Origin of the sequence: Marinomonas sp. TW1, from assembly GCF_001625355.1 — a bacterium.
Lineage (GTDB): Bacteria > Pseudomonadota > Gammaproteobacteria > Pseudomonadales > Marinomonadaceae > Marinomonas.
The window spans coordinates 1-115,343 of the sequence record NZ_JSEE01000004.1 but is presented as its reverse complement, the minus strand read 5'-3'; the positions used below and the strand labels follow the sequence as shown (position 1 = coordinate 115,343).

At 43.8% G+C, this 115,343-nt stretch carries 108 protein-coding genes, 3 tRNA genes and 1 pseudogene (1 of these 112 running past the window's edge); 38 read left to right on the top strand and 74 right to left on the bottom strand.

Annotated elements, in window-relative coordinates:
- The 7 genes from OA79_RS04860 to OA79_RS04830 all read right to left on the bottom strand — a co-directional run.
- Positions 1-266 carry the 5' portion of an HlyD family efflux transporter periplasmic adaptor subunit gene (locus OA79_RS04860; protein WP_063332094.1) on the bottom strand. 1,087 nt of this gene lie to the left of the window's left edge, so only the first 266 of its 1,353 coding nucleotides appear in the window; it begins with the start codon at positions 264-266; the stop codon falls past the left edge of the window.
- A gap of 5 nt (positions 267-271) precedes the next feature.
- Positions 272-1,060, bottom strand: a complete 789-nt coding sequence (locus OA79_RS04855) for an efflux RND transporter periplasmic adaptor subunit (RefSeq protein ID WP_063332093.1) — start codon at positions 1,058-1,060, stop codon at positions 272-274.
- A gap of 1 nt (position 1,061) precedes the next feature.
- Complete coding sequence (locus OA79_RS04850) at positions 1,062-2,570, bottom strand: TolC family protein (RefSeq protein ID WP_063332092.1); 1,509 nt, start codon at positions 2,568-2,570, stop codon at positions 1,062-1,064.
- Between the two features lie 28 nt (positions 2,571-2,598).
- On the bottom strand, positions 2,599-14,610 hold the full coding sequence (locus OA79_RS18195; protein ID WP_197465357.1) for an Ig-like domain-containing protein: 12,012 nt from the start codon (positions 14,608-14,610) through the stop codon (positions 2,599-2,601).
- A gap of 194 nt (positions 14,611-14,804) precedes the next feature.
- Positions 14,805-16,124, bottom strand: coding sequence for a sensor domain-containing diguanylate cyclase (locus tag OA79_RS04840; RefSeq protein ID WP_063332090.1), 1,320 nt, complete (start codon positions 16,122-16,124; stop codon positions 14,805-14,807).
- Positions 16,125-16,126: 2 nt separating this feature from the next.
- Positions 16,127-16,753, bottom strand: a complete 627-nt coding sequence (locus tag OA79_RS04835) for a hypothetical protein (RefSeq protein WP_063332089.1) — start codon at positions 16,751-16,753, stop codon at positions 16,127-16,129.
- 2 nt (positions 16,754-16,755) lie between these two features.
- The gene (locus OA79_RS04830) at positions 16,756-17,109 is read right to left on the bottom strand and encodes a response regulator (protein WP_063332088.1); all 354 of its coding nucleotides are present in this window, start codon (positions 17,107-17,109) and stop codon (positions 16,756-16,758) included.
- Positions 17,110-17,258: 149 nt separating this feature from the next.
- Between OA79_RS04830 and OA79_RS04825 the strand changes: the two genes are divergently transcribed.
- Positions 17,259-17,480: a helix-turn-helix transcriptional regulator gene (locus tag OA79_RS04825; RefSeq protein WP_156486220.1), complete on the top strand. Its 222-nt coding sequence runs from the start codon at positions 17,259-17,261 to the stop codon at positions 17,478-17,480.
- A gap of 152 nt (positions 17,481-17,632) precedes the next feature.
- Here OA79_RS04825 and OA79_RS04820 read toward each other — a convergent pair whose 3' ends face one another.
- From OA79_RS04820 to OA79_RS04750, 16 genes are all read right to left on the bottom strand, one after another.
- Positions 17,633-18,385, bottom strand: a complete 753-nt coding sequence (locus OA79_RS04820) for a hypothetical protein (protein WP_063332086.1) — start codon at positions 18,383-18,385, stop codon at positions 17,633-17,635.
- Between the two features lie 44 nt (positions 18,386-18,429).
- A complete protein-coding gene (locus tag OA79_RS04815) occupies positions 18,430-18,708 on the bottom strand; it encodes a hypothetical protein (RefSeq protein ID WP_063332085.1) in 279 nt (92 codons plus the stop codon).
- Between the two features lies 1 nt (position 18,709).
- Positions 18,710-19,123, bottom strand: a complete 414-nt coding sequence (locus OA79_RS04810; protein WP_063332084.1) for a hypothetical protein — start codon at positions 19,121-19,123, stop codon at positions 18,710-18,712.
- A 183-nt stretch (positions 19,124-19,306) separates the two neighbouring features.
- Positions 19,307-19,729 (bottom strand): hypothetical protein, encoded by a 423-nt coding sequence (locus tag OA79_RS04805; RefSeq protein WP_063332083.1) that lies wholly within the window; start codon positions 19,727-19,729, stop codon positions 19,307-19,309.
- Positions 19,730-19,732: 3 nt separating this feature from the next.
- Entirely contained in the window at positions 19,733-20,209 is a 477-nt protein-coding gene (locus OA79_RS04800; protein ID WP_063332082.1) for a type II toxin-antitoxin system HicB family antitoxin, read from the bottom strand.
- Positions 20,210-20,222: 13 nt separating this feature from the next.
- Positions 20,223-20,474, bottom strand: coding sequence for a type II toxin-antitoxin system HicA family toxin (locus OA79_RS04795; RefSeq protein WP_063332081.1), 252 nt, complete (start codon positions 20,472-20,474; stop codon positions 20,223-20,225).
- A gap of 153 nt (positions 20,475-20,627) precedes the next feature.
- Positions 20,628-21,191, bottom strand: a complete 564-nt coding sequence (locus tag OA79_RS17940) for a site-specific integrase (protein ID WP_082825380.1) — start codon at positions 21,189-21,191, stop codon at positions 20,628-20,630.
- Positions 21,192-21,326: 135 nt separating this feature from the next.
- A complete protein-coding gene (locus OA79_RS17935) occupies positions 21,327-21,641 on the bottom strand; it encodes a hypothetical protein (protein ID WP_082825379.1) in 315 nt (104 codons plus the stop codon).
- Positions 21,642-21,820: 179 nt separating this feature from the next.
- Positions 21,821-21,906, bottom strand: a tRNA-Leu gene (locus OA79_RS04785).
- Between the two features lie 11 nt (positions 21,907-21,917).
- Positions 21,918-21,991 (bottom strand) — tRNA-Cys (locus OA79_RS04780).
- A gap of 22 nt (positions 21,992-22,013) precedes the next feature.
- A tRNA-Gly gene (locus tag OA79_RS04775) sits at positions 22,014-22,088 on the bottom strand.
- 96 nt (positions 22,089-22,184) lie between these two features.
- On the bottom strand, positions 22,185-22,745 hold the full coding sequence (pgsA, locus tag OA79_RS04770; RefSeq protein WP_063332080.1) for a CDP-diacylglycerol--glycerol-3-phosphate 3-phosphatidyltransferase: 561 nt from the start codon (positions 22,743-22,745) through the stop codon (positions 22,185-22,187).
- A gap of 87 nt (positions 22,746-22,832) precedes the next feature.
- Positions 22,833-24,656 carry an excinuclease ABC subunit UvrC gene (gene uvrC / locus OA79_RS04765; protein ID WP_063332079.1) on the bottom strand — a complete coding sequence of 608 codons (1,824 nt, stop codon included), beginning with the start codon at positions 24,654-24,656 and terminating at the stop codon, positions 22,833-22,835.
- Positions 24,657-24,668: 12 nt separating this feature from the next.
- The gene (locus OA79_RS04760) at positions 24,669-25,310 is read right to left on the bottom strand and encodes a response regulator (RefSeq protein ID WP_063332194.1); all 642 of its coding nucleotides are present in this window, start codon (positions 25,308-25,310) and stop codon (positions 24,669-24,671) included.
- A gap of 112 nt (positions 25,311-25,422) precedes the next feature.
- The gene (locus tag OA79_RS04755) at positions 25,423-26,073 is read right to left on the bottom strand and encodes a replication protein P (RefSeq protein ID WP_063332078.1); all 651 of its coding nucleotides are present in this window, start codon (positions 26,071-26,073) and stop codon (positions 25,423-25,425) included.
- 79 nt (positions 26,074-26,152) lie between these two features.
- Positions 26,153-26,956: a DnaT-like ssDNA-binding domain-containing protein gene (locus OA79_RS04750; protein WP_063332077.1), complete on the bottom strand. Its 804-nt coding sequence runs from the start codon at positions 26,954-26,956 to the stop codon at positions 26,153-26,155.
- A gap of 222 nt (positions 26,957-27,178) precedes the next feature.
- On the opposite strand from OA79_RS04750, the gene OA79_RS04745 reads away from it, so the two are divergent.
- From OA79_RS04745 to OA79_RS04725, 5 genes are all read left to right on the top strand, one after another.
- Positions 27,179-27,838 (top strand): Bax inhibitor-1/YccA family protein, encoded by a 660-nt coding sequence (locus OA79_RS04745; RefSeq protein ID WP_063332076.1) that lies wholly within the window; start codon positions 27,179-27,181, stop codon positions 27,836-27,838.
- Positions 27,839-27,925: 87 nt separating this feature from the next.
- The gene (gene tusD, locus OA79_RS04740; protein ID WP_063332075.1) at positions 27,926-28,318 is read left to right on the top strand and encodes a sulfurtransferase complex subunit TusD; all 393 of its coding nucleotides are present in this window, start codon (positions 27,926-27,928) and stop codon (positions 28,316-28,318) included.
- A 4-nt stretch (positions 28,319-28,322) separates the two neighbouring features.
- Positions 28,323-28,670: a DsrE family protein gene (locus tag OA79_RS04735; RefSeq protein WP_063332074.1), complete on the top strand. Its 348-nt coding sequence runs from the start codon at positions 28,323-28,325 to the stop codon at positions 28,668-28,670.
- A gap of 2 nt (positions 28,671-28,672) precedes the next feature.
- Complete coding sequence (locus OA79_RS04730; protein WP_063332073.1) at positions 28,673-28,960, top strand: hypothetical protein; 288 nt, start codon at positions 28,673-28,675, stop codon at positions 28,958-28,960.
- 5 nt (positions 28,961-28,965) lie between these two features.
- Entirely contained in the window at positions 28,966-29,283 is a 318-nt protein-coding gene (locus OA79_RS04725) for a TusE/DsrC/DsvC family sulfur relay protein (RefSeq protein WP_063332072.1), read from the top strand.
- An 82-nt stretch (positions 29,284-29,365) separates the two neighbouring features.
- Here OA79_RS04725 and cobA read toward each other — a convergent pair whose 3' ends face one another.
- The 7 genes from cobA to OA79_RS04690 form a co-directional block, all read right to left on the bottom strand.
- Positions 29,366-30,109: a uroporphyrinogen-III C-methyltransferase gene (gene cobA / locus OA79_RS04720; protein WP_063332071.1), complete on the bottom strand. Its 744-nt coding sequence runs from the start codon at positions 30,107-30,109 to the stop codon at positions 29,366-29,368.
- A 57-nt stretch (positions 30,110-30,166) separates the two neighbouring features.
- Entirely contained in the window at positions 30,167-31,468 is a 1,302-nt protein-coding gene (serS, locus tag OA79_RS04715) for a serine--tRNA ligase (RefSeq protein ID WP_063332070.1), read from the bottom strand.
- Between the two features lie 56 nt (positions 31,469-31,524).
- Entirely contained in the window at positions 31,525-31,896 is a 372-nt protein-coding gene (crcB, locus tag OA79_RS04710) for a fluoride efflux transporter CrcB (RefSeq protein ID WP_063332069.1), read from the bottom strand.
- On the bottom strand, positions 31,893-33,251 hold the full coding sequence (locus OA79_RS04705) for a replication-associated recombination protein A (RefSeq protein ID WP_063332068.1): 1,359 nt from the start codon (positions 33,249-33,251) through the stop codon (positions 31,893-31,895). The genes crcB and OA79_RS04705 overlap by 4 nt, the downstream gene beginning before the upstream one ends.
- Positions 33,251-33,877, bottom strand: a complete 627-nt coding sequence (gene lolA / locus OA79_RS04700) for an outer membrane lipoprotein chaperone LolA (protein WP_082825378.1) — start codon at positions 33,875-33,877, stop codon at positions 33,251-33,253. The genes OA79_RS04705 and lolA overlap by 1 nt, the downstream gene beginning before the upstream one ends.
- Before the next feature lie 31 nt (positions 33,878-33,908).
- Positions 33,909-36,647, bottom strand: a complete 2,739-nt coding sequence (locus OA79_RS04695) for a DNA translocase FtsK (RefSeq protein WP_063332193.1) — start codon at positions 36,645-36,647, stop codon at positions 33,909-33,911.
- Positions 36,648-36,825: 178 nt separating this feature from the next.
- Positions 36,826-37,719, bottom strand: coding sequence for a hypothetical protein (locus tag OA79_RS04690; RefSeq protein ID WP_063332066.1), 894 nt, complete (start codon positions 37,717-37,719; stop codon positions 36,826-36,828).
- A 580-nt stretch (positions 37,720-38,299) separates the two neighbouring features.
- Here OA79_RS04690 and aat point away from each other — a divergent pair.
- Positions 38,300-39,049 carry a leucyl/phenylalanyl-tRNA--protein transferase gene (aat, locus tag OA79_RS04685; RefSeq protein ID WP_082825376.1) on the top strand — a complete coding sequence of 250 codons (750 nt, stop codon included), beginning with the start codon at positions 38,300-38,302 and terminating at the stop codon, positions 39,047-39,049.
- Positions 39,050-39,278: 229 nt separating this feature from the next.
- On the top strand, positions 39,279-39,497 hold the full coding sequence (gene infA / locus OA79_RS04680) for a translation initiation factor IF-1 (protein ID WP_013795500.1): 219 nt from the start codon (positions 39,279-39,281) through the stop codon (positions 39,495-39,497).
- 96 nt (positions 39,498-39,593) lie between these two features.
- On the opposite strand, the gene clpA is transcribed toward infA, so the two are convergent.
- Together clpA and clpS are read right to left on the bottom strand one after the other, a co-directional pair.
- Entirely contained in the window at positions 39,594-41,846 is a 2,253-nt protein-coding gene (gene clpA / locus OA79_RS04675) for an ATP-dependent Clp protease ATP-binding subunit ClpA (protein WP_063332065.1), read from the bottom strand.
- A gap of 20 nt (positions 41,847-41,866) precedes the next feature.
- On the bottom strand, positions 41,867-42,214 hold the full coding sequence (gene clpS / locus OA79_RS04670) for an ATP-dependent Clp protease adapter ClpS (RefSeq protein WP_013795498.1): 348 nt from the start codon (positions 42,212-42,214) through the stop codon (positions 41,867-41,869).
- Between the two features lie 313 nt (positions 42,215-42,527).
- On the opposite strand from clpS, the gene OA79_RS18530 reads away from it, so the two are divergent.
- From OA79_RS18530 to OA79_RS04630, 9 genes are all read left to right on the top strand, one after another.
- Complete coding sequence (locus tag OA79_RS18530) at positions 42,528-42,806, top strand: cold shock domain-containing protein (protein WP_063332064.1); 279 nt, start codon at positions 42,528-42,530, stop codon at positions 42,804-42,806.
- Between the two features lie 125 nt (positions 42,807-42,931).
- Positions 42,932-43,642 (top strand): pseudouridine synthase, encoded by a 711-nt coding sequence (locus OA79_RS04660; protein WP_063332063.1) that lies wholly within the window; start codon positions 42,932-42,934, stop codon positions 43,640-43,642.
- A complete protein-coding gene (locus OA79_RS17930) occupies positions 43,578-43,973 on the top strand; it encodes an NUDIX domain-containing protein (protein WP_082825375.1) in 396 nt (131 codons plus the stop codon). The genes OA79_RS04660 and OA79_RS17930 overlap by 65 nt, the downstream gene beginning before the upstream one ends.
- Before the next feature lie 118 nt (positions 43,974-44,091).
- Positions 44,092-45,213 (top strand): tRNA 2-thiouridine(34) synthase MnmA, encoded by a 1,122-nt coding sequence (gene mnmA / locus OA79_RS04655; protein WP_063332062.1) that lies wholly within the window; start codon positions 44,092-44,094, stop codon positions 45,211-45,213.
- Positions 45,214-45,279: 66 nt separating this feature from the next.
- Complete coding sequence (hflD, locus tag OA79_RS04650) at positions 45,280-45,912, top strand: high frequency lysogenization protein HflD (protein WP_063332061.1); 633 nt, start codon at positions 45,280-45,282, stop codon at positions 45,910-45,912.
- A gap of 217 nt (positions 45,913-46,129) precedes the next feature.
- On the top strand, positions 46,130-48,352 hold the full coding sequence (locus OA79_RS04645) for an NADP-dependent isocitrate dehydrogenase (RefSeq protein WP_063332060.1): 2,223 nt from the start codon (positions 46,130-46,132) through the stop codon (positions 48,350-48,352).
- A 153-nt stretch (positions 48,353-48,505) separates the two neighbouring features.
- Positions 48,506-49,879: an adenylosuccinate lyase gene (purB, locus tag OA79_RS04640; protein ID WP_063332059.1), complete on the top strand. Its 1,374-nt coding sequence runs from the start codon at positions 48,506-48,508 to the stop codon at positions 49,877-49,879.
- Between the two features lie 92 nt (positions 49,880-49,971).
- Entirely contained in the window at positions 49,972-51,183 is a 1,212-nt protein-coding gene (locus tag OA79_RS04635) for a cupin domain-containing protein (protein ID WP_063332058.1), read from the top strand.
- Positions 51,180-51,596, top strand: a complete 417-nt coding sequence (locus tag OA79_RS04630) for a GNAT family N-acetyltransferase (protein WP_063332057.1) — start codon at positions 51,180-51,182, stop codon at positions 51,594-51,596. The genes OA79_RS04635 and OA79_RS04630 overlap by 4 nt, the downstream gene beginning before the upstream one ends.
- A gap of 98 nt (positions 51,597-51,694) precedes the next feature.
- Here OA79_RS04630 and OA79_RS04625 read toward each other — a convergent pair whose 3' ends face one another.
- The gene (locus tag OA79_RS04625; RefSeq protein WP_063332056.1) at positions 51,695-52,315 is read right to left on the bottom strand and encodes an FKBP-type peptidyl-prolyl cis-trans isomerase; all 621 of its coding nucleotides are present in this window, start codon (positions 52,313-52,315) and stop codon (positions 51,695-51,697) included.
- A gap of 180 nt (positions 52,316-52,495) precedes the next feature.
- Here OA79_RS04625 and OA79_RS04620 point away from each other — a divergent pair, with 180 nt between their 5' ends.
- From OA79_RS04620 to OA79_RS04610, 3 genes are all read left to right on the top strand, one after another.
- Positions 52,496-52,717: a hypothetical protein gene (locus OA79_RS04620; protein ID WP_063332055.1), complete on the top strand. Its 222-nt coding sequence runs from the start codon at positions 52,496-52,498 to the stop codon at positions 52,715-52,717.
- Positions 52,718-52,769: 52 nt separating this feature from the next.
- Positions 52,770-53,252 (top strand): universal stress protein, encoded by a 483-nt coding sequence (locus OA79_RS04615; RefSeq protein ID WP_063332054.1) that lies wholly within the window; start codon positions 52,770-52,772, stop codon positions 53,250-53,252.
- A 68-nt stretch (positions 53,253-53,320) separates the two neighbouring features.
- On the top strand, positions 53,321-55,264 hold the full coding sequence (locus OA79_RS04610) for a DNA topoisomerase III (RefSeq protein ID WP_063332053.1): 1,944 nt from the start codon (positions 53,321-53,323) through the stop codon (positions 55,262-55,264).
- A 10-nt stretch (positions 55,265-55,274) separates the two neighbouring features.
- On the opposite strand, the gene OA79_RS04605 is transcribed toward OA79_RS04610, so the two are convergent.
- The 6 genes from OA79_RS04605 to exaC form a co-directional block, all read right to left on the bottom strand.
- Positions 55,275-55,892, bottom strand: coding sequence for a LysE family translocator (locus OA79_RS04605; protein ID WP_197465356.1), 618 nt, complete (start codon positions 55,890-55,892; stop codon positions 55,275-55,277).
- Positions 55,893-55,976: 84 nt separating this feature from the next.
- A complete protein-coding gene (locus OA79_RS04600; protein ID WP_063332051.1) occupies positions 55,977-56,759 on the bottom strand; it encodes a hypothetical protein in 783 nt (260 codons plus the stop codon).
- A gap of 79 nt (positions 56,760-56,838) precedes the next feature.
- Positions 56,839-57,519 (bottom strand): hypothetical protein, encoded by a 681-nt coding sequence (locus OA79_RS04595; RefSeq protein ID WP_063332050.1) that lies wholly within the window; start codon positions 57,517-57,519, stop codon positions 56,839-56,841.
- 173 nt (positions 57,520-57,692) lie between these two features.
- The gene (locus OA79_RS04590; RefSeq protein ID WP_063332049.1) at positions 57,693-59,270 is read right to left on the bottom strand and encodes an inorganic phosphate transporter; all 1,578 of its coding nucleotides are present in this window, start codon (positions 59,268-59,270) and stop codon (positions 57,693-57,695) included.
- A 305-nt stretch (positions 59,271-59,575) separates the two neighbouring features.
- Positions 59,576-60,958: an L-serine ammonia-lyase gene (locus OA79_RS04585; protein WP_063332048.1), complete on the bottom strand. Its 1,383-nt coding sequence runs from the start codon at positions 60,956-60,958 to the stop codon at positions 59,576-59,578.
- Positions 60,959-61,180: 222 nt separating this feature from the next.
- Complete coding sequence (gene exaC, locus OA79_RS04580; RefSeq protein WP_063332047.1) at positions 61,181-62,698, bottom strand: acetaldehyde dehydrogenase ExaC; 1,518 nt, start codon at positions 62,696-62,698, stop codon at positions 61,181-61,183.
- Between the two features lie 219 nt (positions 62,699-62,917).
- Here exaC and OA79_RS04575 point away from each other — a divergent pair, with 219 nt between their 5' ends.
- Positions 62,918-63,841: an AraC family transcriptional regulator gene (locus OA79_RS04575; protein ID WP_063332046.1), complete on the top strand. Its 924-nt coding sequence runs from the start codon at positions 62,918-62,920 to the stop codon at positions 63,839-63,841.
- Here OA79_RS04575 and OA79_RS04570 read toward each other — a convergent pair.
- Positions 63,834-65,060: an MFS transporter gene (locus tag OA79_RS04570; protein WP_063332045.1), complete on the bottom strand. Its 1,227-nt coding sequence runs from the start codon at positions 65,058-65,060 to the stop codon at positions 63,834-63,836. The two genes, OA79_RS04575 and OA79_RS04570, sit on opposite strands and share 8 nt — an antisense overlap.
- 276 nt (positions 65,061-65,336) lie before the next feature.
- On the opposite strand from OA79_RS04570, the gene OA79_RS04565 reads away from it, so the two are divergent.
- Positions 65,337-66,560, top strand: coding sequence for an MFS transporter (locus OA79_RS04565; protein WP_063332044.1), 1,224 nt, complete (start codon positions 65,337-65,339; stop codon positions 66,558-66,560).
- A 35-nt stretch (positions 66,561-66,595) separates the two neighbouring features.
- Here the strand turns inward: OA79_RS04565 and OA79_RS04560 are convergent, their stop codons facing one another.
- The 4 genes from OA79_RS04560 to folM all read right to left on the bottom strand — a co-directional run bounded on the left by OA79_RS04560 (position 66,596) and on the right by folM (position 69,711).
- Positions 66,596-67,774 (bottom strand): MFS transporter, encoded by a 1,179-nt coding sequence (locus OA79_RS04560; RefSeq protein WP_063332043.1) that lies wholly within the window; start codon positions 67,772-67,774, stop codon positions 66,596-66,598.
- 78 nt (positions 67,775-67,852) lie between these two features.
- On the bottom strand, positions 67,853-68,125 hold the full coding sequence (locus OA79_RS04555) for a hypothetical protein (RefSeq protein WP_063332042.1): 273 nt from the start codon (positions 68,123-68,125) through the stop codon (positions 67,853-67,855).
- 111 nt (positions 68,126-68,236) lie between these two features.
- Positions 68,237-68,920 (bottom strand): GTP cyclohydrolase I FolE, encoded by a 684-nt coding sequence (folE, locus tag OA79_RS04550; protein ID WP_063332041.1) that lies wholly within the window; start codon positions 68,918-68,920, stop codon positions 68,237-68,239.
- Between the two features lie 68 nt (positions 68,921-68,988).
- A complete protein-coding gene (folM, locus tag OA79_RS04545; RefSeq protein WP_063332040.1) occupies positions 68,989-69,711 on the bottom strand; it encodes a dihydromonapterin reductase in 723 nt (240 codons plus the stop codon).
- A 349-nt stretch (positions 69,712-70,060) separates the two neighbouring features.
- Here folM and OA79_RS04540 point away from each other — a divergent pair, with 349 nt between their 5' ends.
- Positions 70,061-70,975, top strand: coding sequence for a dienelactone hydrolase family protein (locus tag OA79_RS04540; protein WP_063332039.1), 915 nt, complete (start codon positions 70,061-70,063; stop codon positions 70,973-70,975).
- A gap of 22 nt (positions 70,976-70,997) precedes the next feature.
- Here OA79_RS04540 and OA79_RS04535 read toward each other — a convergent pair whose 3' ends face one another.
- From OA79_RS04535 to OA79_RS04490, 10 genes are all read right to left on the bottom strand, one after another.
- Complete coding sequence (locus tag OA79_RS04535) at positions 70,998-72,098, bottom strand: MJ1255/VC2487 family glycosyltransferase (protein ID WP_063332038.1); 1,101 nt, start codon at positions 72,096-72,098, stop codon at positions 70,998-71,000.
- Positions 72,095-72,610 (bottom strand): phosphatase PAP2 family protein, encoded by a 516-nt coding sequence (locus OA79_RS04530; protein ID WP_063332037.1) that lies wholly within the window; start codon positions 72,608-72,610, stop codon positions 72,095-72,097. The genes OA79_RS04535 and OA79_RS04530 overlap by 4 nt, the downstream gene beginning before the upstream one ends.
- Positions 72,611-72,811: 201 nt before the next feature.
- Positions 72,812-73,378 carry a hypothetical protein gene (locus OA79_RS04525; RefSeq protein ID WP_063332036.1) on the bottom strand — a complete coding sequence of 189 codons (567 nt, stop codon included), beginning with the start codon at positions 73,376-73,378 and terminating at the stop codon, positions 72,812-72,814.
- Positions 73,379-73,484: 106 nt separating this feature from the next.
- A complete protein-coding gene (locus tag OA79_RS04520; protein WP_063332035.1) occupies positions 73,485-74,441 on the bottom strand; it encodes a phospholipase A in 957 nt (318 codons plus the stop codon).
- 27 nt (positions 74,442-74,468) lie between these two features.
- The gene (locus OA79_RS04515; RefSeq protein WP_063332034.1) at positions 74,469-74,819 is read right to left on the bottom strand and encodes a 5-carboxymethyl-2-hydroxymuconate Delta-isomerase; all 351 of its coding nucleotides are present in this window, start codon (positions 74,817-74,819) and stop codon (positions 74,469-74,471) included.
- 101 nt (positions 74,820-74,920) lie between these two features.
- A complete protein-coding gene (locus OA79_RS04510) occupies positions 74,921-75,856 on the bottom strand; it encodes a 2-hydroxyacid dehydrogenase (RefSeq protein WP_063332033.1) in 936 nt (311 codons plus the stop codon).
- Complete coding sequence (locus OA79_RS04505) at positions 75,853-76,263, bottom strand: VOC family protein (RefSeq protein WP_231908801.1); 411 nt, start codon at positions 76,261-76,263, stop codon at positions 75,853-75,855. The genes OA79_RS04510 and OA79_RS04505 overlap by 4 nt, the downstream gene beginning before the upstream one ends.
- A 91-nt stretch (positions 76,264-76,354) precedes the next feature.
- On the bottom strand, positions 76,355-77,908 hold the full coding sequence (locus OA79_RS04500) for an FMN-binding glutamate synthase family protein (protein ID WP_063332031.1): 1,554 nt from the start codon (positions 77,906-77,908) through the stop codon (positions 76,355-76,357).
- A 62-nt stretch (positions 77,909-77,970) separates the two neighbouring features.
- Positions 77,971-80,385 (bottom strand): putative bifunctional diguanylate cyclase/phosphodiesterase, encoded by a 2,415-nt coding sequence (locus tag OA79_RS04495; RefSeq protein WP_063332030.1) that lies wholly within the window; start codon positions 80,383-80,385, stop codon positions 77,971-77,973.
- A gap of 291 nt (positions 80,386-80,676) precedes the next feature.
- Positions 80,677-82,560 carry a PhoX family protein gene (locus OA79_RS04490; protein ID WP_063332029.1) on the bottom strand — a complete coding sequence of 628 codons (1,884 nt, stop codon included), beginning with the start codon at positions 82,558-82,560 and terminating at the stop codon, positions 80,677-80,679.
- Between the two features lie 310 nt (positions 82,561-82,870).
- On the opposite strand from OA79_RS04490, the gene OA79_RS04485 reads away from it, so the two are divergent.
- Positions 82,871-84,508, top strand: coding sequence for a methyl-accepting chemotaxis protein (locus OA79_RS04485; protein WP_082825374.1), 1,638 nt, complete (start codon positions 82,871-82,873; stop codon positions 84,506-84,508).
- A gap of 84 nt (positions 84,509-84,592) precedes the next feature.
- Here the strand turns inward: OA79_RS04485 and OA79_RS04480 are convergent, their stop codons facing one another.
- Positions 84,593-84,991, bottom strand: a complete 399-nt coding sequence (locus OA79_RS04480; RefSeq protein WP_063332028.1) for an MmcQ/YjbR family DNA-binding protein — start codon at positions 84,989-84,991, stop codon at positions 84,593-84,595.
- Between the two features lie 38 nt (positions 84,992-85,029).
- Entirely contained in the window at positions 85,030-85,614 is a 585-nt protein-coding gene (locus OA79_RS04475; RefSeq protein WP_063332027.1) for a glutathione S-transferase N-terminal domain-containing protein, read from the bottom strand.
- A gap of 103 nt (positions 85,615-85,717) precedes the next feature.
- On the opposite strand from OA79_RS04475, the gene OA79_RS04470 reads away from it, so the two are divergent.
- Entirely contained in the window at positions 85,718-86,146 is a 429-nt protein-coding gene (locus tag OA79_RS04470; RefSeq protein WP_063332026.1) for a DUF2721 domain-containing protein, read from the top strand.
- On the opposite strand, the gene OA79_RS04465 is transcribed toward OA79_RS04470, so the two are convergent.
- The gene (locus tag OA79_RS04465; RefSeq protein WP_063332025.1) at positions 86,128-87,051 is read right to left on the bottom strand and encodes an N-acetylmuramoyl-L-alanine amidase-like domain-containing protein; all 924 of its coding nucleotides are present in this window, start codon (positions 87,049-87,051) and stop codon (positions 86,128-86,130) included. The two genes, OA79_RS04470 and OA79_RS04465, sit on opposite strands and share 19 nt — an antisense overlap.
- A 101-nt stretch (positions 87,052-87,152) precedes the next feature.
- On the opposite strand from OA79_RS04465, the gene OA79_RS04460 reads away from it, so the two are divergent.
- Entirely contained in the window at positions 87,153-87,419 is a 267-nt protein-coding gene (locus OA79_RS04460) for a hypothetical protein (protein WP_063332024.1), read from the top strand.
- Between the two features lie 10 nt (positions 87,420-87,429).
- Here OA79_RS04460 and OA79_RS04455 read toward each other — a convergent pair whose 3' ends face one another.
- The 3 genes from OA79_RS04455 to OA79_RS04445 form a co-directional block, all read right to left on the bottom strand.
- Positions 87,430-87,777 (bottom strand): thioredoxin family protein, encoded by a 348-nt coding sequence (locus OA79_RS04455; RefSeq protein WP_063332023.1) that lies wholly within the window; start codon positions 87,775-87,777, stop codon positions 87,430-87,432.
- Between the two features lie 138 nt (positions 87,778-87,915).
- Complete coding sequence (locus OA79_RS04450) at positions 87,916-89,517, bottom strand: methyl-accepting chemotaxis protein (protein WP_231908806.1); 1,602 nt, start codon at positions 89,515-89,517, stop codon at positions 87,916-87,918.
- Between the two features lie 183 nt (positions 89,518-89,700).
- On the bottom strand, positions 89,701-90,852 hold the full coding sequence (locus tag OA79_RS04445) for an EAL domain-containing protein (protein ID WP_063332021.1): 1,152 nt from the start codon (positions 90,850-90,852) through the stop codon (positions 89,701-89,703).
- A gap of 162 nt (positions 90,853-91,014) precedes the next feature.
- On the opposite strand from OA79_RS04445, the gene OA79_RS04440 reads away from it, so the two are divergent.
- Positions 91,015-91,428 carry a helix-turn-helix domain-containing protein gene (locus OA79_RS04440; RefSeq protein ID WP_063332020.1) on the top strand — a complete coding sequence of 138 codons (414 nt, stop codon included), beginning with the start codon at positions 91,015-91,017 and terminating at the stop codon, positions 91,426-91,428.
- Between the two features lie 5 nt (positions 91,429-91,433).
- Here the strand turns inward: OA79_RS04440 and OA79_RS04435 are convergent, their stop codons facing one another.
- On the bottom strand, positions 91,434-92,528 hold the full coding sequence (locus OA79_RS04435) for an amidohydrolase family protein (RefSeq protein WP_156486219.1): 1,095 nt from the start codon (positions 92,526-92,528) through the stop codon (positions 91,434-91,436).
- Positions 92,529-92,631: 103 nt separating this feature from the next.
- Here OA79_RS04435 and phnR point away from each other — a divergent pair, with 103 nt between their 5' ends.
- From phnR to OA79_RS04385, 10 genes are all read left to right on the top strand, one after another.
- On the top strand, positions 92,632-93,339 hold the full coding sequence (gene phnR, locus OA79_RS04430) for a phosphonate utilization transcriptional regulator PhnR (protein WP_063332019.1): 708 nt from the start codon (positions 92,632-92,634) through the stop codon (positions 93,337-93,339).
- 177 nt (positions 93,340-93,516) lie between these two features.
- Positions 93,517-94,545: a putative 2-aminoethylphosphonate ABC transporter substrate-binding protein gene (locus tag OA79_RS04425; RefSeq protein WP_063332018.1), complete on the top strand. Its 1,029-nt coding sequence runs from the start codon at positions 93,517-93,519 to the stop codon at positions 94,543-94,545.
- Between the two features lie 171 nt (positions 94,546-94,716).
- Entirely contained in the window at positions 94,717-95,793 is a 1,077-nt protein-coding gene (locus OA79_RS04420; protein WP_063332017.1) for a putative 2-aminoethylphosphonate ABC transporter ATP-binding protein, read from the top strand.
- The gene (locus tag OA79_RS04415; protein ID WP_063332016.1) at positions 95,790-97,526 is read left to right on the top strand and encodes a putative 2-aminoethylphosphonate ABC transporter permease subunit; all 1,737 of its coding nucleotides are present in this window, start codon (positions 95,790-95,792) and stop codon (positions 97,524-97,526) included. Before OA79_RS04420 ends, OA79_RS04415 begins: the two co-directional genes overlap by 4 nt.
- 11 nt (positions 97,527-97,537) lie before the next feature.
- A complete protein-coding gene (locus OA79_RS04410) occupies positions 97,538-98,458 on the top strand; it encodes an EamA family transporter (protein WP_063332015.1) in 921 nt (306 codons plus the stop codon).
- Positions 98,459-98,494: 36 nt separating this feature from the next.
- Complete coding sequence (locus OA79_RS04405) at positions 98,495-99,151, top strand: HAD family hydrolase (protein ID WP_063332014.1); 657 nt, start codon at positions 98,495-98,497, stop codon at positions 99,149-99,151.
- A 272-nt stretch (positions 99,152-99,423) separates the two neighbouring features.
- The gene (locus OA79_RS04400; protein WP_063332013.1) at positions 99,424-100,833 is read left to right on the top strand and encodes an alanine/glycine:cation symporter family protein; all 1,410 of its coding nucleotides are present in this window, start codon (positions 99,424-99,426) and stop codon (positions 100,831-100,833) included.
- Positions 100,834-101,072: 239 nt separating this feature from the next.
- Positions 101,073-101,783 (top strand): glutamine amidotransferase-related protein, encoded by a 711-nt coding sequence (locus OA79_RS04395; RefSeq protein WP_063332012.1) that lies wholly within the window; start codon positions 101,073-101,075, stop codon positions 101,781-101,783.
- Between the two features lie 111 nt (positions 101,784-101,894).
- The gene (locus OA79_RS04390) at positions 101,895-102,389 is read left to right on the top strand and encodes a hypothetical protein (RefSeq protein ID WP_063332011.1); all 495 of its coding nucleotides are present in this window, start codon (positions 101,895-101,897) and stop codon (positions 102,387-102,389) included.
- A complete protein-coding gene (locus tag OA79_RS04385; protein WP_063332010.1) occupies positions 102,390-103,550 on the top strand; it encodes a GGDEF domain-containing protein in 1,161 nt (386 codons plus the stop codon). It begins immediately after the preceding gene.
- Positions 103,551-103,644: 94 nt separating this feature from the next.
- Here the strand turns inward: OA79_RS04385 and OA79_RS04380 are convergent, their stop codons facing one another.
- The 5 genes from OA79_RS04380 to OA79_RS04360 form a co-directional block, all read right to left on the bottom strand.
- Entirely contained in the window at positions 103,645-104,424 is a 780-nt protein-coding gene (locus OA79_RS04380) for an ATP-binding cassette domain-containing protein (RefSeq protein WP_063332009.1), read from the bottom strand.
- Position 104,425: 1 nt separating this feature from the next.
- Positions 104,426-105,532 carry an ABC transporter permease gene (locus OA79_RS04375; protein ID WP_063332008.1) on the bottom strand — a complete coding sequence of 369 codons (1,107 nt, stop codon included), beginning with the start codon at positions 105,530-105,532 and terminating at the stop codon, positions 104,426-104,428.
- Between the two features lie 94 nt (positions 105,533-105,626).
- A complete protein-coding gene (locus tag OA79_RS04370; protein ID WP_063332007.1) occupies positions 105,627-106,553 on the bottom strand; it encodes a sugar ABC transporter substrate-binding protein in 927 nt (308 codons plus the stop codon).
- 535 nt (positions 106,554-107,088) lie between these two features.
- Positions 107,089-107,379 (bottom strand): YrhK family protein, encoded by a 291-nt coding sequence (locus tag OA79_RS04365; RefSeq protein ID WP_063332006.1) that lies wholly within the window; start codon positions 107,377-107,379, stop codon positions 107,089-107,091.
- Positions 107,380-107,597: 218 nt separating this feature from the next.
- The gene (locus OA79_RS04360; protein WP_231908800.1) at positions 107,598-108,131 is read right to left on the bottom strand and encodes a cysteine hydrolase family protein; all 534 of its coding nucleotides are present in this window, start codon (positions 108,129-108,131) and stop codon (positions 107,598-107,600) included.
- Between the two features lie 103 nt (positions 108,132-108,234).
- On the opposite strand from OA79_RS04360, the gene OA79_RS04355 reads away from it, so the two are divergent.
- A complete protein-coding gene (locus OA79_RS04355; RefSeq protein WP_063332004.1) occupies positions 108,235-109,143 on the top strand; it encodes a GlxA family transcriptional regulator in 909 nt (302 codons plus the stop codon).
- A 1,179-nt stretch (positions 109,144-110,322) separates the two neighbouring features.
- Here OA79_RS04355 and OA79_RS18190 read toward each other — a convergent pair.
- The 8 genes and pseudogenes from OA79_RS18190 to OA79_RS17925 all read right to left on the bottom strand — a co-directional run.
- Positions 110,323-110,481, bottom strand: a complete 159-nt coding sequence (locus tag OA79_RS18190; protein WP_156486218.1) for a hypothetical protein — start codon at positions 110,479-110,481, stop codon at positions 110,323-110,325.
- A gap of 30 nt (positions 110,482-110,511) precedes the next feature.
- Positions 110,512-110,934: a hypothetical protein gene (locus OA79_RS04345; RefSeq protein ID WP_063332002.1), complete on the bottom strand. Its 423-nt coding sequence runs from the start codon at positions 110,932-110,934 to the stop codon at positions 110,512-110,514.
- 542 nt (positions 110,935-111,476) lie between these two features.
- Positions 111,477-111,656: a hypothetical protein gene (locus tag OA79_RS04340; protein ID WP_063332001.1), complete on the bottom strand. Its 180-nt coding sequence runs from the start codon at positions 111,654-111,656 to the stop codon at positions 111,477-111,479.
- 611 nt (positions 111,657-112,267) lie between these two features.
- Positions 112,268-112,750 carry a transposase gene (locus OA79_RS04330; RefSeq protein ID WP_231908799.1) on the bottom strand — a complete coding sequence of 161 codons (483 nt, stop codon included), beginning with the start codon at positions 112,748-112,750 and terminating at the stop codon, positions 112,268-112,270.
- A gap of 34 nt (positions 112,751-112,784) precedes the next feature.
- A pseudogene (locus OA79_RS04325) lies at positions 112,785-113,324 on the bottom strand (transposase); the annotation flags it as partial.
- Between the two features lie 112 nt (positions 113,325-113,436).
- A complete protein-coding gene (locus OA79_RS04320; protein ID WP_063331999.1) occupies positions 113,437-113,727 on the bottom strand; it encodes a hypothetical protein in 291 nt (96 codons plus the stop codon).
- Positions 113,728-114,165: 438 nt separating this feature from the next.
- Entirely contained in the window at positions 114,166-114,678 is a 513-nt protein-coding gene (locus OA79_RS04315) for an SMI1/KNR4 family protein (RefSeq protein WP_063331998.1), read from the bottom strand.
- A gap of 1 nt (position 114,679) precedes the next feature.
- A partial coding sequence (locus tag OA79_RS17925) for an HNH endonuclease (RefSeq protein ID WP_197465355.1) occupies positions 114,680-115,343 on the bottom strand: 664 nt, incomplete at its 5' end.

Sequence of the window (115,343 nt, the reverse complement as noted above, 5' to 3'; positions counted from 1 at the left end):
TTCAGTTTGTAAATCAGCGGACTGCTCTTCTCAATTTCCGCAACATTATTCGACAAGAGAACATGACGTCGTTTTCTGCCACCCTGCTCAAACACAAAAGCAAGATCATAAGGGATTAAACGACTCAACTGATTTGCGAGGTGAAAAATCAACTCATCCCGTTTCGAACAACGGCGTATATCCGCTTCGAACTGTAACAACTTCAGTGCTGACGCTGATATATCAGCCTTTGGTCTTAATGCGTCTTGCGATATTTGAATAGCCATTTAGATCATCCTCGATCAGTAAACAATGCACTGCCACTCATTCCTGGTAATATGCCGGTGTCTTTCACCTCTTGCGGTGAGAACTCGCCAATGACTTTCACAGTGCGACTCACTGGATCAATAATAGGCAAAATACGCGTTACTTTTGCATGCAATTCGGCATTCAATTCATCGACAAAAAACGAAAAATCAGACTCTAATTTTAGCCATTTAAGCCAATGAGAAGGCACAATAAGTGACACTTCTAAATGTGAGGTATCGACAATCGATAACAAAGGTTCGTTTGCTGGTACAACCTCAAAAGGATTGGCCAGATTTTCAACCACCTGCCCGTCGTATGGAGCACGAATTTCACAGCTAGTTACATGACTGTCCAAAGACTCTTTTTCAGCAATGGCTTTATTGAGTTCTTCTTGCGCCACAACCACTTCGTATTCACTAATGGCTTCAAAAGTCGCCATTTCTTTGTTTGCTTCTACTTTTTGCAATTGGATCGCGACATTGGCTTTTGAGGCCCTAACATCTGCTAGCGGTTTACGACAATCAAACTGAACCAAACGTGCGCCTTTCTTAAAACGAGTGCCAGAAAGCGCTGGCATATCAATGATTTTTCCATTAATGCCGGATTTCAAAGTCGCTTGATTACGCGCATTGATGACCCCTCTTGCGTCGGTGATTTTTCGCTCAATCTGCATTCCATCAGATTTCAAGCTATTTAGATCAATAATGTCTAGTTCATATTGAGCAAACACATTTGATGACAACAACACCGCCATACCAATTAAATATTTCATATCACACTCCTAACTCAGGTAACACTAAGGCACGTTGTGTCCAATGTTCTTTCAATTTTTGGGTTAATTCTTCGATATCAGCGTCATCAGATATGGTGATGTTTAAGTTTGCTAGCCCCATAGAGGCATACAAACTGGCATAGGCATTCTGTAAATCGGCATAGGCTGAGTCATAACTAATTTCATCTAAAATTTCGTTCATCTTCTCCACCACCAATTGGCGTTGGCTGATTTGCTTAGTGCGATAGCCCGCTTCAGTCAAAGCGACAATCCGGGACTGCACATCGTGATTTTTTCGAATGGTGTTTAACTCTTGAGAAATACGGATAAATCGCGCTCTCGCGACATGAATTTGCGTCACAATGGCCATGACCATGGCTTGTTGACGGGCCAGTATTACCTCAGACTCCGCCTCTAATGCGTCTTTTTGAAGTGGGTAGCGGAATAAAGACACTAGATTCCAGCTGACATTGGCACTTAAATTCGCCCATTGATCATTTGCCAAATATTTGTTGGAGTTATAATTGGTCCCCAAGATAAAGTTCAGGCCAGGTAGAGACTCATAAAAAGACGCGTCTTTTTTGTACTGATTAATTTCTTTTTGATAAAAAATTTCTCGTAATTCAGGGCGATATATCAAACCATAGCGGACCATTTGACGAGCAGACCCAGGCAATACAGGTACCACATCAGTTCGTGACGGAATCTCTAAAGTAAAGCGTGTTTTCGGTGATAAATTAATTAAGGTAGCGAGTTGATACTTGGCGAGAATCAATTCACGCTGTAATTCTTGTACATTGGTTTGCACCGTCAACAACTCGCGTTGGTACTCCAGGGTTGTTAACAGAGGTACTTTACGAGTTAGTTCCAGTTGAGTTGCTTGATACAAAGCACGTTGCGCTAAGCTTTCTAATTCAAGCAGTTTTTTATAAGTACGTTCTGCACTCACCGCTCGCCAATAAGTCGTTCGCACACTTTCAATAATGCGGTTAACCACTTTACGACGACGCTCAACTGCAATACTTTCTTCGGTTAAATCTTGTTGGGTCTCTGCGTAAGCCACGCCAAAGTCCAACAAATTCCAACTGGTTGTCAGGTCTGCATTGTAATAAGTTCGTTCGGTAGAAGTAGAAGGTTCTAACGACTCACGATCGGTCTCCAATGATCGGCTGCTTGAACCTGAATCATTGCTTCGTGAGTTAACGCCAAATGTCGCCAATAGGCTTGGCCACATACCAGTACGCGTCACTAAATGTTGACGGTAGCGAAACTCTTCATCCTTTTGCTCTATTTTTTCATCCAAGTTATAAACCAGCGCTCTAGCCATCGCTTCATACAAAGAGATAGGCTTGAGCACAGGCTCATTGGTTTGAATGTCATTCATAAGAGTTCGATGCGCATCCAAAGATGCAGCATCGAAATCAATCGGCTTTATGGTGGTTGAACACCCTGCGATCAAAAAAGCAGATAGGCATGCAACACTGACCTTGTGCGCTGCTTTCCTTCCCATTTAGATACTCCAATTAGTTAGCACCAGCTTAAAACAGCATATTCTCTAACTTTTTAAGCTCTTCTGAGTAGCTATTAGAAAGCTCTTTAAGCTGCTCATTAAACAACTTGCTGTTACTAATTAGTGTACTGACTTCCTCATCACTTAGTGTTGCGTTTTGTTCCTCATTCGTTATGTTTGATTGGTTTGGGTCATCGTTTGTTGTTACTTCTGGCTGCAATGCCCGATCAATTTCATTTGCGTTAAACAATGTAATTGCATCGCCATTTTGACTGCCTATATCGTTAAGACTCACACCTTCAAAAGCGGAGAAGTTATTGATCATATTAAGGTTAGGCTGCTGAGAAGATAGGTTCGACTGACCAGGCAACAATGAAATTCCATTCACGGCATCTAACAATAGCGGCTCGTAATCTAAGGTTTCATTTTCAAAAGAATCAAACAGACTTTGTGTGCTTGGATCACGTCCAAAATCAGCTGTCTCAATATCCAATAAAATCTCATTTGGAATCACAATAACCGTTACTGAAGCTGTCGTGCTATTAACACCGTCACTAACCGTATAAGTAATGGTAGCATTACCACTAAAATTAGAAGCTGGTGTGAAAACCACTTTATTATCAAGGATCTGGACTTGGCCTTGGTTAGAAGAAGAGCTCGTAACGGTTACCGTATCGCCATCTGCATCAGAGACATTACTCAGTACATCAATAACAACCGAACCACCTTCATCCACCGTAATACTGGTATTGGTGTTATTCACAACAGGGGCATCTTGCACAGAATTAACGGTAACACTCACTGTCGCTGAGTCTGAATTCCCTTTATCGTCTTCAATTGTATAGGTGATTATCGCTTCACCATTAAAATTTTCTGCTGGTGTAAAGACCAACTTACCATCAACAATCGAAACGCTTCCTTGACTCGCTGGCACACTGGCACTGACGATAGTCAGAGGGTCCCCATCTGGGTCCGCAGCATTAGCAAGTACATCAATAATGACACTACTATCTTCCTCTACGGTGGCCGTACTGTCATTAGCAACAGGGGAATCCTCAACCGCACTAACAGAGATGGTTACTCTCGCCGTATCGGAACCGCCATTACCATCCTCAATGCTGTAGGTAATGATGGCTTCGCTATTAAAGTTATCTGCAGGAACAAAGATTAACGTATTATTTGAGATTGATACCGTACCTTGACCACTTTCTAAGATAGGATTGGTAACAGTGAGAGTATCGCCATCCACATCAGAGTCATTGTCAACGACATCTAAAGTAACCGCGGTATCTTCGACAGTTGCTCCAGTATCGTCCTCAGCAACCGGCGCCGTATTACTCACACCAGAAGATGTGACGGTAACCGTCACCGTCGCGGTATCTGAGTTACCACTACCATCTTCAGCCGTGTAAGTCATGATCGCTTCGCCATTGAAGTCTACCGCTGGGGTGAACACCAACTTGCCATCCACAATCGCCACGGTGCCTTGGTTAGCAGGAACACTTGGAGAGCTTAGCGTTAAGGTATCACCATCAGGGTCTGTATCGTTCGCCAATACATCAATCGTCACTGGCGTATTCTGAACGGTTGTTGCTGTATCATTTTCAGAAACAGGAGCGTCTTGCACTACATTCACAGTGACGGTTACCGTCGCGGTATCAGCATTGCCATTACCATCTTCCACTGTGTAAGTGATAGTAGCTTCGCCATTGAAGTCGGCTGCGGGTGTGAACACCAACTTGCCATCCACAATCGCTACTGTGCCTTGGTTAGCAGGAACACTTGGTGAACTTAGCGTTAAGGTATCGCCATCTGGATCCGAAGCATTCGCAAGGGCATCGATCGTCACCGTGCCATCTTCATTTACCGTGTCTGTGGCGTTACTTACTACTGGCGCATCCTGAACCGCATTCAGAGTGACAGTTACCGTCGCGGTATCTGAGTTGCCGTTACCGTCTTCCACCGTATAAGTAATGATCGCTTCGCCATTGAAGTCGGCTGCGGGTGTGAACACCAACTTGCCATCAACGATGCTAACGGTGCCTTGGTTGGCTGGAACGCTTGGAGAACTCAGCGTTAGCGTATCACCATCCACATCAGAGGCATTAGCGAGCGCATCGATCGTGACCGTACCATCTTCATCAACGGTAGCTGTGCTGTCGTTGGCTATTGGCGCATCTTGAACCGCATTCACTGTAACGGTTACCGTCGCGGTATCTGAATTGCCGTCACCGTCTTCCACCGTGTAAGTGATAGTGGCTTCACCGTTAAAGTCAGCCACTGGTGTGAAGACAAGTTTTCCATCAACGATGCTAACGGTGCCTTGGTTGGCCGGAACACTTGGTGAACTTAGCGTTAGCGTATCACCATCTGGATCCGAAGCATTCGCAAGGGCATCGATCGTCACCGTGCCATCTTCATTTACCGTGTCTGTGGCGTTACTTACTACTGGCGCATCCTGAACCGCATTCAGAGTGACAGTTACCGTCGCGGTATCTGAGTTGCCGTTACCGTCTTCCACCGTATAAGTAATGATCGCTTCGCCATTGAAGTCCGCCGCTGGGGTGAACACCAATTTGCCATCCACAATCGCTACGGTGCCTTGGTTCGCCGGCACACTTGGAGAGCTTAGGGTTAAGGTATCGCCATCTGGATCGGTATCGTTCGCCAATACATCAATGGTCACTGGCGTGTCTTCATCTGTGGTTGCGGTATCGTTATTACCAGTAGGTGCATCTTGAACCGCATTCACAGTGACGGTTACCGTCGCGGTATCTGAGTTGCCGTTACCGTCTTCCACCGTATAAGTAATGATCGCTTCGCCATTGAAGTCCGCCGCTGGGGTGAACACCAATTTGCCATCCACAATCGCTACGGTGCCTTGGTTCGCCGGCACACTTGGAGAGCTTAGGGTTAAGGTATCGCCATCTGGATCGGTATCGTTCGCCAATACATCAATGGTCACTGGCGTGTCTTCATCTGTGGTTGCGGTATCGTTATTACCAGTAGGTGCATCTTGAACCGCATTCACAGTGACGGTTACCGTCGCGGTATCTGAGTTGCCGTTACCGTCTTCCACCGTATAAGTAATGATCGCTTCGCCATTGAAGTCCGCCGCTGGGGTGAACACCAATTTGCCATCCACAATCGCTACGGTGCCTTGGTTCGCCGGCACACTTGGAGAGCTTAGGGTTAAGGTATCGCCATCTGGATCGGTATCGTTCGCCAATACATCAATGGTCACTGGCGTGTCTTCATCTGTGGTTGCGGTATCGTTATTACCAGTAGGTGCATCTTGAACCGCATTCACAGTGACGGTTACCGTCGCGGTATCTGAGTTGCCGTTACCGTCTTCCACCGTATAAGTAATGATCGCTTCGCCATTAAAGTCAGCCGCTGGCGTGAAGACGAGTTTGCCATCCACAATGGCTACTGTACCTTGGTTGGCTGGAACGCTTGGAGAACTTATAGTCAACGCATCGCCATCAGCATCAGAGGCATTAGCAAGCGCATCGATCGTCACTGTGCCATCTTCATCAACGGTTGCTGTGCTGTCGTTGACTACTGGTGCGTCTTGAACCGCATTCACTGTGACAGTTACCGTCGCGGTATCTGAGTTGCCATTACCATCTTCCACTGTGTAAGTGATAGTGGCTTCGCCATTGAAGTCCGCCGCTGGGGTGAACACCAATTTGCCATCCACAATCGCTACTGTGCCTTGGTTCGCCGGCACACTTGGAGAGCTTAGGGTTAAGGTATCGCCATCTGGATCGGTATCGTTCGCCAATACATCAATGGTCACTGGCGTGTCTTCATCTGTGGTTGCGGTATCGTTAGTGCCAGTTGGTACATCCTGAACTGCATTCACTGCGACTGTCGCTGTACCATCTGAGCTCGTCGTTCCATCGCTAACAGTGTAAGTAATACTGACTTCTCCATTGAAGTCATTGGCAGGTGTGAACTCTAACTTACCATCCACGACTGCTACCGTACCTTGGTTAGCTGGTACTTGCGCATCTGTGATGGATAAAGTATCACCTTCAGCATCGGTATCGTTTACTAAGACGTCAATAACCACTACCCCACCGTCTTCATCGACTGAAGCCGTATCGTTCGTCGTAACTGGAGTCTGGTTCACCTCACCTACTGCAATTGTCACGGTCGCTTGAGTGCTATCGGTTCCATCGCTAACCGTATAGGTTACATCGACATATCCGTTGAAATCAGTTGCTGGCGTGAACACCAACTTGCCATCCACAACCGAAGCTGAACCTTGACCAGCTGGCACCACTGGGTTGCTCAAAGTCAACGTATCGCCATCCGCATCTGTGTCATTTGCCAACACATCAATAGTGACTTGAGTATTAACATTCGTCGCCGCACTGTCGTTATTGGCTACTGGTGCGTCTTGAACTGCATTAACAGTAACCGTCACAGTCGCTGTATCAGAATTGCCGTTTCCATCCTCAACTGTGTAAGTGATCGTGGCTTCACCGTTGAAGTCAGCCGCTGGTGTGAACACCAACTTGCCATCAACGATGCTAACGGTGCCTTGGTTGGCCGGAACACTTGGTGAACTTAGCGTTAGCGTATCACCATCTGCATCAGAGGCATTAGCAAGCGCATCGATCGTCACAGTGCCATCTTCATCAACGCTTGCTGTGCTGTCGTTGACTACTGGCGTGTCTTGAACTGGATTAACAGTGACCGTAACAGTCGCTGTATCAGAATTGCCGTTTCCATCCTCAACTGTGTAAGTGATGGTCGCTTCGCCATTAAAGTCCGCCGCTGGTGTGAACACCAACTTGCCATCCACAATCGCCACGGTGCCTTGGTTCGCCGGCACGATTGGAGAGCTCAGCGTTAAGGTATCGCCATCTACATCAGAGGCATTAGCAAGCGCATCGATCGTCACCGTACCATCTTCATCAACACTCGCTGTGCTGTCGTTGGCTACTGGTGCGTCTTGAACCGCATTCACAGTGACGGTTACCGTCGCGGTATCTGAACCACCGTTACCGTCTTCCACTGTGTAAGTGATGATTGCTTCACCGTTGAAGTCAGCTGCTGGCGTGAACACCAACTTGCCATCCACAATCGCTACTGTACCTTGGTTGGCAGGCACGCTTGGATTAGAAAGCGTTAAGGTATCACCATCTGCATCAGAATCGTTCGCCAATACATCAATGGTGACTGGCGTGTCTTCGTCTGTGGTTGCGGTATCGTTAGTGCCAATTGGATCATCCTGAACTGGATTAACCGTTACTGTTACAGTGGCTGTATCTGAACCACCGTTACCGTCTTCAACCGTATAAGTAATGATCGCTTCACCGTTAAAGTCAGCCGCTGGCGTGAACACCAACTTGCCATCCACAATCACCACGGTGCCTTGGTTCGCCGGCACGATTGGAGAGCTTAGCGTTAAGGTATCGCCATCTACATCAGAGGCATTAGCAAGCGCATCGATCGTCACTGTGCCATCTTCATCAACGGTTGCTGTGCTGTCGTTGACTACTGGTGCGTCTTGAACCGCATTCACAGTGACGGTTACCGTCGCGGTATCTGAGTTGCCGTTACCGTCTTCCACCGTATAAGTAATGATCGCTTCGCCAGTAAAGTCCGCCGCTGGTGTGAACACCAACTTGCCATCCACAATCGCCACGGTGCCTTGGTTCGCCGGCACGATTGGAGAGCTTAGCGTTAAGGTATCGCCATCTGGATCCGAAGCATTCGCAAGGGCATCGATCGTCACCGTGCCATCTTCATTTACCGTGTCTGTGGCGTTACTTACTACTGGCGCATCTTGAACTGGATTCACCGTCACTGTCACAGTCGCTGTATCAGAATTGCCGTTTCCATCCTCAACTGTGTAAGTGATCGTGGCTTCACCGTTGAAGTCAGCCGCTGGGGTGAACACCAACTTGCCATCCACAATCGCTACTGTACCTTGGTTGGCAGGCACGCTTGGATTAAAAAGCGTTAAGGTATCGCCATCCACATCAGAATCGTTCGCCAATACATCAATGGTGACTGGCGTGTCTTCATCTGTGGTTGCGGTATCGTTAGTGCCAATTGGATCATCCTGAACTGGATTAACCGTTACTGTTACAGTGGCTGTATCTGAACCACCGTTACCGTCTTCCACCGTATAAGTAATGATCGCTTCGCCATTAAAGTCAGCCGCTGGGGTGAACACCAACTTGCCATCCACAATCGCCACGGTGCCTTGGTTCGCCGGTACGCTTGGGTTGCTTAGGGTTAAGGTATCGCCATCCACATCAGAATCGTTCGCTAATACATCAATGGTAACTGGCGTATCTTCGTCTGTGGTTGCGGTATCGTTATTACCAGTTGGCGCATCTTGAACCGCATTCACAGTGACAGTTACCGTCGCGGTATCAGAATTGCCGTTTCCGTCTTCCACCGTGTAAGTGATAGTGGCTTCGCCATTAAAGTCGGCTGCTGGTGTGAATACCAACTTACCATCCACAATCGCTACGGTGCCTTGGTTGGCTGGAACGCTTGGAGAACTCAGCGTTAGCGTATCACCATCCACATCAGAGGCATTAGCAAGCGCATCGATCGTCACTGTGCCATCTTCATCAACGGTTGCTGTGCTGTCGTTGACTACTGGTGCGTCTTGAACCGCATTAACAGTAACAGTTACCGTCGCGGTATCTGAATTGCCGTTACCGTCTTCCACTGTGTAAGTGATCGTGGCTTCACCGTTGAAGTCAGTCGCTGGTGTGAACACCAACTTGCCATCCACAATGACTACTGTACCTTGGTTGGCTGGAACGCTTGGATTAGAAAGCGTTAAGGTATCGCCATCCACATCAGAATCGTTCGCCAACACATCAATGGTAACTGGCGTGTCTTCGTCTGTGGTTGCGGTATCGTTATTTCCAGTAGGCGCATCTTGAACCGCATTAACAGTGACAATTACTGTGGCTGTATCAGAATTGCCGTTTCCGTCTTCCACCGTGTAAGTGATCGTGGCTTCGCCATTAAAGTCGGCTGCTGGTGTGAATACCAACTTACCATCCACAATCGCTACGGTGCCTTGGTTGGCTGGAACGCTTGGAGAACTCAGCGTTAGCGTATCACCATCCACATCAGAGGCATTAGCGAGCGCATCGATCGTGACCGTACCATCTTCATCAACGGTAGCTGTGCTGTCGTTGGCTATTGGCGCGTCCTGAACCGCATTCACAGTGACGGTTACCGTCGCGGTATCTGAGTTGCCGTTACCGTCTTCCACTGTGTAAGTGATCGTGGCTTCGCCATTAAAGTCAGCCGCTGGTGTGAACACCAACTTGCCATCCACAATGGCTACTGTGCCTTGGTTGGCTGGAACACTTGGAGAGCTTATAGTCAGCGTATCGCCATCTACATCAGAATCGTTCGCCAATACATCAATGGTAACTGGCGTATCTTCGTCTGTGGTTGCGGTATCGTTATTACCAGTTGGTGCATCTTGAACCGCATTCACTGTAACGGTTACCGTCGCGGTATCTGAGTTGCCGTTACCGTCTTCCACTGTGTAAGTGATAGTGGCTTCACCGTTAAAGTCCGCGGCTGGTGTGAAGACGAGTTTGCCATCCACAATCGCTACGGTGCCTTGGTTGGAAGGTACGCTTGGTGAACTTAGCGTTAGCGTATCGCCATCCACATCAGAATCGTTTGCCAATACATCAATGGTGACTGGCGTGTCTTCATCTGTGATTGCGGTATCGTTAGTACCATTAGGTGCGTCTTGAACCGCATTCACAGTGACAGTTACCGTCGCGGTATCGGAATTGCCGTTACCGTCTTCAACCGTGTAAGTGATCGTGGCTTCACCATTAAAGTCAGCCGCTGGTGTGAACACCAACTTGCCATCCACAATGGCTACTGTGCCTTGGTTGGCTGGAACACTTGGAGAGCTTATAGTCAGCGTATCGCCATCTACATCAGAATCGTTCGCCAACACATCAATGGTAACTGGCGTGTCTTCGTCTGTGGTTGCGGTATCGTTATTTCCAGTAGGCGCATCTTGAACCGCATTAACAGTGACAATTACTGTGGCTGTATCGGAATTGCCGTTACCGTCTTCCACCGTGTAAGTGATAGTGGCTTCACCGTTAAAGTCCGCGGCTGGTGTGAACACCAACTTGCCATCCACAATGGCTACTGTACCTTGGTTGGCTGGAACGCTTGGAGAACTTAGCGTTAGCGTATCACCATCCACATCAGAATCGTTCGCCAATACATCAATGGTCACTGGCGTATCTTCGTCTGTGGTTGCCGTATCTAGGGTCGCCACTGGCGCATCATTTACTGGAGTAACAGTCACTACTGCAGAACCAGTATCTGTTCCACCATTTGAATCCGTAATTACATAGCTAATGGTCGCTTCGCCATTAAAGTCCGCCGCGGGTGTGAACACCAACTTGCCGTCAACTATGCTAACGGTTCCTTGGTTGGCAGGCACACTAGGATTACTCAATGTCAGAGTGGCTCCAGACGCCACGGTATCATTTGCTAATACATCAATCGTGACTGGCGTATCTTCCGCTGTGGTGGCTGTGTCTGAAACGGCTTCTGGAGCAGCTAATACATTCAAAGTAACCGTTGCAGTTTCTAGAGTTCCATTGGATTCAACAACATACGTAAAAGTATCTGTACCCACAAAATTCGCTAACGGCGTGTAGGTCACATTGCCTTGCGCATCAATGGATATCGTGCCATTGGTTGGGGTAGTATGATCGCTGACATATCGGCCGCTGTTCTCAAAAGTGTCATTCGCCAATACATTAAAGGAAACGCCTTGTCCTTCAACAACATTCACTGTGTCATCAACAATGTCTGCTACCGCAGCAATACCGATTGGTAATACTGCATTTACCTCAATCGCTTGTCCTAATTGTCCAAGCGATACAGTGAGATCCACAGGGCCGTTATAATCTTCACCTGGGGTATAGACTAAACTGTTTAAGGCAAGATTAAGATCAGCCACGCTACCAGACATCACCAAAACAGAGTCATTAGCGCCATTGCCCTGACTAATATCCACATTGGCAGTTTCAGTAATCAGCAAACTACCAATTGGCACATTCAATATCACTTCAAGAATGTCACCATCCACATCCCCCACACTGATTTGCTGACCCAGTAAATCAGAGAAAATGAGATCAGCATCTTCATTAAGCAGATCCAAGGTAGGCAAAGAAATCGTTGGCAAATCGGCAACTGCCGCCAAAGTGACGTTGATAATGCCTTGACTGCTGCCACCATCCGAATCCGTAACCGTGTAGGTAATCACATCAGTGCCAAAGTAGTCAGCGTCTGGAATGTAAGTAAGAGAACCATCCGGATTAATGACAACTTCACCATTTGGAGCCGTTGCGGCAGTAATGGCAATATCATCACCGTCTGGGTCAGTCGCGTTTACTAAGGCATTGATTTCTAGATTAGTATCTTCCACTCCCACGGCCGCACCAACAGACACGATAGGATCAAGGTTAACCACATTAAGATCAACAATAATGTCCGCTGAGGCTCCTAGAATATCCGTTGCGGTCACAGTGACCGAGTAATCGCCGGAGGCCACTTTAGTCGAAGCATCCGCTGCCAATTGACCAGTAATCAGGCCAGTAACGGAATCAATACTCAAACCGTCTGGTAACCCAACTGCGGCGTAAGTCAGTACGTCTAATAAATCACCATCCAAAAAGCCAAGGGAAGTATCCAATACCACCAGCTGACCGTCTGTATAATTTAGAAGGTCTAAACCAAGCGCAACAGGGGCCGAATTGGTTCCCACCGTCATTGTTACACTTACCGTTTCCGTCACACCGCCAGATTCCACTGTGTAAGTGAAGCTATCGTAGCCACGATAATTCGCCTCTGGGGTATAGGTAATTTTCTGATCTAAGCCAATGGTAGCCGTACCATGACTTGGCACACTGACAGCAGTGATGGTTGCACTGCCCTCAAAGCTATCGTTCAACAATGGGTCGAATGTGACAACCGTATTGACCTCAGTGCCAACATCATCGGCAACGCCATCCACAATACCAGAGACATTGATTACAATGCTTTCTGATACGGTGGCACGACCATCGTCTGCATTAACAGAAATACTGGTTGCCCCATAGAAATCCGCATTAGGCGAGAACTGTAAGCCTTCCAGTGCGGCATTAATATCGGCCTCACTGCCTGAAAAAACCATACGAGCGTCGCCCGTCCCATCTCCTTCAGTAAAGCTTAATCCTGCCACACCAGACAATGACAAAACGCCATTCGCGCTTTCTAGCGTTATAGTGAGAACGTCAGCATCCAAATCCGACACAGACACCACATTCGCGTTGGCCGAACTGAAGACAAGCGTCCCTTCTTCATTAACCGACTCACTTACAGGCAAGGTAAAAACAGGAATGGTATTCGGCCCTAAGGTTTCCACGATGATGGTTGCGGTTTCTTGCGTGCCATTTGATGTCACCGTGTAGGAGAATGAGTCGGAACCTATATAATCAGCATTCGGAGTATAAGTAACATTACCTAACGCATCAGTGACTATTGTGCCATTCGCTGGATTGGTATAACTGGTGACTTGCGCCGACGCATTTTCAAAGGTGTCATTGGCAAGGACATTGAAGCTCAAATTGGTATTCACATCGGTTGTTACACTGTCGTCGACAATGTCTGCCACAGCATCGATACCTAAAGGTAAAATCGCTGTGATTGGTACCGAAAGTAACTCGTCGGTTAATCCCACTGTAATATTAACAGGACCGTTATAATCGGCAGCTGGCGTATAGACCAAAGTATCCAAAGCCAAGTTAACATTGGCCAAATCGCCCACCAATCGGATGGTGCCATTGCCTTCATCCGTTAAATTGACACCAACGTTTTCGGTAATGGTTAAACTGCCCACAGGTACATTTAATGTGACATTGGCGACATCACCAGTAATGTTCCCTATGCTCACTTGGGCGACACCAAGATCAGCAAACACTAAGGGCTGGTCTTCATCGAAGACATCTATTACTGGGAGGTTGATCAAAGGTAAGTCTGTAGCATCAATTACCACAACCGTGGCAACCCCATCCACCAAAGCAGAGGCACCATTGCTGTCTTGCAACACGTAGCTAATGGTATCTGTGCCAATGAAATTAGAATTTGGCGTGTAGGTAAGTGTGTTATCACCATTAATTACTACGTTACCAAACAGTGCACTCGCAGAAGCGACCGATAACGCATCACCATCTGGATCCGTATCGTTCGCCAAAACATCGAATGTTCCTGAATAGTTTTGCCCAATATTGTATGCATCCACACCCGCGACAGGCAGCGAATTAAGAAGATTATGTTGCCACTCTTCAGCAATAATAGACTCACTTTCAATGGCACCGAGTTGATATTCTAAATGCCAATCACCGTCCACACCCGTTACATCATCAGAAGCCGCGATATCACTGTCCAAGACACTGGCAATGGCTTGTAGTGTTGCTTGCCCTTGTTCACTCTGGGCTAAGTCACACCCGTAAATAAGCACATCAGCGTTGGTGGACAATTGTTGGTTAATAGAGGCTAATGCATCAGCATATTGACCATTCGCTGAGTCTGCATTGAGTATGGAATTACCCAGTTGTAAATGACCATCTGCTGTACTATGAGAAATCAAATGAATGGTATCTACAGGTTGATCAAACTGTGACAACACCGCATTTATCTGTGAGATACCGTCTTGAACAGAGTCAATAACATAAAGATTAGCACCACTAGGAATAGCAGCAATTAGCCCATCTTGGTCTGGTAGACTACCGTCAATGAAGTAAACACTGTTGCTTGAATCACTCGATTGCAATGCCGCTTCTAACTCTTGTTCGGTATTCGCGACATTAGCCAGTGGTGTTTCTGCCAGTTGAGTCTCATGGGAAACGGACTCAATCGCATTATCCATGGTTTCAGCAACAGCACCATCAAACATAATGCGGCGCTCAATGGCAATTCGAGGATAAAATTTACGTGAAGGTTGAGAAGATTTGTCTGTCATAGAATGGACCCGATCAATCATTGATTGCTGTTAACTGAGTCTAGTCTGAGACGAATTCCAAGGCAGTTAACTTGGGTTATCTATGTATTTTTTTTGTAATGAAGCCACAACTTATGTTGCCAATAGCAACATAAGGTTATTTTACATTTTATAAGATTAATTTAAGAAAAGCCTCTGTATCTAAATCAGAAAAACTACTTTTGACGATACATTTTCTCATCCGCAAGGTGAATTAACTCATCCAAATTTTCGCCATCATTTGGGTATTGCGCACAACCGATAGCAGATGACACCGACATGACCAAACCATCACATAAGAATGAAGAAGAAATACGATGTTTGAGAAATTCCACGTATGTTGGCGGATCAATATCAGCTTTCATAATGACAAACTCATCACCACCAATTCGAAAGGCAACATCATCTGCTTCCAATGAGGATTTAATCCGTTGAGCCACCTTGACTAAAACCTTATCACCGCATTTATGACCATGTTCGTCATTGATTTGCTTAAACTTATTCAAATCAATAAAGAACAGGGAGAAACGATCGATTTTTCGCTCTTCTAGCTGCCGCCTAAATTCATCAAATTTCTTCGTTAAATAAGCTCGATTAAACAAGCCAGTTAAACTGTCATGAGTGGCCATGTAACTCAATTTTTCATAGCTAATTTTCCACTCGACCAAATTATGAATTAGGTTCTGAACCTTAGTCATCGTTTTGTCTAAGCTAATATCAAGCAAATCAGAACGCTTGGCGATCGCCAGCACGCCTTTTACAGACTCATCTGAGAAATGAATCACTGAACTTGTCATGCCCTGCTGCTGTCCCTTATAAGTCACAAACCTATCTAATTCTTGACCTAACATTTCTTTACTGTGGATACAGCGTTCAATTTCTATTAACAACTCTTCTTTAGGCTGATCTGAATGACATCGATAAACCGGTTCTTGGCCACGAATCAATGAAAAATGCACATCGATGACGCTTACCTTGTCCGTAATCTGTCGAATAAAACTTGCAACAAACTCCTCTGTAGAAAGCGTCTCATCTGACGCTTTTTGAAAGTAGTCTTTTTCAATTTTTAGCAGCGCTTCATTAAGACGCAATTGTTTTTCACGCTTTACCAAAGAAGAGTAATCTACAATTCGAATTAAAATACCTGTCATGTCTGGCAATGGCGTCACAGAAACAGACACACTCAATGCCTGCTCATCCACCATTTGCTTATTTCGATACAGCGGTAAAATGTTCTTATGTATTCGATAAGACATCACACGACTTAAAGAAGAATTAACCGCGCCATCCACACTTTCTAGTAATACAGGCGAAACATCCCCTTCAAACACCTCATCTAAGGGCTGTCCATAGTATTTATCACTCATCAGCAGGGCATGATTCTGCACCCACTCATTAAGATAAACCATTTTACCCTGAGCATTGAGAATAATGATGCCCCCCTCAATACTTCCAAATGAGGATAACAAGACATCAATAGGAATTAACTCTTTCACCTTTATGACTCCTCCAACGCGATGAGGTAGTCTTTAATCGTCTTTTTGAAAGAGCCATTCTCATTAAAATCAATAACAAAGACCAAATGACCCGATAAATCACGATCCTTCAAACTAAAGTCAATTTTCAACAACATAATCACCGTATCTGGTGTATCTTCAACGGCAAGTTGAGCGGTCAATTTGTTAGGCATCGAATGAAATGTTTGTGGTAACAGAGTTTTTATAGGCTGGTTAAGAATATTCGATATGGTAGAAAGGCAGTTGTTTAATAAAATATTGCCTAATTCACTTAAGGCTTCTTCTTCTAATTCTGCATCGATCTCGATCTCATCTTCGCTGCCCAACATCACATTGACCAGATCCAAACTTCGAGATTCAGGAAACAGCAAAGCCGCTTTTCCCGAAAAGAACCCTGAAAACTCCTGACTGACGCCCGTCAGCATTTGCGGCAACCTTTCTTCGAAGATTTTCGTTGCCTCCTGCACACTCAAAAAATCAAGAGCGGGCACACTCAGCAAAACTTCCTCATTGGCAATTTGCGAGAGTGACGCCGCAGACTTACCCACACCGATATTGACCAGCTCGACAATAACGTCGTATTCATCATCAGTCAGAAACTTGCTCATTCCTAACCACCTATAATATTGGCTAATTCTTCTGGTTTTACAGGTTTACCAATGAAAGCCAATCCCATCTCAGCGGCTCTCTCACGAATCGCATCCTGAATGTTAGCCGTTACCAAGGTCTGTTTAATATGCGGATACGTTGCGGTGACCACTTCAGCCAGCTCTAAACCATCACGCTCTGGCATATTGAAATCGATCAACATTAAATCGACATTTTCATTGGCCAAATGTTGCTCTGCAGCATCGGCACTGTTTACTTCACTGATTTGCAATGACTCATCAATCTTTCGCAAAGACTTAGTCAACGCTAGACGACTGACTTTACTATCATCAACCAGTAAGACACGTAATGACATAACTTCTCAACCTTAGGCTTAATATGAATATTCTCATAGCATACGCAAAAGCATTGAAAAACTAGATAGGTATTGTTGAGGCTTTTTGTTACAGAATGTCTCTGAAATGCAAGATAGATAGACAAAGGGCAAATCACTTAAAGCTAACAATGCGGACAACACCAAAAGTGGCAGACAACAAAACCCTTTGGGACTCAAACGAATGCGCCGCTTACCTAGGGTTATCAAAAAAGAAATTCATGGGCGATGTAGCCTGCAAACGCACCTTCCCAAAAGCACGCAACGTCGGCGGATCAGAAAACCGCACCAACTGGCGTTGGGTTGCCAGCGACGTCATGTCATGGGCATTAGCCCAAAAGATTACTCACTAAGTAATTTTCACCAGACACAAAAAAACCGCCAATGGGCGGTTTTTTTGTATCGCTCACGTTATAATTTCTAGCTTATAGTAAATAACTGACTATAGCAGCCACCTTTAAATCTATTAACCCACTGCTTACCTCATTGTTTTTCAAAATTCTAACTAATTTTTAAAATTATCAATAATAGAATTAAGAAATAAACCGGTAGCCCCTAAAAAAAACGCATCATCTTTACCAGTGTATTTATATATTTTTAGACTATTCGTATCTAGATCGTCATAAAAAACTTGCTCAACGGCAGAGCCTTCAGAACACATTCCAGGATAAAAAAGTAGGCTCCAGCCGTTAATGAATGAATAAATGTAACTATTACCTTCATCAGATCTAAGGATACAAGGTGGAATATGCATACCTCTAACATCCATATTTTTATGCTCTGAAAAGTAAATTTTTATTGGAAAAAACCTTGGTGGCCAATCAAATAATAGAGGATCGTGTAATACCAACCTAATTTTTTCCAAATACAAGTCAGATAATGAAATATTTGAATACTCCACCTGCTCACTTATAGCGGACCTCCAAAATAGACTTAATAAGAACAACTTAAATCTTCTAAAATCAAATGACTCATAGGAGACAACACCGCTAGACACAAGATCTATTTTTGCCATATTAAGTAGGTCAAGGCTATAAGCCTCATACTTACCTATAGTTTTCTCACATACTTCACATAGAAGGTGCTCAAATACACCATTATTTCTCTTTTTTGCTAGCCTCCTAGGCTTATCACTAAAAAAAGACCTGACAGTTAATTCTTGCTCACAAAAGCCATACATCCCTTTTGGAAAAATATGAGACTTGCATAATTTTTTTTCTTCTAGGCAAAGTTTGCACAGACCAGTTATTTTTGACACACCAAGAGCCCACCTACAAAATACTTTATAAAACAATAATTTTATTAAACTAGGTTATTATTTTTACTTTCAATCATTAATTTTACATTTTCAGATAATTTCTTATGCAAAAGAGCATGAACTTGCTTAGCGTCATCATCCCACTGCTCCTTTAACTCTAACATTTTAGTCAAAAGCCACTTATTACAATCAATACTTACTCTAAACTCCTCATCAGAGAAACATTCTATTAGAGTTTCAATATTTCTAAAGTGATTTCCAGAATCAACAGTTGTCGTGAATGGGTTTAAAAGCCCTACTTTCATAATAATATTTTCATTCATTCTAAAGCCTCAATCTAGTGTATAAAATCATTAATACATTACCCGGCTCATATGTCTCTAGATGCCTAAAATCAGCATCACATATCCAGCCCTCTTTGACCGCTATTTCCAGCAGCTTCCTTAGGCCTAGGTGTTTTTTCGTGTTGGCTTTTAGACGCAGCGCATGCTCGATGACGGTGTATGTTTTAAGGTGAACTTCGGGCGCCAAAGCAAAAAAGAAATAGGTATACAGCGCCATGTTTTTTGCCACGTTGAATTGGCCTTTGAGTTCATCTGGTACTGTGTCGTTCAGTACCTCTTGTGAAAGGTGGTGATGTGTTTTTTCTAAGTCTGGCAACGCGTGGGTTAGCATTGCCAGTTGTTCGTGTTTGGGATCCAGCTTCGTCAGTTCATCTAGTGATTTGAACTTTTCCATGCATCTTCCTATCTGCTTACTTTTCTGTGCCTTCTAACACTAGCCGCTTTCGGTTATTTTTTCCAGAATTCGAACCATTGGACACAAAAAAACCGCCACTGGGGCGGTTCTTTGTTGATGCAAGATTGACGGTCTTGCATCGTGTGCTCAAGGCACCATCTAACTTACCAGATGAATAATATTTTATTCATCTAAATTCGAAACCGGCGGAATAGATATGTCATCAAATGAAGTATTTGTAAGTATATTTTTTAGCGAGTTATAAACTGCTGTATCAATAAAGTTTTGGAAGAACCAAGAACCATCATCTAAACAACTTCCGATTGCCGCTTCGTCATTATCATCAAGCCCTTTTAAGCATACAAAGTTCAGCTCTAGAAGCTCATAACAACCAAACACCTCGGTTTCTTTATCACTATCCATACCTTTTAAAGTTACATCAACAAGCAATTTAAAAAAGCTATCGCCATCTTCATCGGTAAAAACCTTAACATCACTACGTAAGTCACTTTCTATATTTAAAAAACCACCGTCAGATTTTACATCTTTATTTTCAAAAGTAATTTCTTTAACTTTAAACCCCAAAAAGCGAACTCGTTTTAACATACCTTAATGTCTCCATTTAGGCTGATAATTTGAACCTATTACTGATGTTTTACCAGCCCATCTAGGAACCTCAACCTCTTTAAAAGCTCGATTAACAACCTCTTCACTCGCTCCATGGAAATGAACATGGAATTCTTTTTTACCTTTTTCAAGGTAAGCATTCAGAGCGCTCTTCACTAAATCATTAATACTTTTATCTTCTTTAAAAGAAAGAACAGCCAATTTTTTATGTATATTTTCTCCGACACGAACATTAAAAGTTCCTGACATAGTTTTCTCTGGCTGTTTATTGATTTCTTTACATGTCTCAAGATAATCATCAACAGCTAAGATAAATTCACTTTTTAACTCTTCTAGTGTAGCTGCCTCATAGTTAACCAAATCATTAATAAACTCAATTTTCCCGAACAGCACACTGTCATCAATACTGAAATCTATACTTCCAGTATATCCTTTATATTCAAAATATTTTTTTGACATAACTCAACTCCCGTTAATTACGAGTCCATTCAAGCTTCTCTTGAAGCTGCTCAACCACATATTTTTTTAGCTCATTACCTGGATGGGGCCTATGTAGTCGAATAACATCTTTCGTATCACTATGCACAAAGCGAACTCTAGATCCTTCAGCCTGGAGCTCTCGATAACCATAAGCATTCAAAAAACTGGTAATTTCGTTCCAAGTTAATTTTGACGTTGTCGGCTTACAGAAAATTTTTTCCTTAATCTTATCAAGCTTTGCCATAAGAGAGCTTTACATCCTCAACAGAGGTGCAACTATATTTTAGTTGCACCTCTAATACAATTCAATATTAGTGTTTTTTTAGTCTATCTCTACCTATCTTTGTTTTTTCTCACAATATTTACACTATTGCAAACCTGGTAAAAAAACAAAAAATCAATCCAACATCAAAGCAATATCACCCATATCCGGTGCATAGTATACCTTTTGCAAGATGCGCAAATCGGTATGGCCAGAAATCTTGGCTAGGTTTAGCACATCCACCTTTTTCGCTAGTCGCGTCAGTGCTTCCCTTCTCAGGTCATGAAAGTGTAGATCGTCTATCAGGCACTTGTTACGTATCTTTCTGAAGTTCACATCAAGTGAATCAGACTTTAAGTTAAACGCTTTGCGCTTACAGTCTTCTAGTGTTTTAAGCTGTTCTAACACTTTTACGGCTTTTTTGGATAAGGGCACTGTTCTTGGGTTGCCATTTTTGGTTTTGGGTAGGTATACGGTTCGCTTGGTTAGGTCTACGTCTTCCCATGTGATGCCGCAAATCTCACCGGCACGCATGGCGGTTTCTATGGCAAAGACAATGGCAGCGCCTATTCGTTCGCTTTTGGACTCTGGTGGGGTGTCTATGTCGTATTGTGTAGCGATCATGAGTTGTTCAAACTCACCTGGTAACAAACGCCTTGTTCTGGCTTCTGGTTCAGCTGGCCGTTTTACTTTGGACATTGGGTTGTCCTTTAGCCATCCCCATTCTTTTGAGCAGACGCTGCAAATGGCTGACAAGACATTCCATTCTCTTAGTACGGTACCTACGGCAACTTGCTGTAAGCGTCTGTCACGCCATTCTGCAAAGTGTTTTGCTTATAAGTTTTGCAGTGAGATAAAGCATAAAGGGTCTGTGTCGTCCGATCCGTTGCCCAGCCATCGGTCAATTCGTCGTATTTCAAACTTTTGTCCGCGCTTGGTCACGCTTACGGTATCACGATAACGCTCTAGGGCTTCGCTGAAAGGACGATCAGGGATTTCATCTGACAGTCTTTCTTTGTCGAGCTTTTCAGCCTCTACGGCCCAAGCAAGTGCCTCTCGCTTTGTTTTGAATCCGTCTTTCGTCTTGCGGCCTGTTGAAAGCTCAAATTGTGCTCTCCACTTATTCCCTCGTTTATAGGCACTAGCCATTATTCGTCTTCAAAAATGGTGCTGGATATGGTGCTCAAATGGTGCTGAATTTTAGAAAAGATAGCATATAAGCGGAAAAGCTTACAATTTGAAGTAACACTAAGAAAATGCTGGAGAGTAGATTTTTAAAGGGATTGAGCAAGATAAGAAAGTGCAGGCATAAAAAAAGGCACCATAAATGGTGCCCGGGACCGGAATCGAACCGGTACGCTTATTCAGCGCAAGATTTTAAGTCTTGTGTGTCTACCAATTTCACCACCCGGGCATATCTGATTTTGGAGGCCGGAGTCGGAATCGAACCGGCGTTCACGGAGTTGCAGTCCGCTGCATGACCACTCTGCCATCCGGCCTTCTATCAGATTATCTTTTGATTGGAGCGGGAAACGAGGCTCGAACTCGCGACCCCAACCTTGGCAAGGTTGTGCTCTACCACTGAGCTATTCCCGCGTCTCAAAAGACGGTGCCTATTCTATGTATTTGAGCTTTCACGTCAAGGAAAAATTCTAAATAAATGGCTAACTTAGCCACTTTTTTGCATTCTGATTAGTTTTTATCCGATTCCTTCGACATCAATTCAGGCCAAGCTGCTTTTAGATAAACATACATTGACCAAAGTGTCAGTAAGGCGGCTGCGATCAATACACCTTCACCAATATGGGCAGGTAAAGTATCCGGACGGGCCCCCAATAAAATAAAAATAGCCAGCATTTGCATGGCGGTTTTTAGCTTACCAATATAAGACACCGCCACACTAGCGCGCTTGCCCATTTCCGCCATCCATTCACGCAAAGCGGAGATCACAATCTCTCGCCCAACAATGACGGCACTGGCTAACGTCATTAAGGGATTGGAATAACTTGCGACCAATAACACCAAGGCAATGGAAACCATCAGTTTATCCGCTACTGGATCAAAGAAAGCACCGAAGGCCGACGTCTGATTTAACTTTCTCGCCAGATAACCATCTAACCAATCCGTAATCGCTGCTAAAGCAAAAATGATGGCACAGGTATGATAGCGCCCTTCCCATGGTAAATAATAAATGACCACCAATACCGGAATCATCAAGATGCGAACGGAAGTTAAAATATTCGGTATATTCATTTCAAATCCAATTAATGCTGGGGCAAACTTGCCCAGTAAAACATAACGTTTAAAAACTTAGCTTTTGCTAACTTTAATGTTGCGAGCTTAACTTTTATGCAAATAGAGGTAGATTTCTTCGGCTTTGTTTGCACTGATGCCTTTAACCTTAGCAATGTCTTCCTGACTGGCGGACAACAACTCCTGATAACCACCAAATGCCGTAAGCAATTCTTTGCGGCGGTTAGGACCAATTCCTGGAATTTCCTCTAACACCGAATGCCGCCGTTTTTTATCACGACGTCGACGGTGGCTTTTCACGGCAAAACGATGTGCCTCATCGCGAATATGCTGAATCAAGTGGAGTGCTGCTGAATCCGGTGGTAACACAACTTCATCTTCCTTGGATCCGATGTACAAGGTTTCTAAGCCTGGTTTACGAGTGTCTCCTTTCGCTACCCCTAACAAAAAGATATTGACCAAGCCCAATTCTTGCAACACCGCTTCCGCTTGGCTTAATTGGCCTTTACCGCCATCAATCAGCAAAACATCAGGTGCAGGGTTTTCACCGCTCTTCACCCGTTTATAACGACGCGTCAAAGCCTGCTTCATGGCCGCATAATCATCACCCGCTTCAACACCTTCAATATTGAAAGATCGATAACGCTTTTTGTCTGGTCCATCTGGTCCAAACACAACACAAGAAGCCACCGTCGCCTCGCCACTGGAATGGCTAATATCAAAACATTCCATATGCGCTGGCGGTTCAGTGAAGCCTAACAATTTTTGCAAGGCAGTTATACGGCTAAAATGATTTCGTTTGTCAGATAATCGCGCTTGCAGGCCTTGCTCGGCATTCAATTTTGCCAGCTCTAACCAACGCGCCCTTTGACCACGAACACTTGAAACAACGTCGATTTTTTTGCCTGTGGTTTCAAAAATGCCTTCCCTAAGGCTGTCAATATCATCCAAGTCATGACTTAGGATCAACGCCTTTGGCAGTTCTTGGGCACCACCTAAGTAAAATTGGGCAATAAAAGAAGACAGTAATTCTCCTTCACTGATTTCCAACGGCATTTTTGGATAATGGCTTTTACTGCCAACCACCTTACCATTTCTCACCATCATCACATGGACGCACAAACCACCAGGCTGAATAATAGAAGCAATCACATCGGCTTCACCCGACTGACCGTAAACATGCTGTTGTTCTTGAATGTGTTTGAGCTGGATCATTTGATCGCGAAGCTCAGCGGCTCGCTCAAACTCCATGTCTTTAGCGGCATCCGTCATCTGTAGACTAATTTCATCGGTTAGCTCTTGATTACGGCCTTGTAGAAACATTCTCGCATGACGTACATCAGCATCGTATTCTTCATCGCTGATTAAACCAACACAAGGGCCAGAGCAACGCTTAATTTGATATTGCAAACAGGGTCGAGAGCGATTGGCATAAGTACTGTCTTCACACTGACGCACCTTAAAGACCTTTTGCATGGTGTTCAGGCTTTCTTTGACGGCCGTGCCACTTGGAAAAGGACCAAACAAGGTTCCCTGCTTGGCTTTATCGCCACGACGAAATAACAAAGCTGGGTGCTGATGGTTCGACAGTAGAATATAAGGGTAGGATTTATCATCCCTAAGCAAGATGTTGTAAGGCGGTCGATGTTGCTTAATTAAGGTTTGTTCAAGCAGTAAAGCTTCGGTTTCGCTTTTAGTGACCGCAATCTCAATAGTGTGTATGCGGCTCACTAACGCCATGGTCTTTGTCGTCAAACCTGTAGGACGAAAGTAACTGGCGACCCTATTTTTAAGATTTTTTGCTTTACCAACATAAAGCAATTCCCCTTGCTCATCATACATACGATACACACCTGGACGGGTCGTAAGATGACTAACAAAGTGTTTAGAATCAAATTCGGAGTGGCTCAAACAAACCTCGTTCTAGCCCATGCCAAGTACATTGTAACGTACGGCCAAATGGATAAGCTCAACGTCGCTGTCAATATTTAACTTGGCGAAAATTCGAGTGCGATAAGTACTAACGGTCTTGGGACTAACATTAAGATGTTCCGCGATTTCATTGGATTTTTTACAATCAACAATCATCTGCGCAACTTGTAACTCGCGGTCAGATAACTCGCCTAAAGGAGAACCCTGATCATCAATCGAGAATTTAGACAAAGCCATCTTCTGAGCAATGTCTTTGGAAATATAATGCTCACCTTTCGACACCATGCTGATCGCGTCTAATAACTCGGATGCATTCGTGCCCTTGGTGACATAGCCCGACGCCCCTGCTTCAATCAACTTAACAGGGTAAAGGTTGTCATCTAAAGCCGACAGAGCGATCACCTTCGTTTTCGGCAAGATGCGTTTTATTTCTTTCGTCGCACCCAATCCACCGATGCCCGGCATGTGCACATCCATCAAGACAATATCAGGCGTTGTCGCTCTAGACTGCGCGATGGCTTCCTCACCACTGTGCGCGACACCGACCACCTCGACACCTTTAACGTCCTGTAACACGAGGCTAATGCCTTGGCTGACCATATCATGATCATCCACAATTAAAACTTTTAACATAACCACCTCTGCCATTTTTCAATACAGGTTTCGTTATCTCTATGGTACTTATGACAACCTGCTATTGTATCTTTGTCAATAAACAGAAAGTCTAATTTATGGCTTCGTCAACCTAGTTCGGCAAGCGACCATGAAAACCAAGCTCTGCCAACTTAGTCTGACTGAGCTCGCGATAACGCTGTCGGATGCCTGACCCAGGCGTTTTCTGAGTGTAATAAAGCAATGGGGCAACGGCCTCTTCTGTCATACCCAGTTGCTCAGCAATCTGCTGCGCTAACGTCGTGATATCCAGTGTGTGCTTGTCTTCAATCATCACCACTTGCGGCACATTCAGACGCTCACCAGCAATAACACGATCAATGATCTTTAAATAAGCTTGCTCAAACAACGGCCAAGTGACTCTTTCTTCTTCTGATTTGAGCTTATACCAGCCAGTATCAGCCCCAGCAAAATACACCGCTGGGTGACTCCAGCGAAAGGTCAATGGATCAACTCGACAAGCACAGGCTTCTTTATAGGCCGAACGCGGATCGATTAAACCATAGGCTTTATAAGCCGTATTAATCAGTTTTAAAAATTCGGATATAGTTGGCGGCCAAGCATAAGTTTCCTTCGTACGCTCAACAGCATAAGCCAGCAAAGGCTCTTGAAAACCTTTTAATGCGATGGCCCACTCTCGTTTTGCCAGTTTTACCTCATCAGGGTTGCTATAAGCCGAGGCAAATTTGTGCGTGTAAATGGCTTTAAAACGAGCAAACAACATATTAACCAGGACACGAGTCTGTTGCTCTGCCTCAGATGGTCCCGACTCTCTCGACGCTCCGTAACCGCTTTCTGCTTGATCACCAGTCTGTGTCGTGAATGTTGCTGAGGGCGTCGCTAACTTGCTCTCGAGAGGTTTTATTAAATTTTGAACTGACTGAGGTTCCTTCATATGAAGCCCGATCCGATTGTTTGTATTGCCACTGACGTTTTACGTATTTGAAAAACTCGCTGTTCCAAGTTCTGACGTTTTTACGTTGTTCTTTAATGCGTAACAAAAATTCTGTTTGTAATCCCATCGCAAACTCACGAGCGATGCCTGCCTGCAAAATTTGCTCAAATGTCGCTTCTTCGGGTTGCCATTGATCTGGCTGACGCGCTCGCTCTTTTTGCTCTAAATATAAGTCGAAATCAGTGACACCACGGCGATCCTTCGCCACCGGCGGCGACGCTTCATAATGTCGAGTTGGCGCTTGTGTCATGTAGGTTTTTGGCTGCGGCGTGAATTCTTCCGTTTTCTGGCGCGACGCTTTGTGCAAACGATCCATTTTGTCCATTAATTGATCGTCTTGCTGCGTCGCTTTAGGCGCCGTAACCGGTGCCGCTTGGTCTGACTTTTTTGCCACCAATTGCACTTCTATCAAATCATTTTGACGTTGAAAACTCAAAAACTGACTGAGCTGAAGGTTGGCCAATAAACGCAAAATCATCGGCACAGTCCAAAAAGGCAATTGACGACTGAGTAAACGCATATCCAATCTCAGTGTTTGAGCGTTTTGCGCATAAAATTGCTGCTGCAAATACGTCAGTAAAACAGTTTCTTCTAAGCCGATTTGAGCCGCCATAGAAAATGAGATGGGTAAGGAATAATCGTGTTCCAACATAAGTCTCGCTTCGCCTAAGTAGGTTGCTTAGTCTATCAAAAGCCAGTTCCATAAGCACGACCAGCCTGCATCAATCTAACGACTAAAAACCAACAATTTTTACCAATAAGTCTCGGACTTGTCGCTTTTCCATTATAAAACAAATATTCTTACTTGAACTTTGGAACTTTCCACCTCATATTAAGTCCATAGTTAAACATAAACTTTATAGGAGTTACTCTAATGCGTTACTCAGAAGCCCTTTCGACACACACGTCCCAAGCGGCCAACAAAACGCTCCGCAACACATACGGTTTGTTGTCGCTAACCCTTTTGTTCAGCGCCTTCACTGCAGGTTTGAGCATGGCCTTGAACTTACCTCACCCAGGTTTGATTCTAACCTTGGTTGGTTTTTACGGCTTATTGTTCCTAACTCACAAATGCCAAAACAGTGCCGCTGGCATTCTTTGCGTCTTTGCGCTAACTGGCTTTATGGGCCTCACTCTAGGTCCTATTTTAAGCGCTTATTTAAGCCTTTCAAATGGTGCTAGCTTAATCATGAGTGCATTGGGCATCACTGGTCTGTCTTTCATGGGATTATCCGCTTACGCGCTTATCTCTAAAAAAGATTTCAGCTTTTTGAATGGCTTCATCACAGTGGGTTTCTTTGTACTTTTGTTTGCTGTCATTGCCGGCTTCTTTGTACAAATGCCAGCACTGCAAATCTTCATTTCAGCAGGTTTCGCTCTGTTCTCTGCCGCCATTATTTTGCTGCAAACTAGTGAGATTGTTCGTGGTGGTGAAACTAACTACATTATGGCGACAGTGAATCTCTACGTTGCTCTGTACAATATGTTCATCAGTATCTTGTCTTTGTTAGGCATGTCTAGCAGCGACGATTAATATTGAGTCAAAAATAAAAAAGGCCGCTGACTGCGGCCTTTTTTATCGGTAAAATTTGCTTCTGATCGACGATTTAAGGTTCAAATCATGCAACACACCCTTCTCGTGACCGGCTCCCCTTACCAAAGCAAGGCTTGTCATTCTGCCTTATGCTTTGCAAGAGCCGCTTTAAAAGCGCAACCTGACAGCATCAAAGGGGTGTTTTTTTATGAAGATGCCGTCCTTATTGGCAACGACCTAGCTCAGCCGCCTCGTGATGAGATAAACCTCAAACAAGCATGGCAAACTCTCGCCTCTGAATTTAACCTACCTTTGTATTTATGCATTGCGGCGGCCGTTCGGCGTGGCGTGATCAACGAATCAGAAAGTAAACGTTATGAATTAAACCATCACTCACTGTCCCATGGTTTCCAGCTTGAAGGCCTAGGCACTTTAGTCGAGCTGATGAACTCGACACAAAAAATCATTCAATTCAGGTAAGACGATGAAGAACACCTTAATTCATTTAACATCGAGCCCTTACAGTAGCCTTGCCTGTAAAGAAGGGTTAGATCTGGCCTTGGTATTGGCGACATTCGAGCAAAAAGTCGACCTTTGTCTTTCAGATGCAGCACTTTCTATTCTTACAATAAGTCAGCAACCCACACCAGAACAGGGTAAAAACCTGCATAAATTACTCGACGGTTTGGAGTTTTATGACATTGAAAATGTTTTTATTGAGTCGTCTAGCTTAATCCCAGACTCAGCAACTCAATGGTCTGGCATCACCTCACTGGATTCAGCCGCATGGTCTGAGTTGTTCTCAAGCTATCAACAGGTATTTCGCTTTTAATTATGACACTCCATCAAATTAACCAATTAAGCTACGCAAACCACATCGAACCCCTTTGGCAACAAAGCTTGAAGCAAGGTGATGCTGTCCTTCTTATTGAAGAAGCGATACTAAGACTGACGCAACCTCACTTAACGTCGATGACGCCACTAGAAGAGAAGCATATCTGTCTTTATTATTTACAAAGAGACGCTGAAGGGTATGGTGTTCAACCGAGTTTAGGCAAAGCACTCAGCGACACAGAATGGGTTGAATTAGCCTTCTCTGCATCCAGTCACATTAGTTGGTAATGGTTATGTTAGATTCGAGCTTATTAGATGAAGAAGGCTATTTATTAAACCTAGACGATTGGTCCCCTGAGCTAGCGCAACAACTGGCCACTCAGGAAGGCATCGCACTCACGGATCAGCATTGGGAAATCATCTATCTGCTACGTGATTTCTATCACGAATTTGAAGTGTCCCCAGCTATGCGCCCATTAACGAAAGCCGTGTCAAAAAAGCTAGGGGCGGAAAAAGGCCGGAGCATCTATTTAATGACCCTTTTTCCAGGCAGCCCACCAAAATTAGCCGCTAAGATTGCCGGCTTACCAAAACCAGCAAACTGCCTATAGTTAGCCATCGCGGCATTACGCATAAGACATAAAAAAACGGAGCCCTTCAGCACAGAAGACACTCCGTTTTTATGTCTAGAGACTAGTATTTACCGTACCAAGCCAACCTATCTTGTAACGTCACCACTTCACCAATAATTAATAAGGCTGGCGACTTTACTTCGTTGTCCGTTGCCACTTGATATACCTCACTAATGGTTGAAGTAAACACTCGCTGAGCGTTCGATGTGCCTTTCTCAACGACAGCCACTGGCATCGTCGCCGACATACCGAATTTCAGCAAAGACTGGCTAATATCCTGAAGGCCGGTTAACCCCATATAGATCACCAATGTTTGAGCAGGATGCACCAACTCTTCCCAAGGTAAATCTGTCGTTCCGTCTTTCAGATGACCAGTCAGAAAGCGCACCGATTGAGCATAATCACGATGCGTTAAAGGAATTCCTGCATACGCGGCACAGCCTGCAGCGGCCGTTACCCCTGGTACCACTTCAAATGGCACACTTTCTTCAATCAATTCTTCCAGCTCTTCACCACCACGACCAAAAATAAAAGGATCTCCGCCTTTTAATCGCACCACCTGATGGCCCTGCTTGGCTTTTTCCGCGAGCAAAGAATTAATGTCTTCCTGTGGCAAGCTGTGCAAAGACTTCGCTTTACCTACATACATTTTCTCAGCGGTTTCCGGTATCAGTTCAATGATCTCCTGCCCTACCAGTCGATCATATAACACCACATCCGCTTGCTTTAATAGTCGATATGCTTTGAGCGTCAGTAACTCAGGATCCCCTGGTCCCGCTCCAATCAAATAGACTTTACCTATCATAATGTTGTCTCACACAAAAAAAGCCTCGACGAGAGGCTTTTTTATTAAAAGCGCAGATTACGCCTTACTTAATAACGTTTTGCCGCCCATATATGGCACCAATACATCAGGAACTCGTACACTGCCATCGGCATTTTGGTAGTTCTCAAGCACAGCAACCAAAGTACGACCGACAGCCAAACCTGAACCATTCAAGGTATGTGCCAACTCAGGACGACCTGTTTCAGGGTTACGCCAGCGAGCCTGCATACGACGAGCTTGGAAGTCCCACATATTGGAACAAGAAGAAATCTCTCGATACTTAGCCTGACCAGGTAACCAGACTTCAATGTCGTAAGTCTTATGGGCAGAGAAACCAAGGTCACCACCACACAAAATAACCGTACGATAAGGCAATTCAAGCTTTTGCAGAATGGCTTCAGCGTGACCAACCAACTCTTCCAGTACCGCTTCTGAGCGATCTGGACGACAAATATGCACCAACTCCACCTTTTCAAATTGATGCTGACGAATCATGCCTCGCGTATCACGACCATAACTGCCCGCTTCACTTCGGAAACAAGGTGTGTGAGCAACAAATTTCTTATGCAAATCTGCGTCGTTAAAAATTTCATCACGAGCCAAATTGGTTACTGGAACCTCGGCCGTTGGAATCAGATAGAAATCGCTGTTCCCACTGTCTTTATCAACCGGCACTTTAAACAAGTCTTGCTCGAATTTAGGCAGTTGACCCGTTCCCTTTAAGGAATGAGCATTGACCAAATACGGCACATACACTTCGCTGTAACCATGGTCATCGGCATGAGTATTGATCATAAACTGGGTCAAGGCACGATGCAGGCGCGCCAAATCAGAGCGCATTACCGCAAAACGAGAACCGGTAATTTTAACCGCTGCTTCAAAATCCAGCATTTGCAACGCTTCACCAAGATCAACATGATCTTTTGCGTCAAATTCAAAGCTTTTTGGTTCGCCCCAACGACGAATTTCTACATTATCGTCTTCCGATACACCGGCAGGAACAGATTCATGGGGAATGTTTGGAATGCCTTCCAGCAATGCATCCATGTCCGTTTGCACTTGAGTCAATTGCTCTTTTGCAGCGTTTAAATCATCGCCTAATGTGGCTGTTTGAGCCTTTAAGTCAGCGGCTTTTTCTTTATCGCCAGACTTCATCGCCTGACCAATCTCTTTGGATACCGAGTTGCGAGACTGTTGCAGCTGCTCTGTTTCAATCTGGATGGCTTTACGACGCTCTTCTAGCGACGAAAACTTAGCCACATCCAGTTCGTAGCCTTTCTTTTTAAGTTGAGCCGCAATGGCCTCAGGGTCAGCGCGCAATGCTTTAATATCTAACATTTCAGCAACAATATCCTCTAATATCCAATAAAAACCAATCTGTCTAAACCAACAGATTAAAAGAAGCGAGTTAACGCCATACCAATGGCGAGCCCAAGCACACCTAAAATGCAGCTCAATAATAAATAGCTTAATGCCGTTAGCCAAGCCTGCATGTGAATTAATGAGACAATTTCCAATGAAAAGGTGGAGAAGGTGGTAAATGCCCCTAGAAAACCGACAATAATCAAAGGTCGATACGGTTCAAGGGATGGCATTTTCTCACTGATGACCACAAAAGCAACGCCCATCAGCACACACCCTAAGATATTGACCATCATAGTGGCGAATGGAAAATGATGGTGCCAATAAGTATTGATCCATTTGGTCATACCGTAACGACTAACAGCCCCAAGTGCTCCACCAAACGCAATCATCAGATACATCATGACTCATCTCCCCAATCAACCATTGGATAACGCTGCTGTCTACTTTGACGATCTAATTCCGACAACCAATCCATTTTCTCGGTAATTTTTTTCTCTAAGCCTCTGTCCGAAGGCTGGTAGTAGCGCATTTCAGCAACTTCTTGCGGCAGGTAATTCTCTCCCGCCGCATACGCATTGGGCTCATTGTGCGCATAACGATATTCATCCCCATGTCCCATGCTTTTCGCTAGCGAAGTTGGCGCATTACGCAGATGAATCGGCACCTCATAACTCGGCTGGGACGCCACATCCGACATTGCCTGATTAAAGGCTTGATACACAGCATTACTTTTGGGTGCACAAGCCATATACACCGCGGCTTGCGCAATGGCACGATTGCCCTCTCCTGGGCCAACTCTCTCAAAGATATCCCAGGCATTTAACCCTACTTGCAGCGCCCTTGGGTCAGCGTTACCTATGTCTTCAGAAGCAATCGCCAACAAGCGACGAGCAATGTACAGCGGATCACAACCGCCATCTAACATGCGCGCCATCCAGTACAAAGCACCATCAGGCGACGAACCACGTACCGATTTATGGAAAGCCGAAATTTGGTCGTAAAACACGTCACCATTGCGATCGAAACGACGAACACTACCACCTAACACATCTTCTAGTTGCGCTTGGGAAACTTGCGTCCCAGGCTCGACTAAGTCCGATAAAATCTCTAAGAAATTTAACCCTCGACGAATATCACCATCCGCCGCTTGAGCCAAAATGTCGACGTAGTGGTCATCCAATGCAAACTTCATATTGGCTAAGCCTTTTTCTTCATCGTGCAAGGCTCGCACCAATACTTGTTTCACATCCTCTACACTCGGTGTTTGCAAACGATACACGCGAGCCCTCGATAAAAGGGCCGAATTTAACTCAAAGGCGGGATTTTCCGTGGTGGCACCGATAAACAGAAAAGTGCCATCCTCAATAAACGGCAAAAAAGCATCCTGTTGTGACTTATTAAAACGATGAACCTCATCCACAAACAGTACGGTCTGTGTACCGTTCATTTGACGTAATTGTTTGGCCTGATCGACGGCGGCACGAATCTCTTTGACCCCAGACATCACCGCCGAGATTTCGATAAAGTGACCGTCCAATGCCTGACACAACAATTGTGCGAACGTGGTTTTCCCAACGCCAGGTGGTCCCCACAGAATAAAAGAATGACAATGACCTGTTTCGACCATTCGTCGTAGCGGCTTACCGGGCCCAACCAGATGCGATTGCCCAATATAATCCTCTAAACGAGTGGGTCTGAGCCTAGCCGCTAGCGGTTGATAAGCATCGTTACTCAGATCCGAAAACAGGTCTTTCATTATTGCCCTTCTACAATTAAATCAACGTCATCCGGTAAGTCTAATTTGAAATTCTCTTTTGCCACCCCATCATGGGCTTCAACATTATTAAACTCGATCACCGTGGTCTGCCCCAAAGCATCTAAGATACTCATGGCATCAATCACCTGATCTCGGAATGACAAAGTCAGTGTCTGAAATAGATCTTGATCCTCTTTAGGAGACAAACGAAATTTTTCTTCGCCCAACGCGGTAATATTATAAAGTGGTAATACGGTTTCTGCTGGCTGCCCTAATAAAGCCGCAGGCGAAGAACCAACCTCTCCTGATAAAGGGCGCTGTGTCGCTTGCTCTAAGTCGACATCCCAAATGGTGATCGTACGACCATCCGACACAATACGCTGGGCAAAAGGCTTAATACTATCCCAAACAAACTGATTTGGCTTAGCAAGAAGAAACACCCCTTCACTGACCTGCAACTGTTTGCCTTGCTCATCGTACGTAACTTGTCGAAATTCCCCTTCGACATTGCGATTTTGCTCCAATAACGTGGCCACTCGCTGAGCGGAAGTCTCTTCAGCCTGTACCACACCATGGAATAACAGCCCTATGAACAAGGAAACCAGTGCCAGCATTCGTGTTTTCAAAACAATTCTCCTATGGAAATGATCGTCGCGACTATTCTGGAATTAAGATATCGCGCTGCCCATTGGTGCCCATTGGCCCAACCAAGCCAGCCGCTTCCATCGCTTCTACTAAATTTGCGGCCCTGTTGTAACCTATTTTCAAGCGGCGCTGAATAGAAGAAATTGAGGCTTTACGTGTTTCAATAACAATCTTTACGGCTTCATCATACAACGCATCTTTATCTTCATCGCCATCGCCCGACATCAGATCTTCAGGGTTCACCACCACGTCATTGATGTAATCCGGCTCACCTCTTTGTTTCCACTCTTCCACCACGGCATGCACTTCTTCATCCGAAACGAAAGCACCATGGACGCGAATCGGCGTTGGTAGCCCAGCCGGCAGATACAACATATCGCCCATACCTAACAACTGATCCGCTCCGCCCTGATCAAGTATGGTTCGGGAGTCAATTTTTGAGGAGACTTGGAATGCCATACGCGTCGGAATGTTCGCTTTAATCAATCCCGTGATGACATCCACTGAAGGACGTTGGGTAGCGAGGATTAAGTGAATGCCCGCCGCACGAGCTTTTTGCGCAATACGGGCAATCAGCTCTTCCACTTTTTTACCGACAATCATCATCATGTCAGCAAATTCATCGACGACAATAACAATGTAAGGCAATGGCTCAAGGTGCGGCACGGTGCGTGCCACGCCATCTTCAGAGAACATCGCCATTTCCGGTTGCCATAACGGATCTTCAATTGGACTGCCCGCTTTAATGGCTTCACGCACTTTCTTGTTGTAGCCAGCAATATTTCGCACCCCAAGCTTTGACATCAGCTTGTAGCGACGCTCCATTTCATCGACCGACCAACGTAAGCCATTAGCGGCATCTTTCATGTCGGTAATCACAGGCGTTAACAAATGCGGTATGCCTTCGTAAATAGACAACTCCAACATTTTTGGGTCAACCATGATCATACGTACGTCGTCTGGTGTGGATTTAAGCAACATACTCAAAATCATGGCATTTACACCAACGGATTTACCGGATCCGGTCGTACCCGCAACTAACACATGCGGCATTTTTGCCAAATCCACCACCACAGGCTCGCCTGAAATATCATGTCCCAAGGACAGCGTCAGACCAGATGTGGCATTATCGTACATATCGCAATTAATGACTTCTGAGAAATAAACGGTATCTCTTACTTGGTTGGGAATTTCTATCCCTATGGTGGACTTACCCGCTATGACTTCAACCACCCTGACACTCATCACACTTAAAGAACGCGCCAAGTCTTTGGCCAGGTTAGTAATACGAGACACTTTCACACCTGGAGCCGGTTGAATTTCAAAACGCGTAATCACAGGCCCAGGATTCACTTCGACTACTTCAGCTTTGACACCAAAATCTTGCAACCTTTGCTCCAACAATGAAGACAGTGACAACAATTCCTCTTCACTGTATCCCCCTTGTTTAGGTTTAGGTTGCGTCAGAACAGAACGATCTGGCAAGGAGTACCCTTTTTCTTGCGGCTTCACAGACTCCTCAGAGGATGACGGCCCATCCAGATTATCAAGTTGCTTAGCTTCCGATAATGTTCTCACTGCAGGCTTATGGGCAGGCGGAACAGTCGTCTCTTCGTGATCACCAAACAACAACTCATCAGCCTTTTGCTTACTAAGAACCTCTGTTGATGCTTTTTCTTTAACAACCGATCCCGTTACTTGAGTCTGAGTAGACTCAGATAACACTTGTTTTTCAGACTGAGAAGGCGTTGATGACCATTCTTCTTCAATATAAAGCGTGTCACCAAAATTAATCTCCGCATCGTCTACAGCAAGAGAGTCTAGCCCATCAAAATCTGGCTCTTTTTGATCTTTATTGATGGCACTTTCTGGAGAAGCATCAACTGACGATCCGTTTGATTTCGAAAAAAGCGAAGCCAAAGAAAACTTGCCTTTAGACTGTCGTGCTTCATTTGAGCCTTCTTCAGACAAATGATCTTGAAACGACTCAACTAGAGCCTCATTGTGCTGAGATGCTGTTTTCTCTTCTACCATCTTTGATGTGAGTTTCTGACGATTTTTTTGTTTGCGAAAAATAGCGGGCTCTTCTTCGTCAGAATCCTCAGGCATGGAATCTTCATGCATTGCCGCTTTGTTGATTCTATTTTCCTTACTTGCCTGCCACTTTTCTTTTCGCTTAGCGACAAAACGATAAACACCTTCCCCTAACTTATCCATCAAGCTAAGCCAGTGCACTTGGGATAACAGAGTAAAGGCTAATATGACAAATGCGAGACTGACCAGAGTGGCGCCATCATAACCAATGACACCATAAAGCAATATACCCAAGCTTTGACCCAAAATACCACCAGCACCATACTGCAGACCCTGCTCTCCAACCGTATGCAGGAAACAGAGCGTAGAACCGAAACACAAATAGAGAATACTGCCCAGCAAACTTAACAAGGCGTTATTAAGCGGTAAGAGTTGGTGAGGGTTACGCCAGACGATAATGGCCACCCAAAAGAACAAAGGTGGTAGAGAATAAAATAACGTCCCGAAGAAAGCCGACATCAAATCGGCTAAGGTTGCCCCGATGGGGCCCATGGAATTCTGTATGACACCGCCAGAACCAGAGTAAAACCACCCTGCATCTTGCGGGTTATAGGAATAGGTTGCTAAAGCGAAAAAAAACAACACCAATAAAGCTGCAATAAATGCTGCTTGCTTTGCAAACATATCCCAAATTGGTGATCGTGCCGACTCACTCATCTCTTCTGACAAAACTGCCTTCCTATCTTATGCTAACCAAAACAAACACATGCTTAATCCACTGCATGCCAAAACACGTTAAGCTTACCATAAAAAAAGCCAGCCCCAAGGGCTGGCTTTCGCTTTTACCATTCAAAGATGTTCTATTTTTCAATAGGACATTATCAAATAAAAAGTCTTAGAAAGAAACTTTAGCACCAACTACAGAGTAGTCAGCATTATCAACTTCTTTAGATATGAATGAAGCGTAGTAAGAAACATCACCAACAGTGTAGTAAGCAGTTGCTTCAAGAATACCTTGATCAACTTCGTCAACACCTGCATCAGATTCTCCACCTTCAACGTAATACTGAGCAGCAAGAGTCAATTGCTCAGAAACAGGTAGATCAAGACCTAAACCAGTGTTCATGATATCAGCATCAGCTACAGAGCCAACACGAACGAAAGAAGACAAAGTAGCCATACCTAGAGGAGCTTGAAGACCAACAGTTACCAACTGGTCAGCTAGATCATCATCAGACATTTTGTAGCCTGCAGATACACCCAAAGTTAAACCGTTCATTTCAGTAGTGTATGCAACAGCTAGTGAACCAACATTCTCGCCTTCAGTCACTTCAAGAGCTACAGTTAGGTTATCGTTAACCATGTAACGGATACCTAAATCATCACCGAAATCGCCTTTCGCATCATCAAGGTCTTCTTCAACACCAGCACTGTAAGCTACAGAATCAAGAATTGTACCATCGAAGTCACCGAATTGAACTGCGCCTTGTTTAACATAAATTTCATCTAAGCTGAAAGTAGTGTCATTTTTGTCGTTACGCTCAATACTACCGTCACCAGCACTTTTTGCTGAAGAACCTTCCATGTCTAAATCAAAGTAAACAACACCAGTATCACCAATGATGTTCACTTCACCACGTGAAGAAGCAGCATCACTACCACCTTCTTGAGATTTGTATTCAAGACCAGCAGTACCCTTGAAAACAGGCTCAGCAGCGATAGTTGAAGTAGAAACAGCAGCCGCAACAGCAGATACTGCAAACACAGAAGCAAGTTTAATCGCTTTCATTCAAGATTCCCCTTTATATTATATTATGTGGTCTTGTAGACCCTTTGATAGATTTTCGTCTAACCAAGAAACGTTGTTAAATCAACGACTCGTGTATCTTAAAACCGATCAGTTTCACTTTTGTGACAATTGCCAAAAAAGCAAATTATCTAGTAGTTCCAAAACTGCATCCAACAATTTTTCGAATTACCGTTTAGGACTGCATCGATTAAAACCAAGTTTTCCTTTACTGGTCAAGCACTCCTTGCACTTTTTTTCTATTTTTTTTCAATTTATACCCTTTTTCGAACAAAAAACAGCCAATCACATTCAAAAAGACCATTTTTCTTTGTTCATTCGTGCACAATTAAACAAAATAAATCACAAAGTGTGTCAGGAAGTCGCAACCAGAATATCTTTTCTTCCTCATTGTGCATATCGGGCAATAAAAATAAAGCTTTAGACTTTTTTTGATTTTTTTATCAGAGCTGGCTTTTCCCCCTGAAAAAAATATAATACTTTTCGATCATGACGTTAAGCAGATTTGGACGTTATATTGATTTGAATTTAAGAGAGATTTGAAAAACAAAGAGCCAATTCAATGACCGATGCCCATGCGAATGAAGAGTGTGAATTAATGATTCTATCCGAATCACCTTTTGACACCCCTCAACCTCACAAGGCACTCCAAGACCCAGAAGGCCTATCCGCTATGGGCGGGGATTTGTCGACACCCCGACTCATCCATTTGTACCAACACGGTTTTTTTCCTTGGTATAGCGAGCCAGATCCCATTCTTTGGTGGCATCCGGAACATCGCTGCGTATTGTTGCCAAATCATTTTCACCTATCAAAATCCCTGAAAAAAGCGTTAAAAAAATCGGATATGCAATTTTCGATCAACCAAGCTTTTCACCAAGTGATTAGCCATTGCTCTGATTTACGAGCTCGAAATGAAGGCACCTGGATTTCAGACGATATTAAGCAAGCCTATTCTCGCCTTCATACATTAGGCTTCGCTCATTCAATCGAAGTATGGCAAGAAGAACAGCTAGTGGGCGGCTTTTATGGAGTCGCAATGGGGCAAGTTTTTTTTGGCGAATCTATGTTTTCATTACAGCCAAACGCTTCTAAAATGGCACTTAAGGTCTTCTGCGATAAAGCCAATGAGTTTAATATCGCCTTAATCGATTGTCAGGTTGAGTCTGAACATTTAGTCTCATTAGGGGCCAATCTGTGCCCAAGAGACCAATTCATTTCGCAACTACAAAACCTCATCCCCACCCCAATAACGAACCCAAAGTTGATAAATTTTTCAAAAAATACACTTAAACACCCGATTTATGTTTAAAAATAGCCTTAAATAAAACAGGGAATTTGCCTTGTGGCACGTTTTTAGGCAAAATATGCCTCGACAAAATTTCAGGTGCTGCTAAACATCGCTCTTAGCATTTTTGAGACCGTATTATGCGTTTAGCGCTCATTAAGCTAAGAAGTCTCTCTTCTAGGCTTACAGCTCTCGAACAAATTCAGGTCGGCGCCTACCAACCAAAATAAGTTAACACCATAGGACACATATTGTGGCAAAAGAAGAAGGCTTAGAAATGGAAGGCACTATCATTGATACGTTGCCGAATACCATGTTTCGCGTCGAGTTAGAAAATGGACACGTTGTTGTTGCACACATCTCAGGAAAAATGCGCAAAAACTACATCCGAATTCTAACAGGCGATAAAGTAAAAGTAGAACTAACACCATACGATCTATCTAAAGGTCGCATTGTCTACCGAGCTCGTTAATTCGATCATTCACTGAATCTTCAGCGAATTGATATAAAAAAACCACATTCCGTAGGACTGTGGTTTTTTTTGATCTAACAAAAGACATTAAAGCAATTAATGGACAACCGCTTCCTTGATGACGTCAAATTTCAACTCATCTTTCTTTTCATCCAAGGTCACTTTCACCGTACCACCTTCACTCAGATCACCAAACAATATCTGATCAGCCAACGGTTTCTTCAGATGTTCCTGAATCACCCTAGCCATTGGCCGAGCCCCCATTTGTCTATCATAGCCTTTGTGAGCCAACCAGCCTCGTGCTGTATCGGATACATCCAGCAAGACACCTTTTGGATCTAATTGCGCCTGAAGCTCCACAAGGAACTTATCCACCACATTGAAGATAATACGCTCATCCAACTGTTGAAATTGAATAACAGCATCAAGACGGTTTCTAAACTCTGGCGTAAAGGTTCGGTTGATCACTTCCATTCCATCGGTCGAGTTATCTTGATTAGAGAAACCAATGGAGCGGCGAGCCAACTCTTCCGCACCGGCATTCGACGTCATGATCAAAATCACATTGCGGAAGTCCGCCTTTCGACCATTGTTATCCGTCAAGGTACCGTGATCCATTACCTGTAAAAGCAAATTAAAAACTTCTGGGTGAGCTTTCTCAATCTCGTCTAATAAAACAACACTGTGCGGATTCTTAGTCACAGCCTCTGTTAGTAAGCCACCTTGATCAAACCCTACGTAGCCTGGTGGCGCACCAATCAAACGCGACACTGCATGACGCTCCATGTATTCAGACATATCGAAACGAATCAATTCTAGTCCCAATTGCTTGGCCAGCTGCTTGGTGACTTCGGTTTTACCCACACCAGTAGGACCAGCCATCAAGAAGGAACCGATTGGCTTTTGCTCTGCTTTTAGACCAGCACGAGACAGCTTGATGGCAGACGACAAGGAATCAATGGCATTGTCCTGCCCAAACACCACCATTTTCAGATTACGCTCTAGATTAGACAGAACTTGCCTATCATCTGAATTCACCGCTTTCACCGGTACTCGCGCTATTTTTGAGACAATGTCTTCTATGTCTGCGACAGTAATCGAAGCTTTACGCTTGTCTTCTGGTTGTAAGCGTTGATAAGCACCAGCTTCGTCTACCACATCAATGGCCTTGTCAGGCATATGACGATCGGTCACATAACGCTGAGCAAGTTCCGCGGCCGCTAATAATGCAGGTTCTTCGTATTTGATTTGATGATGCTCTTCAAATGCTCCAATAATGCCTTTGAGAATTTGATACGTATCGTCCACGCTTGGCTCGTTCACATCAATTTTTTGGAAACGACGTGCTAGAGCATGATCTTTTTCGAACACACCACGAAACTCTTGGAAGGTCGTTGAACCAATACAGCGCAGCCCACCGGAACTCAATACAGGTTTCAGCAAATTCGATGCATCCATGACGCCGCCGGACGCTGCACCAGCTCCAATAATAGTGTGTATCTCATCGATAAATAAAATCGCGTTAGGCAGCTTTTTCAATTCGCTCAACAATTGCTTCAAGCGCTTCTCAAAATCACCGCGGTATTTTGTTCCGGCCAACAATGCGCCCAAATCCAGAGAGTAAACCACCCCATTTGAAATCACATCAGGCACTTGACCATCGACAATTCGCTTAGCCAAACCTTCGGCAATGGCTGTTTTACCGACCCCTGACTCACCAACGAGCAAAGGATTATTTTTCCGACGACGGGATAGGGTCTGAATAACCCGCTCAACTTCGTATTCACGACCAATCAATTTATCAATTTTACCGTTTTTGGCTTCTTCATTCAGATTCAAAGCAAATTTTTGCAAGGGTGCGGTACTGGTGTCTTCCGCGTCGTCCTCTTGATCCACTTCTTCAGAGGCATCACCTAATTTAGAAATGCCGTGAGCCACATAATTAACCACATCAATTCGGGCAACCCCATGGCGTTTCAACAGGTATACAGTTTGGCTTTCTTGCTCACTGAAAATCGCTACGAGTACGTTGGCACCTGTTACTTCACGCTTTCCTGAGGATTGAACATGGAAAACGGCTCTCTGGAGGACACGCTGGAAACCAAGCGTTGGCTGAACCTCTCGCTCTTCATCATCTTCAGGGATCAAGGGAGTGGTGCTGTCGACAAACTCTTCGAGTTCTTTACTCAAAGTCTCTAAATTCACGCCACAAGCCTTTAACACACTAGAGGCAGCACCATTTTCAATCAGTGCTAACAACAAGTGCTCTACCGTCATAAACTCATGACGCTTGTCTCGGGCCGCTTTAAAAGCCGTATTCAGGGTTTGCTCTAGTTCTTTATCTAACATTGCTATTCCCTCTCTCTGAATCAGTCAACCTTTTGTAGGTCGCACATTAAGGGGTGCTCGTTTTGCTCTACGAACTGTTGAACCATTGCCACTTTCGTTTCCGCAATATCAAAAGGATAAATGCCACAAACACCTTTCCCCTTGGTATGCACTTCTAACATTACCTGATTAGCTTTCTCTCCATCCATTGAAAAAAAACGCTGTAATACAAATACGACAAAATCCATTGGCGTATAGTCATCATTAAATAACACCACCTGATACATAGACGGCGGTTTTAATTCTGTTTCTTCTGGCGCAATCGCTATACCAGAGTGACCATGCTGCTCATCTTCTGATGTTAGTCTAATTTGCTGATTTACAATCATTCTATGCCTCTGAGGCTACAATTTTTCACGTAATTTGCCAAATTTGACTCATTACCACTTATTTACGCTACACATTCGCACTTGGATTTTACAAATCCCAAAACGGCTTCTACGCTCATTATTAGGGTAACCAAAAGTGCAATCAATGCTTATTAAGGTTGATTTTAACACTGTTTAACAAAAAACAGTTTGCACTTATTTAGCATTCTACCCTAAACAGATAACGCTGAAGCGGCCAAAAGCTCGAGCCCTAAGGCACGCCGACGCAAACTTAAACATTGATTTAATATCTTGAGTGGATAAGGAGTGACTCATGCATCATGGATCCGTAAAGTGGTTTAACAATGCGAAAGGCTATGGCTTTATTGTGTCTGAGGATTTTAATGAAGACTTATTTATTCATTATTCCGCCATTAATGTTGAAGGTTATAAAACCTTAAAAGCAGGCCAAGCCGTTACCTTTGATGTTGAGCCAGGAGAGCGAGGCTTACACGCAATCGAAATAACCCCCATCTCGACGGATGTGAACAATAAGTCTCCAGCCAATGAGAGTGTAAAAGAAGAACATACAAAGGAAGCTCACCCAGCCTAAACGACGCCGCCATTTCCATCGTCGATATTTGCGGCCGATTTTGATATCTTACTTCCCTTCAGCAGAAGTAAGATATTTTCGTTTGCCTTCTATATCACCGATATAAGCGAATTTTTAATCAAAATATGCCAAGCCATTTAATTAAATTTAATAAACCTTTCCAAGTGTTAAGCCAATTTACCTCTGAAGGCGAAAAATTGGCACTGTCCAGTTTTATTGACGTTCCCGATTTTTATTCAGCGGGACGTTTAGACTATGACTCAGAAGGTTTATTATTACTGACCAATCAAGGCTCACTGCAACATCTCATCGCCTCGCCAAAATTCAAAATGCCTAAAACCTATTGGGTGCAGGTCGAGGGCGACATATCAGATCAAGCACTTGAGCAACTGAGACAAGGCATTGAGCTCAAAGATGGCCTCACCAAACCGGCTCAAGCAACACGCATGACCACTCCTAATATTTGGCCTCGAAATCCCCCTGTAAGAGAGCGCAAAAACATTCCAACCAGCTGGCTTAGCCTGCAGATACACGAGGGGAAAAATCGCCAAGTACGACGCATGACCGCCGCGGTTGGATTCCCTACTCTAAGATTAATTCGCTATGCTATCGGCCCATACACACTCGACACCCTAGCTCCTGGAGAGTGGCAATACACAGACACGACCAGCGAATTGCAACATGAGGTTAACCAGTTTGAACAACAAAGAAAGAAACAGACTACCGCACCTAACCGTCGCAGCTCTCGTTCAGAAAGACCAAAAGTACCTCATGGTAAAAGAGTGGCAGGACAATCAAATCGTGCTGAATCAACCAGCCGGGCACGTCGAAAATAACGAGGATGTGTTACAAGCGGTGATTCGTGAAACACAAGAAGAATCTGGCTGGCTAGTAGAGCCGATTGGTCTAGTCGGATTATATGCATTTACGCCTTACGAAGGCGCTGACACTTATCATCGACTGTGCATCCTATGCCGACCAGTTCAACATATCAGTGATCAGCTGGACAACGACATCATCTCATCACATTGGCTTAGCTGGGAGGAGATACAAAACGTTCCTCATCGTAGTCCACTAATCAATGCTTGTATTGAAGATTCACAAAACACCCCCACAATGCCTTTAACCTTTTTATCGAACCAGTTTTTGACGCCTAAAAATAGTTAAAAAGATAGGAATAAGCCGTCAATATCTTTGCGCTATTCGCATCAATGGAAACGAAAATGGTACAATCCCAACAAATGTATTTGAGGCGTAGCCTCTCTAAAATGAGAATAGATAAAGAATGAACGACAGCTCCCTTGCTAACAACGCAAACAGCGCAAAAAAAGTCATCGTCGGCATGTCGGGCGGTGTTGACTCTTCTGTATCAGCTTTACTTTTAATGCAGCAGGGTTATCAGGTTGAAGGCCTGTTCATGAAGAACTGGGATGAAGATGATGGCACAGAATACTGCACCGCCAAAGAAGATCTAGCCGATGCTCAAGCTGTTAGTGATAAATTAGGCATCAAACTCCATACCGCCAACTTCGCTGCTGAATACTGGGACAATGTCTTTGAACACTTCTTAGCCGAGTACAAAGCGGGTCGAACGCCTAATCCGGACATCTTGTGTAACAAAGAAATCAAATTCAAAGCCTTCCTTGAATACGCTGTCGCGCTGGGCGCTGATTTCATCGCCACAGGTCATTATGTACGTCGCGGCGAGCAAAATGGCGAGCCAATCTTGCTCAAAGGTTTAGACAACAATAAAGATCAAAGCTACTTTTTACACGCGGTAGGAAAAGATGAAATTGCTAAATCCCTTTTTCCAGTGGGCGAATTAGAAAAACCAGAAGTACGTCGTTTAGCAGAAGAAAACGACCTAATCACCCACAACAAGAAAGACAGCACTGGCATTTGCTTCATCGGCGAACGTCGTTTTAAAGACTTTCTTGAGCAGTATTTGCCCGCCCAACCTGGTGACATAGAAACACTCGAAGGCGATAAAATTGGCCGTCACCATGGTTTGATGTACCACACAATTGGGCAGCGTCAAGGCTTAGGAATCGGTGGACTGGCAAAATATTCAGATGACCCTTGGTACGTTGTGGAAAAAGATTTAGAGCGCAATGTGCTATTGGTCACTCAAGGTGGTCAACATGAATCGCTTTTCAAAACCCACCTAATAGCTGACAACTTTGATTGGATTGCTCGTAAAAAACCGAGCTTCTCGCTGACCTGTAAAGCTAAATGCCGTTACCGTCAGCCAGACCAAGAATGTACGCTTAATGAATTAGCCGATGGCCGAGTAGAAGTTTCATTTAAAGAACCACAAAGAGCCATCACCCCTGGTCAGTCCGTGGTATTTTACCTAGATGATGTATGCTTAGGCGGCGGTATCATTAACATTGCGTTTAATAAATAGCTCCTAGACCACAACGCCATAATTTCATTACCGGATAACACGCAAAATAGAGAAAGAGTAGATAACGTGAGTAACAGAGAAAAAGAGCAAACCATTGCCCTATCTGCCGTTTTCCAAGCTGCGGAGTTGGTCGCCAATCTAGCTAAGACAGGCCAAGTGGATAAAACGTATCTGCAACCCTTAATCGACAGTGTGTTGATGCTCAATGCGGATGAAACCGAAGACATCTATGGTGGTCAGTGGGACTGTCAGAGCAATCTGGCGATCGGACGAAAAATAACCAGACAAGCTCTCGGCAAAGATCGTAACAGTGTGAATCCTGATACCTTAAGATACACTCTGAGTTTGATTCACCTTGAAAGCAAATTGGCAAAGCATCCAGAAATGCTGTCACAAATTGGTCAGCAAATCACTCAGATCGCGAGTAAAAAAGAACATTACGATTCGGTGTTGCACGAAAACATCATGGCCTCGATCTCTGGCATGTATCAGGATACCCTCAGTAAATTGCCATTTCGAATTCAAGTGCATGGGGACAGTCGCTTTTTACAGCAGGCCCACGTTGCCAACCAAGTTCGTGCTATCTTAATGGCTGGCGTCAGAGCGGCGATGTTATGGCGTCAATTAGGCGGTAAACGCTGGCATCTTATTTTCAAACGAAAAGCACTGTTAAACGCACTAGATTCACGTAATGAATGATTAAAAAAGGTCGCAGAGACCTTTTTTAATGCGCAAAAATACACAAGAATAACCAGCGTTAATTGCGAGTATAATTTTCAACCGATATCTCTGAATGCATTTTTTCGTTAGTATGTCGGGCAAATTTTATACCATCTCAGCTTTGTTAAATTAGGAATGGCGGCTAAAAGTCATCTTCGATTCAATAGGCTAATGCCTGAAATGTTAGGGGAATTACATGTCAACAAAACAAACCATTTACTATACATTTACCGATGAGGCGCCTGCACTGGCAACCGCGTCTTTACTTCCTATCTTTGGCGCTTTCGCTAAAGAAGCAGACATCGAACTAAAACTGACCGACATCTCTTTAGCTAGTCGTGTAATTTCCGCTTTTGCTGATAAGCTACCTGCCGACAAACAAGCAGAAGACGGTCTTAAATTTCTTGGCGATTTGACTGCCAACCCTGAAGCAAACATTGTTAAATTACCTAACATCAGTGCCTCTCTGCCTCAGCTATACGCCACCATCAAAGAATTAAACGCAGAAGGCTATGGTCTTCCTGAATATCCAGAAAACCCACAAACAGACGAAGAAAAAGACGTTCAAGCTCGTTATTCTAAAGTGCTTGGTAGTGCGGTAAACCCAGTTCTACGCCAAGGTAACTCTGACCGTCGAGCGCCTGCAGCGGTTAAAAACTTCGCTCGTAAGAACCCTCATTCAATGGGTAAATGGAGCAAAACCTCTGTTTCGCACGTTGATTACATGCGCGACGGTGATTTTTACTCTTCTGAGCAGTCCGTTACTATGGATTCCGCTCAAACCGTTAACATCGAATTCGTGAAAAAAGACGGCTCTGTTGAACTGAAAAAATCCTTGCCGCTTCTTGCTGGCGAAATCATCGATAGCATGAACATCAACTGCACTAAACTGCGCGCCTTCTTTGAAGCTTCTCTACAAGAAGCGAAAGAAGACAACATCATGTGGTCTGTTCACTTAAAAGCCACCATGATGAAAGTGTCTCACCCAATCGTATTTGGTCACGCGGTCACGGTTTTCTACAAAGACGTTTTCGAAAAATACGGCGAGCTTTTCAAAGAAATCGGCGTCAACCCAAACAATGGTTTAGGTAGCGTTTACGACAAAATCCAAAGCCTTCCAGAAGCGAAACAAGAAGAGATCAAACAAGCGATTCAAGACGTTTACAAAACGCGTCCTGAACTAGCGATGGTGGACTCAGACAAAGGCATCACTAACTTGCATGTACCAAGTGACGTGATTGTTGATGCTTCTATGCCTGCGATGATCCGTAACTCTGGTAAAATGTGGGGCCGTGATGGTAAAGCACATGATGCGAAAGCCGTCATTCCAGACAGCACTTACGCACGCATTTACCAAGAAACCATTAACTTCTGTAAAACCAATGGTGCATTCGATCCAGTCACCATGGGCACAGTGCCAAACGTTGGCCTAATGGCTCAAAAAGCAGAAGAATACGGTTCTCACGATAAAACATTCGAAATCGCCGAAGCCGGTACTATGCGCGTTGTTGATGCACAGGGTAACGTCCTAATGCAGCACGCGGTAGAAAAAGGCGATATCTGGCGCGCTTGCCAAACCAAAGATGCTCCAATCCGTGATTGGGTCAAGCTGGGTGTAACTCGCGCTCGTCAATCTGACACACCTGCGGTGTTCTGGTTAGAAGAAGCTCGTCCACACGATAACGAACTTCGCAAGAAAGTCGAAAACTACCTAAAAGAACACGACACTAACGGTTTAGACATTCGCATTATGAACTACAACGAAGCGATCCGTTTCTCTATGGAGCGCATCATTCGTGGTCTAGATACCATTTCAGTAACGGGCAACATCCTTCGTGATTACCTAACTGACTTGTTCCCTATCTTGGAATTGGGCACGTCTGCGAAAATGCTGTCTATCGTGCCAATGCTACAAGGTGGCGGCATGTATGAAACAGGCGCTGGCGGTTCTGCTCCTAAGCACGTTCAACAGCTTATGGAAGAAAACCACCTACGTTGGGATTCTCTTGGTGAATTCTTGGCAGTGGCTGTCTCTTTTGAAGAATTGGGCATCAAGCACAATAACGAAAAAGCGAAAATTCTTGCCGCTTGCCTAGACAAAGCCACCGGCAAACTTCTAGACACCAACAAATCACCTTCTCGTAAAGCGGGTGAATTGGATAACCGTGGTAGCCACTTCTACCTAGCGATGTACTGGTCACAAGAATTGGCGACGCAAACAGACGACGCGACGTTAGCGGCGAAATTCGCTCCTCTTGCTAAGCAATTAGCAGACAACGAGGCAGCGATTGTTGCAGAACTTGCTGCGGTTCAAGGCAAACCTTCTGGTCTATCTGGTTACTACCACATGGATCTTAACGAAGTAGCTAAGATCATGCGTCCGAGTGCAACCTTTAACCAAGCGTTGGCATCTCTATAAGTTTTCACTAACTTCGTGATACCAAGCCCAGTATTGTCAAAATGACAATACTGGGCTTTTTTATGCCTAACCTCATCTCATATCCCTGTATTACCGTCTTGCTTTTGCCTATAATAGCCGCTCCCTGAAAACCATGTTCGAGGCGTTATCTCAATGGAATTAACTAGCTTAAATGCGATTTCCCCTATCGACGGTCGTTACGGATCGAAAACCAACGTACTGCGTCGCTCAGTCAGCGAGTACGGTTTACTGCGTATGCGAGTCATTGTTGAAGTTCGCTGGCTACAGGCTCTTGCCAAACACCCACAAATTATTGAAGTACCAGCACTGAGTGATAAAGCAAGCACCTTGCTAGATCAATTGGCTGACAACTTCAGCGAAGCCGATGCTCAAGCGATCAAAGACATTGAGAAAACCACGAACCACGATGTCAAAGCGGTTGAATACTTCATCAAAAACAAAATGGCTGACAACGCTGAACTAGCAGCCATTTCTGAATTTGTTCACTTTGCTTGTACCTCAGAAGACATCAATAACTTGTCTCACGCATTGATGCTACGTGAAGCACTGGAAGAAGGCATTGCTCCAGAGCTAAACAAGGTCATCACGGTGATACAAGATCTAGCGATTGAGCACGCTGAGCAACCTATGTTGTCTCGTACTCATGGACAAACCGCGTCGCCTTCTACTGTTGGTAAAGAAATGGCCAACGTGGCAGCACGCCTTAGCCGTCAGCTTAAGCAAATTGAAAACGTTGAATTTTTAGGCAAAATTAACGGCGCCGTGGGTAACTACAATGCCCACCTTTCCGCTTACCCTGACGTAGATTGGCAAGCCCATGCAGAAGCCTTCGTTACTTCTTTAGGCTTGTCTTGGAACCCTTACACGACTCAAATCGAACCACATGATTACATCGCCGAGTTGTACGATGCCATTAGCCGTTTCAACACCATCTTGATCGATTTCGACCGTGATGTATGGGGCTATATTTCCATGGGCTTCTTCAAGCAAAAAACCATTGCTGGCGAAATTGGTTCTTCTACCATGCCACACAAAGTTAACCCTATCGACTTCGAAAATTCCGAAGGCAACTTGGGCATTGCAAACGCGATCATGGGCCATTTGAGCGCGAAATTACCTATCTCTCGCTGGCAGCGTGACCTAACCGACTCGACAGTGTTGCGTAACCTTGGCGTTGGTTTGGCGCACAGTTTGATTGCTTACCAAGCCACCCTAAAAGGCATCAGCAAGTTGGAAATCAACGCGCCTCGCCTTGAAGCGGATCTTAACAATGCTTGGGAAGTATTGGCTGAACCAATCCAAACTGTGATGCGTCGCTATGGCATCGAATCTCCATACGAGAAGCTAAAAGAATTGACTCGTGGTCGCACCATTGACCAAGCAACGATCGAAGCGTTCGTTGATACGCTAGAAATGCCTGAGCAAGCAAAAGCCGAATTGAAAGCGCTTACGCCAACTACTTACATTGGTAATGCTGTCGCTCAAGCCAAAGCCATTCGCGGCTAGGAAAACGACGTTGAGTTAAGAAAAAAGGGCCGATTTATCGGCTCTTTTTTGTCTCTAATAACAGATTTTTATTCATTCTAATGAGCAACAATATGATTGACCTTCATTCTCCATTGTCTATTTTGGGTGGCATGACAGCGCACACTTTTATCACTGAATATTGGCAGAAGAAACCTCTGCTGATTCGTGCTGGTCTCGCGGATTTCACGCCACCACTCGACGCCAATGAACTGGCAGGCATGGCCATGGAAGAAGAAGTGGAATCTCGTATTGTCATTGAGCATGGTGATCGCCCTTGGGAATTACAACAAGGCCCATTTGATGAAGAACACTTTACTCAGTTACCTGAGAGAGAATGGACTTTACTGGTTCAAGCGGTTGACCATTGGGTACCAGAAATTCAAAACTTGAAAGAGCAATTCCAGTTTTTACCCAGCTGGCGATTAGACGATGTCATGGTCAGCTACGCCACCGAAGGCGGAAGTGTTGGACCACATTACGATCAATACGATGTCTTTCTGGTCCAAGTTGCTGGCAAGCGCCGTTGGCAAGTCTTAGGGCCTGAAAGCTATCAAGACAAAGCTTTAGCCAATATTGACCTACACATCTTAGATAATTTCCAAGCTGATCCTGACATGGATTGGACCTTAGACGCAGGCGACATTTTGTATTTGCCGCCCAACTTTGCGCACAATGGTCGAGCATTGGATGATGACTGCATGACTTACTCCATTGGCTTTAGAGCGCCCAGTCTTCAAGAAGCTCTAACGGGCATACGCGATAAACTTTGTGAAAGCATCAATGAAAAAAACCGTTTTGCCGCTCCTGAACCAGAGCAAAGAGAACACAGTGCGGAAATTCATCATGACGATATTCGCTACTTACAGAATGAGTTAAGCCGCTTATTACAACAACCCGATCTTTTGGCCGAATGGCTTGGCGACACCATGAGCGAAAGTAAATACCCTGAATATTTATCGCCATTAAATCAAGTCGAACAAGACCAAGCCTTCTTTTCAGCCAAGCAAGGAAAAACCTTCATTCGCCCTGGTGACGCTCGTATCTGCTATTATCAACAAACAAACATGACGGATGCCATTAAAGTGTTTTGTAATGGCGAACACATTGTTGTAGCTCAAACATTAACCACCTTTATTCAAGCGATTTGCGATCAGAGCGAATTTGATTTTTCTGGGTTAGACTTATCACAGCATGAGGATTTAGAACCGCTTGTTCGTTTCCTAATTAGTCAGCAAGGACTGATTGAACTTACCGCACCAGAACCTGAAGAGGACGAGGAATGAACATCCTAACGTCTGATTGGAACAGCAGCAAAGAGCAACTTAAGTTCGTTCGCACTCAAGTCTTTATCATCGAGCAAGGTATAGATCCGATTGACGAATGGGATGATGAAGATCAACACGCCGTCCACTTTGTCTCTTTTGGCACGACCGCTGTGCCGACGGGTACTTGCCGCCTCACCGAAAAAGGTCAGATTGGCCGCTTGGCGGTATTACCTGCTTATCGCCATCAAGGTTATGGGGAACGTTTACTGCGAAAAGCCGTTCAAGTGGCAAGAGAAATGGGAATTCAAACCGTTTTTCTGAATGCGCAAGTTGAAGTACAAAGTTTTTATGAAAAGCAAAACTTTCGCTCAGATGGCAAGGTCTTTTTAGAAGCAGGGAAACTTCACGTTCGTATGGAAAGAACGATCTAAACCATCCTTTGATGGACAGAAAATCAATCAATATCACCATTAAAAATGGCAAAAAAAGCGAGCCGCCTGGGCTCGCTTTCATAGAACAGATCAATCGATTATACAATCGCGATCAATTCAACATCAAACTGAAGAACAGAATGAGGCTTGATCATAGCGCCAGCACCTTGTGCGCCGTAAGCCAATTCAGCCGGAATAGTTAGACGGTATTTAGCACCTTCTTTCATCAATTGTAGGCCTTCAGTCCAACCAGCAATAACGCCAGTTAGTGGGAACTCAATCGGCTCACCACGAGCAATAGAGCTATCAAAAACTTGACCGTCAGTTAGTCGACCTTCGTAATGAACACGAACCGTCGCATCACCACTTGGTACGTTACCTGTACCTTCTTCAAGTACTTCGTATTGTAAACCTGACTCAGTTACCTGAATCCCTTCTTTCGCTTTGTTTTCCGCTAGGAAAGCGTCGCCCTCAGCGATGTTTTCTTCAGAAGCTGCACGGCTTTTTTCTTCCATTTTTTGTTGAAGTTCAGCAAATGCCGCTTCCAACTCAGCGCCAGGAACACGCATTTCAGCATTGTTCAACGCGTCTTCAATCGCAGCGAACAAATGAGTTAAAGACAACTCACCTAGGTCACTACCACGTAGCTGATCACCGATTTGACGACCAATGCCGTATGCAATTTTTGCTTCATTTGAGTCGAACGACAGTTCTGACATGTTTACACTCTCTTTATTATCGCTTAAAAAATTAGGCCGCCATCATAACATAGCCAAACCGCTTGGAACATGGCACAAACACCTCTGCCAGTAGTTGAAAATAGTTATCACAGAGATAGCTTTTTTAAATGATATTGATTATCATTAAATTTCTATAAACAGATACAAAAGGAGAATGTCATGAAGACGAAAGCCTTTGTTCCAGCGACCAAACTGAATAAACAAGATAGCAAAGCAACGGATTACTGGAGCATGTTGTTTATCAGCTTTATTTTTATTTCATCAATCAGCTGCTTTCTGTTTGCCAATCACGTCAATAAACCCAACACATCCAGTGCTTCCAGCAGCACCATCAAAATCAGTACACAAATAATTGATACAGATCAGCAAAGAAAAAGCTAAAGAGTCTAAGCTAAAAGGATCCGCTGAAGGAACATAACAAGAGGGCCTTAATATGTTACCGAAAATCAACACGCTACTTTACGCTTGCGATCTAGAAAACCAAACTCAGTCAGCAATTGAACTGGTTTTCAGTTTAGCGCTAACGCATCAGGCTAAAATCGTTTTGATGCACGTCATGGAACCACTGAATCCCCAAGCTGCCAGCATGATTCATAACTACATCAGCGACGATGTCTTAGAAACCATGCGCAATGAGGCCAATAATGACGTGCAACAGCGCATGAATAGCCTATTAAAAGAGTTTATAGAACGCCATCAAGATGAGCTGAGCGGACTCACCACAGAACCAGAGACACTTATCATTAGCGGCCTACCAGCCGATGCTATTCAGCAAGCCGCCAAGCAACAACAGGCAGATTTAATCATCATGAACAGTCGCACGCACAGTACGATTGGGCAGATGGTGTTAGGCTCAACCGCCAACAAAGTCATTCACTCCAGTGACATTCCTGTCATGGTTGTACCAATAAAGTAGCCTGATAGGCTGGTCTTAATATCGACTCTTAGTTACACTTACTGTATATATAAACAGTAAGTGTGATTATGATTCTTTATATTGCCGAAAAGCCCAGCTTGGCACGAGCCATTGCCGCCGCCCTCCCAGGTCCACAAAAAAAACAGGAAGGCTGTATTTGGTTGCCGAATGGCGACTGCATTAGTTGGTGCATTGGCCACTTATTGGAACAGGCCGAGCCTCACGTCTACAACCCCGCTTTTAAGACATGGCAACTTGATCACTTACCCATTATTCCAAGTGATTGGCAATGGCAAGAAAAAGCCAACACCAAAAAACAGCTCAGTATTTTAAAAAAGCTGATTAAACAAGCAACGCAACTGGTTCACGCCGGAGACCCTGATCGAGAAGGCCAGCTGCTGGTAGATGAAGTCTTGCATTACACCAAAGTGCCGGCTCAAAAATTACAACAAACTCAACGAGTGCTCATTAGCGACCTAACCCCTGCCGCGGTCAAAAAATCCTTACAACAGCTTAAATCTAATGCAGAATTCGCAGCCCTGTCACGTTCCGCCTTAGCCAGAGCAAGAGCCGATTGGCTATTTGGCCTAAACCTAACGCGCGCTTACACTATCAGAGGCCGCCAAGCAGGCTACCAAGGGGTTTTATCCATAGGTCGAGTGCAAACACCAGTACTTGGCTTAGTTGTGGCAAGAGACACAGAAAGAGAGAATTTTGTCGCTAAAAATTATTATCAAGTTTGGGCACAAATTAGCACACCGGAAAATCAGCACTTTCAGGCAAAATGGCTGCCAAGTGACGCCTGTCGTCCCTACATGGATGAAGAAGGTCGAGTTCTTAATCGAGCCCTTGCAGAAAATGTCGCATCACGAATCGAAAACCAACCAGCTCTCGTAACACAAGCCGATTATAAGCAAAAAAAGCAGCCACCACCTTTGCCCTATAATTTATCCTCATTGCAGATTGATGCCGCGAAAATTTTCGCGATGTCGGCGCAACAAGTATTAGACACCTGCCAAGCTTTGTATGAGCGTCATCAGATCATTACTTACCCTAGGTCTGATTGTCGCTATTTGCCGACGCTACAACACAAAGACGCCAAAGCCATTATTAATGCTCTTAGCAAAGGCTCAGAGACACTCGCTACCAGCGCAGAGAATGCCAACGCCAAGCTTAAAAGCAAAGCTTGGAATGACAAACAAGTCACCGCTCATCACGCTATCATTCCTACCTCACAAGCCCATAAAGCCGCTGCGTTAAACAAAACCGAAAGCCAAATATTTGGCCTGATTGCACGGCAATATCTGATGCAGTTTTATCCAGACTATCAGTATCTTTCAACACTCATTCAGCTTGATGTCGCCGGTGGAAAATTTGAAGCAAAAGGCAGCACACCAGTATCGTTAGGTTGGCGTTCGCTTCTTCCGACTAAGAAAAAAACAGATCAAGAAGAAGATCAAGAACAACTGCCTAATGTCAAGAAAGAGGACTCCCTTTGGTGCAATCAAGGCATCATTAAAGATAAGGTTACCACGCCTCCTGCCGCCTTCACGGACGCGACGCTGTTAGCGGCCATGACCGGAATCAGTCGTTTTGTTTCCGATAAGAACATCAAAGCCATCTTAAAAGAAACGGACGGTCTCGGCACCGATGCAACGCGTGCGGGTATTATTGAAATTTTATTTAAACGAAGCTTTTTAATCAGGCAAGGTAAACAGATTCATGCCAGTCAAACTGGCCGAGCGTTTGCGGATACCCTACCCTCACAATTAGTCACACCGGATATGACAGCACAGTGGGAAGCTCAATTAAACGCCATGAGCTTAGGAGAGAGTCGCTATCAAGACTTTATGGCTGGACTCACTGGTAACCTAACAGAACTCTTAACTCAATCGAGAAGTGTCTCAACAGCGTCTTTACAACACTTACCAGCGCCTAAGAAGAAACCGTTTAAGAAGCGTTCTGCAACCCGAAAGAGAACCTCTAAAAGCAAAGCTAAAAAGCCTGCTTAGCGACTGACCTTTAACCCGCAGCCAGCCAAACGCCAACACCGATCATTAAAGTACCAGCAATGCGATTCATAATGCGCACATTACCACTTTTCATAAGCAAGGACTTTAACGTTCGGCCGCCAGCCGCATATATGAGCAAACAGCTAAACTCTAATGTTAAAATAATAGAGATCAACACAACCAATTGACTCGCTAAGGGCTGATCAGCCACTAAGAAAGGCGGTAACAAGGCCACGAAAAAAGCCCAACCTTTAGGATTGGCAATCGCCGTAACAAACCCTTGAGACATTAGCTCTCTACGTGATGCTGGCGCGCTGTCTTCATCCGTTTTGATGGCCATCTTTCCCTTAGATAGCCACATTTGAATACCAATAAAGGCCAAATAAGCACCACCAAGGTACTTTAGTACCATGAACACACTTGGGTAATTCAGCAGTAACGCCGCTACGCCAATAGCCGACAAGGTCGCTACCGTAGCAACGCCCACTAATTCGCCAACCATCATCCATAATGCGCGTTTGACTCCAACCGTCATGCCCAGAGTCATGGCTAACGTCATGCACATACCTGGTGTGATAGAAACAAAAAAGAAAGTAGGTACAAAAGCAGAAAGTAAAGCAAGGTTCACTGAGCAGATCCTTTTAAATAAAAAACGAAGCGAGTGTGGAAAGTTAACCCTAGAATATGAGATACAAACTTAAAAAGAAATGCATTAGAACCGTTTTTTCTCTTGAAAAGTCGAACCTTCGATAAACTTATTCCACTCATCATCCAGCTCCTCTTCCTCTTCACTTTCCATGCTTTTGGTCAGCTCTTCTTCCGCCTTTTGCAGCGCTAAATCCTCTTCAATTTCTTGCAATATATCCTTAAATTTTTGAATGAGAGGTTGAGCTTCGACCTCTTCCTGAATGGGATTCAACTGCACCAAAGCCTCTTTATAAAGGTCAATCGCACTTTCCATTTGTCCACTTAGGAATGCTCGTCGTGCCAAATAAGCATGGTAATCCGCATTGACTTTATAATGATAGAAATCCATCAACTTTCTATAGCGATGAACAACATCTGAATTAACAATTTTGTCTTTTTGAGCTTGTATTAAAAAGGATTTGAAAGACTCGAAAAGGCGCTTCACTTCAATGATTTTTAATTCATCATTCATTGGTTGAGCACGGCGTTTTTGTTTGCTTTCTTGAAACTCTGACAGCTCTTCTGCTAAATGATTTCGACGACGGGTTAGACTCGGATCAGGTTGTAAGGAAAGTAATTGATCATAAATAGCCAGCATTCGAGTAAACAACCATACTCGCATGTCTTTTGGCTGATATTGAGGTGGCATTTCATCTAGATAACGACGTACTTGGCGCAATTGATTGTTCAGGGAAGCTACTTTGCGAAGCTTTTCCAATCGAGCCTGCTCTTTTAATTGCAGCACGATTGCAAAAGCAATAAAGCCTCCGATCACTAACAACAGCACGGTAATGGTAACAGCACTCATATAATACGTCGTTTACTAGGTTAATATTCAGTCAATGGTTAGTCGATTTAAACCAAACACTCACTCTTTAAAGATAATACTATTCTTTATTTTCTTCTTTTTTATCTAATAACGCTTCTTCGACATCCAATATCATATTTTGCAAACGCGAAGATTCCTTTCGCGCCAAACCGACTGTACTGTGTTTATCCATCACCGTTAAAGCCAAACGATACTTTTCCAGTGCTCGGCTTCTGCGTTCATGCTCCAAATCTTGTTTCGCTTGACTCACTAAATGATCTCGGTAAGCCAAGGAGTAAGTATAACGAACCAAACCGATATGATGACGAATCATCACTCGGCTCATACTATTGCCATCCAATAAACTGCGTAACTCTTTTATGATAAATTGCAATGCACCTTGAGTTTGCTCAAATTCTACTTGGCTGTTTACTCTACGTTTATCAGATACATTTTTACCAGAAGCAATTTCAGAGTATAACTTAGTCAAATTATATTGTTCGTAAGTAAATTCGGTATTCATACCTGCGCGCTTTAACTGCTGAATGATCGATAAAAGATACTCTATTAGAAAAAGCTTAGTCTCTTTTAAAAAATATCGGTCAGATAGCATACTAAACGCATGCAGCATTTTTTCTCCACGACTCGATAAGCGTCCTAACAAACGTTTTCTCAGTTCATCTTGTTTCTGTTTCCAGCGTACAAAGAAAAACAAGCCACTTACAGCAATCATGACAAGAATGGCAACAAAACCCAACAAGAGTAATTCCCTTAACTAAGACATCCCAACGGACTAAGACAAATCAATGTATCAAAACTTTACATTTATATACCACAGACGAAGCCATTAAAACAGAAAAAGACCAGAATACTGGTCTTTTTATCACCAACTTTGTTCGTGAGAACAAAATTTTAAGGTCTATTTTGACAAACTTATGAGTGGGTAACTGAGAAGCCCAACAACATATAAAAGATTAAACTGGCTAAGGTTGCCGAAGCAGGAACAGTTATAACCCAAGCCGCCGCAATCTTTAATAGTGCTGAACGCTTAACCAACTCTTTCTTGGTCGCTTTCTTCAAACCTTTACGTTCAGAAGAGCTAATCGGCGATGATGCTTTAGCCGCTTTTAGTTCTCGCAAAATGGCACGTTTTTCAATCACATCAGCCACTTCGAAGCGATCAACAAAAGCTTGTGTTTGCTCAGCATCATGACCAGCAGACTCTGAATGAGAAATAATGGCCGCCAGCTTTTTGTTGTAAGACAACTTTAAATATTCGCGTAAGAAACCGACACCAAAGATGCCGCCGACAGCGATGTGCGTCGAACTAACAGGCAAACCTAATTGAGAAGCAATAATGACAGTAATCGCAGCCGCCATCGCCACACAGAAAGCACGAATTTTATCCAGTTCAGTGATTTCTGAACCCACAGTGCGAATCAATTTTGGTCCGAACAAAGCCAAACCAAAGGCGATACCAATACCACCAATTAACATGACCCAAATCGGGATCGCCGCTTTACCTGACACCGTACCAGAGATCAAAGCGTCATTAATCGCCGCTAGAGGCCCAATCGCATTTGCGACATCGTTGGCGCCGTGTGCAAAGCTCAACAGTGCGGCTGAAACAATCAATGGCAAGGTAAACAAGCTGTTCACTGAGTCTTTATCGTTTTTCAGACTTGACGCCGCTTTGTCAACTATTGGACGGACAACAAAATAAACAGTGATAGCAATTGCTAACCCAATAAGGCCTGCGGAGATAATGTCCAGTTTCCAGATTTTCTTGAGGCCTTTGAGGATCAAGTAGGTCGAGAATGCCCAGACCATGATGCCAACCAGTAACGGAACCGTCTTTTTAGCCGCTTCAATCATATTGCTCTTGTAAGTGACAGCACGCTTAATGTAAATCAAGAAGACGGCGGCAATGACTCCACCGAATACCGGTGAAATTACCCAGCTTGCAGCAATCGCAACCATTTTGTCCCAGTTTGCGATGTCCCAACCGCCAGCCGCGATACCTGCGCCAAGCACACCACCGACAATAGAGTGAGTCGTTGATACTGGAGCACCAAGGTAGGTTGCTAGGTTTAACCAAATTGCACCCGCCAATAACGCCGCCATCATTACCCAAATAAAGGTTTCTGCATCGGCTATCGCGTTGGGATTAATAATGCCTTTTTTGATCGTTCCGACCACGGTACCACCAGCGATAAGCGCACCAGCTGCTTCAAAAATCGCCGCGATCAGGATCGCTCCTGTCATAGACAAGGCTTTTGAACCAACCGCTGGGCCAACGTTATTGGCCACATCATTGGCACCAATATTAACCGCCATATAAGCACCAATCGCCGCCGCAATCGCTAAGATGGACAAATTAGAAGCGGCAACACCATTCATTGAAGCATAAAAACCACAAGCTAAAATAAAGGCAAGTGCAACCAGAACTCGGATAAAATCATTACCGACCAGTAAACTGGACGTTTTTTTGGAATTGTTTGTAAGATCCATGAGGCTCTACTATCTATAATTAATTTCTACCAAATCTTTGAAATATGAGTTGTCTCAATTCAAACGAATGCTTATCCCAGCATTAGGCGTAATTTGGTGCTTAAATCATCCCGTCACATTTCTGTAAAATTTCAATGCGGCGTCATTCTACACTGAGCATTAATAGATAAAAACCCCAGTCAAGACAGAAAGACAACGACATTATTTACAGATAAAAAAAAGTGCCTCGAAAGGCACTGGAGATCAATATACTACAGTTATATGACAGTTTTGTTACTTGTCATAATTTTGCCATGAAAGTGTCATCAACATTCAATCACGTTGACTGCCAGACCTCCGCGAGAGGTTTCCTTATATTTATCATTCATATCCTTACCCGTTTCTCTCATGGTACGAATGACCTTATCCAAGGAAACATAATGCGAACCATCTCCCCTCAACGCCATCGAAGCGGAATTAATTGCTTTCATCGCCGCCATGGCATTTCGTTCAATACAAGGAACTTGAACTAGACCACCGATGGGGTCACAGGTTAAACCCAAGTTGTGTTCCATACCGATCTCTGCTGCATTTTCAATTTGTTCTGGCGAGCCACCCGTTGCCGCAGCTAACCCTGCCGCTGCCATGGCACAGGCGGAGCCGACTTCACCCTGGCAACCTACCTCCGCACCAGAAATAGAAGCATTTTCTTTAAACAACAGACCAATCGCGGCCGCGGTTAACAAAAACTCAATCACGTTTTCTTCATTGGAGCGCGGACAAAACTCCCAATAATAGTGTAACACCGCTGGAATGATGCCAGCCGCACCATTGGTTGGCGCCGTCACAACGCGACCACCCGCCGCATTTTCTTCATTTACCGCTAAAGCATATAAATTCACCCAATCCATTGCTCCTAACGACGGGGTAATCATATCCATACGGGTTTTACTCGACAGGTCTCGATACAAACTGGCAGCGCGGCGCTTGACCTTTAAGCCTCCAGGTAAGATACCTTCATTTTGAATGCCTTTCTGTACACATTCTTTCATCACCGACCAAATGGATAAAATACCTTGTTTGACTTCGTCTTCCGTACGCCATGCCAGTTCATTTTCTAGCATAATCTCGGCAATGGATTTACCAGTACTTCGACACAAATTCACTAAGGTTTCAGCATCATGGAAAACATGAGGCAATTCTGTTGTGTCCTCAACTAGAGACACCTTGCCTTGTGCATCCTCTTCGACAATAAAACCACCGCCCACAGAGTAAAAAGTCGCTCGATGCAGACTGTCGCCTTTTTCATCAAACGCTTCCAAAACCATGCCATTAGCATGGAACTCTAGACGATCAATTCGATGGTATATCAAATCTTGCGATACTTTCAGAGCAACATTGCGTTCCTTTAAAACACGAATCATCGAAGCGGACTCAATCTGTGCTACTCGCTCAGACACACCACTCGGATCAATGCTTTCTGGAAGCTCTCCTTCCAACCCCATCAATACCGCAACACCCGTTCCATGACCTTTACCAGTGGCTCCAAGAGAACCATATAAATCCACTTTTAAGCGTTCTACCTTGTCTAAAAGACCACGTTCTTTTAACTGATGAGAAAACTGATTCGCTGCGACCATGGGCCCAACAGTGTGTGAGCTAGAGGGGCCAATTCCCACTTTAAAAAGATCGAATAAACTGATTGCCATAGTAAGTCCTCGCCATGTAGCGACCCAATCTGTGATGAACAGACAAAATGAATACGGTGAAATTATCATTTATGAAAGATAGTTTCCAATGGGAAACAAGAAAAGTATTCGATGATAGGCAAATAATTGACGTGATAAGTTCAAAATTTCAAGATCTACAGCATAAAAAAAGCCAGAGCATAAGCTCTGGCCTTTTACATCATAGTAACAACTCGATAGTGGTTAGAAGAAACCGAGCGGGTTGACATCATAACTAATCAACATATTTTTCGTTTGTTGATAATGCTCTAATGCTACCTTATGGGTTTCACGGCCAACCCCTGATTTTTTATATCCGCCAAACGCAGAATGCGCTGGGTACTGGTGATAACAGTTCATCCACACTCGACCTGCTTCTAGGTTTCGTCCCATGCGATAGGCTAAGTTAGTATCGCGAGTCCATACCCCAGCGCCTAAACCAAACTCACTGTCATTGGCAATCGCCAAGGCTTCGGCTTCATCTTTGAACGTCGTCACACTGACTACAGGACCAAAGATTTCCTCTTGGAAAATACGCATTTCATTCGACCCTTTGAACAAGGTAGGTTGCACATAGAAGCCATTATCCAAGCCATCAATGTTCTCTACATCCCCCCCAATCAGTAATTCAGCGCCTTCTTTTTTACCGATATCAATGTAACTCAAAATCTTATCAAACTGTTCTTTCGACGCTTGTGCTCCCACTTGTACATCGGTATCCAGCGGGTTGCCTCGTTTAATAGTTCTGGTTCTTTCGACCACCAGCTTCATAAAGTCATCATAAATGGACTCATGAATCAGAGCTCGTGAAGGGCAAGTACATACCTCACCTTGGTTAAAGAAAGCCAGTACTAAGCCTTCCACACATTTACTAATGTAAGACTCTTCCTGCTGCATGATGTCACCAAAATAGATATTTGGTGACTTACCACCCAACTCAACCGTAGAAGGAATAATGTTTTCAGCGGCACATTTCAAAATGTGAGAGCCAACTGGCGTGGAACCGGTAAAAGCGATTTTGGCAATACGTTTGCTCGTTGCCAAAGCTTGGCCAGCTTCTTTACCAAAACCATTGACGATATTTAAAACGCCAGCTGGCAATAAGTCTTGAATCACTTTAACCAGTTCTAAAATAGACGCCGGCGTTTGTTCCGCAGGCTTTAATACGACACAGTTACCTGCGGCCAAGGCGGGAGCAAGTTTCCATGCCGCCATCAAGATCGGAAAGTTCCAAGGAATAATTTGTCCCACCACGCCAAGCGGTTCATGGAAATGGTAAGCAACAGTATGTTCATCAAGTTCCGCCGTGCTGCCTTCTTGAGCACGCAAACAACCAGCAAAATAGCGGAAATGATCGGCTGCCAATGGAATGTCTGCATTCAGTGTTTCGCGCACCGCTTTACCGTTGTCCCAAGTTTCCGCGACAGCCAATGCCTCTAGATTCGCTTCAATTCGATCCGCAATCTTAAGTAGAATATTAGAGCGAGTGGTCACAGAGGCTTTTCCCCAGTCAACTCGTGCCGCATGAGCCGCATCAAGCGCTAAGTTAATGTCTTCTTCAGTAGAGCGCGGAATACGACAAAATACCTGTCCATCGACTGGACTGGTGTTATCGAAATACTGGCCTTTTACAGGCGCAACCCATTTACCACCAATAAAATTACCATAATCACTTTCAAAGGAAATTAAACTACCACTGGTACCTGGTTTAGAATAAATCATACTTTCTATCTCCGTTTTAGTTTCTGTTCTTGTTGTTTTTGACTAACAACTAACTGTAGAAACAAACGGAAGAGAAAACTTGCCTGTCAGTCCATGATATTTGTCTCATGATCCAAATCTATTCACATTTTTAGGATTGACCCCTAGCTCCGCTCGAGCGATGATGAACAACGTAAAGCGCAACACGCCAACATAAAAAGTTTAACAAGAGGTGTGATTATGAGTGTTTCAACCTTATCGACAAAAGCCCTTCTGGCGCGAAAACGTTCGCCAGTTCAGTTGGTAGAGAATCGAGTTTGTTTTGCTGGTCCTCACTCGGAATTGAGTATCTACGATACTTATGAGCAAGCCAATCGAGTTAGCTTAAAAGCAGATAGTTTACTCTATTGTGGTATGGTGACGGGCGCGAAAGTCATGCATACCAAGGATCAAGACAACATCCCTTTTCTACCACATGAATCTTTCATTCTCGCACCAGATGAAGAAGTCTTCATCGACTTCCCAGAAGCAGAACTGACTAAGCCTACGACCTGTCTAACCATCGCAATTTCAAAAGAAAAAGTGGCGCAAATATGCGATCGGATGAATGATGTGATGCACGCGTCATTGCCTTCCAGTCAACCGATTGATCCCAACCAGCATTTACATACCATCCACACCCAAGCCACTCAGCAAGTGTTAGACCGTCTCGCGAGTGACTATGTACAAAATGACCCTGATCGAGATTTGCTAGTGGATTTTGGTGTCAGTGAGCTCATTACTCGCATCTTACGCCACCATGGTCGCGAAGCATTATTGCAATTTACACACAATGCCCCTGACACAAATGGTATAACTCATGTCATTCATTGGATCGAAAACAATTTGTCACTGCCTCTGGATACCTGCCAACTGGCTAAAATGGCCTGCATGAGTCGCAGCCGTTTTTATGATTGTTTCAAACGCCAACTTGGTTGTACGCCATTGGAATACCAGCATCAAAGAAGAATGAGTAAAGCCTACCAACGACTAAAGGAAAATGGTTCTGTCACCCAAGTCAGTTATGAATTAGGGTATTTGAGCCTAAGCCATTTCAGTCGACGTTTTCACCAACATTTTGGTGTCACACCGCGCCAAGTGGCTCAGGCTAAATTGATTAATTAGTTCTAAAGGCCGCACCAAACTTGGCTTTGCAATAGGTAAATACCACACATAAGAAAAGCAGTCCCAAAATAAGTGCCATAAAAGGCACCCATTGCCCTAATTGATACAAAGACGCCATAATCACAGGCCCGAGAGCCGCGCCTAACCCTTGCATTGACGCGTTCATACTGGCCAACCGACTTTGTTGATCGTCTTTTACCAGCAAGGTTTGTGCGGTCACAATACCAGGGAACAGAAAGCCAAAACCGGCACCAAAAAAAGCCATAGCAACAAACACACCGACCATCGAATGCCAGAAAATGAAGGCTATTTGAGCGGATACACCCAATATCACACCAGCTGAAATCAGAGTGACCACACCAAGTCGGAAGCGCGGCACAAGAATCATCTGCACCAAGATACTAAAACAAGACATGGTCATCATCACAAAACCCAGCTGATGGGTAGTTTCTGCAACGTCTAGCTGAAAACGATCTTGAATCAGAAAACTCATAATCTGCTGAATGCCAGTTACCGACAAAATCGCCAGAGTCGACATGCCCAGAAACGGCATAACAGGCTGCTTCAACCAATTAATTTTTGGCGGTTTTTCAAGCTGGCGTACATGTTTGCCATCTTTTACAAAGCAAGCCACTAGAATCGCGGCACAGCCTGCTAGACAGGCAATAATGTAAAATGGGACCGTCAAACCTAGGTTGCTTAATAAAGAAGCAAATGCAGGCCCTAAAATCATACCGATACTGAAAGCCGCGCCAATCATGGCAATCGTGGCACTACGGTGCTTAATGTCTGTATGAGCAATCAAAAAGGTTTGAATGGACGGTAAGATACCTGCAATGCCCATGGAAAAAACGATCCGCAAGGTAAATACAAACACATAGGTCTGCTCGGCAGAAAGGTGTCCCGCTAGCGCTTCTTGTAATACAAACCCTGTCGCCGAAATCGTCACCGCATAGCTGCTCATTCCGAAAATAACTGAGCGCACCCGTCCAATGCGATTAATAATGCTGCCCCAGAAAAAAGCCGCTATCACGAACGTTGCCGCCCCTGCGGTTATTAATGTACTAATCCGTACATCTGCCAAACCGATTTCACGACCAATCGGCGGTAAGGAAGTGAACACAAATGACTGCCCAATACCCACTGCCGCTAAGCAAATCAGCAATAACCAACGGGATACAGACTCATGCATTGAGGTATAGCTTTCTGAATTGATCAAGACCTGTCCTTAAACGTTATAACACCATAAGCCAGAGTGGCTTACTCAATAGGGCATAGGGGGAGTGCCTATTGTTTTATCTTGTTAAAAAACAAGCCATCCAAGCTTGCTAATATTCCTCCATCATTATTCATGATTCACTGAATAAAAAGGGCCTAGTCAGACAAAAGGGTGAAAAATTCACAATTCTTAAACTTTTATCCAAGACCAAATACGATTTACTCCATCTCAAAGCAGGCTAGAATAGAGTCTCAGTAATCTAATGAGTATGCCAGCTTGAGCCAAGACCTACCCTCCCTCTTCAAACACAGCAATTTCTTGCATTACTGGATCGGCCAAATAGCGTCCTCGTTTGCTTTTCAAATGCTGAGCGTTGGCATAGGTTGGCAGATGTATGATTTAACGAACAGTCCCTTAGCCCTCGGACTCGTTGGTTTATGTCAATTTCTACCGCAACTTTTATTAACCTTAGTGGTTGGGCATGTGGCGGATCGCTACAATCGTCGCCTAATTTGCGTCTTTACACGTCTCACCATGGCATTCACCGTGGCCATTTTGGTTTATGGTAATTTTACCGATACCGTGTCCGCTAATACGATTTATGTTTGTGCGGTATTACTCGGCACAGCACGGGCGTTTGAACAGCCCGCTAATCAGGCCATATTGCCAAACCTAGTGCCCAGTGAGCAACTTTCCCGCGCCGTCAGCGCCATGGCATCTGCCCGTGAGATATCCGTCATTGCGGGTCCTGCTCTCGGCGGCGTCATTTACTTGTTAGGGCCAACAACCTTATTCAGCACCAGCATGAGCTGTTTTCTTATTTCCTGTGTCATCCTGTCCTTCTTACGCTACAACTTTACCGTCAAACATAAGACGCCTATCAGCTTAGAACACTTACTCGGCGGCTTGATGTTTATTAAAGGGAATAAAGTCATTCTAGGCTCCGTCTCTTTAGACATGTTCGCCGTATTGTTAGGCGGCGCGACGGCACTGTTACCGATTGTTGCCAAAGACATACTAGAAACTGGACCATGGGGGCTTGGTTTATTGCGTTGTTCGCCGGCACTGGGCGCGTTACTCATGTCCATTTACTTGGCCAGACACCCGTTAACTCAGAGTGTTGGCAAAATCATGTTTACTGCAGTCGCCGTGTTTGGTGTGGCGACCATTTTATTTGGCTTATCAGACCAACTCATTCTTTCCATGTTCGCACTGGTGCTACTGGGCGCTTCCGATATGATCAGCGTAGTGATTCGATCAACGCTAGTACAATTAGAAACACCAGATGAAATGAGAGGACGAGTCAGTGCCGCCAACTCGGTCTTTATTGGCAGTTCTAACCAACTTGGAGAATTTGAATCTGGTGTCACCGCCGCATGGTTTGGCGTCGTTCCAGCCATTATTGTGGGTGGTGTCGGCACGCTTGCCGTGGTCGGCATCTGGATGTATTTATTCCCCTCACTCGTACAAAGAAATACCTTGGAAGAAGAAGCCAAATAAGCCGATTTTCTGGGAAAATGACGAGCCAACTGACGTCAGTTCGCTCGTTTGATAATGATGATAAAAAAGATTAGTAACGCCACGGCATAGACTAAAAAACTTAAGCTGACATACATCAAACCAAACTGCTCACCAATTAAACCACTTAGAAATGGCAAGGTCATGGCGCCTGTTACGGCGGCACTCATTTGAAAACCAATTGCATAAGTGGCCATTTTTTTTCCAACACGAATGGCGGTTTGAGAAATCATACAAGGGAAAATTGGTGCCGCACAAAAGCCCATTAATGCCAATCCAAAATAGCTAAAATAAGCATGCAGACTACTGGTAAACGACAAAGCTCCCAGCACCAAACCAACCAAACATAAGCCCAATAATCGATCGACTGAAAACCTCTCCACCAGAAAGCCAAAAATAGCTCGTCCAAAAGCTAACGCTCCCCAGTACACGGCCACCCAAGCGCCAGCACTGGCAATGGAAATGCCTCTCGCCTCAGTCATTAGGGTAAATGCCCATTGCCCTACTCCAACCTCAACGCCGGTATACAACAAGAAAAAGGCAATTTGGAAGCGGACCAGGGGATGTTTAAGAGCATGCCATTGAGTGATGTTGAGATCATCCTCTTTGGTGTTTTCTGTTGCGGTTTTCGGCGCATGCTGATCACTTCGCCATAAATGACGGCTAAAGAAAAAAACCAAGGTCATCAGTAATAGAATGCTGCCAATCACCGCATAGGCCAATCGCCAATGCTGTGAAAAATGCAGCAATACACTGGTTACAATGATGGGGCCAGCCGTTGCACCAACCCCAAACGCCGCATGTAACCAGTTCATATGCTTAGTAGAAAAATGCTCTGCGGCATAAGCATTAAGACCCGCATCAATTGCCCCGGACCCCAACCCAATTACCATGGCATACAAAACGAAAGTCGTGAAATTGGCACTTAGGTAGAAGCCGAATAAACCCAAACTCACTAAGCCACTACTCATCACAAGCAGCCAGCCCACGCCCAGACGGGACAATAGCCAACCAACCGAAAAGCTCGAGATTAAATAACCAACCCCACCGCCAGCAATCACCAGCCCTAGCCACCCTGTTGGAACATGAAACGCCGCTCTGACAAAGGGCCAATTAATACCGTGTGCCGCATCAGGCAAACCAAGGCTAATAAAGCCCAAGTAAGCAATCAATAGTAAAATGCCAGAGGTACGCATGAAAACATCCTTTTAAAAGCAGGTAATGGTATTACTCCGACAGTTTAAAAGATTCACACGCAATTAAAATCTTTAACATTACTTAAACCACTTACGTTTTTCTTTTTCAATTGGTTTCCACTTCCAACTTGGTGATTCGCCTTTTAAATAACATATCAAGAGCAAAACGAACGTGTCACACGCGACCCAAAAAGCCCACGCCATTAAGGCTTCTTTGGGGTCAACGAGAATGGAAATTAAACATAAAACAAACAAGTACAATGACAAGACCAACCAGCCTTGCCAAGTAGTCGGCTTTCCCCATCCCAATCCATTCTCTTTGGCTGGGAACCAAGTCTCTTTATTTTTCATGTGAAAAGCCTTTCATATTAGGTCGATAGAAAGGCACACTTTGCCTGAATTTCAGGCATAAAAAAAGAGCTCAATTGAGAAGCTCTTTTTCGTTTCACTCATGACCATTGCTTACTGAGCTAAGAATTCACCACGAGTCTTGTCACTGCGCTTAAATAAACCGCCTAATGCTGTGGTTTGTGTCGAGGAACTGGCATCCATCACACCACGGGCTTTCACACAGTAATGCACCGCGCTGATGCTCACGGCCACGTTATCGGTTTCCAACAAGGCTTGCAAAGTCACCAAAATCTGCTGAGTTAAACGCTCTTGTACTTGTGGGCGCTGGGCGAAAAAACGCACAATGCGATTGATTTTCGATAAACCAATAATCTTGTTTTTAGGTAAGTAAGCGACCTTCGCCATACCATCAATGGTAACAAAATGGTGTTCGCAAGTACTGGTAAAGCTGATGTCACTGACTTTCACCATTTCATCAACTTTCATCTTGTTTTCAATGACAGTAATTTTGGGGAATTGTGTGTAATCTAAACCTGAAAAGATCTCTTTAACGTACATTTTGGCAATACGATGAGGTGTCTCAGCCAAACTGTCGTCAGTTAAATCCAGCCCCAGTGTATTGACCACGTCTTCAAAAGCCATTTTGATGCGTTGATACTTTTCTTCCGTGGTCAAACCATTATCAATCATCGGGGTTTCTAACCCACTTTTGATTAAAGCGTCACGAACTTGCTTAGCCTCGTCTGAAAGAAAAGCATGATTTACTGTCGAGTTTTCCGCTATGTTAGCTTTCATATCTTTGTCCTACGTTACTGTCTCCTGTCTTTCGACTGGAGGCTGTGCTAAAAGAAGTCCCCATTTGGCTACACCAAATGTCTGCCTCCATCCAGAGACAAGGTCCGACCTGTCAAGTAGCCGCTTTCTAATACATACTTAACTGCGAGTACGCCTTCCTGCTCTCCCGGCTCCTTTTGTAACAGTGACTTATTTAACGCTTTCTGTCGGTAGTCATCGTCATCACTGTCATTAAACATCAATAATGATGGGGCAATGGCATTCACCTTAATATGAGGTGAATAACGTTTAGCAAAAGAGCAAGTTAAGTTTGCCAAACCGGCTTTACTGGCGGCATAAGCGATGTGTTTATCACTGCCCTTTTCGGCGACATAATCCGTCATGTGAATGATGTCGGCGACCCCATCGTCTTTAAAACCTGCACATAATAATCCTTCGAAGGCCAGATTTATACGATAAGGTGCAAATACGTGAACTTGCCACATTTTTTCCATCAATAACGTCGTATCTGAGCAGTTTTTCTCCGCTTCCCATTCGGAGGCATTATGAATGATGCCTCCAAGAGCATCGTAATCATCCATTACTTTCTCAATAAAAGCCTCAACACCGTCTGATGTTGAAAAGTCAGCCTGCAAACATTGAATCCCAGACGCCTCTATAGCATTAATTTCTTCGCGGTGCCGGCGGTACGTAATAATCACCTGATAACCTTGCTGGTGTAACGCTTGAGCACAGGCTAACCCAAGTCGCTGGCCACCTCCTGTAATAATGATGGGCGATTTTCGCATCATTTACATCCTATCCTTTTTAACGTTTCTGCAAGAATGACAAGCTTTTAAGCAGGTAACAAGCCTGAACAGGAAACAACAGATTAAGTTTCCGGTTCGACACGACTTCAGGACGCACACTTAAACATCGAGACTCATTATACGAGTGTAAACCAAATTCAGATCAATATTGGCAAATCCCTAAAGAGCTCTTGAATAAAAATTGAACTATCCTGTTCATAGCGACTCAAAGATAGGCGTTTTAATGACTGAACAAACCGTTACCTAAGAAAGCTACGAACAAACCTGCTGGCATGACGAGGCTTATTCGCATCTTTTTTAGCATTCACTCGACTGAAGAGAAGGAATTGTAATGAATCAAGCAGCTGAAAAAACCACCTCACACGTCTCATCTATTCCCCAAGAAGCGTTCGACTGGTATGACGAATACGCTCATGGCGACATTGACCGACGCACTTTCTTATCAAGACTAGGGACACTTGGCGTCACTGGCTTATCTTTATCTGTCATCGCCACATCGCTCACTCCAAATTACGCCTTAGCGGAACAAGTATCCTTTAACGACCCCGACCTCACGGCATCTTATTTGGAGTTTGAAAGCCCTAGTGGTCATGGCACTGGCCGAGGTTATTTGGTGCTACCAAAAGGTATCAGTACAAGTAACAAAGCACCAGCGGTACTGGTTGCTCATGAAAACCGAGGGTTGAATCCTTACATCAAAGATGTGGCTAGACGTTTGGCCAAAGCCGGATTCATTGCCTTTGCCCCAGACGCCTTATTCCCTCTTGGAGGATACCCAGGCAATGATGATGAAGGTCGTGCCATGCAGAAAACCCTTGATGGAGAGAAAATTGAGGGCGACTTCATGGAGGCCGCACGCTTACTAAAAAGTCATGAGCTGAGCAACGGAAAAGTGGGTATGGTTGGCTTCTGTTTTGGTGGCTATTTAACCAACTCCTTGGCCGCCAATCTGCCTGATATTATCGATGCCGGAGCGCCTTATTACGGTACGCCAGCTAAAGGCAATATTGATCAAATCAAAGCACCACTTCAGCTTCATTTTGCTGAACTCGACAAACGAGTTAATGCCACTTGGCCTGCTTATGAAAATGCGCTAAAGAGCAATCAAGTAACCTATACCGCCTTCACTTATGAAAAGGCCAATCATGGTTTTCATAACGACTCAACGGCGCGCTATCAAGAGAAAAATGCCGAATTAGCTTGGCAAAGAACCCTAGACTTCTTTAAGGCTACTTTAGCCACCTAATGAGCGAAATACGTGCGACAATTTATATTGTCGCACGTTTCATTGGATGAGCTTTTAGCGCTTTAGCCGATGCATTATCTTTGAAATTCCTGTTTTTAAGATCAGGAACCTGTTGCCATAAATGGTCACACAAATCCGATAAACTGGAATCGTCATTGGTTTGCAACCAACTGACTACCGCCTGTGCGACATTTGGGTAACTGATCTGAACCACTCGACTGGTTTCAAGCCAATCTCGAATGACCTCTGGGTTCAATTCCTGACACGTTTTAGCAATGTCCAAATACTCTAATGCAATGGCATTAGAGTGCTGCTCAATTTGCCCTTGCATTGGCTTGGCTAAAATACGGCGTCCCAAATGTAGCGCTTCCGAATTCAACTCAAACCCCGCATTACACAATACCGATTCACACTCACTCAGGTTCTTCTGGAATTGATCTCGACTGAAAGGAAACACCTCAACATTGCCATACACACCCGGCTCAATGTCTTTGCAATGCAGTCTAAAATGATACTCGGGGACCGCTTCCAGCCAATCTAACACCGCTTCACTGTTCTCAAACGGTAAATACACCAAGACTTGATTCGATTGAGGATTATTAGGTGCATCATGGTTATGGATCAAAGGCGGTAAAATATCATGACCAAAATGATGCCAATGGGCCCCAAGCTGCGTTGCCGCCGGCGCAAAATTGGACATAATCCATTGCGCTAACCAATTTTTCTTGTAACGTGGAATATCGTATTTAAACGCATACTGATGCCCAAAGCCGACACAAGGCACGCCCTGACGTTTAGCGGCCCACGCAACAATGGGTTCATAATCGGTAATAACCAGATCATAACCGCGAGTGTCTATCGTTTGAATATCACGATATAGTTTATAAAAATTCGCTTTATGAAAGGTTGCATATAAATCCAGTTTGCCATTACGAGCAACAAAGCTTAACCCTTGAAAGGTTCGATAATGACCGAACACTTCCATGTCAAAATACTCTGCTTCTGGGCGTCCAGAAAACACGAAATCAACTTGAATACCAGCCGCATTCATTTCTGCGGCCATGGCCCGAGCGCGAGTAATATGGCCATTACCTGTGCCTTGAACACCATACAAAATTTTCATGCTAGCACTCCAATCATAGTGGCGGCACACGCACTTCCTAGTAACGCTCCAATCACCGTATCAGTAGGAAAATGCACCCCTAAAAAAATTCGCGATAACCCTACGTTCATCGCCCAAAAATACAACACCATATTCAAACCGGGGAACCACTCACTCAAACAGTAAGCCATGAAAAACGCACCAGAAGTATGGCCGGATGGAAAAGAGAACTGATCAGAAGGAATAATGAAACTGTTGAAATTATCCAAGGCATCCGCTGGACGATTGCGTTTAAAGCCACGCTTTAAAATCAGATATAAAATTCGCTCAAGGGTGAAACCAAGTAGCATAATCAGCATGAGAGTATGATAACCGGTAAACCACAAAACCATTGCTAATGCCGCATACAATGGTCCATCCGCCGTAAAGGAAACGGCTCGTCCCATGCTAGTCAGCTTTGCCCTATGCTTTCGAGCCATACACCAAGAGAAAGTCTGTACATCAAATGCATGAATATTCTGAAGTATGTTCATAGGTGTTCACCTCTCATTTCATCTTACCTTTAAAATAGAACAGTAAAATGTCAGTAAGGTGGCGTTTCGATGACAACTTGATGACAAGCTCAGTGATACAAGTTGGCGATTTTGAATAAGAACAGCGTCATACAGATTCAGTAAAAAAATACCCCGCACCATGGCGAGGTATTTTTAAAATAGGAAGATGAAAGATTGAAATTACTTCATGTCGTTCATTTTGTGGAACTGAGCGATCATCGCATCTGGACGAACTTTCTTGTTGCTGCTGTTTAAAGCGTATACAACCGTTTCGCCTTTAGGACCAGCACCGATTTCAGTGTAACGTAATGGTACTTCACCCACGATACGTGCTGTGTTCATCTCTTCTAAAGAACCGAACACATAAATGCGGCCTTCTGTGCGCATTTCACCGTAAAAATCTTTCGAAGCCTCTAGTGAGCCGTCATACATATCAACCGATGCGATACCAGACATTTTCTTTTTGTCTTCACTCGTTAGACCAAACACCAGTGTTTCACCTTTAGGGCCAGCACCAATGCGAACTTTACGGAAAGACGTCTCACCAACAGATAAGAAATCTTCATACACGTCGCGGTCGTCAAAAATGTAAATACGGCCTTCGTGATGCACTTCATACAAATCATTGTTATTCATAGCGGATGCTTCTGCCATTGTATCAGCAGAACCCTTTTTCGCCATTTCACCGCCACAAGCCGTTAGAAGAGTGATTGCCATTAAACCGGTTGCGATTGGAATTAATTTCATTGTTGTACTCCTAGGTTGAATTAACACCTACCTTAAAAGCACAAAATGACAAAAGCATGACAATTACATGACGATAAAGTGTCAATCGTCAAAAAATAAGGAAAACCTAAAGCCAGTTGCTTAACATCACACCAATTCCCAACGACTGGGTTTGATGATTGTAGTCCAGCAGCGACTGCCCATAGCCGTTAAAATACTGGATGTAACCGCGAGTTTTACCCCATAACGGGAAGTTAAAGCCCACTTGAATGGCACCGCGGTTGTCCGACATGTCTAAATTATTGCGAATCATCACATCGATACTGTAATCGTCAATCACATGAATCATGCTAAATTCACCATAGCCATAATAATCTTCAATATCGGGATTATCGTCTACATCAGAACTTTCTGGAAAGCGGTACCAAGGTTTAATGGAAAAAGCGGTATTTTCTGTTTCAAACAAAAAATCCATGTAAAAGCGGTTCCAAGAGCGCGACAAATCACCAGATTGACCATTGGATTGATGATTCAACCCGTAGGTTATGTAACTGGGCTTTATGCCGAACCAACCTTCTTTTGGTTTGACCACAATGAAGGCTTCTGGCTCGTGATTAGTATCACGAAATGGTGCCGAAATATGGCTATTATAAGCTTGCCAATACGCTTGCTGAGTATAAGCAAACCAAAGACTACTATTACGCCCAACGACCCCATAAGCCACAGGAAATTTCACACTTAATTGAAATTTAAACTCCACACTCTGTAGGCTTTCAGAATCGCTTTTGTCCCCTAAAAAAGCTCGATCATTGGGGTTGGAGGTATAGGCAATAGGTAAGAAGTAATTTGGTCGATGAGGTGTAATCACAAACGGATTATTCACCGTGGCACTCTCACGAATTTCCCGTTGTTGAAATAACCCGTTGGCCTCTTTTGCACGCTGACTAATGGATTCAGGGACTTCTGGTTCTTCGGCCTGAAAATAAGACTCACTTTCTTCCTCGGTCTCGACCGGCACTGGCTCCGCCCCCTGAGCCATCAACACACTTGGCAATAATGCCAGACAACACACTAACCGCTTCATCTTAATAACCTGTCTAATACTCATTCATCAAGAAGACAATACAACCTTCTTACTGTACGTCTCTCGGTCCATGTCGCATACCTCGACAGTAAAACTAACATCTTTTAATGAAAACTGTATTAATGCATCCAGCACTAATTGCGAAACTTGCTGTTTTTGTGCATCCGTTCGTCCTGATAACATCCGTAATGTCACATGAATAAACGCGTCTTCTTGCCCCGCTGTCAGAAAGCTTTTGTATGGCATAGCCCGTAACTTAATGTCTTCCTGAGCAAACAAATTAGACGCTATGGTGGCATCACGAACGGCTTCTAATAAATCCATTGGAGGTAACTCTTGGGCTAAATTCTGGCTAAATTCGACAATACAATGAGGCATGCGTTTCTCCTTTTTTAGATTTATTGGTTGCAAACAAAATAAAAGCCTACGTTAGGGAAGGTGCGAATATACGAAAATCAGTGGGCTTATTCGCTCTTTCATTAATAGCCACGAGTCATGTCTACCGCGGTCGGTATTTGACCTGTGTGCTGATAATACTCAAGGTTTTTTGCCACCACCTGACAAGCACTCCCCCTATGAGTTGGTGCTGAAATATGTGGCAATACAGTCACATTATGCCTTTGCCAATAATCATTATCACTGGCTAAAGGCTCTTGCTGAAACACATCTAACACGGCGTGCGATAGATGGCCTTGATCAAGTTTCGACTTTAACGCTGAATCATCAACTACGGCGCCACGCGCAAAGTTAATGAGACTGGCACCAGCGGGTAACAAGGATAAGGTCTGCTCATTTAATAAGAAATGTGTGGCCGTCGTTAAGGGTAACAAACACACCAAAATGTCAGAAGATTCCAACAGTTGTTGCATGCCTTGCTCACCATGTAAACAGGTCACATCAGATATCTGTTTCGCTTGGCGACTCCAGCCCGATACACTAAAACCATTTTCCACCAAGCGTAACGCACTGGCTTTGCCTAACTCACCTAACCCGAGTATACCAACACGGCGTTCGCAGGCTCGCACCATGGGTCTAGGTTGCCAAGTCGCTTGCGATTGTTGGCGAGCATAATATGGCATGTCTCGATGTAAGAATAATGTCCAAGCCAATACCGCCTCAGACATGGTCTCCGCCAAATGGGGATCAACTAAACGGACAATTTTAAAGCTTGCCTCTGGAAGCTCTGCAATCATACGCTCCACCCCGGCCCACAAACTTTGTACCCATTTTAGCTTTGGTAAGTCCGCAAGATCATTCGGATCAGGGTTAGCCACGATAGCAAATTCACATGTGGATTTTTGCGTTTGGCTTAATTCAGAAAACAGCCCAAAAGAACGCTCTGGCATTTGTTTTGACAAACTGGCTAACCAAGCCTGCTGTTCCTCTACCGTCAAGGTCGACACCAAAGGAATCATGACGCATACACCTGTGTCAGGTCTTTAAACCCTTTAAGTTCAATGGCGTTACCGCTTGGGTCTTTAAAAAATAAGGTCCACTGCTCACCCGCTTCGCCCTCAAAACGAACACTCGGCGCCAAGTCAAATGTCACCCCAGCCTCTGCCAAACGGTCAGCAATTTTTCGCCAATCCTCATAAGGTAAAATCAACCCAAAGTGCGGCATAGGCACTAGGTGCTCACCTACTTTACCGGTATTAGTGGTGGGCGAAGGAGTGCCCAAATGTAAGGAAAGTTGATGGCCATAAAAATCAAAATCCACCCAAGTCTCTGTATGACGCCCCTCTGTACAGCCCAACACACGCGTGTAGAAATCCCTAGTCTCGGCTAGGGACGTGACATGATATGCGTAATGAAACAGTGCCAATACCGTAAACTCCTCTCGACATTTAATACAACTAACATACCGTACAGCCAGAAAAATAAACAGGGATAGCGAATATCAAGTCTAGAAATGTCTACTGTAAAGGAGTGCCTTCACGGTCTTTTTGCGCAACAAAATTAAGGTATTCCGTTTTCACTTCAGGTAACGGGTTCGCCTCTGAAAACAACTGGGAACGACTTTGATTTTCAATGATTCTTACGTGTGAACGGTTAAGCTCTCTAGGCTCTTTTACCCCACATGAATGGGCAATTAAACCAATGCCGTGTAATAACTCTTGGGCATAATTTGCTACGCGCTCAGACTTTTCCGTCGCTACCAAGCCTTTTTGTAACTCGGGATTGTGCGTAGTGATACCAGTTGGGCAAGTATTTTTATTGCATTGAAGTGCTTGAATACAACCAAGTGAAAACAGGAAACCACGGGCAGACACTACAAAATCGGCCCCCGCACTTAATGCCCATGCGGCTTTGCCAGGAACAATCAATTTACCCGATGCAATCACCTTGATGTAAGGTCGTAAGCCATGCGACGTAATGGCATTGACGACTAAAGGCAAACTTTCTCTTAACTGCATCCCCACATAATCCATCAGAGATTGTGGTGCCGCTCCGGTGCCACCATCAGAGCTATCAATAGTAATAAAATCCGGACAATAATCGAGGCCTTTTTTGTGTATCAAATCACACATTTTATCAAAAAATGTGGCATCCCCCACCACCATTTTAAAGCCCACAGGCTTACCCGTGACCTTGCGGACATGATGAATCATAGCCAGCAAATCATCGATGGATTTGATGTCTGTATGTCCATTGGGGCTAATCGAATCGGCACCAACAGGAATGCCGCGAGTATGAGCAATTTCTTCCGTTACTTTTGCACCGGGTAACATTCCTCCTTTACCCGGTTTTGCACCTTGACTCATCTTGATTTCAAACATACGCACATTGTCGTGATCAGCAATGGCTTTTAATTTGTCATCACTCAGGTGTCCATGAGCATCACGTACACCGTATTTGGCCGTACCGATTTGGAATACCAAATCACAACCGCCTTCAAGATGATAAGGTGACAAACCGCCTTCCCCCGTATTCATCCAAATACCCGCCTTGCGAGCGCCTCGAGATAAGGCCTGAACCGCAGGTTTAGACAAAGCACCAAAACTCATACCTGAAATATTGATCACAGATCGAGTCCGATAAGGGTGTTTTGTAGTATGTTCACCAATACTGATTTCTTTGGGCTGTGCGGCGTCTTCTTCCAAGGTTGGAAAAGCACAATTGAGGAAATAAATGTCGCCCGGTGTATCAAGAGAGCGAGTGGAACCAAAGGCGATGGTAGCGTCTACTTTCTTAGCCGCGCGATACGCCCAAGAACGCTCAGCACGATCAAAAGGTCGCTCCTCTCGATCTAAAGCAAAAAAATACTGACGAAAAAATTCGCCAAGATGCTCAAACAAATAGCGAAAACGGCCAACAATAGGGTAATTACGACGAATGGTATGAGCCGTTTGATGCGTATCTACCCAATACATAACGACTAATGCCACCAATAAAGCAAAACACAGAACCACAAAAAACAATGCCGCCCAATGAATGGTCACACTCGTAACCGACCATAAAAATTCCATATTTCACCCTTACCCAGTAAAACGTTTAATCGACTGACTCAATGTCTTTACATGATCATAAATCAAAAACTGGGGGCAATGTCGGACGAATCATGAACAAAAGAAGCAATAAATTGGTCTGCCGGGGCGGGACGACCAAAATAGTAGCCTTGATAAAAGAAACACTCGCATTCTTTCAATCGATCAAGATGCGGTAAGGTCTCTACGCCTTCTGCTAAAACATTTATTTTCAACGCTTTGGCCATGGCAATCACCGCATGCACGATGGCCTCATCACTGTGATCCGTAAGCAAATCTCGTACAAAAGATTGATCAATTTTCAATCTATCGATTGGTAAGGATTTAAGGTACTTCAACGATGAATATCCGGTGCCAAAATCATCTATGGACAAATACACACCCAACTCTTTTATCGCCTGCATTTTGGTCAAGCTGGTGGCCCAATCATTCAACAAGGTATTTTCTGTAATTTCTAAATCCACACACGAAGCGGGTACATGATGCTTTTCCAGCTGAGCTTTTAACGTTGGCAAAAAGCCTGCTTGCTGAAATTGTATTGGGCTGACGTTAATCGACATTCGCCATGATGGTTGCCATTTTCCTTGTGCTAACCAAGACGCCACTTGCGACAGCGCTTCATCCAGCACCCATGTACCAATGTCGACAATAAGACCAATCTCTTCTGCTAAAGGAATAAATTCAGCAGGCGAAATAAAGCCTTTATTCGCATCACGCCATCTTAATAACGCTTCAGCCCCAATTAATTCGCCTTCCGCGTTATTTTGAGGTTGATAATAGAGCTCAAATAATTTGTTTTCGGTCGCATGATGAAGGGCTTTCTCCATATCCAAACGGGCATCGGATGCCGCCTGCATTTCTGGGCGATACATGGCATACGTATTTCGGCCTGATTCTTTCGCTCGATACAAGGCCGTATCCGCTTGTTTTAAGATCACCTCTGCACACTGCTCATTCGACTCAAAAACACTGGCCCCCAAACTCGCCGTAATATGAACTTCATGATGCCCAGCCGTTTTTACTTGCTGACAAGCCAACATGATACGACAAATCAAATCGTCTACTTGCGCCTCGGCTACCGCCAAATCTTGTCCTAATGTCGGCAAAAGGAAGGCAAACTCATCCCCCCCCATGCGTGCAAATAACATAGGATCGGACACCAAAACAGACAGATGCTTAGACACACACCGCAAAAGTTGATCGCCAACATTGTGACCTAAGGAGTCGTTAATGACTTTAAAGCGATCTATGTCCATAAAAACCACAGCCGAATAGTCACTATCCGCATTACTAGCCTGCAGCCTTTCATTCAACCTGTCCGTTAGGTATTGTCGATTAGGTAAGTCCGTAACAGGGTCATAGTAGGCTAGGTGATGAATATGATCCTGAGCTTGTTTACGCTCACTGACATCGCGCATCAGCATCAGCGTTTCCACATTGGATTGCACTTGATACTTCACTAAACGCACTTCAACAGGCAATGTTTGCCCATCAATGTGATATTGGCTTTCTATGGTGGTTGGATGATTCAGCGGCAGAGCGCTGACCAAATCGACAAAATAAGGCCAATCGGATTCTTCATAAAATGCTTCCAAGGACGTATCGGGTAAGTCCTCTTTATCCAATTTCAGCATGCTTTTGGCAGTCGTATTGGCAATGCGAATTTGTTGCTGATCATCTAACAATATAATGCCATCCGCTGCGTGTTCAATCATGGCCTTTGTGTGACTGTTACTGCGCTCCAAATCGCTCAATGCCGTATTCAAGTTATCCCACAAATGACTGAAGGTTGCGTGTAACTGGCCCAGTTCATCCGCTTGATGATGTCGATAAAAAGCCCCAAATAGCGGAAATTTTCGTACTCGCCCTAACTTGGAAAGAGAGCGAGTAAGACGAACCAGTGGATAAGTCACAAGAAAATAAAAAATCAGCGATACAAGACAAGCAAGCAGAATGTCTTTTAATAAATTAAACAACAAAAGGGGAACATGAGTCGCCAGCAAATTGTCCATCAAATAACGCGTTTCCGGCACCACAGTGAGCAAGCCGGAATTAAAGCTAGGCCGTAGTAAAATCAGAGGTCGTTGAAAGGAGGTAAAATCACCAAATAACCAGTCTGCCAGAGTTTGTGATGAAGAAAAGACGCGTTGCGGTGCATTGGCAGCCACAAACAACTTGCCATTTTCATCACTGACTTCCACTTTCGCAATGGATGGCGAATTAAGCAGGCTCTCGACTTGCTGCTTAGCAACAGGGTAATCCAAACGAAATACTGCGCTTGCCAAAGGTTGCTCAACCACGCCAAGTAACTGATTGAAGTCGTTTTCAATCATCTCTTTTTGCTGCGTTATGCCACCCAGCAATTGAATACTATTGCTTATCAAGCTCAAACTAATCGCTAACAACAAGGTTAATACAGCTTGCTTTACAAACAACGACTTAGAAAAGACCAGACTCATTCATACCTTCTTTGGGCTATCATCCATTTATGCTTTATCACTAGGAAACTGCGGGTCTGAGTTAAGGAAGATACGAACAAAGCTGAATGTCTGTTAGGCTGCTCTTACCTTTCTTGAATTTGCGACAAATTATAATGAAATATTATATATTCATGCATTGCTAGATATGAATATCATGATATGCGTCACAACTAAAGCCTTCAGAACAAAAGAAAATCAAATCTGCCTTTACAACGAAAAAAGGCCAACATACTTTCGCATGCTGGCCTGCATTCGCTTTTATCGAACTGGTTACACGATAGCACGACCATCTTCACGTGTGATAGCAATCACACTAGAAAGCGGTGTACCACCTGTTGGCCAAGTACCACCTGGGTGCTGAATGCTAACAAACATTGTCGAGTTGTCAGAGCTCCAAGCAGAGCCTGTCACTTCACATTTAGTCGGACCAACCATGAAACGCTTAATTTCACCCGTTTCCGTATCACCAACCAACATCTGGTTGTTGCCTTGGCCAGCAAAATCGCCTTCATTTGAATAGTTACCGTCGGTTTGAATCCACAACAAGCCGTTACGGTCAAATTTCAACCCATCTGGCGAGTTAAACATGTTGTCTTTGTTCACGTTCGCAGAACCCGCATAAGCATCGTCAAAGACCGCTGGATTACCCGCCATCACAAACAAATCCCACTTAAAGTCATTCGCTGTATGGTCTTCGTTGCTTGGTTCCCAACGTACGATCTGACCAAAGTTGTTCTTAGCTCGTGGGTTTGGACCTTTCGCTGGCGTCGCATCACCACCCGCATTTGGTTTCACACCACGGTTCTTGTTGTTGGTTAGACAGCAGTAAGCTTCTACTTTATTTGGATTCGCCGCTACCCACTCAGGACGGTCCATCGTCGTTGCGCCAACTTTGGATGCCGCCTGACGAGTGTGAATGGCAATTTCTGCCTCTGTCATACCCGTTGTCGCAGGCGTCAATGCTAACCACTCACCACGATTATTATCATGGAATCTAGCCACGTACAAAGTCCCTTCCGCTAACAAATCTGAGTTGTCAGCACCTACTTGGTATTTGCCTTTAGAGACGAAGCGGTATAGGAATTCACCACGCTCGTCATCGCCTAGGTAGACCACGACATGACCGTTTGCCGCAATCGTTACTTCGGCATTTTCGTGTTTGAAACGACCCAAAGCAGTACGTTTTTTAGGGCGAGAATTTGGATTCATTGGATCGATCTCGACCACATAACCAAAGCGATTTGGCTCATTTGGTTCTTTCACAAGATCGAAACGATCGTCTGCCATTTCCCACTTGTAGCGACCTTCAGAAGTGCTCACGCCGTAACGCTTAAGTTCATCAGGAAGCTGATAGCTGTCATCAGAAGCCGCGAAGTAACTATTGAAGTTCTCTTCACAAGTCAAATACGTGCCCCAAGGTGTTTGACCTTGACCACAGTTGTTCCACGTCCCTTTTGCAAGCACTCCTCGAGGGTCCGCTGAGGTTTTCATCAAATTGTGACCACGCGCAGGTCCAGTGATGTCCATTTCCGTGTCGGCCGTGATACGACGATTGAATTTAGAGTCTTTAATGATGCTCCACTTACCATCGTATTTTGCAATTTCCATGATAGACACACCGTGTGCGGCTTTGTTCTTGCGCACATCATCTGCCGTCATAGTTTCACCGCCTTCGCGGTTAGCATTCAGTGTTTTTGGGTTAACGTATTCATTATTAACCGCTAAGACAAACACACCGTTATGATTAAAGAAGGCTAAGCCATCATTGTTGTCACCAAAGGCCATTTCTTGGGAAGCACCTGTACCACCCGTTTTAGTGTCTAATGGCACACCTTTTGACCACAATGGATCACCCCAAGAAGCCACCACTTGCCAAGTGTAACCTTTTGGCAAAGTAATGGTGTCAGCCGAAGTCGCTTTCACCATATCAAAAGCCAGACGAGAAGATTGATGATGAGCAGCCATGGCCTGCGCGGCACCAAAAGTTGACCCCATAACAAATGCACTGGCGCCAACCGCGGCGCCCCCACTTAGAAAGCCACGACGCGATACCATCTTGTTCGCCACTTTCTCAAATTCCACCACTTCTGGTGCTGGACGTACTAACTCGTCTAGTTCATCAAAGCTCAGATCTTGTTTGCGTTCAATTGTCATAATACTGCCCTATCAATAGTGATTTCTTACTGACTAAATAAATCAAAAAAACCACCTTTAACGTCTTTAGATGGCTCTCTGACTTGTTGTTTGAGATATTAGAAAAACAACCTTCCCATAATTGCTTTTTCTAACCTCCCCTGCTTTAGAGAAGTTGGCAATTAATTTATAGGCAAAAAGTTACACAGAAATGACAGTTAAATGGCATTATTGAATTGTTTAATAAAAAAGGATAAAACTTGTAAGTAGGAAGCAAAAAAAACTTATAAACCATAATAAGAATGACGCAAATTCCCGAGAGGACACAGCTATGATAAACACGTTAAGAAAAATCCCCATTAAGCACAGGTTAATAAGTCTCGTTACTTTTTTTTCCATCGGTTTGATTTTAGTAATTTCGCTTTCACTCAGTGAGAACAAGACCTCACTACTTAATGAAAAGTACGCGCAAACGAAACATGTTGTTGAGACAGCCACAGGAGTGTTGACCCACTTTCAGGCGCTCGAACAATCTGGCGAACTGAGCCGAGATCAGGCTCAACAGTATGCGATGGACACCATTAAAGGCATTCGATATGCCGGTGCTGAATATTTTTGGATTAATGATTATAACGCTGTCATGATCATGCATTCTGTTAAACCGAGCCTAGATGGAAAAAATTTAGCCAATCTTGAAGATCCTAACGGCAAAAAGCTGTTCTCAGAATTTGTTAAAGTGGTCAAAGCACAACAAGCAGGGTTTGTTGATTACCTATGGCCAAAGCCTGGCAGCGAACAACCCGTTGAAAAAATTTCCTACGTGCAAGGATTTGCCCCATGGGGTTGGATTATTGGCTCTGGTATCTATTTAGACGATGTTGATCAACAGTTCAAACAAGAAATCATAAAATTGGGCAGCATCAGTGCAGCGATTATTCTATTGGCTCTGTTTATTTCCGTCATTATTCTAAGGTCTATCCTCACGCCAATTCGTCAGATTAAAACGGCTCTAGAAGACATTTCCCACGGTTCTGGTGATTTAACGGCTCGTCTCCCTGAGTCTGGAAACGACCAGTTAACCAAGATCGCAATGTCCTACAATACGTTTGTAAAAAGACTTAGCGATACCTTGAATAAAGCCGTGTTGCTTAACCAAGAAGTGGAATCTAAAAGCAAAGAGCTGAAGATTGCGTCGGCTAAAACCAGAGAAATTAGCCAAGAAAGAGAAGGCAAATTCACGGAAATGACGCAAGCCATTGCAGAAGTCGATAGCTTTAAAGACGAAGTGATTGAAAGCACGCAAACGACGTTAGATTCCGCTCAAATGACCGTCGAAAAAACCCGAACAGGGCAAGATTCAATACAGCAAACGGTTGACTCTCTAGATAAGTTATCCAGTGAGTTGGAGTCTGGGTTAAACACAGTCATTCAGCTTGCCGAACAATCCCAAACCATTGGCACAGTGTTGGATGTCATCAGTGAAATCGCTGAACAAACTAACCTGCTGGCATTGAATGCGGCGATTGAGGCCGCTCGAGCTGGTGAGCAAGGACGAGGATTTGCCGTGGTAGCGGATGAAGTTCGCGGCTTGGCCAGCCGAACTCAAGCCTCAACGGATGAGATTCAAGCCATGATTAACAAGTTACAAAGTGGCGCCAAAGAAGCCGAAAGCAAAATTACAGAAAGTCATCAGCAATCGCAAAAAACCACTCAAGAAATGAGTATGACGGCGCAATATCTAGAAGACATTGCCAGTTCAGCGGAAGGCATTAATCGCGCGAGTAACTCGGTACTTCAAAGTGTCACCTTGCAAAGTGATGTTGTACAAAGACTCAATGAGTTAAATGAAAAGGTCGTTGAATTATCAGCGCAGGCGAGTTTGCAAGTTCAGCAGAACAACCAAACCAGTGAGTCTCTGGCGCAAACGTCAGAACAAACACAACACGTCATGTCAGCCTTTAAACTTTAGCCTCTAACGGATCGAACATGCCAACAAGACATTTTTCTTGTTGGCATGTTTTTTAAAGCCCAACGCCCTCTCTGTTTAAAGCGTTTATCCCGCAAATACATCATCACCATAGACAGCCACTGCGCCATGACGTAACGCTAATCCCTCTCTTAAGGATTTTTTCATGCCTTTAACAACCAGAGCATAAGAGTGGTCGATCAAACGCTCAATCTCTCCATCTGGCAAGCTTCCTTCATACATCACTGAATTCCAATGTCGTTTATTCATATGATAAGCAGGAATCACCTCTTCAAACACATCCCTCAACTCAATGGCATGATCCGGCTGACACTTCAGATTCAACAAGCTTTTTGCTTGATAACGAGTCAGCAGAGCAAACATCTTTCCCTGAACTTTGAACACCGCGGTACGATTATCAAAGGGGTACACTTCCACCGCTTCAGGCTTGGACAATAAATAAGAAGTTATACGATCAAGTTGCAAACCAACCTCGCATCAAAATGTAGTACAAAGATAACCCATCAATAACGTAGAGCAATCGCTTGCTGTAACAATGGCCAATCCAATAACGCTTGCTGATATTGTTTAGCTTTATCTGACAGCGGTAACTGATAATCGGCTAGGCGATAAGCCAAAACGCTGTAAAAAGCATCCACGGCACCTGGACTATCAAACATAAAAGGCCCTTTCGCCTGACAAAAGATCTCATCTACCCTGTTCAGCTCATGCTCCAGCGCCTTCGGAACCTCAGTTAACGGCGTCACCCCGTGTAACGAGAATGGACATTGTTGACGCAAGGTTACAAAACCCGCATGAAGTTCGGCACATAAACTTCTCGCCACAGCCTTCTCAAGCGCTGACAATGGGTACAATGCGCCATCTGAAAAATCGTTAAAATATTCCGCGATGGCCAAAGAGTCATGTACAACTATGTCACCAATTAGTAGAGCAGGCACCAAGCCTGTTGGTGACAATTTTCTTAACTCGGCTTTGTCACTTTCTGATTGCAGATCAATCCCCTGCAATTCAACCTCAGCACTGGCTAATTGACTGCATATCCAAGCCCGTAAAGACCAGGTGGATAAGGTTCCAACCACTAACTTCATCACTACCTCCAAACGCAATGGTTTCCATCACACTGTTTCTGAAAAACTGATAAAATAGAGCCAGTTAATACTTTCAATGAATGACGCCTTCAAAAGGAAGACCATGATCATCACCTTAACGACTCCCGCTATGTTATTTCCTGCTGTTTCCCTTTTATTACTGGCTTATACCAACCGTTTTGTGACACTAGCCTCTATTATTCGAACCTTTGACCCAAAACAAGAGGACGATAACACCACAGAGCAAATCGTTAACTTAAGAAAACGCATTTATCTCATTCGACGAATGCAAGAAGCGGGCGTGATCAGCTTTTTTCTCTGTGTCATGTCCATGCTCGCCATCTATGTAGAATACCAGCAGGTAGGCAGTTATATTTTCGCCGCTAGCCTAGTTTGCCTGATGTATTCTTTGTACCTATCCGTACGTGAAATCACCATTTCTTGTGATGCCTTAGAACTTCATTTAAAACACTTTAACGCAGACTTAACTCGCAAAAAATCGCTTAAAAAGCCCTACAAGCGAATCGACTGAAGATTAAAACCTTTCAACGATGAGGACGCATCATACTGAGCAAAGTAATCGATAAAATCCTCATCCACTACTTGTTGATGTGTCACACTGGCATGGCGAAGAATTAGGCGACCATCTTGTCTTAGCACGAATCCTTGATGCGACACATTTAAATTGGTACCGATCCATTTCTTCAGCGCCCAATCAGGCCGTACCATATTAATCACACTGCCCGACGGAATACGATCGAGTAAAGCTTGGTTCACTTGTTTATCTGGCCCCAAAAACACTGCCGTTAAGGGAACATAAGGAAGGTCAGCTTGGACTACTTGAAAATGCTGACCTGTCACGTGCAATCTTTCCAAAAGCGCTTCACAACCCTGTTTACAAGCGATGCTTTTGGCACTTAAATGACGATACCAAGCCGCTCGATCAATCTGTGTACGAGCTTGTTGAAATTGTGTTGGGGCAACTCGCCCCGTGATATCTTGCAGTATTTTTCGATTATTCGGTAACCAATCCAAACTGGGAAAATGGTTACGCTGCACAAAATTGACCTGACCATGCTGATAACGAATGCGGATTAAGTTGTCTTTAAAGCTCCCAGCTGAAGCAGACTGTATTCCAGCCAACACAGTTTCAACGTAAGTAGTGCAGTCAAATACATCAAAGCGTATTAATGGGTCTTTATCAAATTGCCCACCTGGCCCTTCTCCAGCATTACCACCAACATAAGGCGCTCCCATAAACAGATGACTCAGACGTTCTATTCGCGTTGCCACATCCATCGAATCAGTTTGGGTGCTAAGTGACTGATAAAACTGACGCTCTATTGTTGGATCATAGGCGTGCTCGACGTCGCTCCCGTTAGCCTGGTTAAACAAGCCACAAACTAAGAAACAGTAGCCTAGCCAATGTCGTTTCATCACCACCTCGTTTGCAATACATCACAAAAATGAACAAAACCCTCACTAACAGCCTAACATCATGTTGTTAAAATGCCATGTAATGAAAGAGAGGTTTGCCCATGAAGATACAAAGTCCACCTTTTTTATATGGCCAACAAGGCTTACAACAAAGTCAAAGAAACCTTGAACAAGCGAATCAAGAAGTCGCACAAATGGCGACTCAAACTTTTGACCGAGTTCAACCCAAAGAACTCGATGTACAGCATGGTTCTATTGAGGAAAGCTTAATGGAAGCGAGGCAAGCCACTCGAAATGCTCAATCGAATGCGCAGGTAATTGATGGTTCAAACAAAGCCATTGGTAGCTTAATTGATGTTACGGTTTGAGCATTAGAATTTAGCCACCACTATCGAGCATAGCCTTGGCTTGATTTAAGTCTTCAAGATGAGTGACTCTCACCCACCGCCCAATTTCGTGACCATCTTTTAGCAAAATCAAGCTCGGCCATAGCTTCACACCAAACTGGCGTCCCAGTCTCTTTCCTTTGCCATCAAACACCTTCACATGAGGCATAGCCGGATAGGCTTTCATAAAGCATTCAACAACAGGCATAGCCGTTTGACAATGAGCGCACCAAGGGGCACCAAACTCAACCAACGTATAACCCGCCTGGTGCTCTAATGCTTCTTTATCAGGCGCATCCTCTGAGTAACCTTTATTATAGCCAAGCGTCATCGCTAACATATTGAACACCATATTTAATTTACTTTATTACATTCTAAGCTGAGCAATATCAAAAAGAAAACCGCCCAATAAGGCGGCTTTCTGACACATATTTTCTGCTCTTAATAGAGAGCACTTCAACGCAGTAAATGAGAGAGTCTAAACTTTAAACTTCACCACGAGATCATTCAGCTCAACCGCTAAGCGTGTCAACTCCGCAGCACTGGCGCTCGTTTGATTCGCACCGACGACAGTTTGTGCCGCCAAATCACTTATATTCGTAATGTTACCATCCACTTCTTTCGCTGTATTAGATTGCTCTTCTGCAGCACTGGCAATCACATGATTGCTGTCACTAATCGCGGCAATACGTCGAGTAATCTGTTCTAAAGCTAAGGCGGCTTCGGCCACTACCTGCTTAGCCATGCTGGTTTTTTGACTGGTGCTTTCCATTGAAGAGACGGCCGTATTGGCTGACGTTTGAACGTCTTTCACCATGGTTTCAATTTCTTCAGTGGATTCTTGTGTTCTATGAGCAAGACTACGCACCTCATCCGCCACGACAGCAAACCCTCGCCCTGCCTCACCGGCACGGGCTGCTTCAATTGCCGCATTCAAAGCCAGTAAATTGGTCTGCTCCGATACAGCACGTATCACATCCAGAATCTGCCCAATCGAAGACACCTGACTCGCCAATTGGTTAATCACATTGGTACTGGTTTGCATTTCTTGGTTCATGTCCGTAATGACAGAGGTCGTCTCATCCACTTTGCCTTTGCCCTCTGCTGCCAAGCGAGACGATTCATGTGAATCTTGAGAAGTGGCTTGAGCCGTTTTCGCGACTTCATCAATCGCTGAACTCATTTGTGTAATGGCGGTAGCCGCTTGTTGAATTTCATCACTTTGTCGCTGCAAACCATTTGTTGAGCTTTCAGTCACTGAGTTCAGCTCTTCTGCTGCCGAGGCCAATTGACTTGATGACTCTCCGATGTGAACAATGGCTCCTCTGAGGTTTTCTTGCATCGCTAACAACGCCATCGCTAAACGTGTCACTTCATCTTCACCATCTACTTTTATAGTCTGGGTTAAATCCCCTTGCGCAATCGCTTCGGCAGAGTGCATGGCGGTTTGAAGCGGTTGATTAATACTCCTCGCTAGAAAAACGGCGATCAAGATAGCAAATAATGCCGCTCCGGCAACGATCACACTAGTCGCCACCAAACTATTATTGTATTCCTGTTTCGAGGCTTCACTCGTCTGATCCGCAATCCTCTGATTTTCCTCCACAATGTCATGCAGAGCTTTCACCATCTGATCGGCGGCTTGATTCATTTTTGGCACCAAGGCTTCATAGGCGTTTTGCTGCATCACGGCATCCGCTACTTGATTCTGTAACTCAAAATAGGCCTTTTCGTCTTGCTGAAAACGTTCAAAGAGTTGACGTTCACTCACCATTTCAATATGAGACGCATAAATTTTCTGGGATTGAAGCACGTCTTGTTTTATTGCCTTCAACGTCGCTAACGTCGTCTTTTGGCTTTGTTCATTGTCTTCATTTAACAAACGCAACGTAAAAATTCGTACCCTCATTAAGTTGCTATTCATATCTCCAAGACTTGAAATGGCTGGAAGTATATTGCGTTCAATCTTCTCAGAATTAGAGCGAATGTCTTTCATTGCATTCATCCCTCCTCCTCCAAGTATGATTAACAACAATAAAATCACTGAGAACGCCGTAAATAAACGTGTCCTAATATTCATTTTTCGTAACATATTTGTGCCCTTAATTAATAGTAACGTTACTTCTTAAGTGACATATTAACTCGACGTATAGCGCCAAGAAGGGACTAAACGGCGAGAGTGAAACGTCAAGCCAGCATTCACATGGACTCAGGACAGATATAATGAGGTTGTGTAAAACAAACCTTTTATGCCTTCCAAAACTTAAGAATTGGTGATTCTCAACTTCATCCACTGTTCAAATTCTGTAGAGGACAAAGGTGGAGAATAGAGGAAGCCTTGCACAACGCGATAACCCGCATCGATTAGCAAGGACAATTGATTTTCCGTTTCCACGCCTTCAGCGATAGCGAGAACATCAAGCTCTTGCGACATGTTAAAAATAATACGGCTCAAATGAACGGCCATTTTATGCGGAAATTCATGTACAAAAAAACGATCTAGTTTTAAATGAGATATGGGGAACTTTAACAATCTCTTTAGATTAGAATACTCGGTTCCAAAATCATCTAACGACACCTTTACTCCCATAAAATAAAGCTCAGCTATTTTTCCAGCGATATTGATGTTAGAAGGAAATGGAGCACGTTCAGTTATTTCGACAATCAAGTGATCAAATGGAATGTCTAATTCTATTAACCTGGTTTTTATATGATTCGTAATATTAGAATCACAAAAGCTCATAGCAGAAAAATTAACGGAAATGTGTGGAATCGATATACCATTCTCTCGCCAATGCACAAATTGCAGACAAGCTTTATTGAATACCAATAAATCTAATTCGGAAATAAGTGAATAGGATTCCGCAATTTTAACAAACACATCTGGCGACACCTCACCAAACTCATCTGAAGACCACCTAGCCAAAGCTTCAACACCATAAAGGGTGTTATTTGTTACATTAATTTGCGGTTGATAGACCACAGATATGTTTTTAGCAAACAGATCTTGGCGAAATGAATAGGCCATAAAATCAGTTGAAAATTCATCGTTTTCGCTTTCAACTGCTTGCCGAAAAAAAATCAGCCCCAAGTACTCTTTACCTTCAAGAAAAAAAGGATCTACTGCGACCGTCACAAGAAAAGGCGTCGCTTTTTCGGGTCGATACAATAAGGAAAGTGTCGTACCTGAATATTTTTTAAACTCTTTTAAAAAAAAAGTACCTTGTTTTTCCAGTGACCAAAAGCAATTATCATCAAATGTGATAGTCTTGTTAGAACAATTAGTTAGGAAAAGTTTCTGAGCACGAGCATTACATGAAACGAGCGTATTTTCAGCATCCAGAACAAGTAAACTGGCATCAAATAATTCAGATCCACGCCATTCAAGCTTTGTGTTCCAAGTGTCTATTTCCACGAGCAAGTCCTTGCTTTGCATGTTGAAGATAATGATATTTAGATATCATTATTTGTCATATAGACAAAATGACATACAAATATTGCCCATAAGGCAAATCGAGTCAAGCAAATTGCCTCATAGGTTTTGTCGTACTAGTAAGTCAAAAAGGATAATCTCGTCATGAAGATAGGACAGGTTATCAAAGTCTTACGCTTACAACGTAAGATGACACAAGAACAAATTGCACTGGAAGCAGATATGGCCACCAGCAATGTGTCTCGCATTGAGAAAGGCCTAAGGCAACCCTCTCAAAAGGTCTTATGGAAATTGGCTAAAGCTCTGAATACTACGCCCTCAGTTATTTATGCTGCTAGTGAACAGCCCGATGGCAATATTTTAGAATTTTTAGAACAAGTTAAACACGATGGCAAAGAGGACTCATCACTTAAAAAAAATAGAAGAGTTGGCAGTTCCATCATTAGTAAAGATGCTCAACTGTTATTAAAACTCTACAGCGAGCTCTCCCCAAAGAATAAATCTTTATTATTAGAACAACTTAAAACTCTGCATAAATGGCAAGAAAAACCAATCTAAAGCAATTAAGAAGAACACACTTCTGGCGCGACATATTCCAACTTCAATAAGTCAAAATAATTTTGCCCTAAGGCGATGTTACGAAATGCCTCATCACTCAAAAATTGATGAATTCGCCCTGTCACTCTCAGCTCCTCTTGATACACTGCAAAACGATTATTGCGAAAAGCGACGAAATCCGAACCTGGCAAGATACGCTCAGAGTAACGGTTAAAGAAAGAAACGTATTTTTCTTGATTGCCCCATTGGCTAAAATAATAGTCATCCAAAATGCGCCATGAGGTATCCAACATCAGGTTAGGATGCTTGTCTAACATCGCAGACAAGATGGCGATATGATGTTCCGCTTTCATATTGGTCAACTCATAGGACATCCCCATGTGTGCCCAAATAATTTTATTATTCGGATATAAAGACAACACCTGCTCCATTAATGGGACATATAGCTTGGGATCGCTGTTATTTCCTAAGTCAGAATGAATGGTGATTGGATATCCTCGCTTTTCCAACTCACTCATAAAGTCAGCCCATTGACGAATATCGTGAGGCGTTGCGGGTTCATGGCGATTATGAAACTGAGCTTGCTTGACTAGGTTAACCTCCCCCATCCAGCGAAACATGTCTGGGTATTCTTTTTCATAGAGCGCCATAATAGCCAAGGTGGATTGCGGATTGGCTAAGTCCGTAAAAGTCATCGATAAGGTTAAATGCAAATCTTCTGGCGCGTACTCCAACATATTTGCCGCATTAACAAAATCATTGCGAGTGGTCGGAGAAACGGGTGTGCCGGGGCATTTTAAATAATTGGAGCAGCTAGAATTGGCCGGTAACATTTGCCCGATACCGTATACATTGGCGAAACGCACGCTGGTTTGACGAAGGAAATCATTCACCTGTTGAAACGGTATCGCGCGCCCATCAAAGGGTCGATAATGAAGATGACTATCAACAACCGCTGTGTAAGGTTCATTTGCTCGGTCATAACACGCTGCCCCCGCCTTAAAAGACGCTAATGAACGTAGTTCACTTTTCGCGTCATATGCACACCCCACCAACAAAGAACAAAGCGCAACCGTGACCATCAAAGGATGACAAGACATTAGAATGAATCCTCTTTGTTAAAACAAAAACTTTGACGCATGCTCATCTAACACGTTATTTTTAAGGTGTTTTTGCTCGTCTATTAATAGGAAAGACCTTAGCATGTCCACGCCACACTATCATTATTTACAACAATACTTTAGCGACCTAATCGCCAGTCAACAGCTGGTCTCTGGAAGTAAGTTGCCATCTGAAAGAGAAATTGGCGAGCAATTTAAACTGACACGAGTCACCATTCGACAAGCCCTTAAAAATCTCGAAGCCGAAGGCCTTATCTATCGCCAAAATAGACGCGGCTGGTTTGTTTCACCAGCGGCCGTGATCTATCACCCCGCCAGTCACTTAAGCTTTAATCTATATGTGACAGAGCAAGGCTTTTCCCCAAGCACAGAGAAACTGGCGCAACAAGTTGAGCCCGCTAACGAGCGCATTGCACAGTTAATGAACATTCCTATTGGCAACCCAGTCCTTTATTTGCATCGTCGTCGCTATATTGACCAACGCCCTGTACTGATCGAAAAAATGTACATCAATCAAAATTTATTACCAGGCATAGAAGAGGAAGATTTAACCGAATCATTGAGCCAAATTCTTAAACGAAAATATCAGCAAGAATATCGGGATATGGATCTCTCTTTTAAATCAACGTCTCTTCCAGCCCATGCGGCCAACGATCTAGGCATCGCTGCTGGCCAACCAGGATTACAGATTGAGCGCATCAATTACACCGGCCACAAGCAAGTTCTTGAGATCGACTATGAGTTTTGGCGTCATGATGCCGTCACCATTAATATTGCCATTCGAGACTAACCCTTCTCCCGAAACGCCACCAAATTTCTTTTCTATTCCCTTAAAAAGCAGTCAATAACGCCATTTTTCGTGCGTCTTATTAAAAGAATTGTCACATCAATGACATATTTGGCTGTTATTTTGCATTACACTATCTGGTATATACCAGTTGACCAACCTGATGCATGGAGAAGAGAAATGACACGTAAGACCCTACTTAAACGTCTGGCTGTTTTAGCAGGCATCACCACGGTTTCAATGGCTGCTCACGCCGCAAAAACAGAACTTACTGTCTACACTGCCATTGAAGCAGAAGACCTTAAGAAATATGCCGCTCGCTTTAACGAAGAGCATCCTGACATCAAAATCAACTGGGTACGAGATTCAACTGGCATAGTAACAGCTAAATTACTGGCAGAAAAAAACAACCCTCAAGCCGATGTTGTTTGGGGGTTAGCCGCCACCAGCTTAATGTTGCTTAAAAGCGAAGACATGCTGCAAACCTATCAACCAGTGGGTTCTGAAAAACTGTCGCCAAAATTCAAAGACATGAGTAACAATCCGGTTTGGACTGGTATGGACGCTTGGATGGCGGCCGTCTGCTACAACACGGTAGAAGCAAAGAAGCTAGGCTTACCGAAACCAACGTCTTGGGCTGATTTAACCAAGCCGGTATATCAAGACCACATCATCATGCCAAACCCAAATTCATCCGGTACAGGTTTTCTAGACGTCAGTAGCTGGTTACAAATTTTTGGCGAAAAAGAAGGCTGGGCTTACATGGACGGCTTACATCAAAACATTAATCGCTACACTCACTCTGGTTCTAAGCCTTGTAAGTTAGCCGCCGCTGGGGAGATTCCGATTGGTATTTCATTCGCCTTTCGAGCTGCAAAATCGAAAAAAATGGGCGCCCCACTCGACATTGTCTTTCCAACAGAAGGGTTAGGCTGGGACATGGAAGCGACCGCCATTATCAAAGGGACTGACAAGCTAGCCGCAGCGAAAACGTTGGTTGACTGGACGGCATCACAAAAAGCCAATGAAATGTACAACGAAGGTTATGCGGTTGTCGCCATGCCAGGCATAGCCAAACCTGTAGAGTACTTCCCGGCCAACGCAGAAGCACTAATGATCAATAACGATTTCGAATGGTCAGCCAATAATCGCCGCCAAATTCTTGCGGAATGGCAAAAACGCTACGATAGCAAAAGCGACCCAAAATAATCCCTTAGGCTGGGAATAGACACGGCTATTCCCAGCCTTTTTTTGAGATCAACAGACTCATTCTACATTCACTGATTACCAGTCTGTTTTGTCATATCCACTTACTCGGATCTACTTTGTGTAATTTAAGGGATGATGACAAAACATGCTCTTATTCAAGGAGAGGTTTCTATGTCCAACCAAGCCTACTTAGCATTACAGAACATTCATCAGATGTTTGGCTCACATCAAGCCTTAAAAGACGTTTCCCTTAACATACAAGAAGGCGAATTTGTCTGTTTTCTAGGACCATCAGGTTGCGGCAAGACCAGCTTATTACGCATCATTGCTGGGTTGGACACTCCAACCTCTGGTGAACTTTTTCAAGCGGGTGACAACATCACACAAACGCCAATCAAACATAGGGATTTTGGCATTGTCTTTCAGTCTTATGCCCTATTCCCAAACCTATCCGTTGCCGACAACATCGCCTACGGTTTGGTTTCAAAACAATTTAATCAACACGATAAACAAGCTCGGGTGAGCGAACTGTTAGCCACCGTTGGACTGTCAGGCAGTGAAACCAAGTACCCAGCCCAATTATCTGGTGGTCAGCAACAAAGGGTGGCCTTAGCACGTGCCTTAGCCACATCCCCAGGTTTACTTTTATTAGACGAACCTCTTTCTGCACTGGATGCGCGTGTAAGAGCGCACCTTCGCCAAGAGATTAAACAACTACAAGAAAAACTTGGCGTCACCACCATCATGGTGACGCACGATCAAGAAGAAGCCTTAACCATGGCCGATAAAATCGTCGTCATGAATCAAGGGGTTATTGAACAAATCGGCACGCCACAAGAAGTCTACGCGCACCCAAACACCCCATTTGTCGCAGAATTCGTGGGTGAAATGAACTTCATTGAAGCCAAACGTAGTGGCGACGGTCTAATGCAATCAGGCACACTGATGTTGCAGTGCGAACCGGATAGCGAAACCACGTTTGGAGAAAATGTGACACTGGCGATTCGTCCTGAGGACATTCGTTTTAATGGTCATGAAGGTGACAAAAACAACCTTAATGCCGAAGTACTTCATCTCGAATTCCTAGGCTCTCGAGTGCGCTCTTTATTGCAAATCGACGATCATGAAACGCCTCTTATTGCCGACATTTCAATGAATGAAATGTCTGGTTTAAATTTAACCCAAGGTCAGTCTGTGCGCTGCCAATTACCCGCTGATCGTCTGCATATTTTTGGAGGTCAAGCATGAGTCAATCCAGCCTTGCGACGGCGGACCAACCACAAATCACCCCATCTCAAAACGGCAGATCAAAATGGCTAAGCCAACGTAGCTTGGATGAGTGGTCACTCGGTGGTGTGCTTATGATTGGAGTCTTAGCTCTCTTCATCTGTGTCGTACTACCAATCTACACCCTATTATCCAAAAGCATTGAAAACAAAGCCGGCGACGTCATTGGTTTAGAGAATTTCAGCCATTTTTTCGCTACCCCCAGCCTGTATAGCGCGATTAATAACTCCTTATTAATCGCTTTTTTATCGACTTTCATTGTCACCACGCTGTCTTTTTTAACCGCTTATGGCATCAGTCGAACACGCATTCCGTTTAAAGGTCTGTTTCGCACGATTCTGGTGCTGCCTATATTGGCACCATCACTTCTGCCAGCCATCAGTTTGGTTTACCTCTTTGGTAACCAAGGCATCATCAAAGAATTACTGATGGGCGAAAGCATCTATGGTCCAATAGGGATTGTCATTGGTTCCTGTTTTTGGACCTTTCCTCACGCCTTAATGATCATGCTAACCGCCTTAGCCAATACCGATGCACGTCTTTACGAATCCGCAGAAGTACTAGGCGCGTCCCCCATGCGCACCTTTTTCACCGTGACACTGCCAGCCGCCAAATATGGCATTATCAGTGTCGCCTTTGTCGTCTTCACATTGGTCATTACCGATTTCGGTGTTCCGAAAGTCATTGGTGGCCAATTCAATGTATTAGCGACAGACATATACAAGCAGGTTATTGGCCAGCAAAACTTTGAAATGGGCGCGACGGTTAGCGTTATCTTACTGTTACCAGCCATTCTTACCTTTATGACAGATCGTTGGTTACAACGTCGACAATCAGCTTTATTGACGTCGAAAGCCGTTCCTTGGTCCGCGCCAAAACGCCTTTGGTTAGACCGCACATTTTTCGCTCTCATGGTGTTGGTTTCTGTGGTAATTGTCGGCATCATTCTGATGGCAGTTTATGCGTCACTGGTCACCTTTTGGCCCTACAATCTAAACCTATCCCTTAACAACTATAACTTTGATCTAATGGATGGCGGCGGCTGGGATTCCTATTGGAACTCCATTCAAATGGCTACTTTTACCGCTCTGATTGGTACGGGGTTTATCTTCTTCCAGTCCTATTTGGTCGCAAAACTAAAAGGCTTCCAATTACTAAAATGGTGCTTTCACCTATTTGCTATCTTGCCGTTAGCCGTGCCTGGGCTGGTGCTGGGTTTGGCTTATATTTTCTTCTTCAACGCACCCAACAATCCACTTAATGGCATCTATGGCACCATGACCATCTTGGTCGTTTGCACCATTAGCCACTTTTATACCGTGTGCCACCTAACCGCAACCACAGCGTTAAAACAAATTGATGCTGAGTTTGAGTCCGTATCGGCCTCATTAAAAGTGCCACAAATCAAAACTTTCTGGCGCGTCACCTTGCCTGTATGTATGCCTGCTGTGTTAGACATTGCCAGCTATTTATTTGTCAACGCCATGACCACAGTGTCAGCAGTGGTATTTCTATATTCTTATCACACAAGCTTAGCCTCTGTGGCGGTATTGAATATGGATGATGCTGGTGACATTGCACCAGCCGCCGCTATGGCGGTAATGATCATGATGACCTGTATGATAGCAAGGTTGATCCATTGGTTTTTAGGCAGTGTGTTACTGAAACACACTCAGTCCTGGCGCCAGCAATAGGAAACGCATAAATGAGTCTGACCGCCATAGTATTAGTTCTTATATCGACCTTCATGCATGCAGGCTGGAACTTTTTTGGCAAGAAAACTAGTCCAACACTGGCTTTCTTTTTTCTGACTATGGTCGCAGGCGCGGTGATTTTTTCCCCTTTTGTGATACTTCACGGGGCACTCATTCTCGCGTTCAACCAAGAAATATTGATACTGCTATTGCTGACTGGTCTTTGCCAATCCATCTACCTATGGGGATTGGCAGAAGCCTATAAAGCAGGGGATATGTCCATTGCCTATCCAATTGCTCGTTCTTCGCCTTTAATTATTGTGGGCATTTCCACCTTTGCCTTAGGGCAGCAAGAAGCGGTTTCAATACAAGCCGTTATTGGCATGGCCTTGATCGTACTTGGCTGCCTGTTCATTCCATTACCCAGCTTTAATGAATTCAAATTGGCTAATTATCGAAATCGGACGACTTTTTTTGCCCTTGTTGCGGCCTTTGCAACAGCCGGTTACTCCTTGGTTGATAACAAAGCGACGCAATTAATGAGGGGGTTAACCGACGCTTCTGGAAATCCGCTCGCTAGCCCAAGTGAAGTCGCCTTGGTCTACGTGACCTTACAAAGCACTTTTGCCGTCATCTGGATGATCTGGTTTGTGATTGGCACTCAAACACAACGTCGTGAATGTACCGTGCTGATTCGTGATCAATGGCAAGCCGCCTTGCTAACCGGCAGCCTGATGCTCGGAACCTATTCGCTGGTCATTATCAGTATGGCGTTTGTCGATAATGTCAGTTATGTCGTGGCATTTAGACAATTGAGCATTCCGCTGGGCGTTCTGTTTGCCGTAATGGGTCTAGGTGAATCTTTAAAAGGCCCGAAAATTCTCGGGGTTCTTATGACGTTTATCGGTTTAATCGCCGTCGCGCTGGGTTAAATCCAAGCGCATTTTTTAACATTACAAGGAGCCAGAATGGCACTCGCATTTTTTGATCTTGATAACACGTTAGTCGCGGGCGATACTGCGCAAGCATTTTCTGAATACATTACCGCTCAAGATAACCTTCCCACTCCGGACGATTTTCTCGCCCAAAACCTCGCGTATATGGAAGAGTATGACGCAGGCACTTTGGATCTAGCGACTTATATGCACTATACCTTATCCCCACTATGCCACTTAACGCCCGATCAAGTCGAAACACTGATCCAAGCTTTCATTAAGGATGTCATCATCACAATGGCGTTACCAAAAGCTCGACTGTTATTACAGAAGCACCATGATGCAGGCGATCAAGTCATCATCATTTCGGCCACAGGCATTCATTTGGTTGCGCCCATTGCTCGCTATCTTGGGGTGGAACATGCTTTAGGAGTCGACATCGACATACGAGATGGAAAAATAACCGGTGAACTCATCGGCACACCAACCTTTCGAGAAGGAAAAGTCACACGTGCTTTGGCCTGGGCTGAGCGGTATGGCGAATCCATGTCAGGTAGCTATTTCTATAGCGATTCTCACAATGACCTTCCTTTACTGGAAGAAGTAAGTCATCCCATTGCCGTTGACCCAGATCCAATACTTGCCAACATTGCCAAACAACGCCATTGGAAGACCCTCAGCCTGAGATAATCCTTTAGGGCGCTTATCTCACTGTTTTTTAAGCGCCTTTTACTTTTTTCAAGTCAAAATATCGCACCAAAATCATACAGAAAACAAACTTCGCAAGAAAAATGCACCAAATTTGAACATTTTTTATTCTTTTAAACTTGCCAATTTTTTTTAAGACGCTAGTCTTGCTGCCTTTTACAGAATAGTGACTCTAAAAGAATCTCTATTCCTTAGACTTTATTGAAGTCTTTCCCCCACCCTAATAATGAAAAACATAAATTTGGGAGTGCCACATGGCGACTATTATTGACTCGTTAAATACCCTATTTTGGGGCTATATTCTGATCTACGGCTTACTGGCTGTTGGTATTCTCTTTACCATTCGTCTTGGCTTCATACAGATACGCCAATTCCCCGAGTTTGTTCGAACCGTTTTCAAAGCCCCTCAACATGACCGAGGTGGCATTACGCCCTTTCAGGCGCTTTGCACCAGTTTAGCCTCTCGTGTCGGTACCGGAAACATGGCAGGTGTCGCCGTCGCACTGGCTCTCGGTGGTGCGGGTGCTATCTTTTGGATGTGGATGGTAGCGTTAATAGGCATGGCCACCGCTTACGCTGAAAGCACACTTGCTCAGGTCTATAAAGTCAGAGATCAGCATGGTCAATTACGAGGTGGACCAGCGTTTTACATCAGCAAAGGGCTAAAAGCGCCTTGGGCTGGCGCCATCTTTTCCTTGTCGTTGATTCTTGCATTCGGTTTAGTCTTCAATGCAGTTCAAGCCAACTCCATTGCCGGTGCGGTCGAAGGAGCATTTGGAGTACCTAAACTCACCACGGGCTTGGTAATAATGGCGTTAGCCGCCATCGTTATTTTTGGCGGCATCCGTAAAATTGCCCGTTTTGCTGAAATTGTTGTGCCTTTCATGGCCATTGTGTATTTGCTTTTGGCATTTTATATCATTGCCATCAATATCAGTGATGTTCCAGCCGCCTTTGCCCTGATCTTCAAGAGCGCTTTTGGCTTTGAACAAGCCGCTGGCGGCGTGGCCGGTGCCATGTTAAATGGTATCAAACGTGGCCTTTTCTCAAACGAAGCGGGTATGGGATCGGCACCAAACATTGCCGCCGTCGCGACTCCGAATCCACACCACCCATCGTCACAAGGTATGGTTCAGTCATTAGGCGTATTTATTGACACCTTGTTAATCTGTACTGCCACGGCATTGATGATTTTGCTTTCTGGTGCAATGGGCAATGGCGAGTCTGGTATCGTTCTAACGCAAACTGCCATGTCTCACCATATTGGTGGTTTTGGTCATTATTTCGTGGCGATCGCTATTTTCTTCTTTGCTTTCACCTCCATCATTGGTAATTACAGCTACGCTGAAAACGCTCTAACTTACCTAAAATGGGCCAATAAACCAGGTATTTTCACTTTACGTATTCTGGCTCTAGCGATGATACCTTGGGGTGCATACGAAAGTGTGGCCATGGTCTTTAACGCTGCGGATGCGGCAATGGGCTTGATGGCGACCATCAACTTAATTGCCATTACATTACTCTCTGGTTTAGTGGTTAAATTAACAAAAGACTATATAAACCAGAACAAAACTCACACCCCTATTTTTAATTCAGACGATTACCCTGAACTGAAAAAGGACATCGATTTGTCTGTTTGGGATGAAAAAACCGAACAAAAATAATTCATCGTTATGGGTTAAATGAATTCTACAAATGGCATGAAAATACCTTTTTCATGCCATTTTTTATGCCCTGTGCGCGACTCTAATCTAGCGCTCTGAAGCGCTTGACTCCTATTGAAAAATCCCTTCCTATATCAGAATGATTTGCGCCGTTTGTCGAATAATCTGCGCGACACGATCCAAATTTAAAGTCGCTTGCAAGGGCAATCTTAATACGCTGTTTTTGAGGATAATAATGCATGAAAATCGGTATTCTTGCCGCGGGTATCACACCAGAGCCATTAAGGGAACATTATCCAACCTACGCGCAAATGTTTGCGGATCAAATTGGCCAGATTGATCCGCAACTCGAATTTGCCATATTTGATGTTCGATTAGATCAATTTCCTGACAACACAGAAGCATGTGATGCGTGGTTGATCACAGGATCAACGTCCGATGCCTACGGAGACGAGCCTTGGATATTAGGATTATGTGACTTTATTCGAGATATCGAGGCGCGAGGTCAGGTGCTAGTGGGCATTTGCTTTGGTCACCAAGTTATTGCTCGAGCATTGGGTGGAAAAGTTGAAAAATATTCTGGCGGCTGGGGAGTTGGCGTCCATCACTATCAATTATCGGAACAGGTTACCATTCCTCAATTAAACGCTACGCAGCACATTGCAATTTGCGCCTTTCACCAAGATCAGGTCATCCATAAACCAGATAAAATGGAGGTTTTTCTAAGTTCAGAGTTTTGTCCTTATGCAGGCTTAATCTATCAGGATCGCATTCTCACTTTCCAAGGCCACCCAGAATTCTCCAAAACTTATGAGGCCGATCTGATCACACTGTATGAAGCCACCAGTCTGTCACCAAAAGTGGTGAATACAGCTCGTCAAAGTTTGACGGAAAACGATATTCAAAACCAAGCTCTAATGGTCTGGATTACGCAATTTTTGACGTCTTAGTCACCTTTAATAAGACTCTGTTCCAATCTTCAGAGTCTTATTACTGTGCTGAGGTCGATTCTTATTATGATCTAAGCTAGCATTATATCTTTAGCTTTAGAGTCCGATTCCATGAAAACTTTCTTCGCAATGCTGCTCTGCGTTTTCAGTAGTTTCGTGCTATCCGCTGAGTTAAGCCCTTACCGACAAACACTCCCTATTCCTGATCAACCTCAAGAATATAGCTTGACCATAAATGGGAAACATTATGGTTATGCGGACCTCGTCAACTTTCCTCTCTATCAGGCAAATTTTTCGACCATTTGGCGAGCATCTGGCGACTTTGTTGGCCCTAAATTAACCGACCTATTAAAAGATGCTGGGCTAGCAGATTTTCAGCAACTCTATCTCGTTGCTAGCGACGATTATGCCGTAATCATGAATGCCAATGCAGCCGAATTGCAAACCGCTATGTTAGCCATTGCGTTAGATGAGAAACCCTTTGAGATTAATGATAAAGGCCCGTTTTGGTTAGTTTGGCCAGGTCGTGAGGATAGGCTAAAACTAGGTATGAATGAAGGAGATCTCTGGGTCTGGAGTCTTCATCAAATAGTAAAGGTCAAATAAGTGCAATTACTAAAATCCAATCCCATCAAGATTGTTATGATACCTATGATCCTAATAGGCTTGGTACTTTTAACCATTGGTTTGTGGCGCTTCCAACAAGACATTAAAGACATACACAGACACATTGGCATTACACCTCATGAAATCCGCTACCAACTTCAACAAACGAATCTACAAGTGGCGTTGATTAATCAAGAAATCAATCTCACTCGGCAGTACCAGATTCAAAATGATAAACAAGACTTAATTAACCGAGCAAAACAACTAAAGTCACGTATCGAAAACATTCGTGTCGTTTGGAGAACACTCAAGTCAGATCTTGACAAAACCAATCTACAAGAAGAATTAAACACCTTCGAGAGCCACTTAGACACGCTGATTCAATTACTCATAACGGGCGATCTCAACGCCTCTCAACATCTCAACAAAATATTTTTCGAGCTACAACAAGTGAAAATTTTCAGTGCCGCTATGTACAGTCATGGTAGTGCTTTTATCCGTGAACACACCGATAGATACGTTAAAAAATTGTCTAGAATCAGTATGGCAATCAACACATTAATTCTCGTTTTCATTGTGTTATTAGCGGTGCTCTCCTACGCTCTGATGCTGATTTTTCAACAAAAGAATGATCTGAATAAACTCTCTATCGAAGACCCTTTAACAGGCTTATACAATCGTCGTCAATTCAATCTTCATTTGGCACATGACGTCAGTGAATACAAAGCACAACAAAGCCCACTTTCGTTGATGATTTTCGACATTGACTACTTCAAACTGTTTAACGATCACCTAGGTCACATTGCTGGTGATCATGCATTACAGCGTATTTCGGAACATCTAAAATCCCTTAAAAAAACAGAAACAAACATTGAGTTCTATCGAGTGGGTGGTGAGGAGTTTGCTTGCCTTTGTCATGAACAAGAGCACAGTAAGACACAAAAAGTCGCCGAACAAATTCGTGCCTCTATCGAAGCGCTTAATATCGAACACACGATGAGTAAAGTCGCCGACAACCTGACCATTTCCATTGGCATTGCCTCCGCTGAAACACTGGAAGAATTAAACTCGGACAGTATTTATTCGGTAGCGGACCAAGCCTTGTATGAAGCCAAAAAACGTGGCCGTAATCAGGTTTACTGCTATCAAAGAGAGCCCTAAACACGCCTTGAGAATGAGTCAATCGAACAGAAAAAGCACATAAAAAAGGGCATCAAACCGATGCCCTTTTTTATCTAATAAACCCGTAATAGACTTAAATTGTGCCGCCTAAAGAGCCTTCTAATTGTGCGAGTTCTTGACCACCCGCCATCAAATCTTGCAGCTCATCTGAGGTGATTTCACCGCGTGCGGCGGTTCCTAAAGTCTGGCCTCGATTCAGCACCGTAAAGCGATCCCCCACAGCCAAGGCATGTCTTACGTTGTGACTAATAAAGACCACACCTACGCCTTGATCACGCACTTTATCTATGGTGGCCAACACATTGGATGTCTGGCGAACGCCTAACGCTGAGGTTGGTTCATCGAGGATCAATACCTTAGCACCAAAATATACGGCACGAGCGATGGCAACGGTTTGACGCTCACCACCAGATAAGGTTCCAACAGCTTGATCTGCACTGCGCAGATTAATGCCCATTTTTTTCATTTCTGTCATGGTGATTTCGTCAGCATGCTCGGTATCAAATCGCTTCCAAAGAAACTTGCCTTTCGTTGGCTCGCGTCCCATGAAGAAGTTACGTGCGACCGACATAAGCGGAATCATCGCTAGATCTTGATACACACAGGCAATACCTGCCGCCATAGCGTCACGAGGACTACCAAATTGCACCGGTTTTCCTCCCATGTAGATTTGCCCTTGGCTTGGACGGTAAACACCTGACATGGTTTTAATAAAAGTCGATTTACCGGCACCGTTATCACCTAATAGACAGTGACATTCGCCAGGTTTAACATCAAAACTAACACCGTTTAACGCAATGACATTACCAAAGTGCTTTTCAATGTTATCCATATGAAGAATTGATTCAGACATATTAGCGCTCCCCTGTCACACGTTTACGAATAGCGTTATTGAAAATAACCGCCAACAACAACATTGACCCTAGGAATACTTGGAACCAATCTTGGTCGATATTGGTATAAGTCAAACCAATCACCACCATACCGAAGATAATAGAGCCAAAGAACGCGCCAATTGCAGAACCGTAACCACCTGTTAGCAAACAGCCACCAATTACCGCAGCAATAATGGCCTCAAACTCTTTCATAAAACCACGACGAGCATCCGTACTACCCGCATCCAGCACTTGTGTGATGGCTAGTAATGCGGCACAGGAAGCCGTTAACATAAACAAAGCGATTTTCACTTTGCGTACTGGTACACCGGAATTAGAAGCGGCCGTTTTGTCACCACCCGCCGCAAAGATCCAGTTACCTGCAGGCGTTTTAAGCAGAACGTATGTTGCCACACCAGCTAATACGAGGAACCAAATGATCTCGACTGGTATACCAGGTACTTTTGGCAAACCACTGCGGAAAGTGTCAATCCATCCCATTGAAGCAGCCCATTGGAAAAAACCTTGAAATGCATCACCACTAAAGAAAGGCGCTAATGGGTCACCCGCCACCGCATCACGAACACCACGAAGTTGAGTCGAGCCGCCTGTCGCCGCTTTTAAGCCGACCAACGACAAACCACGTAAAATAAATAGAAAGGCCAATGTCACGATAAAAGATGGCAAGCCAGTTCTAAGAACGATTTGTCCATTCACCGCGCCGACACCAGCGCAGAAAACTAAAGTAATTGGAATAGCAATAATCAAAGGTAAGTCAAAATTGACCACACAAAAACCGAAAACCAAACCTGCAAATGCCACCATGGAACCGATAGAAAGGTCGAACTCGCCGCCTATCATCAGTAAGGCGGCAGCAATAGCCAAGATACCCAATTGAGCTGCAGGCGATAGAATGTTCATGATCCCTGATAAGGTGAACATAGAGCCATCAGCAGTAAACATAAAAAAGATTGCAACAAGTAAGGCTCCCGCCACGGCACCAAGCTCAGGTCGTTTCATTAGACGAGCTACGCGGCTTTCTTCCTTCAATCGTTCATCAACTGTCGAGTCATTCTCTAGTGACATAAATCCTCCGGAACGCATTCAGTAAAACTGAAACGGAATACATTAGGGTGTGAAATAGGAAGGCCATAAGGCCTTCCTGATCTTTGTAGAAGTATTAACGAATACCTTTCGCTGAAAGGTCGATTACTTGCGCGGCTTTATCCGCTGTAATCAAGTTTGGACCAGAAGGCACGTTACCACCTGGCATTAAGCCGTAGTCAGCGTTAAGTGCTAAGAAATCAACCGCCATGTAACCTTGCAAGAATTGTTGCTGGTCAATCGCAAAAGTCGCATCACCATCCACAATGGCTTTTAAGAAGTCTGCAGAAAGATCAAAAGAAGCCACTCTCACATCACCAGATAGACCAAGAGATTTAACTGCAGCAACCGTAGGCTCGCCAGCAGTAGAAGCACCCAATGCCATGATAGTGTCTACATCTGGATTAGAATCCAATGCAGCACGAACTTTAGACTCGATTTCGGAAGGATCATTAGACGTTGGAAGTACGGCCACATTACCACCAAAACCTTCTGTGAAACCGGCACAGCGTTGGTCTAGAGAGACGTTACCCACTTCTTGGTTAACACAAATGCCTTTTTTACCGCCCATTGCTTTAAGCTTTTCGCCCGCGGCTTTACCCGCATCATACTCTTCTTGACCGATGTGTAGTAAAGCACCAAGAGATTTGGAAACATCGGAACCTGCATTGATGGAAATGACTGGAATACCAGCATTCACTGCGCGACGAATAGAGGGTCCTAACGCATCAGCATCAGGGATAGACACCACCAAACCGTCTGGTTCTTGGTTCACTGCTGCATCAATTAACTGCGCCATAGCGACCATATCAAAGGTCTCTGGGGCACGGTAATCAACGTCTGCACCAGTGTGCTTTGCGGCCATTTCAACACCGTTTTTCACCACAGACCAGAACGGATCGTTCGCTTGTCCATGTGAAACCACAATAATGCTGGCTGATAAAGCGATACTGGAACATAACCCAGCTGAAGTAGCCAATAGACCTTTTATTATTTTTTTCATTCTCTAGCTCCTCTTAGGATAGAAGTTGGACGGCAAATGGAATTCACCGTTAACCTTGGTAGTCACACCAAAAGTTAATAACTAGTTTAGCCAACTAAGAAAAAAATGCCATAGAAAATAGAACAAAAATTGCAAAAAAATAAAAAAATAGAATAATTAGTCCAAATTTCAGATATTTAGCTACCCCATTAACGACTCCAGAATTTTGCTTAAAACATCAACAAATACAATATTTTCTAATAAAATCAGTTATTTAATAAATAAAAAAAGACCAATCAACCAAAGAAAAAACTTTTAAAGACAGCCAATTTCCATGATGAAAATAATGAAATATGAAATGAAACGAGAGACTGGCCCCCTGTCTAAACCTCTATTTTGGCAAAGTTTTGCACAAAAAAGCGTCAGTTTTGATACTTGAAATAAGTGTTTTATTAGACTGAAATGGGCGTTTTACAGACACGCACGGTCGGCTTGTCCAGACAGAAAAAAGAAGGAAAATCAATCGAGCACGGTGAGTACTCGATTGTTGTTATGTCTATTTAGCGGATAACTGGTTTGAATGTAATTGTGGATGAATGCGTCCTACATGCACCAAACTGGTTAACTTGATGGCTGGCTTTATCAAGAGTTGAGCACTGCCCAAAATAAATAACCAAGTACCATCTTCCACCAAAGCATCGCTTAAAAAGAAAAAGCTGCCAATAAGAAACCAAATACCGATCAATAAATCGTTCAATGCGCCTACTGCTTCGTAACGACGCTGCACAATAAGGTGCTTATGACCCAATGAAATATCAAGTGGATTGATTGAATTCGTGTTAGACATAGTCTGCTACATACCTTGTGTCATCGTTTAAATTTGCTGTGGGTCGCTATCCCTGCAAAACCCTCTTCATCAATTTAGGTTCATACCACCAGCGCTTTTCACACTGGTGGTATGAACAAACATTGTATCAAGATCAAAGCAGATTCTCAGAAAAAGCCAGTCCAACCGACCAAAACATTGGCCTGTACCTTTTGGTCAATTGAATCCATCAGATAACTCTATTTATTAGGTTTAAACGCTTCTTCAATGGATAATAAAGGCACTCGGGGAGACAGACCGTTCAATGCAATCTTATGGATCATCTCATCAACCGTCGTGCAACATTCTGAAATCACGGCCACTTCATAGGATTCAGCCGATTTGGAAATGGCAGTATGAGTGACACAATTTTGTGTCATCATGCCACAAATCAATAAGGAATCGACCGTCAACTCTTCTAAGACTAGCGCTAAGTCCGTTTGCTCAAAACTGTCCGCAAATTGTTTCACGACTAAGTGCGATGAAGCAGCGATATCTTTCAAGGCTGAATGAAGTTGCACCCCTTTTGTTCCTTTATTAAAAAAAGGCGCTGTGCCGTTTTCCGCATTGGCCACATGCTGAATAAAGATGACTGGCATCTTCTGTTGTTGCGCGTTCGCAATCGCTTTTTGAACCTTTTTCAGAGTCTCATTTGCATGCCATAAGGGGTAATTCCCACCCGGGAAATAATCATTTTGTAGATCAATAACCAATAATGCTGTGTTCGCCATCATACGTCTCCAGTCGTGTCTAAAAGAGACAAGAGTATGGCAAAATACTCTGTTTTCACTTAGAGTCAAAAATGACACTATTGAGGCAAAAAAAGACAACTCCAATATGAGACACATCCAAATCGGCATTTGCCAACACTCAGTGGCACTAAAATCAGCAGTGTATGGATTAGAAGAATTATTCCTACTCGCAAACAGAATTTGTGAAGCCCATCAACTCAATACAAGGTTTTCACCCAGTCTAGTCACAGACCAAGAGGCAGATGAAAAAGCCTATGACATCATTATTTTACCACCTTGTATGGCAGACCAAAGCGAGCCAACGGATGAACACTTAATCCATTGGCTAGTTCATCAACACCAACAAGGTAGCATTCTTGCCTCAGTCTGTGTTGGCGCATTCACCTTAGCCGCAACCGGTTTATTAGGTCATCGTACTGTCACCACACATTGGTCATTTGAAGACACTTTCCGTCAACAATTCCCTAATCAACCGATAGATGTCCAGCAGATCTTAATTGATCATGGCGACATCATTAGCGCTGGCGGCGTCATGTCATGGTTGGATTTAGGGCTGGAACTGATTACCAAATACTCATCGCCCTTTGTCCGCAGACAAATAGGCAAAACACTTGTCATCGACACCATGTCTCGAGAACAAAGCTTCTATCAACAATTTTCGCCCTCTTTCAGTCATGGCGATCAAGTTGTCATCCAAGCACAACAATGGCTTGCTCTCCATTACCCAAAAGACGCATCAATAAAAGCCCTAGCACAACATACCAACTTAACAGAGCGAACCTTGCTACGCCGCTTTGTCAAAGCAACCCGACTCACTCCAAACCAATATTTACAACGATTCCGTATCCAAATGGCTTGCGATCTACTCGAAAGTACCCGCCAACCCTTTGAATCCATTGCTTATCAAGTCGGCTATCTGGACAGCAGTGCCTGTCGTAAAGTGTTTGTGAAAATTATGGGATTAACACCAACCGAATACCGGAAAAGATTTTAACAAGTCAGGGGTAGAGTCATAGATTTTTGTTTCGTCATAAGTACAAAGGCATAAATCAATTCACCATGGGACTTCATAAAACACCTTTTATTTAACTAGATTTTAACGTTAATAGGTGTCTAGTAAAGTCTGGGAAGTCCAAATCGACACTAATTATAGGGCTCTTACTTACCGTAAAAAGATGGCACATGTAAACATAAATAGAGAGTGATTCACGCTGAAGGTTTGGGTTTGATAATAACCGATCAGAACGTTTGATTCAGTGCTTCTCATAGGCGTTAGATCGAATACCACGACCGATATTGGTTACAGTTCAAAGATTGCCTTGAGTAAGACTTTGAAGGCAAGCAATCAAGGCGTTACGTCGAGTTTTATGCATATTAGGACTGACAATGGGGATAATTTTGTTCAGAATAGTCGTCGCGTTCATGGCTCTAGGAGTTTAGTTATTTTGGGCGAAATTATTGATCACCAAAAGCCATGAATGTTCCTTCCTTATGCTAACTATTTGTTATTTAATGATAATTCGTGGGGATTCCTCAGACTCTGCCCCCAATTATCCACAGCGAGCCACACAATGGTAATAAGGGGTGTCTTGTAAACTGACCTGGGCTTTCCTGGACCTTGGCATATCCAACCTCTCTTCCTTGAGAAAATAAAACTGTAATTATATACAGTACATTTGAATATAGTAAAGAAAACGCTAGAAGCTTTGGAAACACCGAGTTCTTGAGGTGCCTGTCCTAATAAGTACTTCTAATTGTTTGACGACGTTAGAATACCACCTATGGGCAGTTGATCTCTCGCCACCTACTCAACCGTGAGCGGTGCACTTATTATCTGAATTTTCGGATAATTAGATTTTCAATACTCTTTTTAGTTCTTCTTCATCAAACATTACTGGATTAAATAGCAGGCTATCTAGAACAAAAAAAATACAATACATTCCAACAATTAAAAAAAATAATCGACTATATTTACTTTCCAATCTAACTACTCCATAAGCATAGTGGATTGTTTTTTTAAAAATAAAACAATAACAATAATATAATCCTAAACTATAGGTTAATATCACTCCACTAATACTTCTCCACCCCCTCACCTCCGAAATATATATACATAACAATAAGAGCAAGTACATCAAAAATAAAAATGATATATTTTTCTTAGAATAATTCATTATTCATCTCCATCAGATAAGAGGTCTTTAATTTCCTTTGATGATAAATGACTAATTCTTTCAGACTTATTATCATTTATGCCTGTTCTTTTTAAACCATTTTTTATAGCAGATCCACCAATATTAGGAATAATAAAGTTAAGCCAATTACCTGTCATAATGAATTCGGCAGTATCTACAGCAGCCCCTCATATACTCCAACCAACCCTCTGAGGAGCAACCATTGTACCGATAGTAACGGCTCTATTTCCAACCTCAAGAAGATCTTTGTCATCTATTCCATGAACAGACACTTTTAGATCCTTAGGAAAATTTTTAACTGGTTGAACCCATACTCTATCTACAGCCTCTGGAGCATGCCATGGATTCATATTAACATGCATTAAATTCCAATTATCCCCCTGCTCCTTATCCAACCCTTTGTAATGAGCTGTATTCGTTTCAACATAATGACTAGTGTTACTAACATGGCTATTCGTGATCGCCATGCCACTGTCATAACCATTGATGTCTAAGGCTAAATTCGTATAGTCCGCTAGGTTGCTACCAAAGTTATTGGCGTAGGCTTCGTTATCGCTCTGGCTGTAATAATTTCCATCCTGCGCATCCATTTCATGAGCCGATTCATGGCCAGCGGCATTAACAAGCAGTTCCGTTGAGTCTAAATTGTCGTCATTAATGTAGCTGTATCTTGTTTCATTCTAATAATTAATAGAATAATTTATTCGGTTAATCTTACTAATTTATTAAAATCTACTATTTCAATAAAACCAGAAAGACTAAATAGAGTTGAAATCACCATAGAAGCCCCACACAAAAATACAAATATACGGCCATATTTGCTTTCCAATGTAAGTGTTGCATTATATAACACCATATCCACATCAAATATATATGCATAGCAATAATGTAAACTAGAACTATAAATTCCAAGAACTATTGCAACAACAACCCAGTTATCTATATTAGAAATAAGCAGGCACATTAAAAATAACAAATATGACACGACTATAAATATTTTCTTATAACAGAAAATTTTCATTTTTTTATTCGCTCAAGATTTCAGAAGCCCCCAAATATGTAACAGTACCAGTTCTTTCTAGAACAGCTTCACTTCAATAAGTGGGGGCAGAATAAAATTAAACCTCTACGACTATTCGTCATCACGAAGTTTACACCAACCCTCTTTTCTTCCCCGCTTTGCCTGTGTTTTCCGTTGTCCTGTTAGTAACGCTATTTGCTCTTTGAATTTATCGTTTCCTAACGCCAACCCTTTATTTTCCGTTAAACGAATATCTTCCAATAATTTACCATCTACCTGATACTGAAACATATCTCGATAAACATTACATCGCTCTTCTTTTGTTCTTCCCTGTGACTGGTAGAGTTGAAGAACATAACGAATTATGTTTGCATCAAGCGATCCGAACTCTATCGTACATTAACACAGGCTTATTTATGGGTGTCTCCAATTATTGCTAACGATAAAACATATGAAGTACGTTGGTAAATATAAATAAAGGTAAAGCTACACTGTAGAATATTATAATAGTTCTCCTAAGCCTCAAAAATAATTTTTTCGCGTAGTCATCTTTTAACTCAAAATCTAAACCTATGGATGTAAACACATATAGTTGCGTTACATTCCAAAGTTTTAAATAATCTTCATGACAAATATACTCACCAAGTTTTTTTGCTTGAGAAGCTCCAAAAACAACATACAAAATGGTCCAAGCAATTGAAATAAATACAAAAAACATTACCATACTTTTACTCCTGCACTAACATCTACACCAATTCCACTGGGAAATTTTAGGTTAAAATCGACATCCCATGACGAACTCTGATCCCAAGAGCCATTTTTTACATCTAGTCCAAAAAAAGAAACTCACCAGATACTGATTTTAAAATAATTGGGGGTAGAGTAAAATTAAATCTCTACGACTATTCGTCATCACGATGTTTACGCCAACCCTCTTTTCTTCCCCGCTTTGCCTGCGTTTGCCGTTGTCCTGTTAGTAATGCTATTTGCTCTTTGAATTTATCGTTTCCTAACGCCAACCCTTTATTTGCCGTTAAACGAATATCCTCCAATAATTTACCATCTACTTGATACTGAAACATATCTCGATAAACATTACATCGCTCTTCTTTCGTTCTTCCCAGTGACTGGTAGAGTTGGTGCGATGTCAGTAAATCACTACTCGCACCTAAACCGTTGCACTGGTAACTCGACCAAGAATAATCAGCTGGATCTTTCACCATGTCCGCCCTAACTGGGTTCAGCTCAATATAACGGTACAAATGAAATAGGTAACTTTGGTCTTGTACCAAACAAGACTTAAAACGCCCTTCCCATATAGTACCTGTACGTTGATAGGTGTAGTTAAAATACCGTACATATTGCCGCCCCAGTGATTGCATCATGCTTGAAACACGTAACAGGACAGGCATGATAAAAGCACTCGTATAAAGCGGCTTCGTCTAATAGGGCTTGAGACTTAAAACGGCCTTCCCAAAAATATCCTGTACACTTGTCTTCATTGTTCGCTCTTCGAGCGATGGGTTCATTAAGTTCTTTCATAAACCAACTAATGTTCATCAGGCGCTCTCGGTACGTTTCAGCAGCGGTTTCGGCTAGCGCCACTGCGTAGTTTGGCAAGTCCTCCCCTTTTATATAGCGTTGAGTAAATATTGTCCCTTTGTGTAATGCGTGCCAACGCTGTAATACTTCTAATGTTGACCATGATTTCGCTTTTTCTGTATTCACATGCAACACAACATGAAGATGATTACTCATCACAGCATAAGCGCATATATCGATTGAAAAGACGTTAGAAAGAAATAAAAGGCGATTCTCAACCCAACCACGACGATGTTCATAACTATTTCCTGTAACAGGATCATCACCGCACAAAAAAGCTCGCCGTACACAGCGAGCCACACAATGGTAATAAGGGGTGTCTTGTAAACTGACTTGAGCTTTCCTAGACCTTGGCATATCAAACCTCTCTTCCTTGAGAAAACAGCACTGTAATTATATACAGTATATTTAAATATGGTCAAGAAAACGCTAGAAGCCTTGGAAACACTGAGTTCTTAAGGTGCCTGTCCTAATAAGTGCTAATAAGTGCTAATAAGTGCTGCGTATCGGTACGGGTGGCATCCGACTCACCCACCTTGATTTCCCCATGAATCAAACCGGATGTCGCTGCGGCGGCAATCGCGGCCACCCCTTTGACAAGGTCTTTAAACACACCACGGAAGCTGGAGGAGGATTCACTCCATTCGCTGCTTTCTAATGCCTGAGTGGTGACGGTGACATTGCCCGCCAATTCGCCCTTGTCGTTGACGTATTGGCCGTTGGCGTTTTGTGTTACGGCGTCAGTGCCGATGGTGAGCACTGAGTTCTTAAGGTGCCTGTCCTAATAAGTAATAAGTGCTCCGCACCACTAATAAGTGCCTAAGGATCTTGGTTTTGGTGATGGTTTCATATTTTTGTGGAGAGAGTTGTCATAGGTATCATCCCGACCACCAATCAGATTCTTAACTTATTGGAAAATGAATTTTTTAGGTTGGGTGTCTTGTTAAATTTCTACTAATAAGTACTGAGAAAACGCTAGAAGCCTTGGAAAAACTGGATTCTTAAGGTGCCTGTCCTAATAAGTCACTGCTGAGTTCTTAAAGTGCCTGTCCTAATAAGTGTTATTCGCAAATGAAGTCCGAAGCACGCCATAGAGAACATAACGAATTATGTTTGCATAAAGCGATCCGAACTCTATCGTACCATTGACACTGGCTGACTTATGGGTGAGGTTGCCACAATAAAACGGATAAAATAATTAAGAGGCATACTGAGCCTCATCATCAAATACTTCTTGGTACAACAAGCTACAAAATTCATCGAAATTTTCAGCAACATGATAGGTCAGCATTTTATCAGTTTCATCATCAAACTCATCATGAGACATAAAAGTTATCTTTGGCTGATCTGGTTCTGAAATATCTCTATAATCAAAACATATATAGTCCCCAAAAGAGTTACTCGCAAAGGTCACCAACCCCTCAAAGCCATATGCATCATAACTCTGAGCACCTTCTATATTTTCACTGTAGGTTATCAGCTCCTGTTCAAAACCAAACCCAAAAAAGAAAATATCAGATACTCCCATCTCATTTCGATCAGGTCGAAAAAATTCAAAGTACTGCTTAGTCAAGTAGGCATTATTATGGCGGCAGATAAACTGTTTATAACTGGAGGGAAAAAGCACCGCCATTTTTTTTTCGACAGCTTCGACTAACGCTATATCTACCTTGCCAGAATCTTGAAAAATTTTAATGTTATCTATTGTCATCTTACTTCCCTTCACTCAAACTAGCTTCGCCGATATGTTTTACAGCACTATGTATTGTTTTAGGTAGTAACTGCATGTTATTCGGCCCACTTTGGGCATTATGATGCCATGTAAAATCAGGAATAACTGAATCTCCATTATTGATAGCTTTAAGCTGTTTCTCAGTAAAGCTATCTTTATTAACCTGACCACTTTGTATTTTTTGCCTTAAGTCTCTTGTCGCCGCACGCATTTCAGATTGTTTTCTTAATTCTGGCTTCATGTTCTCATAGCCTTTTGGCTTAGTTATCGTAGTAGTGTACTTAGCGTATTCATCAAATACAGGTAAACCTCTACTATCATAAGGTATGTTAGCAAATATTTTTTCACCAGTATAAAGATCTGCCCCGTATACAACTTTTATCGCTTTATTACCATAAGAATCATAAATAACCTCAACGCCCATTTCTAAATTTGAGTTTACTGTCTGTCTTGGGTTCTGAACAACGGTTGTAGAAGTAACATGTTCTGCGCCATTCGTTGCTTCTAAATCAGTCCGCACGTAACAGGACAGGCATGATAAAAGCACTCGTAGCCAGTAAAAGCAGATCAATGCGCTTACTAAAAAGTCTCTTTTATTGTGCTTGAAGAAAGAATATTCCAGATAAGGAGTAAAAGCCTGAATT

Excerpts from the sequence above, each read along its gene's own strand:
- OA79_RS04490 (WP_063332029.1), bottom strand. The coding sequence starts at position 82,560 with ATGACAATTGAACGCAAACAAGATCTGAGCTTTGATGAACTAGACGAG.
- OA79_RS04450 (WP_231908806.1), bottom strand. The coding sequence starts at position 89,517 with ATGAATATTAGGACACGTTTATTTACGGCGTTCTCAGTGATTTTATTG.
- OA79_RS04345 (WP_063332002.1), bottom strand. The coding sequence starts at position 110,934 with ATGGATGCGCAGGATGGAAATTATTACAGCCAGAGCGATAACGAAGCC.
- OA79_RS04575 (WP_063332046.1), top strand. The coding sequence starts at position 62,918 with ATGAGTGTTTCAACCTTATCGACAAAAGCCCTTCTGGCGCGAAAACGT.
- OA79_RS04410 (WP_063332015.1), top strand. The coding sequence starts at position 97,538 with ATGAGTCTGACCGCCATAGTATTAGTTCTTATATCGACCTTCATGCAT.
- OA79_RS04315 (WP_063331998.1), bottom strand. The coding sequence starts at position 114,678 with ATGACAATAGATAACATTAAAATTTTTCAAGATTCTGGCAAGGTAGAT.
- OA79_RS04495 (WP_063332030.1), bottom strand. The coding sequence starts at position 80,385 with ATGAGTCTGGTCTTTTCTAAGTCGTTGTTTGTAAAGCAAGCTGTATTA.
- OA79_RS04705 (WP_063332068.1), bottom strand. The coding sequence starts at position 33,251 with ATGAAAGACCTGTTTTCGGATCTGAGTAACGATGCTTATCAACCGCTA.
- OA79_RS17935 (WP_082825379.1), bottom strand. The coding sequence starts at position 21,641 with ATGGCTAGTGCCTATAAACGAGGGAATAAGTGGAGAGCACAATTTGAG.
- OA79_RS04560 (WP_063332043.1), bottom strand. The coding sequence starts at position 67,774 with ATGCGTACCTCTGGCATTTTACTATTGATTGCTTACTTGGGCTTTATT.
- OA79_RS04425 (WP_063332018.1), top strand. The coding sequence starts at position 93,517 with ATGACACGTAAGACCCTACTTAAACGTCTGGCTGTTTTAGCAGGCATC.
- OA79_RS04435 (WP_156486219.1), bottom strand. The coding sequence starts at position 92,528 with ATGTCTTGTCATCCTTTGATGGTCACGGTTGCGCTTTGTTCTTTGTTG.
- phnR (WP_063332019.1), top strand. The coding sequence starts at position 92,632 with ATGTCCACGCCACACTATCATTATTTACAACAATACTTTAGCGACCTA.
- OA79_RS18530 (WP_063332064.1), top strand. The coding sequence starts at position 42,528 with ATGCATCATGGATCCGTAAAGTGGTTTAACAATGCGAAAGGCTATGGC.
- mnmA (WP_063332062.1), top strand. The coding sequence starts at position 44,092 with ATGAACGACAGCTCCCTTGCTAACAACGCAAACAGCGCAAAAAAAGTC.
- OA79_RS04590 (WP_063332049.1), bottom strand. The coding sequence starts at position 59,270 with ATGGATCTTACAAACAATTCCAAAAAAACGTCCAGTTTACTGGTCGGT.
- OA79_RS04615 (WP_063332054.1), top strand. The coding sequence starts at position 52,770 with ATGTTACCGAAAATCAACACGCTACTTTACGCTTGCGATCTAGAAAAC.
- OA79_RS04815 (WP_063332085.1), bottom strand. The coding sequence starts at position 18,708 with ATGAATGAAAATATTATTATGAAAGTAGGGCTTTTAAACCCATTCACG.
- OA79_RS04635 (WP_063332058.1), top strand. The coding sequence starts at position 49,972 with ATGATTGACCTTCATTCTCCATTGTCTATTTTGGGTGGCATGACAGCG.
- OA79_RS04630 (WP_063332057.1), top strand. The coding sequence starts at position 51,180 with ATGAACATCCTAACGTCTGATTGGAACAGCAGCAAAGAGCAACTTAAG.
- OA79_RS04355 (WP_063332004.1), top strand. The coding sequence starts at position 108,235 with ATGAGACACATCCAAATCGGCATTTGCCAACACTCAGTGGCACTAAAA.
- OA79_RS04360 (WP_231908800.1), bottom strand. The coding sequence starts at position 108,131 with ATGATGGCGAACACAGCATTATTGGTTATTGATCTACAAAATGATTAT.
- aat (WP_082825376.1), top strand. The coding sequence starts at position 38,300 with ATGACCGATGCCCATGCGAATGAAGAGTGTGAATTAATGATTCTATCC.
- OA79_RS04465 (WP_063332025.1), bottom strand. The coding sequence starts at position 87,051 with ATGAAACGACATTGGCTAGGCTACTGTTTCTTAGTTTGTGGCTTGTTT.
- folE (WP_063332041.1), bottom strand. The coding sequence starts at position 68,920 with ATGAAAGCTAACATAGCGGAAAACTCGACAGTAAATCATGCTTTTCTT.
- tusD (WP_063332075.1), top strand. The coding sequence starts at position 27,926 with ATGCAACACACCCTTCTCGTGACCGGCTCCCCTTACCAAAGCAAGGCT.
- crcB (WP_063332069.1), bottom strand. The coding sequence starts at position 31,896 with ATGATGTATCTGATGATTGCGTTTGGTGGAGCACTTGGGGCTGTTAGT.
- folM (WP_063332040.1), bottom strand. The coding sequence starts at position 69,711 with ATGATGCGAAAATCGCCCATCATTATTACAGGAGGTGGCCAGCGACTT.
- OA79_RS04375 (WP_063332008.1), bottom strand. The coding sequence starts at position 105,532 with ATGTCACTAGAGAATGACTCGACAGTTGATGAACGATTGAAGGAAGAA.
- OA79_RS04515 (WP_063332034.1), bottom strand. The coding sequence starts at position 74,819 with ATGCCTCATTGTATTGTCGAATTTAGCCAGAATTTAGCCCAAGAGTTA.
- OA79_RS04750 (WP_063332077.1), bottom strand. The coding sequence starts at position 26,956 with ATGTTGGAACACGATTATTCCTTACCCATCTCATTTTCTATGGCGGCT.
- OA79_RS04455 (WP_063332023.1), bottom strand. The coding sequence starts at position 87,777 with ATGTTAGCGATGACGCTTGGCTATAATAAAGGTTACTCAGAGGATGCG.
- cobA (WP_063332071.1), bottom strand. The coding sequence starts at position 30,109 with ATGATAGGTAAAGTCTATTTGATTGGAGCGGGACCAGGGGATCCTGAG.
- OA79_RS17940 (WP_082825380.1), bottom strand. The coding sequence starts at position 21,191 with ATGTCCAAAGTAAAACGGCCAGCTGAACCAGAAGCCAGAACAAGGCGT.
- purB (WP_063332059.1), top strand. The coding sequence starts at position 48,506 with ATGGAATTAACTAGCTTAAATGCGATTTCCCCTATCGACGGTCGTTAC.
- OA79_RS04810 (WP_063332084.1), bottom strand. The coding sequence starts at position 19,123 with ATGGAAAAGTTCAAATCACTAGATGAACTGACGAAGCTGGATCCCAAA.
- OA79_RS04470 (WP_063332026.1), top strand. The coding sequence starts at position 85,718 with ATGATCATCACCTTAACGACTCCCGCTATGTTATTTCCTGCTGTTTCC.
- OA79_RS04540 (WP_063332039.1), top strand. The coding sequence starts at position 70,061 with ATGAATCAAGCAGCTGAAAAAACCACCTCACACGTCTCATCTATTCCC.
- OA79_RS04525 (WP_063332036.1), bottom strand. The coding sequence starts at position 73,378 with ATGAAATTAATTCCAATCGCAACCGGTTTAATGGCAATCACTCTTCTA.
- OA79_RS04370 (WP_063332007.1), bottom strand. The coding sequence starts at position 106,553 with ATGAAAAAAATAATAAAAGGTCTATTGGCTACTTCAGCTGGGTTATGT.
- OA79_RS04415 (WP_063332016.1), top strand. The coding sequence starts at position 95,790 with ATGAGTCAATCCAGCCTTGCGACGGCGGACCAACCACAAATCACCCCA.
- clpA (WP_063332065.1), bottom strand. The coding sequence starts at position 41,846 with ATGTTAGATAAAGAACTAGAGCAAACCCTGAATACGGCTTTTAAAGCG.
- OA79_RS04475 (WP_063332027.1), bottom strand. The coding sequence starts at position 85,614 with ATGAAGTTAGTGGTTGGAACCTTATCCACCTGGTCTTTACGGGCTTGG.
- OA79_RS04805 (WP_063332083.1), bottom strand. The coding sequence starts at position 19,729 with ATGTTAAAACGAGTTCGCTTTTTGGGGTTTAAAGTTAAAGAAATTACT.
- exaC (WP_063332047.1), bottom strand. The coding sequence starts at position 62,698 with ATGATTTATTCTAAACCAGGTACCAGTGGTAGTTTAATTTCCTTTGAA.
- clpS (WP_013795498.1), bottom strand. The coding sequence starts at position 42,214 with ATGATTGTAAATCAGCAAATTAGACTAACATCAGAAGATGAGCAGCAT.
- OA79_RS04330 (WP_231908799.1), bottom strand. The coding sequence starts at position 112,750 with ATGATGCAATCACTGGGGCGGCAATATGTACGGTATTTTAACTACACC.
- OA79_RS04855 (WP_063332093.1), bottom strand. The coding sequence starts at position 1,060 with ATGAAATATTTAATTGGTATGGCGGTGTTGTTGTCATCAAATGTGTTT.
- serS (WP_063332070.1), bottom strand. The coding sequence starts at position 31,468 with ATGTTAGATATTAAAGCATTGCGCGCTGACCCTGAGGCCATTGCGGCT.
- OA79_RS04535 (WP_063332038.1), bottom strand. The coding sequence starts at position 72,098 with ATGAAAATTTTGTATGGTGTTCAAGGCACAGGTAATGGCCATATTACT.
- OA79_RS04795 (WP_063332081.1), bottom strand. The coding sequence starts at position 20,474 with ATGGCAAAGCTTGATAAGATTAAGGAAAAAATTTTCTGTAAGCCGACA.
- OA79_RS04660 (WP_063332063.1), top strand. The coding sequence starts at position 42,932 with ATGCCAAGCCATTTAATTAAATTTAATAAACCTTTCCAAGTGTTAAGC.
- OA79_RS04730 (WP_063332073.1), top strand. The coding sequence starts at position 28,673 with ATGACACTCCATCAAATTAACCAATTAAGCTACGCAAACCACATCGAA.
- OA79_RS04555 (WP_063332042.1), bottom strand. The coding sequence starts at position 68,125 with ATGAAAAATAAAGAGACTTGGTTCCCAGCCAAAGAGAATGGATTGGGA.
- OA79_RS04755 (WP_063332078.1), bottom strand. The coding sequence starts at position 26,073 with ATGTTGTTTGCTCGTTTTAAAGCCATTTACACGCACAAATTTGCCTCG.
- OA79_RS04420 (WP_063332017.1), top strand. The coding sequence starts at position 94,717 with ATGTCCAACCAAGCCTACTTAGCATTACAGAACATTCATCAGATGTTT.
- OA79_RS04405 (WP_063332014.1), top strand. The coding sequence starts at position 98,495 with ATGGCACTCGCATTTTTTGATCTTGATAACACGTTAGTCGCGGGCGAT.
- OA79_RS04600 (WP_063332051.1), bottom strand. The coding sequence starts at position 56,759 with ATGAGTGCTGTTACCATTACCGTGCTGTTGTTAGTGATCGGAGGCTTT.
- OA79_RS04625 (WP_063332056.1), bottom strand. The coding sequence starts at position 52,315 with ATGTCAGAACTGTCGTTCGACTCAAATGAAGCAAAAATTGCATACGGC.
- OA79_RS04340 (WP_063332001.1), bottom strand. The coding sequence starts at position 111,656 with ATGTTTCAGTATCAGGTAGATGGTAAATTATTGGAAGATATTCGTTTA.
- OA79_RS17930 (WP_082825375.1), top strand. The coding sequence starts at position 43,578 with ATGGTAAAAGAGTGGCAGGACAATCAAATCGTGCTGAATCAACCAGCC.
- OA79_RS04835 (WP_063332089.1), bottom strand. The coding sequence starts at position 16,753 with ATGAGCAAGTTTCTGACTGATGATGAATACGACGTTATTGTCGAGCTG.
- OA79_RS18195 (WP_197465357.1), bottom strand. The coding sequence starts at position 14,610 with ATGACAGACAAATCTTCTCAACCTTCACGTAAATTTTATCCTCGAATT.
- OA79_RS04510 (WP_063332033.1), bottom strand. The coding sequence starts at position 75,856 with ATGATTCCTTTGGTGTCGACCTTGACGGTAGAGGAACAGCAGGCTTGG.
- OA79_RS04830 (WP_063332088.1), bottom strand. The coding sequence starts at position 17,109 with ATGTCATTACGTGTCTTACTGGTTGATGATAGTAAAGTCAGTCGTCTA.
- OA79_RS04440 (WP_063332020.1), top strand. The coding sequence starts at position 91,015 with ATGAAGATAGGACAGGTTATCAAAGTCTTACGCTTACAACGTAAGATG.
- OA79_RS04395 (WP_063332012.1), top strand. The coding sequence starts at position 101,073 with ATGAAAATCGGTATTCTTGCCGCGGGTATCACACCAGAGCCATTAAGG.
- OA79_RS04760 (WP_063332194.1), bottom strand. The coding sequence starts at position 25,310 with ATGTTAAAAGTTTTAATTGTGGATGATCATGATATGGTCAGCCAAGGC.
- OA79_RS04695 (WP_063332193.1), bottom strand. The coding sequence starts at position 36,647 with ATGAGTGAGTCGGCACGATCACCAATTTGGGATATGTTTGCAAAGCAA.
- pgsA (WP_063332080.1), bottom strand. The coding sequence starts at position 22,745 with ATGAATATACCGAATATTTTAACTTCCGTTCGCATCTTGATGATTCCG.
- OA79_RS04365 (WP_063332006.1), bottom strand. The coding sequence starts at position 107,379 with ATGTCTAACACGAATTCAATCAATCCACTTGATATTTCATTGGGTCAT.
- OA79_RS04390 (WP_063332011.1), top strand. The coding sequence starts at position 101,895 with ATGAAAACTTTCTTCGCAATGCTGCTCTGCGTTTTCAGTAGTTTCGTG.
- OA79_RS04585 (WP_063332048.1), bottom strand. The coding sequence starts at position 60,958 with ATGGCAATCAGTTTATTCGATCTTTTTAAAGTGGGAATTGGCCCCTCT.
- OA79_RS04520 (WP_063332035.1), bottom strand. The coding sequence starts at position 74,441 with ATGAAGCGGTTAGTGTGTTGTCTGGCATTATTGCCAAGTGTGTTGATG.
- OA79_RS04800 (WP_063332082.1), bottom strand. The coding sequence starts at position 20,209 with ATGTCAAAAAAATATTTTGAATATAAAGGATATACTGGAAGTATAGAT.
- OA79_RS04645 (WP_063332060.1), top strand. The coding sequence starts at position 46,130 with ATGTCAACAAAACAAACCATTTACTATACATTTACCGATGAGGCGCCT.
- OA79_RS04690 (WP_063332066.1), bottom strand. The coding sequence starts at position 37,719 with ATGAAAGCGATTAAACTTGCTTCTGTGTTTGCAGTATCTGCTGTTGCG.
- OA79_RS04530 (WP_063332037.1), bottom strand. The coding sequence starts at position 72,610 with ATGAACATACTTCAGAATATTCATGCATTTGATGTACAGACTTTCTCT.
- OA79_RS04825 (WP_156486220.1), top strand. The coding sequence starts at position 17,259 with ATGCGGACAACACCAAAAGTGGCAGACAACAAAACCCTTTGGGACTCA.
- OA79_RS18190 (WP_156486218.1), bottom strand. The coding sequence starts at position 110,481 with ATGACAGGTAATTGGCTTAACTTTATTATTCCTAATATTGGTGGATCT.
- OA79_RS04850 (WP_063332092.1), bottom strand. The coding sequence starts at position 2,570 with ATGGGAAGGAAAGCAGCGCACAAGGTCAGTGTTGCATGCCTATCTGCT.
- OA79_RS04380 (WP_063332009.1), bottom strand. The coding sequence starts at position 104,424 with ATGTCTGAATCAATTCTTCATATGGATAACATTGAAAAGCACTTTGGT.
- OA79_RS04610 (WP_063332053.1), top strand. The coding sequence starts at position 53,321 with ATGATTCTTTATATTGCCGAAAAGCCCAGCTTGGCACGAGCCATTGCC.
- OA79_RS04485 (WP_082825374.1), top strand. The coding sequence starts at position 82,871 with ATGATAAACACGTTAAGAAAAATCCCCATTAAGCACAGGTTAATAAGT.
- OA79_RS04500 (WP_063332031.1), bottom strand. The coding sequence starts at position 77,908 with ATGGAATTTTTATGGTCGGTTACGAGTGTGACCATTCATTGGGCGGCA.
- OA79_RS04745 (WP_063332076.1), top strand. The coding sequence starts at position 27,179 with ATGCGTTACTCAGAAGCCCTTTCGACACACACGTCCCAAGCGGCCAAC.
- OA79_RS04400 (WP_063332013.1), top strand. The coding sequence starts at position 99,424 with ATGGCGACTATTATTGACTCGTTAAATACCCTATTTTGGGGCTATATT.
- OA79_RS04725 (WP_063332072.1), top strand. The coding sequence starts at position 28,966 with ATGTTAGATTCGAGCTTATTAGATGAAGAAGGCTATTTATTAAACCTA.
- OA79_RS04620 (WP_063332055.1), top strand. The coding sequence starts at position 52,496 with ATGAAGACGAAAGCCTTTGTTCCAGCGACCAAACTGAATAAACAAGAT.
- OA79_RS04735 (WP_063332074.1), top strand. The coding sequence starts at position 28,323 with ATGAAGAACACCTTAATTCATTTAACATCGAGCCCTTACAGTAGCCTT.
- OA79_RS04460 (WP_063332024.1), top strand. The coding sequence starts at position 87,153 with ATGAAGATACAAAGTCCACCTTTTTTATATGGCCAACAAGGCTTACAA.